Annotated in this window: 97 protein-coding genes and 3 tRNA genes (1 of these 100 cut by a window edge); 51 read left to right on the forward strand and 49 right to left on the reverse strand. The window is 70.7% G+C overall.

Annotated elements, in window-relative coordinates; genetic code table 11:
• The coding region (locus ACIBK4_RS39220; RefSeq protein ID WP_399002960.1) for an amino acid adenylation domain-containing protein at nt 1-3,744 on the forward strand (3,744 nt) is incomplete at its 5' end.
• A gap of 98 nt (nt 3,745-3,842) precedes the next feature.
• Nucleotides 3,843-4,325, forward strand: a complete 483-nt coding sequence (locus ACIBK4_RS39225) for a flavin reductase family protein (RefSeq protein WP_399002962.1) — start codon at nt 3,843-3,845, stop codon at nt 4,323-4,325.
• 247 nt (nt 4,326-4,572) lie between these two features.
• On the opposite strand, the gene ACIBK4_RS39230 is transcribed toward ACIBK4_RS39225, so the two are convergent.
• Both ACIBK4_RS39230 and ACIBK4_RS39235 read right to left on the reverse strand, forming a co-directional pair.
• Nucleotides 4,573-5,706: a ParB N-terminal domain-containing protein gene (locus ACIBK4_RS39230; protein ID WP_399002964.1), complete on the reverse strand. Its 1,134-nt coding sequence runs from the start codon at nt 5,704-5,706 to the stop codon at nt 4,573-4,575.
• A gap of 173 nt (nt 5,707-5,879) precedes the next feature.
• Nucleotides 5,880-6,899 carry a ParB N-terminal domain-containing protein gene (locus tag ACIBK4_RS39235; protein ID WP_399002966.1) on the reverse strand — a complete coding sequence of 340 codons (1,020 nt, stop codon included), beginning with the start codon at nt 6,897-6,899 and terminating at the stop codon, nt 5,880-5,882.
• A gap of 1,084 nt (nt 6,900-7,983) precedes the next feature.
• Between ACIBK4_RS39235 and ACIBK4_RS39240 the strand changes: the two genes are divergently transcribed.
• The 8 genes from ACIBK4_RS39240 (at nt 7,984) to dpgC (ending at nt 17,837) form a co-directional block, all read left to right on the forward strand.
• Nucleotides 7,984-9,066, forward strand: coding sequence for a prephenate dehydrogenase (locus ACIBK4_RS39240; protein WP_399002968.1), 1,083 nt, complete (start codon nt 7,984-7,986; stop codon nt 9,064-9,066).
• 136 nt (nt 9,067-9,202) lie between these two features.
• A complete protein-coding gene (locus ACIBK4_RS39245) occupies nt 9,203-9,673 on the forward strand; it encodes a cold-shock protein (protein ID WP_399002970.1) in 471 nt (156 codons plus the stop codon).
• A gap of 312 nt (nt 9,674-9,985) precedes the next feature.
• Nucleotides 9,986-11,158: an MBL fold metallo-hydrolase gene (locus ACIBK4_RS39250; RefSeq protein WP_399002972.1), complete on the forward strand. Its 1,173-nt coding sequence runs from the start codon at nt 9,986-9,988 to the stop codon at nt 11,156-11,158.
• A 40-nt stretch (nt 11,159-11,198) separates the two neighbouring features.
• Nucleotides 11,199-12,224 (forward strand): 4-hydroxyphenylpyruvate dioxygenase, encoded by a 1,026-nt coding sequence (hppD, locus tag ACIBK4_RS39255; protein ID WP_399002974.1) that lies wholly within the window; start codon nt 11,199-11,201, stop codon nt 12,222-12,224.
• Nucleotides 12,221-14,647 carry an aminotransferase class I/II-fold pyridoxal phosphate-dependent enzyme gene (locus ACIBK4_RS39260; protein ID WP_399002976.1) on the forward strand — a complete coding sequence of 809 codons (2,427 nt, stop codon included), beginning with the start codon at nt 12,221-12,223 and terminating at the stop codon, nt 14,645-14,647. The genes hppD and ACIBK4_RS39260 overlap by 4 nt, the downstream gene beginning before the upstream one ends.
• Before the next feature lie 72 nt (nt 14,648-14,719).
• Entirely contained in the window at nt 14,720-15,889 is a 1,170-nt protein-coding gene (dpgA, locus tag ACIBK4_RS39265) for a 3,5-dihydroxyphenylacetyl-CoA synthase DpgA (RefSeq protein ID WP_399002978.1), read from the forward strand.
• A complete protein-coding gene (dpgB, locus tag ACIBK4_RS39270; protein ID WP_399002980.1) occupies nt 15,883-16,551 on the forward strand; it encodes an enoyl-CoA-hydratase DpgB in 669 nt (222 codons plus the stop codon). Before dpgA ends, dpgB begins: the two co-directional genes overlap by 7 nt.
• A 44-nt stretch (nt 16,552-16,595) precedes the next feature.
• Nucleotides 16,596-17,837: a (3,5-dihydroxyphenyl)acetyl-CoA 1,2-dioxygenase DpgC gene (gene dpgC, locus ACIBK4_RS39275; RefSeq protein WP_399003399.1), complete on the forward strand. Its 1,242-nt coding sequence runs from the start codon at nt 16,596-16,598 to the stop codon at nt 17,835-17,837.
• 177 nt (nt 17,838-18,014) lie between these two features.
• Here the strand turns inward: dpgC and ACIBK4_RS39280 are convergent, their stop codons facing one another.
• From ACIBK4_RS39280 to ACIBK4_RS39290, 3 genes are all read right to left on the reverse strand, one after another.
• The gene (locus ACIBK4_RS39280; protein ID WP_399002982.1) at nt 18,015-18,800 is read right to left on the reverse strand and encodes an MIP/aquaporin family protein; all 786 of its coding nucleotides are present in this window, start codon (nt 18,798-18,800) and stop codon (nt 18,015-18,017) included.
• Entirely contained in the window at nt 18,797-19,534 is a 738-nt protein-coding gene (locus ACIBK4_RS39285; protein ID WP_399002984.1) for a YoaK family protein, read from the reverse strand. Before ACIBK4_RS39285 ends, ACIBK4_RS39280 begins: the two co-directional genes overlap by 4 nt.
• A 131-nt stretch (nt 19,535-19,665) precedes the next feature.
• Nucleotides 19,666-20,628, reverse strand: a complete 963-nt coding sequence (locus ACIBK4_RS39290) for a LysR family transcriptional regulator (protein WP_399002986.1) — start codon at nt 20,626-20,628, stop codon at nt 19,666-19,668.
• A gap of 173 nt (nt 20,629-20,801) precedes the next feature.
• Here ACIBK4_RS39290 and ACIBK4_RS39295 point away from each other — a divergent pair, with 173 nt between their 5' ends.
• From ACIBK4_RS39295 to ACIBK4_RS39315, 5 genes are all read left to right on the forward strand, one after another.
• Nucleotides 20,802-22,721, forward strand: coding sequence for an amidohydrolase (locus tag ACIBK4_RS39295; RefSeq protein WP_399002988.1), 1,920 nt, complete (start codon nt 20,802-20,804; stop codon nt 22,719-22,721).
• Between the two features lie 116 nt (nt 22,722-22,837).
• Nucleotides 22,838-24,463: an MFS transporter gene (locus ACIBK4_RS39300; RefSeq protein WP_399002990.1), complete on the forward strand. Its 1,626-nt coding sequence runs from the start codon at nt 22,838-22,840 to the stop codon at nt 24,461-24,463.
• A 69-nt stretch (nt 24,464-24,532) separates the two neighbouring features.
• Nucleotides 24,533-24,802, forward strand: a complete 270-nt coding sequence (locus tag ACIBK4_RS39305; RefSeq protein WP_399002992.1) for an Atu4866 domain-containing protein — start codon at nt 24,533-24,535, stop codon at nt 24,800-24,802.
• 5 nt (nt 24,803-24,807) lie between these two features.
• Nucleotides 24,808-26,355, forward strand: a complete 1,548-nt coding sequence (locus tag ACIBK4_RS39310; protein ID WP_399002994.1) for a Na+/H+ antiporter — start codon at nt 24,808-24,810, stop codon at nt 26,353-26,355.
• Between the two features lie 86 nt (nt 26,356-26,441).
• The gene (locus ACIBK4_RS39315; protein WP_399002996.1) at nt 26,442-27,833 is read left to right on the forward strand and encodes an amidohydrolase family protein; all 1,392 of its coding nucleotides are present in this window, start codon (nt 26,442-26,444) and stop codon (nt 27,831-27,833) included.
• Between the two features lie 74 nt (nt 27,834-27,907).
• Here the strand turns inward: ACIBK4_RS39315 and ACIBK4_RS39320 are convergent, their stop codons facing one another.
• Together ACIBK4_RS39320 and ACIBK4_RS39325 are read right to left on the reverse strand one after the other, a co-directional pair.
• Nucleotides 27,908-29,002, reverse strand: coding sequence for a glycosyl hydrolase family 18 protein (locus tag ACIBK4_RS39320; RefSeq protein WP_399002998.1), 1,095 nt, complete (start codon nt 29,000-29,002; stop codon nt 27,908-27,910).
• 107 nt (nt 29,003-29,109) lie between these two features.
• Nucleotides 29,110-29,940 (reverse strand): GntR family transcriptional regulator, encoded by an 831-nt coding sequence (locus ACIBK4_RS39325; protein WP_399003000.1) that lies wholly within the window; start codon nt 29,938-29,940, stop codon nt 29,110-29,112.
• A 168-nt stretch (nt 29,941-30,108) separates the two neighbouring features.
• On the opposite strand from ACIBK4_RS39325, the gene ACIBK4_RS39330 reads away from it, so the two are divergent.
• The 5 genes from ACIBK4_RS39330 to ACIBK4_RS39350 all read left to right on the forward strand — a co-directional run bounded on the left by ACIBK4_RS39330 (nt 30,109) and on the right by ACIBK4_RS39350 (nt 35,638).
• On the forward strand, nt 30,109-31,455 hold the full coding sequence (locus ACIBK4_RS39330) for an ABC transporter substrate-binding protein (RefSeq protein ID WP_399003002.1): 1,347 nt from the start codon (nt 30,109-30,111) through the stop codon (nt 31,453-31,455).
• Nucleotides 31,456-31,460: 5 nt separating this feature from the next.
• Complete coding sequence (locus ACIBK4_RS39335; protein WP_399003004.1) at nt 31,461-32,429, forward strand: carbohydrate ABC transporter permease; 969 nt, start codon at nt 31,461-31,463, stop codon at nt 32,427-32,429.
• A gap of 67 nt (nt 32,430-32,496) precedes the next feature.
• A complete protein-coding gene (locus tag ACIBK4_RS39340; protein WP_318020049.1) occupies nt 32,497-33,399 on the forward strand; it encodes a carbohydrate ABC transporter permease in 903 nt (300 codons plus the stop codon).
• On the forward strand, nt 33,396-34,643 hold the full coding sequence (locus ACIBK4_RS39345; RefSeq protein WP_399003006.1) for a 6-phospho-beta-glucosidase: 1,248 nt from the start codon (nt 33,396-33,398) through the stop codon (nt 34,641-34,643). The genes ACIBK4_RS39340 and ACIBK4_RS39345 overlap by 4 nt, the downstream gene beginning before the upstream one ends.
• A complete protein-coding gene (locus ACIBK4_RS39350; protein WP_399003008.1) occupies nt 34,643-35,638 on the forward strand; it encodes an N-acetylglucosamine kinase in 996 nt (331 codons plus the stop codon). Before ACIBK4_RS39345 ends, ACIBK4_RS39350 begins: the two co-directional genes overlap by 1 nt.
• A gap of 34 nt (nt 35,639-35,672) precedes the next feature.
• On the opposite strand, the gene ACIBK4_RS39355 is transcribed toward ACIBK4_RS39350, so the two are convergent.
• Both ACIBK4_RS39355 and ACIBK4_RS39360 read right to left on the reverse strand, forming a co-directional pair.
• Complete coding sequence (locus tag ACIBK4_RS39355; RefSeq protein WP_399003401.1) at nt 35,673-36,305, reverse strand: response regulator; 633 nt, start codon at nt 36,303-36,305, stop codon at nt 35,673-35,675.
• Nucleotides 36,305-37,576 (reverse strand): sensor histidine kinase, encoded by a 1,272-nt coding sequence (locus ACIBK4_RS39360; RefSeq protein WP_399003403.1) that lies wholly within the window; start codon nt 37,574-37,576, stop codon nt 36,305-36,307. The genes ACIBK4_RS39355 and ACIBK4_RS39360 overlap by 1 nt, the downstream gene beginning before the upstream one ends.
• Before the next feature lie 198 nt (nt 37,577-37,774).
• On the opposite strand from ACIBK4_RS39360, the gene ACIBK4_RS39365 reads away from it, so the two are divergent.
• Nucleotides 37,775-38,512, forward strand: a complete 738-nt coding sequence (locus ACIBK4_RS39365; protein WP_399003010.1) for an ABC transporter ATP-binding protein — start codon at nt 37,775-37,777, stop codon at nt 38,510-38,512.
• Nucleotides 38,506-40,962, forward strand: a complete 2,457-nt coding sequence (locus ACIBK4_RS39370) for an ABC transporter permease (RefSeq protein ID WP_399003012.1) — start codon at nt 38,506-38,508, stop codon at nt 40,960-40,962. Before ACIBK4_RS39365 ends, ACIBK4_RS39370 begins: the two co-directional genes overlap by 7 nt.
• 16 nt (nt 40,963-40,978) lie before the next feature.
• On the opposite strand, the gene ACIBK4_RS39375 is transcribed toward ACIBK4_RS39370, so the two are convergent.
• Together ACIBK4_RS39375 and ACIBK4_RS39380 are read right to left on the reverse strand one after the other, a co-directional pair.
• Nucleotides 40,979-41,755 (reverse strand): Atu4866 domain-containing protein, encoded by a 777-nt coding sequence (locus ACIBK4_RS39375; protein WP_399003014.1) that lies wholly within the window; start codon nt 41,753-41,755, stop codon nt 40,979-40,981.
• 110 nt (nt 41,756-41,865) lie between these two features.
• The gene (locus tag ACIBK4_RS39380) at nt 41,866-43,731 is read right to left on the reverse strand and encodes a glycoside hydrolase family 76 protein (protein WP_399003016.1); all 1,866 of its coding nucleotides are present in this window, start codon (nt 43,729-43,731) and stop codon (nt 41,866-41,868) included.
• 398 nt (nt 43,732-44,129) lie between these two features.
• On the opposite strand from ACIBK4_RS39380, the gene ACIBK4_RS39385 reads away from it, so the two are divergent.
• A complete protein-coding gene (locus ACIBK4_RS39385) occupies nt 44,130-46,949 on the forward strand; it encodes an MGH1-like glycoside hydrolase domain-containing protein (protein ID WP_399003018.1) in 2,820 nt (939 codons plus the stop codon).
• Nucleotides 46,950-47,003: 54 nt separating this feature from the next.
• Here the strand turns inward: ACIBK4_RS39385 and ACIBK4_RS39390 are convergent, their stop codons facing one another.
• The 6 genes from ACIBK4_RS39390 to ACIBK4_RS39415 all read right to left on the reverse strand — a co-directional run bounded on the left by ACIBK4_RS39390 (nt 47,004) and on the right by ACIBK4_RS39415 (nt 54,424).
• Entirely contained in the window at nt 47,004-47,339 is a 336-nt protein-coding gene (locus ACIBK4_RS39390) for a hypothetical protein (RefSeq protein ID WP_399003020.1), read from the reverse strand.
• Nucleotides 47,340-47,403: 64 nt separating this feature from the next.
• Complete coding sequence (locus ACIBK4_RS39395; protein WP_399003022.1) at nt 47,404-49,332, reverse strand: glycoside hydrolase family 9 protein; 1,929 nt, start codon at nt 49,330-49,332, stop codon at nt 47,404-47,406.
• Nucleotides 49,329-50,615: a sensor histidine kinase gene (locus ACIBK4_RS39400; protein WP_399003024.1), complete on the reverse strand. Its 1,287-nt coding sequence runs from the start codon at nt 50,613-50,615 to the stop codon at nt 49,329-49,331. Before ACIBK4_RS39400 ends, ACIBK4_RS39395 begins: the two co-directional genes overlap by 4 nt.
• Nucleotides 50,612-51,277 carry a winged helix-turn-helix domain-containing protein gene (locus ACIBK4_RS39405; protein ID WP_399003026.1) on the reverse strand — a complete coding sequence of 222 codons (666 nt, stop codon included), beginning with the start codon at nt 51,275-51,277 and terminating at the stop codon, nt 50,612-50,614. Before ACIBK4_RS39405 ends, ACIBK4_RS39400 begins: the two co-directional genes overlap by 4 nt.
• Nucleotides 51,278-51,353: 76 nt before the next feature.
• Nucleotides 51,354-52,793: a cellulose binding domain-containing protein gene (locus tag ACIBK4_RS39410; protein ID WP_399003028.1), complete on the reverse strand. Its 1,440-nt coding sequence runs from the start codon at nt 52,791-52,793 to the stop codon at nt 51,354-51,356.
• Nucleotides 52,794-52,882: 89 nt separating this feature from the next.
• Nucleotides 52,883-54,424: a beta-N-acetylhexosaminidase gene (locus ACIBK4_RS39415; RefSeq protein WP_399003030.1), complete on the reverse strand. Its 1,542-nt coding sequence runs from the start codon at nt 54,422-54,424 to the stop codon at nt 52,883-52,885.
• A gap of 307 nt (nt 54,425-54,731) precedes the next feature.
• Here ACIBK4_RS39415 and ACIBK4_RS39420 point away from each other — a divergent pair, with 307 nt between their 5' ends.
• Nucleotides 54,732-55,562, forward strand: coding sequence for a GntR family transcriptional regulator (locus tag ACIBK4_RS39420; RefSeq protein WP_399003032.1), 831 nt, complete (start codon nt 54,732-54,734; stop codon nt 55,560-55,562).
• Between the two features lie 70 nt (nt 55,563-55,632).
• Here the strand turns inward: ACIBK4_RS39420 and ACIBK4_RS39425 are convergent, their stop codons facing one another.
• The 6 genes from ACIBK4_RS39425 to ACIBK4_RS39450 form a co-directional block, all read right to left on the reverse strand.
• Nucleotides 55,633-56,196 carry a DinB family protein gene (locus ACIBK4_RS39425; RefSeq protein WP_399003034.1) on the reverse strand — a complete coding sequence of 188 codons (564 nt, stop codon included), beginning with the start codon at nt 56,194-56,196 and terminating at the stop codon, nt 55,633-55,635.
• 49 nt (nt 56,197-56,245) lie between these two features.
• Complete coding sequence (locus ACIBK4_RS39430) at nt 56,246-57,109, reverse strand: hypothetical protein (RefSeq protein WP_399003036.1); 864 nt, start codon at nt 57,107-57,109, stop codon at nt 56,246-56,248.
• On the reverse strand, nt 57,106-57,879 hold the full coding sequence (locus tag ACIBK4_RS39435; protein ID WP_399003038.1) for a MerR family transcriptional regulator: 774 nt from the start codon (nt 57,877-57,879) through the stop codon (nt 57,106-57,108). Before ACIBK4_RS39435 ends, ACIBK4_RS39430 begins: the two co-directional genes overlap by 4 nt.
• A 149-nt stretch (nt 57,880-58,028) precedes the next feature.
• The gene (locus ACIBK4_RS39440) at nt 58,029-58,580 is read right to left on the reverse strand and encodes a dinucleotide-binding protein (protein ID WP_399003040.1); all 552 of its coding nucleotides are present in this window, start codon (nt 58,578-58,580) and stop codon (nt 58,029-58,031) included.
• A 167-nt stretch (nt 58,581-58,747) separates the two neighbouring features.
• Entirely contained in the window at nt 58,748-59,530 is a 783-nt protein-coding gene (locus ACIBK4_RS39445) for an SDR family oxidoreductase (RefSeq protein ID WP_399003042.1), read from the reverse strand.
• Nucleotides 59,531-59,658: 128 nt separating this feature from the next.
• Entirely contained in the window at nt 59,659-60,495 is an 837-nt protein-coding gene (locus ACIBK4_RS39450) for an SDR family NAD(P)-dependent oxidoreductase (protein WP_399003044.1), read from the reverse strand.
• A 174-nt stretch (nt 60,496-60,669) separates the two neighbouring features.
• On the opposite strand from ACIBK4_RS39450, the gene ACIBK4_RS39455 reads away from it, so the two are divergent.
• Nucleotides 60,670-61,134 (forward strand): MarR family winged helix-turn-helix transcriptional regulator, encoded by a 465-nt coding sequence (locus ACIBK4_RS39455; protein WP_399003046.1) that lies wholly within the window; start codon nt 60,670-60,672, stop codon nt 61,132-61,134.
• A gap of 14 nt (nt 61,135-61,148) precedes the next feature.
• Here the strand turns inward: ACIBK4_RS39455 and ACIBK4_RS39460 are convergent, their stop codons facing one another.
• A complete protein-coding gene (locus tag ACIBK4_RS39460) occupies nt 61,149-62,027 on the reverse strand; it encodes a helix-turn-helix transcriptional regulator (RefSeq protein ID WP_399003048.1) in 879 nt (292 codons plus the stop codon).
• Nucleotides 62,028-62,234: 207 nt separating this feature from the next.
• Between ACIBK4_RS39460 and ACIBK4_RS39465 the strand changes: the two genes are divergently transcribed.
• The 4 genes from ACIBK4_RS39465 to ACIBK4_RS39480 all read left to right on the forward strand — a co-directional run bounded on the left by ACIBK4_RS39465 (nt 62,235) and on the right by ACIBK4_RS39480 (nt 65,860).
• The gene (locus tag ACIBK4_RS39465) at nt 62,235-63,083 is read left to right on the forward strand and encodes a helix-turn-helix transcriptional regulator (RefSeq protein ID WP_399003050.1); all 849 of its coding nucleotides are present in this window, start codon (nt 62,235-62,237) and stop codon (nt 63,081-63,083) included.
• Nucleotides 63,084-63,204: 121 nt separating this feature from the next.
• The gene (locus tag ACIBK4_RS39470) at nt 63,205-63,771 is read left to right on the forward strand and encodes a flavin reductase family protein (protein ID WP_399003052.1); all 567 of its coding nucleotides are present in this window, start codon (nt 63,205-63,207) and stop codon (nt 63,769-63,771) included.
• 34 nt (nt 63,772-63,805) lie between these two features.
• Nucleotides 63,806-64,771: an NADP-dependent oxidoreductase gene (locus ACIBK4_RS39475; RefSeq protein WP_399003054.1), complete on the forward strand. Its 966-nt coding sequence runs from the start codon at nt 63,806-63,808 to the stop codon at nt 64,769-64,771.
• 30 nt (nt 64,772-64,801) lie between these two features.
• Nucleotides 64,802-65,860: an NAD(+)/NADH kinase gene (locus ACIBK4_RS39480; protein WP_399003056.1), complete on the forward strand. Its 1,059-nt coding sequence runs from the start codon at nt 64,802-64,804 to the stop codon at nt 65,858-65,860.
• Between the two features lies 1 nt (nt 65,861).
• Here ACIBK4_RS39480 and ACIBK4_RS39485 read toward each other — a convergent pair whose 3' ends face one another.
• Both ACIBK4_RS39485 and ACIBK4_RS39490 read right to left on the reverse strand, forming a co-directional pair.
• Nucleotides 65,862-67,556: a sensor histidine kinase gene (locus ACIBK4_RS39485; RefSeq protein ID WP_399003405.1), complete on the reverse strand. Its 1,695-nt coding sequence runs from the start codon at nt 67,554-67,556 to the stop codon at nt 65,862-65,864.
• 139 nt (nt 67,557-67,695) lie between these two features.
• Nucleotides 67,696-68,400 carry a response regulator transcription factor gene (locus ACIBK4_RS39490; RefSeq protein ID WP_399003058.1) on the reverse strand — a complete coding sequence of 235 codons (705 nt, stop codon included), beginning with the start codon at nt 68,398-68,400 and terminating at the stop codon, nt 67,696-67,698.
• A 91-nt stretch (nt 68,401-68,491) separates the two neighbouring features.
• On the opposite strand from ACIBK4_RS39490, the gene ACIBK4_RS39495 reads away from it, so the two are divergent.
• From ACIBK4_RS39495 to ACIBK4_RS39505, 3 genes are all read left to right on the forward strand, one after another.
• Nucleotides 68,492-69,085, forward strand: coding sequence for a hypothetical protein (locus ACIBK4_RS39495; protein WP_399003060.1), 594 nt, complete (start codon nt 68,492-68,494; stop codon nt 69,083-69,085).
• 198 nt (nt 69,086-69,283) lie between these two features.
• Nucleotides 69,284-71,338, forward strand: coding sequence for a phosphocholine-specific phospholipase C (locus tag ACIBK4_RS39500; RefSeq protein WP_399003062.1), 2,055 nt, complete (start codon nt 69,284-69,286; stop codon nt 71,336-71,338).
• A gap of 52 nt (nt 71,339-71,390) precedes the next feature.
• Nucleotides 71,391-72,236, forward strand: coding sequence for a phospholipid scramblase-related protein (locus tag ACIBK4_RS39505; RefSeq protein WP_399003064.1), 846 nt, complete (start codon nt 71,391-71,393; stop codon nt 72,234-72,236).
• 6 nt (nt 72,237-72,242) lie between these two features.
• Here the strand turns inward: ACIBK4_RS39505 and ACIBK4_RS39510 are convergent, their stop codons facing one another.
• Both ACIBK4_RS39510 and ACIBK4_RS39515 read right to left on the reverse strand, forming a co-directional pair.
• The gene (locus ACIBK4_RS39510; RefSeq protein WP_399003066.1) at nt 72,243-73,208 is read right to left on the reverse strand and encodes a hypothetical protein; all 966 of its coding nucleotides are present in this window, start codon (nt 73,206-73,208) and stop codon (nt 72,243-72,245) included.
• Entirely contained in the window at nt 73,205-73,999 is a 795-nt protein-coding gene (locus tag ACIBK4_RS39515; RefSeq protein ID WP_399003068.1) for a phosphatase PAP2 family protein, read from the reverse strand. The genes ACIBK4_RS39510 and ACIBK4_RS39515 overlap by 4 nt, the downstream gene beginning before the upstream one ends.
• A gap of 224 nt (nt 74,000-74,223) precedes the next feature.
• On the opposite strand from ACIBK4_RS39515, the gene ACIBK4_RS39520 reads away from it, so the two are divergent.
• Nucleotides 74,224-74,838: a TetR/AcrR family transcriptional regulator C-terminal ligand-binding domain-containing protein gene (locus ACIBK4_RS39520; RefSeq protein WP_399003070.1), complete on the forward strand. Its 615-nt coding sequence runs from the start codon at nt 74,224-74,226 to the stop codon at nt 74,836-74,838.
• 166 nt (nt 74,839-75,004) lie between these two features.
• On the opposite strand, the gene ACIBK4_RS39525 is transcribed toward ACIBK4_RS39520, so the two are convergent.
• Nucleotides 75,005-76,045 (reverse strand): DUF2510 domain-containing protein, encoded by a 1,041-nt coding sequence (locus ACIBK4_RS39525; RefSeq protein ID WP_399003072.1) that lies wholly within the window; start codon nt 76,043-76,045, stop codon nt 75,005-75,007.
• A 352-nt stretch (nt 76,046-76,397) separates the two neighbouring features.
• On the opposite strand from ACIBK4_RS39525, the gene ACIBK4_RS39530 reads away from it, so the two are divergent.
• Entirely contained in the window at nt 76,398-79,082 is a 2,685-nt protein-coding gene (locus ACIBK4_RS39530) for an ATP-binding protein (RefSeq protein ID WP_399003074.1), read from the forward strand.
• A gap of 309 nt (nt 79,083-79,391) precedes the next feature.
• On the opposite strand, the gene pcaD is transcribed toward ACIBK4_RS39530, so the two are convergent.
• Genes pcaD through ACIBK4_RS39565 form a run of 7 tightly spaced genes read right to left on the reverse strand, consistent with a single transcriptional unit; the run spans nt 79,392 to nt 85,866 of the window.
• Complete coding sequence (gene pcaD / locus ACIBK4_RS39535) at nt 79,392-80,510, reverse strand: 3-oxoadipate enol-lactonase (RefSeq protein WP_399003076.1); 1,119 nt, start codon at nt 80,508-80,510, stop codon at nt 79,392-79,394.
• Complete coding sequence (gene pcaB / locus ACIBK4_RS39540) at nt 80,507-81,841, reverse strand: 3-carboxy-cis,cis-muconate cycloisomerase (protein ID WP_399003078.1); 1,335 nt, start codon at nt 81,839-81,841, stop codon at nt 80,507-80,509. Before pcaB ends, pcaD begins: the two co-directional genes overlap by 4 nt.
• On the reverse strand, nt 81,838-82,443 hold the full coding sequence (pcaG, locus tag ACIBK4_RS39545) for a protocatechuate 3,4-dioxygenase subunit alpha (RefSeq protein WP_399003080.1): 606 nt from the start codon (nt 82,441-82,443) through the stop codon (nt 81,838-81,840). Before pcaG ends, pcaB begins: the two co-directional genes overlap by 4 nt.
• A gap of 6 nt (nt 82,444-82,449) precedes the next feature.
• Nucleotides 82,450-83,223 carry a protocatechuate 3,4-dioxygenase subunit beta gene (gene pcaH, locus ACIBK4_RS39550; protein ID WP_399003082.1) on the reverse strand — a complete coding sequence of 258 codons (774 nt, stop codon included), beginning with the start codon at nt 83,221-83,223 and terminating at the stop codon, nt 82,450-82,452.
• Between the two features lie 38 nt (nt 83,224-83,261).
• Complete coding sequence (locus ACIBK4_RS39555; RefSeq protein WP_399003084.1) at nt 83,262-84,464, reverse strand: thiolase family protein; 1,203 nt, start codon at nt 84,462-84,464, stop codon at nt 83,262-83,264.
• A complete protein-coding gene (locus ACIBK4_RS39560; RefSeq protein ID WP_399003086.1) occupies nt 84,461-85,105 on the reverse strand; it encodes a CoA transferase subunit B in 645 nt (214 codons plus the stop codon). The genes ACIBK4_RS39555 and ACIBK4_RS39560 overlap by 4 nt, the downstream gene beginning before the upstream one ends.
• Nucleotides 85,105-85,866 (reverse strand): CoA transferase subunit A, encoded by a 762-nt coding sequence (locus ACIBK4_RS39565; protein WP_399003088.1) that lies wholly within the window; start codon nt 85,864-85,866, stop codon nt 85,105-85,107. The genes ACIBK4_RS39560 and ACIBK4_RS39565 overlap by 1 nt, the downstream gene beginning before the upstream one ends.
• 210 nt (nt 85,867-86,076) lie before the next feature.
• Between ACIBK4_RS39565 and ACIBK4_RS39570 the strand changes: the two genes are divergently transcribed.
• On the forward strand, nt 86,077-86,541 hold the full coding sequence (locus ACIBK4_RS39570) for a MarR family winged helix-turn-helix transcriptional regulator (protein WP_399003090.1): 465 nt from the start codon (nt 86,077-86,079) through the stop codon (nt 86,539-86,541).
• Between the two features lie 115 nt (nt 86,542-86,656).
• Here the strand turns inward: ACIBK4_RS39570 and ACIBK4_RS39575 are convergent, their stop codons facing one another.
• Nucleotides 86,657-87,655 (reverse strand): DUF3048 domain-containing protein, encoded by a 999-nt coding sequence (locus tag ACIBK4_RS39575; RefSeq protein ID WP_399003092.1) that lies wholly within the window; start codon nt 87,653-87,655, stop codon nt 86,657-86,659.
• 127 nt (nt 87,656-87,782) lie between these two features.
• Nucleotides 87,783-88,862, reverse strand: a complete 1,080-nt coding sequence (locus tag ACIBK4_RS39580; RefSeq protein WP_399003094.1) for an ATP-dependent DNA ligase — start codon at nt 88,860-88,862, stop codon at nt 87,783-87,785.
• A 75-nt stretch (nt 88,863-88,937) separates the two neighbouring features.
• Here ACIBK4_RS39580 and ligD point away from each other — a divergent pair, with 75 nt between their 5' ends.
• Together ligD and ACIBK4_RS39590 are read left to right on the forward strand one after the other, a co-directional pair.
• On the forward strand, nt 88,938-90,017 hold the full coding sequence (ligD, locus tag ACIBK4_RS39585; protein WP_399003096.1) for a non-homologous end-joining DNA ligase: 1,080 nt from the start codon (nt 88,938-88,940) through the stop codon (nt 90,015-90,017).
• Nucleotides 90,018-90,021: 4 nt separating this feature from the next.
• Nucleotides 90,022-90,951, forward strand: coding sequence for an ornithine cyclodeaminase family protein (locus ACIBK4_RS39590; protein ID WP_399003098.1), 930 nt, complete (start codon nt 90,022-90,024; stop codon nt 90,949-90,951).
• Between the two features lie 9 nt (nt 90,952-90,960).
• On the opposite strand, the gene ACIBK4_RS39595 is transcribed toward ACIBK4_RS39590, so the two are convergent.
• Nucleotides 90,961-91,827, reverse strand: coding sequence for a hypothetical protein (locus ACIBK4_RS39595; protein WP_399003100.1), 867 nt, complete (start codon nt 91,825-91,827; stop codon nt 90,961-90,963).
• A gap of 151 nt (nt 91,828-91,978) precedes the next feature.
• Between ACIBK4_RS39595 and ACIBK4_RS39600 the strand changes: the two genes are divergently transcribed.
• Nucleotides 91,979-93,025 (forward strand): LacI family DNA-binding transcriptional regulator, encoded by a 1,047-nt coding sequence (locus ACIBK4_RS39600; protein WP_399003102.1) that lies wholly within the window; start codon nt 91,979-91,981, stop codon nt 93,023-93,025.
• Between the two features lie 63 nt (nt 93,026-93,088).
• Here the strand turns inward: ACIBK4_RS39600 and ACIBK4_RS39605 are convergent, their stop codons facing one another.
• Nucleotides 93,089-93,880 carry a VOC family protein gene (locus ACIBK4_RS39605; RefSeq protein WP_399003407.1) on the reverse strand — a complete coding sequence of 264 codons (792 nt, stop codon included), beginning with the start codon at nt 93,878-93,880 and terminating at the stop codon, nt 93,089-93,091.
• 287 nt (nt 93,881-94,167) lie between these two features.
• Between ACIBK4_RS39605 and ACIBK4_RS39610 the strand changes: the two genes are divergently transcribed.
• From ACIBK4_RS39610 to ACIBK4_RS39630, 5 genes are all read left to right on the forward strand, one after another.
• Nucleotides 94,168-94,413: a WhiB family transcriptional regulator gene (locus ACIBK4_RS39610; RefSeq protein WP_199810972.1), complete on the forward strand. Its 246-nt coding sequence runs from the start codon at nt 94,168-94,170 to the stop codon at nt 94,411-94,413.
• A gap of 60 nt (nt 94,414-94,473) precedes the next feature.
• Nucleotides 94,474-94,545: transfer RNA gene (locus ACIBK4_RS39615), tRNA-Ala, on the forward strand.
• 10 nt (nt 94,546-94,555) lie between these two features.
• A tRNA-Glu gene (locus ACIBK4_RS39620) sits at nt 94,556-94,627 on the forward strand.
• 29 nt (nt 94,628-94,656) lie between these two features.
• Nucleotides 94,657-96,015, forward strand: coding sequence for an SDR family NAD(P)-dependent oxidoreductase (locus ACIBK4_RS39625; protein WP_399003104.1), 1,359 nt, complete (start codon nt 94,657-94,659; stop codon nt 96,013-96,015).
• A 140-nt stretch (nt 96,016-96,155) separates the two neighbouring features.
• Nucleotides 96,156-97,442 (forward strand): ribonuclease inhibitor, encoded by a 1,287-nt coding sequence (locus ACIBK4_RS39630; protein ID WP_399003106.1) that lies wholly within the window; start codon nt 96,156-96,158, stop codon nt 97,440-97,442.
• Here ACIBK4_RS39630 and ACIBK4_RS39635 read toward each other — a convergent pair.
• Nucleotides 97,420-99,246, reverse strand: a complete 1,827-nt coding sequence (locus ACIBK4_RS39635) for an AAA family ATPase (RefSeq protein ID WP_399003108.1) — start codon at nt 99,244-99,246, stop codon at nt 97,420-97,422. The genes ACIBK4_RS39630 and ACIBK4_RS39635 overlap by 23 nt on opposite strands.
• On the reverse strand, nt 99,247-100,650 hold the full coding sequence (locus ACIBK4_RS39640; protein ID WP_399003110.1) for a hypothetical protein: 1,404 nt from the start codon (nt 100,648-100,650) through the stop codon (nt 99,247-99,249). It abuts the gene before it with no gap.
• A 93-nt stretch (nt 100,651-100,743) separates the two neighbouring features.
• Between ACIBK4_RS39640 and ACIBK4_RS39645 the strand changes: the two genes are divergently transcribed.
• A tRNA-Trp gene (locus ACIBK4_RS39645) sits at nt 100,744-100,817 on the forward strand.
• Between the two features lie 25 nt (nt 100,818-100,842).
• Here the strand turns inward: ACIBK4_RS39645 and ACIBK4_RS39650 are convergent.
• The 4 genes from ACIBK4_RS39650 to ACIBK4_RS39665 form a co-directional block, all read right to left on the reverse strand.
• A complete protein-coding gene (locus ACIBK4_RS39650) occupies nt 100,843-101,691 on the reverse strand; it encodes a hypothetical protein (RefSeq protein WP_399003112.1) in 849 nt (282 codons plus the stop codon).
• Between the two features lie 73 nt (nt 101,692-101,764).
• Nucleotides 101,765-102,739: an acyl-ACP desaturase gene (locus tag ACIBK4_RS39655; RefSeq protein WP_384867498.1), complete on the reverse strand. Its 975-nt coding sequence runs from the start codon at nt 102,737-102,739 to the stop codon at nt 101,765-101,767.
• A gap of 215 nt (nt 102,740-102,954) precedes the next feature.
• Nucleotides 102,955-103,731, reverse strand: a complete 777-nt coding sequence (ddaH, locus tag ACIBK4_RS39660) for a dimethylargininase (protein WP_399003114.1) — start codon at nt 103,729-103,731, stop codon at nt 102,955-102,957.
• Nucleotides 103,732-103,888: 157 nt separating this feature from the next.
• Entirely contained in the window at nt 103,889-105,508 is a 1,620-nt protein-coding gene (locus ACIBK4_RS39665; protein WP_399003116.1) for an ABC-F family ATP-binding cassette domain-containing protein, read from the reverse strand.
• A 337-nt stretch (nt 105,509-105,845) separates the two neighbouring features.
• Here ACIBK4_RS39665 and ACIBK4_RS39670 point away from each other — a divergent pair, with 337 nt between their 5' ends.
• Complete coding sequence (locus ACIBK4_RS39670) at nt 105,846-106,679, forward strand: isocitrate lyase/phosphoenolpyruvate mutase family protein (protein ID WP_399003118.1); 834 nt, start codon at nt 105,846-105,848, stop codon at nt 106,677-106,679.
• A 1-nt stretch (nt 106,680) separates the two neighbouring features.
• Here the strand turns inward: ACIBK4_RS39670 and ACIBK4_RS39675 are convergent, their stop codons facing one another.
• Nucleotides 106,681-107,097 carry an SsgA family sporulation/cell division regulator gene (locus tag ACIBK4_RS39675; RefSeq protein WP_399003120.1) on the reverse strand — a complete coding sequence of 139 codons (417 nt, stop codon included), beginning with the start codon at nt 107,095-107,097 and terminating at the stop codon, nt 106,681-106,683.
• Nucleotides 107,098-107,337: 240 nt separating this feature from the next.
• Between ACIBK4_RS39675 and ACIBK4_RS39680 the strand changes: the two genes are divergently transcribed.
• The 3 genes from ACIBK4_RS39680 (at nt 107,338) to mmpA (ending at nt 109,420) form a co-directional block, all read left to right on the forward strand.
• Nucleotides 107,338-108,432: a WD40/YVTN/BNR-like repeat-containing protein gene (locus tag ACIBK4_RS39680; protein ID WP_399003122.1), complete on the forward strand. Its 1,095-nt coding sequence runs from the start codon at nt 107,338-107,340 to the stop codon at nt 108,430-108,432.
• Nucleotides 108,433-108,506: 74 nt separating this feature from the next.
• The gene (locus ACIBK4_RS39685) at nt 108,507-109,196 is read left to right on the forward strand and encodes an endonuclease V (RefSeq protein ID WP_399003124.1); all 690 of its coding nucleotides are present in this window, start codon (nt 108,507-108,509) and stop codon (nt 109,194-109,196) included.
• Nucleotides 109,197-109,282: 86 nt separating this feature from the next.
• Nucleotides 109,283-109,420 carry a morphogenic membrane protein MmpA gene (gene mmpA, locus ACIBK4_RS39690; protein WP_199810979.1) on the forward strand — a complete coding sequence of 46 codons (138 nt, stop codon included), beginning with the start codon at nt 109,283-109,285 and terminating at the stop codon, nt 109,418-109,420.
• Nucleotides 109,421-109,623: 203 nt separating this feature from the next.
• On the opposite strand, the gene ACIBK4_RS39695 is transcribed toward mmpA, so the two are convergent.
• Together ACIBK4_RS39695 and ACIBK4_RS39700 are read right to left on the reverse strand one after the other, a co-directional pair.
• Complete coding sequence (locus ACIBK4_RS39695; RefSeq protein ID WP_399003127.1) at nt 109,624-109,857, reverse strand: hypothetical protein; 234 nt, start codon at nt 109,855-109,857, stop codon at nt 109,624-109,626.
• A gap of 146 nt (nt 109,858-110,003) precedes the next feature.
• On the reverse strand, nt 110,004-111,182 hold the full coding sequence (locus ACIBK4_RS39700; RefSeq protein ID WP_399003129.1) for a saccharopine dehydrogenase family protein: 1,179 nt from the start codon (nt 111,180-111,182) through the stop codon (nt 110,004-110,006).
• Between the two features lie 92 nt (nt 111,183-111,274).
• Between ACIBK4_RS39700 and ACIBK4_RS39705 the strand changes: the two genes are divergently transcribed.
• The 3 genes from ACIBK4_RS39705 to ACIBK4_RS39715 form a co-directional block, all read left to right on the forward strand.
• A complete protein-coding gene (locus tag ACIBK4_RS39705; protein WP_399003131.1) occupies nt 111,275-111,670 on the forward strand; it encodes an MmcQ/YjbR family DNA-binding protein in 396 nt (131 codons plus the stop codon).
• A 110-nt stretch (nt 111,671-111,780) separates the two neighbouring features.
• Nucleotides 111,781-112,947 carry a CaiB/BaiF CoA transferase family protein gene (locus ACIBK4_RS39710; RefSeq protein ID WP_399003133.1) on the forward strand — a complete coding sequence of 389 codons (1,167 nt, stop codon included), beginning with the start codon at nt 111,781-111,783 and terminating at the stop codon, nt 112,945-112,947.
• An 11-nt stretch (nt 112,948-112,958) separates the two neighbouring features.
• Nucleotides 112,959-113,773, forward strand: partial view of an acetyl-CoA C-acetyltransferase gene (locus ACIBK4_RS39715; RefSeq protein WP_399003135.1) — the 5' portion only. 400 nt of this gene lie beyond the right edge of the window; 815 of the gene's 1,215 nt are visible here — the first part of the coding sequence; its start codon is at nt 112,959-112,961; its stop codon lies off the right edge, out of view.

Consider the following 113,773-nt stretch of genomic DNA (forward strand, 5'->3'; position numbering starts at 1 on the left):
CCGGAGTACATGGTGCCGTCGGTTGTGGTGGTGTTGGACGAGTTGCCGCTTGCGGTGAGCGGCAAGCTGGACCGGCGGGCGCTGCCGGCACCGGAGTACACGGCCGGTACCGATGACGGTCGGGGTCCGGTCACGGTGCAGGAAGAGATCCTGTGCGGAGCATTCGCGCAGGTTCTCGGTGTGGACTCGGTCGGAGTGGACGACGACTTCTTCCGGCTGGGTGGGCATTCGGTGCTGGCGGTACGGCTGGTCTCGCGGCTGCGGGCCCTGTTGGGTGTGGAGTTGCCACTGCCGGTGTTGTTCACAGAGCCGACGCCGGCGGGTCTGGCCGGTTGGCTGACCGGGGCGAGCGTGGGTCGCACGCGGTTGGCGCTGCGGGCGGGCGTCCGTCCGCAGCGAGTGGGGTTGTCGTTCGCGCAGCGGCGGATGTGGTTTCTGGGTCAGCTGGAGGGACCGAACCCGACGTACAACGTTCCGATGGTGCTACGGCTGACCGGCGAGCTGGATGTGGCGGCGCTGGACGCGGCGTGGCGCGACGTGATCGGGCGGCACGAGTCGCTGCGCACGGTGTTCCCGGCCGTCGGCGGCGAGCCCTACCAGCAGATCCTCGATCCGGACGAGCTGACCTGGACGATGACGGTGGTCCCGAACAGCCGCTCGCACGATTCCGAGCTGCCCTTCCCGGACACCGTCGAGATGCAGCAGCTACCGCCGACAGCCATGACCGTCGTGGAGCCGCTGACCGACCTTTCGATCGAGGTGCTCGCCTCGGCAGACCTGGCCAGTGCCGTGGTCGGAGTGACGCGGTACGCGTTCGACGTGTCCGCCGAGATACCGATCCGGGCCTGGCTGTTCGAGGTCTCTCCCGCCGAGCGGGTGCTCGTGCTGGTGCTGCATCACATCGCTGACGACGGGCTGTCGATGGGTCCGCTGGCGCGGGACCTGTCGGCGGCGTACGCGGCGCGGCTGCGAGGTGAGGCGCCGGGCTGGGCTCGGTTGCCGGTGCAGTACGCCGACTACGCGTTGTGGCAGCGGGAGCTGCTCGGGGACGAGGAGGATCCGGACAGCCTGTTGTCGGCCCAGGTCGGCTACTGGCGCCAGGCGTTGGCCGGGATGCCGGAGGAGCTGGCGTTGCCGACGGACCGGCCGCGTCCGGCGGTGTCCAGCCATCTCGGGCACAGCGTGCCGGTACGGGTGCCGGCCGAGGTGCACCAGCGGCTGGTGGAGCTCGCCCGCGCCGAGGGCGTGACCGCGTACATGGTCCTGCAGGCGGCGTTGGCCGTGTTGTTCTCCCGGCTCGGCGCGGGCACCGACATCCCGATCGGGTCGGCGGTCGAGGGGCGTACCGACGAGGCCTTGGACGACCTGGTCGGCTGTTTCGTCAACTCGCTGGTGATCCGCACCGATCTGTCGGGCGATCCCGAGTTCCGGCAGGTGCTCGGCCGCGTACGGGAAACCATGCTGGGTGCCCTGGCGCACCAGGATGTGCCGTTCGAACGGCTGGTCGAGGAGATGGCGCCGTCGCGCTCGCTGGCCCGCCATCCCCTGTTCCAGGTGATCCTCACCATGGTGAATCCCGTGCGTCCGGGGCAGGTGCACGACGACGCGCCGGAGCTGACCGGCGTCGAGTCGTCCGCACTGTTCGCCGGAAAACAGGCGGCCAAGTTCGACCTGGACGTTCTGATGGGGGAGATGTTCGACGCCGACGGCCGCCCGGCCGGGCTGCGTGGCGCGGTGACCGCTTCGGCGGACCTGTTCGACACGGAGACCGTCGAGCGCGTGGTCCGCCGGTTCGTGCACGTCCTGCACGTGGTGACCGAGGCGCCGGGGATACGGCTGCACGCGGTGGAGGTGCTGGAACCGTCCGAGCGGGGCATGCTGCTGCACGACTGGAACGACACCGCCGGGCCGGTGCCCGCATCGACCGTCGCGGAGATGTTCCGGGAGCGGGTGACGACGGCGCCGGATGCGGTCGCGGTGGTGGCTGACGGCGAGACCCTTACGTACGGGCAACTGGACGCACGGGCGAACCAGTTGGCGCAGTACCTGCGGCAGCAGGGGGTGAGCGCGGAATCCGTGGTCGGCCTGTGCCTGCCGCGCGGCGTCGAGATGATCGTCGGGATTCTCGGGGTCTGGAAGGCGGCGGCGGCCTACCTGCCGGTTGATCCGGGGCTGCCGGTGGAGCGGATCGCGTTCATGCTGGCCGACAGCCGGGCGACGCTGTTGGTGAGTGTCGAGGACATGATCGACGACCTGCCGGTCGGGCGGGTGCCGGCGGTGGCACTCGACGACCCGGCGGTGGCCGCGGTGTTGGCCGGGTGCCGGGACACGCCGCCCGAAGTGGCCGTGAACGGGCAGGAGTTGGCCTATGTGATGTATACGTCCGGGTCGACGGGCGTGCCGAAGGGCGTGGCGGTGACCCATGGCTCGTTGGCGAACTACGTGGACAGTGTTTCGGCCCGGTTGAGCTGGTCCGGTACGGGTCTGCGGTATGGGCTGCTGCAGCCTCAGGTGACGGATCTGGGGAACACGGTGGTGTTCGCGAGCCTCGTCACCGGCGGGCAGCTGCATGTGCTGGGCGAGACCGCGGTGGTCGATCCGGCCGCGGTGGCCGACTATCTGATCCAACACGGGATCGACCACGTGAAGGCGGTGCCGTCGCATCTGATGGCGCTGTCGGCCGGAGCGGGGATCGATCGGTTGCTGCCGGCGCGGTCGCTGGTGCTCGGTGGGGAAGCCGCGCCGTCGGGATGGCTCGGCGAGCTGCTGGACGCGGCGGAAACCGGCGGGCGCAAGGTGTTCAACCACTATGGGCCGACCGAGACGACGATCGGCGTGGCCACCACGGAACTGACCCGCGACTCAGTGGCCCGCGGGGTGGTGCCGGTCGGCACGCCCATCGCGAATACACGACTCTTCGTCCTGGACGGCGGGTTGAACCCGGTGCCGGTCGGTGTGGTCGGCGAACTGTATGTGGCCGGTGCCGGGCTGGCCCGGGGGTACGTGAGCCGATCCGGGGCGACGGGGGAGCGGTTCGTGGCGTGTCCGTTCGGCGTCGGTGAGCGGATGTACCGGACCGGGGACCTGGTGAAGTGGAACCCCGACGGGCGGATCGCGTTCGTGGGCCGAGCCGACGATCAGGTCAAGGTGCGCGGGTTCCGGATAGAGCCGGGCGAGGTGGAGAGCGCGTTGCGCAGCCACCCCGGCGTGGCCCAGGCGGCGGTGATCGCCCGCGAGGACATCCCCGGCGACCGGCGGCTGGTCGCCTACATCGTGCCCACCGACGGTGGTGCCGAGGACGTCGACGGCGAACTGGCGGGATCCGTGCGGAAGTTCGTCGCGCAGCGCCTCCCCGACTACCTGGTTCCCACCACGGTGGTCACGGTCGCGGAGATGTCCTTGACCGCCGGCGGCAAGCTCGACCGCAACGCGCTGCCCGCCCCTGCCGGGGCCGCCACGGACGCCCGGCGCGCACCCACGACGCCGGTCGAGGAGACGCTCTGCGAGGCGTTCGCCCAAGTCCTGGGCGTCGACTCGGTCGGACTGGACGACAGCTTCTTCGACCTGGGCGGGCACTCCCTGCTCGCGGTGCGTCTCATCTCCCGGATCAGACTCGCCGTCGGCGTGGAGGTGGATATCCAGGTGCTGTTCGAGGCGCCGACCGTAGCGATGCTGGCCGGCCGACTCGGCACGAAGAAGTCGGACCGGCCGGCCTTGCGGCCGATGCGGCGTGAGCCGACCTGACACGGATGTGCGCGCGGTCGTACGTCTCGACGATTTCTCGGTGCTCATGGCACCGAAACCGTTGAACGGGACTGGGAAGCGGGTGAAGGACGGAGCCGATGAAAGCCGACTTCCGCGAAATGATGGCGTCGTTCCCGACGGGTGTGTCGGTGGTCACGGCGCGGAACGGCCATGCCACGCCGTGGGGTATGACATGTTCCGCGCTGTGCAGCCTCAGCGTCGACCCGTCGACCTTGCTTGTCTGCCTGCGCGCGGAGAGTCCGACGCTGCGTGCCGTCCTCGCCAGTGGGGCGTTCGCGGTCAACCTGCTGCACGGGGAGGCGGAAGGGGTCGCCGCGTTGTTCGCGTCGGGTGCGCCGGACCGGTTCGATCGGGTGCTGTGGCGGCCGACCACGCACACGCACAGCCCGGCGCTGGTGGAGGCGGCGCACGCCGTCGGCGACTGCACCGTCGACCGCACCTATGCCGCCGGCGATCATGTGATCGTCGTCGGCGTTGTGCGCGCGATCGAACGGTTCCGCACCGAAAGCGCTCTGCTCTACGGGTTCCGGCAGTACAGCCAATGGTCGCGACAGGAGTGACGTGCCACCCTGCCCGGCCTGCGCACACCGCGGTCGGCCGATGGCTGTGCACAGGGCGGCGGCGCCCACGTGCTCGACGCAGCCGTTGACGCCCTCGCGCCCGGGGACGTGGCGGTGTCCCCGGGCGCCAGGGCGGCATACGCTGCCTGCCGCGCCGCTCGCCGCACCCGGGCGAGACAGCCGTGAAACCAGCCGGCGTGGGTCTTCCTGGACAGACCACCGAGGGGCCGGGAGCGGCCTTTCGGGCTCAATCGGTGGCGCGTACCTTCTCCTCGAACTTCTCCCAGCTCTCGGCGTACTGCCGTGCCAGGTCAGCCGTCGTCCTTGTGCAGTGTTGCGGCACCGCGGCCATGAGCTTCCGCCACTCCTTCACGACAATCGCGTTGTGGTGAAGGAGCCGCAGCAGCTCGCGGCCGAGCTGCTTCTGGCGCAGCGAGGGATCGCGCAGCAGCTTCTCCAAGGCGTGGCCGGGGTCGAGCTGGGCCGGGACCGCACGGCGCTGGCTCCGAGGCTGCGCGGTCTCGTCCGGGGCCGGTCGGACGTGGCTGTCGGTCTCGGGCGCACTCCGTTGCCGCGTGCCCTCTTCCCGGACGGGCCGGGCGTCGGTGTTCGCCTCCGGTGCGGGGGGCAGCGCCCCCGCAGGTGGATTGCCGACCGCCAGCCGTCTCTTGACGTCACTCACTGTCGTGGGTGACACCCCTGCGAGCCTCGCCACCTCGCGCAGCGACGCGTGCGGCCGCTCCGCCAGCACCTGGGCGGCCCGCAGCCGTCCTGCGGCGCTGTTCAACGGGCGGGCCTTGCCGTCGATGCCGACGCGGGTCTGGACCTGCGGTGCGGACAGGGCCAGGCGACGCCGTAGGGCGGCGACCGTCTTGGCTCCGAGACCGGCGGCACGGGCAATGGCGCGATCGGATATGAGCGAGTGCGAGAGGATGATCCGCTCGGCCGCGGCGCGGCGGTCCGCGAGTGACAGCGGAAGGCCGTGGGCGATATTGGCCTGGACGGCGCACAGGAAGGCGTCCTCCGCGCTGCCGTCGAAGAAGACCGCTCGGATCCTGTCCTCGCCGCGCAAGATGGTGGCGAAGACGCGATGCACACCGTCCACCACCTGCATGGTGCGTCTATTGACGATGATCGGTGGAAGCGGGCCTTCCATTTCGGCTAAGCGAATGATATGTTCCTGATCCTGGCCCTTGGTGCGCGGAGATTCTCCCATCTGTAATGCCGATATCGCGACGGTGACTACCTCTTGATCGGGTCGGAAATGGTCCGTGTGTGTCCATTCCGTCAAGCCGGATTGCGACTGTATCGGTGCAGGAGTAGCGGGCGTGGTGGTGTCGAGCTGCTTCAAAGAGATCACCTCGCGTGGGGCGGTGGCCATTTCGCGGAGTGGGCGGCCCCAATGTCACACGCTGGTTAAATGCTGTCCAGTGCTTATGTTTCTTGACAGCGATGCTTGGAGCGGCGTGGTAACAGCGGGTCCGTGAGTGCAGGAGCATTCCCCGACGGGAGGTCCTGCGCGGGTGTCGGGCCGGGCGATGTGCGGACACCGGTTCAGCTTGCCGGGGCCGCCCGGCTTTCCTGGTCTCCGGCGAGATGCGGGGACGGAAGCATCTGCTTGTCCAGCGCCTGTGCGATCTCCAGCCAGGTGTCCGCGTTCTGCCGCGCCAGAGCGATGACCAGGGCGTCGCAGTGCGGCGGCACGGCATCGGCCAGCTCGAACCACTTGTGCACCCCGATGACGTTCAACTGCAGCAGCCGCAGCAGTCGCCGTCCCTGTTCCTCGCTGCGGATGGAGGGGTCGTGCAGCAGTGGTTCCAGCAGGGAAGCCGACTTGTCCCGAGGGTTCCTGGGCCAGTCCTGCCGGGGCTCGGCCGACGGCCCCGGAGCCGTGGCGGCCGACTGTGCCGACTCGGAGACGACGCTTTCACCTGCGAGGAGCCGCTTTCGGACATCGCTCACCGTAGCCGGTGAGATCCCGGCCAGCCGGGCCACTTCCCGCAGGGAGGCCGCCGGATTCCGGGCGATCAGCTCCGCCGCCCGCTGCCGGCCTGTCGCCCGGTCCACCGGCCGGACCCTTCCGTCCTTGCCGACACGGGCGTTCAACTGCGTCTCGGAGGCAGTTGAACGCCGGATGGCCGCCACGCTCTTCGCCCCGAGGCCGGACACCTGGGCGATGCTCCGATCCGACATGTGGGGATGCGAGGCGATGAGGCGCGTCGCCGCCGCTCGCCGATCCGCCTGTGACAGCGGCAGGCCATGCTGCGTATTGGATTCGACGGCGAGCAGGAAGGCGTCATTCTGTGAAACATCCACGAGAATTGATTCGATCGTCTCCCGCCCTCTGAGAATGGCGGCCAGGACGCGATGCACGCCATCGACGACCTGCATGCTCCGCCGGTTCACCAGAATCGGCGGGAGCGGCGTCTCGCTCTCTGCCAGTTGTTCCGTGTATTTCTTGTCCTGCCCCGACAGGCGGGGCGAGTCGCCGAATTGAAGCAGAGATATCGGCAGCTCCACCAAATTTCCGTGCGGGTTTGCCGTCCCGCTTCCGGTGTTGGCTGATCTGTTCATCAAGTCAACGTGTGCTCTATCCGATTCGGAACCTAACTTCTCCACACCATCCCCCTTGTTGGTGTAGTGGGTGCAGGAGTGCGGCGCTTGCGAATCAGCACAAAAAATCACCCATCGGCCACAGTGGCTTATGGGCGGCTGAATGAGCATCGGATAAGGTATTGGGCAGGCTGTGTGAAAACAAAAATACTGCGCGTGACCGTGGATGTGAATCGACCAGCTAAATGGAATTGATCAATCACGGCCCTTTGAGTGCACAAGACCCCCGTACCCCCGTAGCTGCCTTACGCCACCCGCTTCATTGCCTAGATGCTAGTCGGGGGTGTTGCGATGTCAAGCGGTCGGGAAGGCGGTGGTGCGAAGGGCTAGGCGTGATCATTTCGCCTTTCCGTCGGACAGGCGCCCGAACGATCAAGGCTTAGCCCCGGTTATTCTGCGAAATTGGACAAGCTGACGCACAGGCAATGGACAGGTATCGCTGACCTGCGAGGACGCGAGTGTCCAGGGCATATGCGCGGCGGGAGCGAGGGTGCCCTCCTGGTCGGCGAACCGGGTCCGCGAACACCGGCGAGAGCCTCGCGACGGAACTGCGGTCGGGCGACACGGAGGCGGCACGACACGAGATCGCACACGCTGCGTGGTCGCACGGATCGGAGGCTCGGCCGACGTCGAAGGTGTGTGCACCGGGCGAGTGCCCGACGGTGATGCCTCGGCAGGTTGGGGGCGGCCGGGGTCGGCCGGCCCGTCGGTGCCGGTTCGGTCCGTGATCACCTCGTCCCGCCCGCGGCCGAGGGCCTGTTCGTCCGCGGCGGGCGACGCGCTCCGCGGTGTCGCGCATCGCCCCGCTCCCTCGGCGGCAGAAGACCTGGCGGGCGAACAGCCGTACCGATCGGCGACCGAAAATCGTCGACGAAACGAAATTGAGGTTTCCGTTCCGGATCCACCGGGATGGCGCGATGCGGAAAATGTTCGCCATGTGTGCACGGTTTTTGTGTCACGACGGCAGTCATTGGAATATTGAGTATTTCCCGGGTCGTCCGTAGCATCCATCTTCATTGTCGGCGACGGAATGGATGCGGTCACCGTGGAGGACGCCCTAGTGGTCGGCGCCGGATTAATAGGGACCTCGGTTGCGCTCGCACTGAAAGCCCGCGGCGTGAGCGTGCACCTGCGGGACGTGGACTCCGTCACGGCCAGGATCGCGGCTTCCCTCGGCGCCGGCACGCTGGAGGTTCCGCGGGGGACCGTGGACCTGGCGATCGTGGCCGTACCGCCGCGGCTCGTGCCCGACGTCCTCGCCGGTCTGCAGGCCGAGGGCGTGGCGCGGCACTACACCGACGTCGCCAGCGTGAAGGCCGGACCGCAGCAGGACATCATCGCTCTCGCCTGTGACACCGCGTGCTACGTCGGCGGCCACCCGATGGCCGGCGGTGAACGGAGCGGGCCGCTCGCCGCCCGGCCGGACCTGTTCGCGGGGTGCAACTGGGTGCTCACTCCGATGCCCGACACGGAAACCGAGACACTGAACAGCACTCTCGAACTCGTCGCGATGTGCGGGGCCGTACCCGTGGTGATGGAGGCGGCCGCCCACGATCGCGCGGTCGGCCTCGTCTCGCACGCTCCCCACGTCGTGGCGAGCCTGGTGGCCACCCTCCTGGAACAGGCCGAGGAACGTGCGGTGAGCCTGGCGGGCCCGGGGCTGCGCGACCTCACCCGGATCGCGGCCTCGGACCCGACCTTGTGGGTGGACATCCTCAGCGCCAACGCGCTGGTGGTGGCCGACCTCCTCGAAGAGCTCTCGACGGGCCTGGGCGACGCCGTCGCGGGGCTGCGGGCCATGGCGGCCACGGACGAGGACAAGCGCAGCGGCGGCGCGCGGACCGTCGAGAACCTGCTGTGCCGCGGGCGGTCCGGGCGGGCCCGGATCTCCGGCAAGCGCGGTACGCAGCCCGAGCAGTACGAGACGGTGACGGTCGTGATCGGAGATCAACCGGGCGAGTTGGCCCGGCTCTTCACCGATGCCTCCCGTGCCGGTGTCAATGTGGAGGACGTCCACCTGGAACACTCCGCCGGCCAGCTGACCGGGCAGGTCCATCTCAGCGTGACCCGGGACCTGGCCGAGGTGCTCAGGGCGGCCCTCCGGAACCACGGGTGGCGGCACCACTAGGCAGGGCCGACACCTGGGTGCGGCTGCCGGATCTCCCCCCGGACTTCGCTGCCGTAGTGACGTGGCGTTATTCTTTCCGAGCGGCCGGACGACTTGAGTGGCCGTACAAGGGGACCTGGGTGTGTTGGGGGTGTGTATGGCTGCGGGACGCGTGGTGCGGTTCGACAGTATGCGGGGTTATGGGTTCATCGCTCCGGACGGCGGTGGAGAGGACATCTTCCTGCATGTGAACGATCTGCTGATTCCCGAGGAGTATCTCCGTTCGGGACTGGCCGTCGAATTCGAGGTCGAGGACGGTGGCCGCGGGCTCAAGGCGTCGAAGATCAAGCTCGCTCCGGGCACCGAGGTGCCGGTTGTGCCGGCCAGGGATGCCCAGGCCGCCCCGGCGGCACCGGGTCTCTCGTCCCCCAAGGGGAAGGGAACCGAGGCGGCCAGGACGGTCGACGGCGAGTATCCGATGTGTGACGTGCTCACCGGCGAGGAGTACAGCCGGGACATCACCGAGCTCCTGCTGAAGGCGGGACCGTCTCTGACGGCGGACCAGATTCTGCAGCTCCGCCATGAGCTGACGAAGTTCGGCGAGCGGCACGGCTGGATCGAGGACTGAGCGGAGCGGGTGAGCCCGCGGAGAAACAGCGAACCGGACGCCGATACGGCGTCCGGTTCGCTGTTTCTCCGGGGTCCGACCGTGCTTCCGCCGCTGGAAATTCGCCTCGTAAAGGGCTGTGCAAAGCCATATCGGCAAGCGTTCAAGTGCGTGCTGCGGCAGTTGAACACGCCTGTGCGAGCTTGTTCTCCTGAACCGTCGCGCGCCATAGTGCGGAGGGCGAGCGGCGCGAATCCTCGGCGGCCCGTGCTTGGCGCAGGAGTGCCCTGAATCGTCGGGTGCCGGCTCTTTTCTGGGAGGTTGAGGGCGCGCATGGCGGATGAGTCGATGTTTCTCCGGCCGAAGGCGCCAGTCGATCCGTCCTGTGCGGTGGCACCGGCCCTGAACACGTTGAATCTGTTATTCCTGAAATTCCCCATGCTCGCGTCGTATGTGCAATCCCAGGAAGCGCAGGTCGGGACAAGGCGGAATTCGGAACTTCACGACGGGTTCTTCGACGATGTCGGCGAGCAGTCCGTGATCCACGCGCCGACGGCGCCCGGCGGCCTGCGCGACGCGTTCGGGCTGGACGGCGCCCAGGCGGAGCAGCTGGCGCTGCTGCTCCGTGAGACCACGGGTCCGTCGCCGTACCGGCACATCGAGCGCGGCGGGCGCATCCGCTACTTCGGGTCGGCCTGCCTGGTGCTGCAGACCCCTCAAGGCGCAGTGGTCACCGATCCGTTCATCGGCGCGGACAGCGGCGGCAGGGACCGTTACACGCTGGACGACCTGCCGGACTTCATCGATCTGGTGCTCGTCACCCGCGGGCATCAGGACCCCATCGTGCTGGAGACGCTCCTACAGCTGCGTGGCCGGATCGGGACGATCGTCGCGCCCCGCTCCTCCCGGGGCAGCCCGGAAGACCCCTCCACCGGGCTGTATCTCAGCCGCCTCGGCTTCCCCGTGGTCGAGGCCGACGACTACGACGACTTCGCGTTCCCCGGCGGCAGGGTGGTGGCCACACCGTTCCTGGACGAACACGGTGATCCCGACACGCGCGGAGAGTCGACGTACTGGGTGGAGCTGGCCGGCCGGTCCGCGTTCATCGGCACGGATTCGTCGGGTATCGATCCCGTGCACTACCGCTGCATCCGTCAGCAGCTGGGCACGGCCGACTACGCCTTCCTCGGATTGGAACGCGACAGGGCCCAACTGGCCTGGCTCTATCCGGCCCTGCTGTCCCAGCTGAGCTTCGGGAGGACGGGCAACTCGCGGAAAGCGCAAGGCTTGAGCGCCGAGCGGGCAGCCGCGATCACGACGGAACTCGGAGTCGGCGAGGCGTATGTCTACGCCATGGGCGTAGAGCCTTGGCCGGAGCACGTCATGGCCACGACCGGCAACGGGGTCACGCATCAGTTCAAGCAGATCGACGAGTTCCTCACGTGGTGCGCGGATCGCGGAATCAAGGCCGGACACCTGCTCGGTCGGCAGGAATGGCGCTGGTAGCGCACCACCACCCGGAACACGTCCGCCCAGGAGGCAACGCATGGCTGTGCACGACGTCGCGTACATCGAGCTGTATACGAGCAACAAGAAGTCCGTCGTCGACTACTTCGTCTCCGCGATGGGGTTCACGCACGAGGCGGAGGCGGTGGGCGTCGACCGGAGCTCCGCGCTGCTCCGACAAGGCACCGTCCAACTCGTCGTCACCACGGGCCCGGTCACGTGGAAGTTCCTCGGTTCGCACGGGGACGGCATCGCCGACATCGCCCTGACCTGTGACGACGTCGACCAGAGCACACGGTCGGCAGCGGCTGCGGGCGCCACGGTGACCGGCTCCGCGCAGGGCGCACCGGCCGTCTCCGGATTCGGCGGTGTCAAGCACACCTTGCTCCCCCGCCCCGACGGCCCGGCGGCCGGCCCGCCGCCCGGACACACCTGGGCCGCCGTGCCGGACGCATCGAACGGCTCGCGCACCGACCGGATCGTGCTGCTCGACCACATCGCGATCTGCCTTGAGGGCGCCACGCTCGACGAGTACGCCGACTTCTACCGCGAAGCCTTCGGGCTGTACCGCTACTCCTCGGAGTACGTGGACGTCGGCGAGCACGCGATGGACTCCGTCGTGATGCGCAGTACCTCGGACCGAGTCACCTTCACCCTGGTCGCACCCGACCCGCACAAGGGACGGGGCCAGCTCGACTCCTTCCTCGAACGGAACGGAGGCCCGGGCGTGCAGCACCTGGCGTTCCTCATCGAGAACGTCGTCCCGGTGGTCCACGAGTTCCGGGACCGGGGGGTGGAGTTCCTGACCGTTCCGGACGCCTACTACGACAGCCTGGACGAACGACTCCCCGGCATGCGGTCGGAGATCGACACGCTGCGCTCGGCCCAGGTGCTGGCGGACCGCGACGAGTGGGGCCATCTCCTGCAGCTGTTCACCCGCTCACCGTACGAGCGCAACACCCTGTTCTACGAGCTGATTCAGCGTCGCGGCTCCCGCGGCTTCGGCAGCGCGAACATCCGCGCCCTGTACGAAGCGGTGGAGCGCGACCGACTGGCCGCCGAATGAACCACCGAGGTGGCGCGGCCGGCGGCCCGCTGACCCTGGCCGACTACGCCGAGCTGGCGCACCGGCGCCTGGAGCCAGGGGTCTGGGACTTCGTCACCGGCGGGGCGGGGGACGAGCGGACGCTCGCCGCCAACTCGGCGGCCTTCGACCGCGTCCGGCTCCGCCCGCGGGTACTCTCCGGCGTGGCGCAACCGGCGCTCGGCACCCGGATATTGGACCGCACCTGGGCCGCGCCGCTGGCCGTGGCACCCATGGCCTACCACACGCTGGTCCACTCCGACGGAGAGGTGGCCACGGCTGCGGCCGCCGGGGCAGCCGGTGTGCCGTTCGTCGTCAGCACCTTCGCCGGACGGACCTTCGAGGACATCGCCGCTGCCTCCACGGCCCCCTTGTGGCTGCAGCTCTACTGCTTCCGCGACCGAGGCCTGACCCGCGGTCTCGTCGAGCGCGCGGCGCGGGCCGGCTTCGAGGCGCTGGTCCTCACCGCCGACGCCCCGCGCCTCGGCCGCCGACTGCGGGACATACGCAACGGCTTCCGGCTGCCGACCGGGATCGAGCCCGCCAACCTTTCCGGCTCCGGTTTCGCCTCACCCGGCGACCATGCCCGCGAGGCGTTCGACCCGGCCCTCGACTGGGCCGTGGTCGAGTGGCTGCGCTCCGTCAGTCCACTGCCGGTCCTGATCAAGGGCATCCTCACCGCCTCCGACGCCCGCCGGGCGAGCGAGGCGGGCGCGCACGGAGTCGTCGTGTCCAACCATGGCGGTCGGCAGCTGGACGGAGCCCCGGCGACGCTCGACGTGCTGCCCGAGATCGCGGCCGAGCTCTCCGGCCGCCGCACCGTCCTGCTGGACGGCGGGATCCGGCGCGGCGCCGACGTCCTGGCCGCTCTGGCCCTCGGGGCGGATGCCGTGCTGGTGGGCCGACCCGTGCTCCACGGCCTGGCGGCAGCGGGACAGGACGGTGTCGCGGACGTGCTCGGCATGGTCACCGAGGAACTGGCGGACGCGATGGTGCTGGCAGGCTGCCCCTCGGTCGCCGGCGCCGGACCCGCGCTGGTCTCGGCGAGCGCCCTGCCCGTCCAGGGTGGTGACGAACGCCCTGCCGCGGCGGACCGTCCGCGTGGGGCGGGCTCCGGACTGGTGAAGGAGGAGCTGCACACCAGCGTCTCCGACCCGGTACTGGACACGATGAACTTCCTGAACGAGATCACGCACCGCTACCCCGACGCGATCTCCTTCGCCCCCGGGCGTCCCTACGACGGCTTCTTCGACCCCGAACAGATCTTCGCGCACATCCGCCGCTACATGGACCACTTGGCCGCGTCCGGCAAATCGCCTGCCCAGGTCCGCGACGCCCTGTTCCAGTACGGGCCGACCAGTGGGCAGATCCGCGAGCTCGTCGCCGAGTCGCTGCGCCTGGACGAGGACATCGACGTACCGGCCGAGTCCATCGTCGTCACGGTGGGCTGTCAGGAGGCGATGCTCCTCGCCCTGCGCGCCCTCATCGCGGGCCCCGACGACGCCCTGCTCGTCTCCAGCCCGTGCTACGTGGGCATCACCGGTGCCGCGCGCCTGCTCGACATCGAGCCCACCGCGGTCGAGGAAGGGGCCGACGGCTTCCGCTGCGCCGCCCTCGAAGCGGCGATCCGGGCCGAGCGCGGCCGCGGCCGCCGACCCCGCGCCTTCTATGTCATCCCCGACCACTCCAACCCGTCGGGCGCCACGATGGCGATGGACGAGCGGCAGGAGCTGCTGAAGCTCGCCGCCCGGGAGGACTTCCTCATCCTTGAGGACAGCCCTTACCGGCTGGTGAGCCCGGGGCGGCAACTGCCGGCCCTCAAATCGCTCGACCGCGAGCGGCGCGTAGTCCAGCTGGGTTCCTTCGCGAAGTCGCTCTTCCCCGGCGCCCGGGTGGGCTACGCGGTCGCCGACCAGCTCGTCACGGACCGCTCGGGCAACACCGGCCTGCTCGCCGACGAACTCACCCGGATCAAGAGCATGGTGACGGTCAACACCTCGGCGCTCAGCCAGGCCGTCGTCGGCGGCATGCTGCTCGCGGGCAAGGGCGGTGCCGCGGAGCACAACACCGACACCGCGCACTACTACGGAGAAGCCATGAGGGCCACCCTCCGGCAGCTCGACATCTCGCTCCCCGAGGCCGAACGGGCGGAGCTGGGTGTCCGCTGGAACCGGCCCGGCGGCGGCTTCTTCCTCACCGTCAAGGTCCCGTTCCTGGCCGACAACGCCGCGCTGGCCCGCTCGGCCGAAGAGTTCGGCGTCATCTGGACGCCCATGTCCTACTTCTATCCGCAGGGCGGCGGGGAGCGCACGCTCCGGCTGTCCGTGAGCTACCTGACCCATGCCGACATCGACGAGGGAACAGCCCGACTCGCGCAGTTCATCAAGGTGGCGGCCCGGCACTGAAAGGACGACAGAAATGTTCACCGTCGTACGACGTCCGCGCAGCAAGCCCCGTATGTGGGGGTGGACCTACCGATGACCGCCACCATCCTGCGTCCGGGCGGCAGCACCGCGCCCGCACTTCTGGAGCCCGAGCCGAAGCATCACGCGAGCCCGAGCCGCATCATCGGTGTCGGCACCGCCGTGACCGATGCCTCCTATTCGCAGCGCACGCTGCTCGACCTGTTCCGGATCACCGACCCCAGGGTCCGTTCCATCTTCCTCAACAGCGCCATCGAACGGCGCCACCTCACCCTCCCGCCCCGCGACAGCGAGGGTGTCTTCCGCCACGAGTCCCAGAAAGAGCTGCTCGCCAAGCACAAGCGCCTGGCCCTCGACATGGGCGCGCGCGCCGTGCGCACGTGCTTGGCGGGCGCGGGCATCGAGCCGGCGGACATCGACTACCTGTGCTGCGTGACCACCACCGGCTTTCTCACCCCGGGGCTCAGCGCGCTGCTCATCCGGGACATGGGCATCGGGCCCGGATGCAGCCGCGTGGATGTGGTCGGCATGGGCTGCAACGCCGGCCTGAACGCGCTGAACGGGACGGCGGCCTGGTCCATGGCCCACCCCGGACAGGTTGCCGTGCTGCTCTGCGCCGAGGCGTGCTCCGCCGCCTATGTCATGGACGCGACCATGCGAACGGCGGTGGTCAACAGCCTCTTCGGCGACGGAGCCGCCGCCATCGCCCTGCTCGCCGACCCACCCGACACCGCCGGGCCCGCACCCGGGGAACTGCCGGGCGACTCCCCGGGCTCCTCCGCCGGCCCGCGCCTGCTGGGCTTCGCCAGCCACCTCATCTCCGACGCGATCGGTGCCATGCGCTACGACTGGGACGACGATCAGCACAAGTTCAGCTTCTACCTGGACCCGGACATCCCGTACGTGGTCGGGGCCCATGCGGAGCGGGTCGTGGACCGGCTGCTGGACGGCGCGGGGCTGCGCCGCAGCGACGTCGCCCACTGGCTCGTGCACTCCGGCGGCAAGAAGGTCATCGACGCGGTCCGGGTGAACCTCGGCCTCACCCGCCACGACCTGCGCCACACCACCGGGGTATTGCGCGACTACGGCAACCTGTCGAGCGGATCGTTCCTGTTCTCCTACGAGCGGCTGCTCCAGGAGGGCCGCATCAGAGCGGGCGACATCGGCGTGCTCATGACCATGGGGCCGGGCTCGACGATCGAGACGGCGCTGGTCCAATGGTGAGGGGGGAGACGCGGCTGCGGATCGACGGTGGGCGGCCGCCGTCGCCGGAGGTCATCGCGGCGATCGGCGCGGTGTGCGACGGCGTCGAGGATGCCGGCGGGCACGCCCCGGTGATCGTCGAGCTGTCCGGGGCCCCGGCCGGCAGGTGGACCGGTGAGCTGACAGTGGGGCTGGTCAGCAAGTGGGAGCGCGTGCTGCGGCGGCTGGAGCGGCTGCCCACGGCCACCGTCGCGGTGGCCGACGGCGACTGCGGCGGCCCTGCCCTGGACGCTCTGCTGGTCACCGACATCCGCATCGCCACCCCCTCGCTGCGGCTGGTGGTACCCGTGGCCGACGCGGCCACCTGGCCCGGCATGGCACTGCACAGGCTCGCCCAGCAGGCGGTCGGCACGGCGGCGATCCGCCGCGCGGCGCTGTTCGGCACCCCGCTCGACGCCGCGCAGGCGCTGGCGCTGCACCTCGTCGACGAGGTGACGGACGACGCGGCGGGCTCGGCAACGGCGGCGGTCGAGCTCACCGCGCCGTTCGCCGGATCCGAGCTGGCCATCAGGAGGCAACTGCTGCTCGATGCCCGTACCGTCCCGTTCGAGGAGGCGCTCGGGGCCCATCTGGCGGCCTGCGACCGTACGTTGCGGCGGGCGTCGGCCGAGGAGGCGAAGTGACGGGCGGCGCACCGGCCTCCGTACAGCCGGCGGACCAGCGGGAGATGCGGGCGGGCTTGTCCCGTGCGCGAGGGGCGCTCGCGCGGGCGGCGCAGGAGCATGCGGCGTCGCCTCCCGGTCGGCTGAGGGCGCTGCGCAGCGCCTTCCTGGACGCGCACACCGACGCGGTCTACGCCGAGCTCACCGCAGGCCGCACCCGCGGTCTGCGGTTGCCGGAACTGGCTGCCGCGGCCGAGGGCGCGTTCCCCGGCCTCGTCCCCACCGCGGCCGAGCTGGCCGCGGACCGAGCGCTGGAACAGGCGCGGAAGGCCGGACACGAGATCGACCTGGGCATCTTCTTCCGCCACGTCCTGCGCTCGCCGCTCTCCGGCGGTCACCTGATCGACACCCTGTTGCGCCCCACCGAGCGAGCCCTGGACCTGCTGCCCGGGTTCGCCGCCGTGGGGCGGGCCGACCTCGGTTCGGTACGGCTGGAGCGCCGCGACGGAGTCGCCCGGCTCACGTTGTGCCGGGACGACTGTCTCAACGCCGAGGACGAACGACAGGTCGACGACATGGAGACCGCGGTCGACCTCGCCCTGCTCGATCCCGCGGTCGAACTCTGTCTGCTGCGCGGGGGCGAGATGACCCATCCGCGCTATGCGGGGAAGCGGGTGTTCAGCGCCGGGATCAACCTCAAGAGTCTGCATGCCGGGGACATCTCGCTCGTCGGCTTCCTGCTGCGCCGCGAGCTCGGCTACCTGCACAAGATCTGGCGCGGTGTCCGGGTCGACGACGGAGCGTCCTGGTACTCGCCGACCCGGGCCAAGCCGTGGGTCGCCGCCGTCGACACCTTCGCCATCGGCGGCGGGATGCAGCTGCTGCTGGTCGTCGACCATGTGCTCGCCGCCTCGGACGCGTACCTCAGCCTGCCCGCGGCCCAGGAAGGCATCATCCCGGGAGTCGCCAACTTCCGGCTGCCCCGGTACACGGGGCCGCGCCTGGCGCGCCGGATCATCCTGGAGGGCCACCGGATCCGGGCCACGGACCCGGAGGCCCGACTCGTCGTCGACGAGGTGCACAGTCCGGGCGAGCTGGACCTCGCCGTCGAACGCAGCCTCGACCGGTTGCGGGGACCGGCCGTCGCCGCCAACCGGAAGATGCTCAACGCCGCCGAGGAGGACGTCGACGCGTTCCGGCGCTATATGGCGGAGTTCGCGCTGGAACAGGCGGTCAGGCTGTACAGCGTTGACGTGATCGGAAAAGTCGGTCGCTTCTCCACCCGCGCCACACCGTCTCCGGACTGACCCGGCTCGGTGATCGGCTCCGGAACGCTTCGCCGCGTCCCGCGATGCCCGCGTCACCGAGCTCGCCCCGCAAGTGGTGGCCACATCCAGGCCCGGAACGCAACGCGAGGTCGGACAGCGAGGCGAACGAGGCCTGGCAATCACGCTACGAAGAACGTTGCCGGAAGTCCGGGAGCCTCAAGATCGGGGCTGTACAGAAGGCAGTGCAATGGCACAGCCCGGCGTCCGTGCGGTGGTACGGCGGTGAGCGGCGATCCCGTTGATCACGACCGTTGCCGCGAGCGCGCCGAGCGGTGGGGCGAGCAGATAGACCGGCAGGAGTGACGGTGACCCGGAGAGCAGTGCCGGGCCGAACTCCCGCGCAGGGTTGGCGATTCCGCCGGACAGGGTGCCGAAGGCGATGATCTGGGCGGCGATCATCGTGCCGACCGCCCAGGGGGTGAAGGGGCCGAGTCGGCGGCTGGAGACGCCGATCCCGGCGACGGCGACGATGACGAACATCGTGGCGGTCTCGATCAGGGCGACGGAGGTCCAACTCCAGCCGGGAGCAGGCCTGATGACCGCGTAGTCCACGGCCGGCGAGGCGAACACCGGCCCCCAGACCAGCCGTCCGGCCGCGATGCCGAGCAGCGATCCGACCAGTTGACCGGCGATGAACGGCACGACATCGCGGCCCGGCGTACGGCCGTAGCGCCACATCGCGAGGGTGATCGCCGGGTTGATGTGGCCGCCGGTCACCCGGCCCCAGGGGGAGAGCATGACGGCGGTGACCGTGTAGCCGGAGAGCGGGGCGAGCGCGAGGAGTCTGCCCTTCGGGGTGTTCCACCAGCCGCCGGACGTCGGGTCGAGGGTGCCCATCAGCCAGCGGACGGTGGTCGCCACGACGAACAACATCAGTGCGGTCAGGGCGAGTTCGAGGAGGGCGGAGCGGAGCGTGCGCCGCCAGGTGGGGTTCCCGGTCACAGCGGCTTCGTCCAGGACGCGTCGGAGCGGGTGAGGGCGAACGCCGTGACGGAGGCCGCCACCAGCAGCACCGCGGCGAACAGCAACGGCATTGCCCGGCCGCCGTGTTCGACCGCGACGGCACCGGCGAGACCGCCGGCGAACATCGCTCCGGCCGAGAGCACGCGACGGCCGACCTTGCTGCCCTTGCCGCCCGCGAGCCGGCTGTCCGCGGCGACTCCGGTGATGGTGAGCGTCAGGACGGTCGTGGTCAGGTCGGGTACGGCCAGGGCGCGGGCGGTGGCGTTCTGCACGCCCATCGCGAGACCGAGGAGGGCGATCAAGGAGTACTGCACGGCCGTGGTCACGTGCGAGGTGTCCGTGACCTGCGCGATGACGTACGCCGCCAGGACCAGGGCCGTCTCCAGCAGCAGCGCCAGGTGCAGGACCCGCCCCCGGTGCGCGCCGGCCCCGTGCGCCAGCCGTCCTCCGATCAGGGCACCGACGGCGAACGCGGCCAGCGCCGCGAGCGAGGCGGCCAGCGAGAAGCCCGCCGCGCCGGCGATCGCGAAGCCGGAGAAGACGACGTTGCCGGTCATGTTGGCGACGAAGACATGACCCAGGACGAGATAGCTGAAGGCGTCCACGAGCCCGGTCACCACGGTCAGCGCGAGCATCAGCGGAGGGAGCGGTCCGTGCCGGTCCTCCATGTCGGGCACGACCGTGGTCCACGCGTCCCGCAGTACGGCAGACATGGCATTGCTCCCCTTCGCTGGAGGTTTTCCGGTCTCCCGGCTTCCGGTGTCCGGCTTCCGGCTTTCTCCTCCGAGCGTCGCGCCACGGGAGCGTTACGTCCAACATATGGATGCGGGCGCAGCGATCGGTATCAGCGATCGATCGCCGGGCCTCCTTCGTCCTCCCGGTTCCTGACCGCGTGCCGCTCCACCACTTCGAGGAACGCGGCCGCGGCCGGCGCCAGCCGCTTGCTGTCGTGGACCACGCAGATGGTGTGCGCCGCCGCCTCGTCCGCGATACGGAGCGCGCGGGCGCCGTAGGGGAGTCCGATCCGGGGGTCCGCGCCGGGCGGCCCGTCAGCGCCGAGGGCCGACGACCGCGGTACGACCGTCACGCCGATCCCCCGTGCCGCCAGCCGGACCATGTCCTGGATCTGGCCGACCTGGAAGTGCTGACCCGGTTCCACTCCCGCGCGGGCGAACGCGGCCTCCACCTGGCGGCGCAGTCCGCTGCCCCGGGTGAACTGGATGAGCTGGTGGCTCTCCGGCAGATCGGCCAGGTCGACGACCTCGCGGTCGGCCAGCGCGTGGTCGGCGGGCACGACGAGGACGAGCGGGTCGCTGTCCAGGACGAAGTGGTCGAGCCCGTCCGGGACTTGGCGCGGTCCCAGGCCCACCACGGCGATGTCGAGGTCCCCGGCCAGCACTGCCGCGGCCATCTCCGCGCTGGGCGCGTTGGTCACATGGAAGTCGATGCCGGGGTAGCGGGCGTGGTAGTCGGCCATCACCTCGACCAGGTCGACCGAGGACGCCCGCGTCTGGACGAGGCCGAGGCGCAGCCGCCCGCGCCGCAGCCCGGACAGGGCGTCGAGCGCGGCCTGCGCGGTGTCGACGTCGGCGAGGATGCGGCGGGCCAGCGGTTCGAGGAGCTCCCCGGCGGCCGTCAGCCGTACGGAACGGCTGGTGCGGCTGAAGAGCCGGGCGCCCACGTCCTTCTCCAGGCGTGCGATCTGCTGGCTCAGCGCGGACTGCGCGACATAGCAACTGGCCGCCGCCTGCGTGAAGTTGCGGGTCTCGGCGACCGCGAGGAAGTACTTCAGGTGCCGCAGGTCCATCCCGCGCCCGTCCTTTTATCCAGCTGCTTCGGCGATCGATACAAGCAGAACCATGTGTTGGACCGATTCATTGTCGCAGACCTAGCGTCGGGGATGTCGCCGGACGGCCGACCCCCCTCGCCGGACGATCGCCCCCCCACCACACCCCGCCTCTCCTGCTCCAAGGAGCCTCCATGTCCAGCAGCACCATGCCTGTGGGCACCATGCCCGTGGCTGGCATACGCCCCTACGACGGCGTCCAGCACCCCGCGCAGCTCGTCGTCCGCAACGCCCGCATCCACACCGGCGACCCCGCCCGCCCCGCCGCGTCTGCCGTGGCCATCACCGACGGTGTCTTCACCGCCGTGGGAGACGACGCGACCGTCGCCCCGCACATCGGCCCGGCCACCCGTGTCGTCGACGCGCTCGGCCGACGGGGGATCCCCGGGCTCAACGACTCCCATCTGCACGTCATCCGGGGCGGGTTGAACTATCTGCTCGAACTGCGCTGGGACGGCGTACGGTCCCTGCGCACCGCGCTGCGGATGCTGCGGGAGCAGGCCGAGCGGACGCCAACAGGGCAGTGGGTGCGGGTGGTTGGCGGCTGGACCGGGGAGCAGTTCGCGGAGAAGCGGCTGCCGACCGTGTCCGAGTTGAACGCCGCCGCCCCCGACACCCCTGTGTTCGTCCTGCACTTGTACCAGTCGGCGATCCTCAACCGGGCCGCGCTGGAGGCCGTCGGCTTCACGCGGGACTCGCCGAATCCGCCCGGCGGGGAGATCGTCCGGGACTTCGCGGGCAACCCAACTGGCGTTCTGCTTGCGGAGCCTGCCGCCGGGCTGCTCTACTCCACCCTCGCCAAGGGCCCGATCCTCGCCCCCGAGGACCAACTCGGCTCCACCCGGCACTACTTGCGCGAGCTGAACCGCTTCGGCATCACCAGCGCCATCGACGCGGCGGGGGGTTTCCAGAACTTCCCCGACAACTACGCGGCCGTCACCGAGCTTGCGGAGCGCGGGGAGTTGACGGTCCGGATCGCCTACCACCTCTTCCCGCAGACCGCAGGGCAGGAACTCGATGACCTGCGCCGCTGGATCGGCATGGTCGGTCCCGGCGACGGTGACGCATGGCTGCGCTGCAACGGCGCCGGCGAGAACCTCGCCTGGTCCCCGGCCGACTTCGAGAACTTCGCCGAGCCCCGCCCCCAACTCACCTCCCGCGCAAGCCAGGACCTCGAAGCGGCGGCCCGGCTGCTCCTCGACAACGGCTGGGGTTTCCGCCTCCACGCCACCTACGACGAGACGATCCGCCAGGACCTCGACGTCTTCGAGAAGATCGCCGCGGACGGCGGATTCCCGGACGGGACACGGTGGTTGTTCGATCACGCCGAGACCGTCAGCCAGAGCAGTCTGGACCGGATCAAGGCCCTCGGCGGCGCCGTCTCCGTCCAGAACCGCATGATGTTCCAGGGCAAGGCCTTCATCGACCGCTACGGCGCCGAGCGCGCCGCGACCGCGCCCCCGATCCGCGCCATGCGCGACACCGGTCTGCTGGTCGCCGCCGGCACCGACGCCACCCGCGTCTCCAGCTACAACCCGTGGTTGTCCCTGTCCTGGCTGGTCACCGGCCGTACGGTCGGCGACCTCCTCCTCTACCCGGCCGAGAATCGGGTGGACCGCGCCACCGCCCTGGAGATGTACACCACCGCGGGCGCCCATCTCACCGGCGAGGCCGACGTCAAGGGCACCATCACCGAGGGCAAGTACGGCGACCTGGCCGTGCTGTCGGCCGACTACTTCTCCGTCGCCGACGAGGACATAGACCGTATCGAGGCCGTCCTCACCGTGGCCGGCGGCAAGGTCGTGCACGCGGTCGGGGACTACGAGAACATCGCCGCCCCGCTCCCGGAGATCAGCCCCGCGTGGAGCCCGGTCGCCCGTTTCGGCGGATTCCAGGCGGCGCCGGACGTACCCGGTGCACGGCAGGCCCGCGCCTTCACCGAGGCCGCCACCGACTCCGAGGAGCAGCGCGCCTGGCGTGAGCGGCGCGGCGATCTCGACCGCGTCCCGCACCAGGTCGGCGCCGCGCTCGCCCCGCTCGACGGCTGCGTCTGAGCGGCCGCCGGACCGGTCCCACGGCGGGCCCGGCTTTACGGCGGCTTGGTGGCCCGCCCCTCACCGAGCTGCCGTACCTTCTTCTCGACCGCCCACTTCGCCCCGGGAGCCGCAGCATGAGCGCGAGTACGACGACGGGGAAGAGCGCGGGGTCCGGCTCGGCCTGGGCGCCGTTGGGGCGGCCGGTGTTCCGGGCGCTGTGGATCGCCCAGTTCGTGTCGAACATCGGCACGTGGATGCAGACGGTCGGCGCTCAGTGGCTCTTGCTCGGGCACGGGGCGACCATGGTGACGCTGGTCCAGACGGCGTCGAGTCTGCCGATCGTGCTGCTGGCACTGCCCTCGGGTGTGCTCGCGGACCGGTTCGACCGACGCGGGCTGCTGCTCGTCGCGCAGGTCGCGATGTTCGCCGTGTCGGCGGCACTGACCGTGCTGGCCTTCGCGGACGCGCTGTCCGCCGTACCCCTGCTGGTGCTCACCTTTCTCCTCGGCTGCGGGACCGCGCTGATGGGGCCGTCGTGGCAGGCCATCCAGCCGGAGCTGGTGGAGCGGGAGCAGCTGGGGCAGGCGTCCGCGCTGGGCGCGGTGAACATGAACCTCGCGCGGGCGGTCGGCCCGGCGCTCGGCGGTGTCGTGGTCGCGGCGGCCGGTGCGGGGTGGGTGTTCGGCTTCAACGCGGTGTCATTTCTCGGGATCGCCGCCGTACTGGTGCTGTGGCACCGCCCGAAGATCACCGTCCCGGCCGCGCAGCAGGAACGGCTTCTGACCGCGCTGTACGCGGGTCGGCGCTACGTCTGGAACGCTCCGGGCGTCCGCCGCGTCCTGCTGCGCACCGCCCTGTTCATCCCCGGCGCGGCGGCGCTCTGGTCCCTGCTCCCGCTGATCGCCGCCGACTCCCTCGGGATGGGCTCGGGCGGTTACGGCCTGCTGCTCGGCGCGGTCGGTGTCGGCGCGGTGGCGGGCGCGTTCGCGCTGCCGTGGCTGCGCCAACACCTGGGTATCAACGGCATCTTGGCGGCCGGCGCCCTCATGTTCGCCCTCGTCCTGCTGCTCCTCGCGACCGTGCACATCACCTGGGTCGCGATCCTCGTGCTGCTGCCCGCCGGCGTGGCCTGGATCGGCGTCCTGTCCACCCTCAACGCGGCGATCCAGACCCGCCTCCCCGGCTGGGTCCGCGCCCGCGGCCTCGCCGTCTACCTCCTCGTCTTCCAGGGCGGCCAGGCCGTAGCGGCCCCCGTCTGGGGCGCCCTGGTGCAAGGTCTGGGCCTCACCACGGCCCTCCTCATCGGCGCAGCCGCCATGGTGCTCAGCGCACTCAGCCTCTACCGATGGAAGCTCTACGGCATGGAGGGCATCGACCCCACCCTCTCCGACCACTGGCCGACCCCGCCGCTCGTCTTCGTACCCGGCCCCGCCGACGGACCGGTGCTGGTGTCCGTCGTCTACCGCGTCGCACCGGACGACAGCGCGGCGTTCATCGACGCCATGGACCGGGTCGCCCACTCCCGCCGCCGCACCGGCGCCATCACCTGGGGCCTCTTCCAGGACGGCAACGAACCCGGCCGGTTCATCGAGAACTACCTCGTCGGCACCTGGTCCGAACACCTCGCCCAGCACCACGACCGCCTCACCACGACCGACCGGGGCTTCGAGGACCGCGCCCGCGCGTTGCTCCTGCCCGGCACCGAGCCCGAGGTCACCCACGCCTTCGACGCCTCCGTCGCAGGGCCGCCGGTCTCCTGAAGGTGGGTGCGGGACACCCAGGAGAGGTGTGGCCTGGTTACCCGTGCGCGGTGACGCGAGCGTGGAGCCATGAACACGAACCCGGCACCGCACCCCTTCGTCGGGATGTGGGTGACCGCCGACGGACACATCCGGCAGGAACTCCTCCCCAACGGCCGCTACGACGAGGCCCGGGGCAACCGGCGGAGCGCCTACACCGGCAGCTACACCGTCACCGGCGACCACATCGACTACGTCGACGACACCGGCTTCACCGCCACGGGTGACGTCCGCGACGGCGTGCTCTTCCACGAGCATCTCGTCCTGTACCGGGAGGGCACCGGCCCCCGGCCGAGGTGACCGACGTGGACAGCCTGGAACTGATCGTCGTCGTCGCGGCCGCCGTCCTGCTCATGGGCTGGCTGTCGCGGCGCACGGGCCTGAGCGAACCCCTGCTGCTGCTCGCCGTGGGCACGCTCGTGGGGCTGACGCCGTCCTTCTCGTCGTTCGCGCTCTCCCCGGACGTCGTCCTGTTCCTCTTCCTGCCCGCGCTGCTGTACTGGGAGGCGCTGACCTCCTCGGTCCGGGAGATCCGCAACAACTTCCGCAGCATCGCGCTCCAGTCCACCGGGCTGGTCCTCGCCACCGCCGTCGCGGTCGCCGTCGTGGCCCACGCGCTGGGCTACGGCTGGCCCATCGCGTTCGTCCTCGGCGCCGTCCTCGCCCCGACGGACGCGGCGGCCGTCGCCGCGGTCGCCAAGGCCATGCCGCGCCGCATCCTGACCGTGCTGCGCACCGAGAGCCTCCTCAACGACGGAACCGCGCTGGTCCTGTTGGCCGTGACCATCGACGTCGTCACCGACGAGCACCCCTTCTCCTGGTCCGGCACGGCGCTCGCCTTCGTCGCGTCCTACGCCGGAGGCATCCTGATCGGCGCGGCGGTCGCGCTGCTCATCATCCCGGTCAGGCGTCGGCTGCCCGAGCCGCTGCTGCACAGCGTGCTGAGCGTCGCGACACCGTTCCTCGCGTATCTGCCGGCCGAACTCCTGCATGTGTCCGGTGTGTTGGCGGTCGTCGTCTGCGGGCTGGTGTCGGCCTGGTTCGGGCCGCGGGTCATCGGGTCGGAGGCCCGTATCCAGGCCATCGCCTTCTGGGAGGTGGCGAGTTATCTGCTGAACGGCGCCCTGTTCGTGCTGGTCGGCATCCAACTGCCCGCCGCTGTAAGGGCGTTGACGTCTGTGTCCCTCCAGCAAGCGACGATCGCCGCCCTCGCCGTGAGCGTCGCGGTGCTCGGGACGCGGCTGCTCTGGTTCTACTCGGTGCCCTATCTGGTACGGCTGCTGGACCGGCGGCCGCAGCAGCGGGACCGCCGGATCACCGCCCCGCAGCGGCTCCCGCTGGCCTGGGCGGGGATGCGCGGCGCGATCTCGCTGGCCGCCGCGCTGACCGTGCCGGCGACGACCGCCGAGGGGCGCATCGTCGGGCAGCGGGACGCCGTCGTGTTCATCACCGCGGTCGTCATCGTCGTCACCCTCACGTTCCTCGGGCCCACCCTGCCGGCCACGGTCCGCCGGGCCCGCTTCCCGGCCGACGAGGACAAGAGCGCCGAACTCACCCTCGCCCGCTGCCGGTTGAGCAGCGCGGCGCTGGACGCCCTGCCGGAACTGGCCGAGCGGTACGGGGTGGCCGAGGAGGACACCCTGCGCATGGTCCAGGACATCGAGGACCGCACGGCCCCGGAACCCGGCTCCGCGCACCGCCGCGAGAGCGTACGCAACCTCCAACTCGCCCTGCTCCAGGTCAAACGCGACACCCTCACCGACCTGCGCGACAGCGGCCGTATCGACGACATCGTCCTGCGGTCCGTGCAGGAGGTCCTCGACGTGGAGGAGATCCGGCTCGGGCGGCCGTAGGCGCCAACGGACCACACATCACCTGACATCACCCGATGTCACTGACACCCACCCGACGTCACCGACGTCATCCGAAAGGGGCTCTCATGAACGCCAACGACACCACCAGCGCCGGCCTTCTCGACCGGCTGCGCCGCCAGTCCGCCGACCCGAACCGGCGCATCCTGTTCACCGGCGCGACCATCGTCACCATGGACCCCGAACGGGGGATCTTCCAGGGCGACTTGCTCGTCGAGGGCGACACCATCGCCGCGATCGGGCCGGACCTCACGGCGGACGGCGCGGTGGTCGTCGACGCCTCCGGAACCATCCTCGCGCCCGGCCTCGTCGACACCCACCGGCACGCCTGGGAAGCCCAGTTGCGCCGGATCATGCCCGACGTCGACGACCTCGGCGGCTATGTGACGGCCACGCTCGCCGGGTACGCCACCGTCTACCGGCCCGAGGACATGTACACCGGCACCAGACTCGCGGCGCTCACCGCGCTCGACAGCGGCATCACCACGATGCTCGACTTCTCGCACAACTCCCGTACCCGCGAACACTCCGACGCGGCGATCGAAGCACTCCGCGACACCGGCATCCGCGGCGTCCACGCCTCCATGGGCCCGCACTTCGGCGACTGGGACCGCCAGTGGCCGGCCGACCTGAACCGCCTCAAGGACCAGTACTTCAGCAGCGACGACCAGCTCCTCACCCTGCGCCTGGCGACCCTGGCCACCGACGAGATCGCCGGACCCGCCCTCGCCTACGGCCCCGAACTCGCCCGTACGGCAGCAGACTTGGGCATCGGTGTCAGCGTCGACGCGGTCTTCGGCGCCTCCGGTTCGGAAGCCGTGCTGTCCTGGGCGAAGCACGGCATCCTCGGCCCCGACGTCACCCTGATCCACTCCACCGGGCTGACCGTCGAGGCGTGGAAGGCGATGGGGGAGTCCGGAACGACGGTGGCCCTCGCGCCCACCTCCGACGCGCAGATCGGCCTGGAGACCGCGATCCCGGCAGTGGACGAGGCGCTGGCCGTCGGCATCCGCCCCGGACTGAGCATCGACGTCGAAGTCGCCCTCGCCAGCGACCTGTTCACCCAGATGCGGGCCCTGCTCGCGATCCAGCGGATGCGCGCCGTCAACGCCGCCTACGGCACCGGCGGCGAGCTGTCGCGCATCACCACGCACGACGTCCTCGACTTCGCCACCCTCCAGGGCGCCCGGACCAACGGACTCGGCGATGTCACCGGCTCCCTCACCGTCGGCAAGAAGGCGGACCTGTTGGTCGTACAGGCCGAGGACCTCAACAACATGCCGCTCAACGACCCCATCGGGACACTGGTGTTGGGCTCCGACGCGCGCAACATCACCGCTGTGTTCGTCGACGGGCAGCCGCGCAAGTGGGACGGTCGGGTGCTCGACGTGAATCTTCCCGAGCTGCGTGCCGAGGTCAGCGCCTCACGTGATCACGTGCTCAACACGCCTGCGAAGTAAAGGGAGTTGATGCGGCGGGCACCCCGGGATCCTGGGGCGCCCGCCGCATCAGTGCAACTGGCGGATCAGGTCGGTCAGTTGGAGAACCAGGGGTTCCCGCCACCCAGCGACCACACCGACACCTTGGTGACGCCGAGGCCCTTGAGGACCGCGAGCTTGCGGTCCATGGCGACGCTGTCGACGTAGTCGTAGAGGACGCCGCCGGAGACCCAGCGGATTTCGCCGGAGGAGGCATCCCGGCGGCTCTCTGTGGTCGCCGGGTCGGAGGAGAAGCCGGGGCTCTTCTTCATGTCGCTGAACTGGATGTTGCCCGTCACGGAGTTGAGGTCGCACGGGTCGGGTGCGCTGTAGCCGTAGGAGGGCACGCCGATGATCAGGCGGCTCGGGTCGGGGATCTTGCTCTGCGCGTACTGGGTGACCTTCTTCAGCCAGTCGTAGGGGCTGATGGGCAGGCAACGGGCACCGGACGCGGTGTCGAACTCCTCGTCGTACGCCATGATCACGACGTCGTCGGCGCCGGTGGCGGCCACGGCCGCGTAGTCGTAGAACGAGGCGTCCTCGGTCATCGCCGGTGCGTCGACCTGGAGGCGCTTGCCCTTGGCGTGCAGGGCGGTGGCCAACTGCTTCAGGAACGTCTTGTAGTTGGTGAAGTCGGCGGTGCTCCAGGACCAGTAGTCCTCCAGGTCGACGTCGACGCCGCTGAGCCCGGCGTCGCTGACGAGGGAGGTGACCTTGGTGACGGCGGCCGTACGGGTGCTGCTGGTGCTGACCAGGGCGTGGACGTCGGCGGTGGTCATGCCGGAGAGCGTCGGGTACTGGTACGTCGAATGCGCCTTGAGGTCGGCGACGTTGGCCGTGCTGTAGGTGTTGCAGCTGCCGTCGGCGGTGGTCTCCAGTTTCACCGAGCCGTTGCTCTGGACCGACCAGTACTCGGGGTTGAGGGCGCCGCTCTTGACCCTGTTGTCGGCGTACTCGCTCTTGGCGGTGCAGGTGGAGTCGCCGGTCGACCCGGGGTAGAGCCAGGTCTGGAGCTGGACGCCCGAGGTGGCGGAGGCGGCGGTGGTGGAGCGGTGGGCGGTGCTGTCGGCCGGGACCGAGGCCGTACAGGCGAGCAGCGTGGTGACCGTGGAGGCCACGACTCCGGTCACGGTGAGTGCGTGACGGAACATGAGCGGTCCTTTCTGGTGGGGAGTGGCGGGTCTTTCGGGTGCGGAGGGCGTGCGGGACCGCCGCGTCGGCCGGTGGGCCGGCGCGGTGAACTGGTGGGCGAGGGTGGCTAGTTGGACCAGTAGGGGTCGAAGACCAGGGTGTCGGCGCCGGGGACGGTGGTGGCCGCCGACCAGGAGCCGTCGACGACGCGTCCGCCGTCGGGCCGGGCGGCGAGCGACAGCCTGGTGAAGATGCGGTAGCGGTCGCCCCGGTAGACGGAGCGGGTGAACTCGACGACCCGGCCGGCCGCGTCCCGTGCCGCTCGTTCGAAGAGCAGGGCGGGGGTGTGCACGGAGACGCCGAGGACCTCGGCCTCCCACTCGTCGACCACGGTCGGCTCGATGCTCTGCGCGGCGTCGGTCAGCAGGATCTCGTACCGCTGCCCGAGCATGCGGTAGAAGGAGTCGGTCTCCAGGTCGCGGGCGGTCAGTCCGGGGACCAGCGCGTGCGGGACGTGCAGGGTCTCCACACACATCGGGTCCCCGTCGACCGTACGCAGCCGGGTGATCCGCAGGATCTGCTCGCTGGGCGCGATGCCCAGCCGGCGGCCGATCCGGGGTCCCGCGGCGACGGTCTTGAAGTCCAGGGTGCGGCTCGCCCACGTGCCGTCCACACCGCCGACGCCCAGGCCCGGTGCCTGCCCGGGGGCAGCACCGCTGAGGTGCTGGGCCACCTTGGCGCGGGCGACGAAGACACCGCGCCCGTGCTCCCGCACCAGCAGACCGTCACGGACGAAGTCGTCGACGACCGCACGCAGGGTGGGGCGGGACACCCCGAGCTCCTCGCACAGTTGCCGCTCGCCCGGGAGAGGACGTCCGGGGCCGGTCTCCTCGACCAGGTCGAGGAGGTGGGTGCGGATGCGTTCCCGCTTCTCCCAACGGCTCTCACCGCTGACCATGCCTACCAACTTTCTTTACCAGTGGTTCAACTTGAGCTGGTGCAATGTAACGTTTTGACGGCTTATCTCCAGCGGTTTCTTGCCACGGACTCGCTTGACACTGACCAAATGGTGCCCCAGCATGTGCCCACTGGTCAATAAGTGGTAAGCAAAGTTGCCGGAGGTTCCATGTCCGAGTCCCGTACCGCCCGCCGTACCGTTGCCGCGTCGCTGGTCGCGGTAACGGCGCTGCTGGCCGCAGCATGCACCACCGGCGGCACCACGTCGAAGGCGGACACCGGCGCCGACGACACCACCCCGGTCACCATCACCTTCTGGCACGGCCTCAGCTCCCCGCGCGAGATCGCCTCGGTCGACGCGGTGCTGGCCAAGTTCCGCAAGAAGTACCCGTACATCACCGTCAAGGCCGTCGGCGCGCAGACCGACGACAAGGTCAACCAGGCCATCCGCGGCGGCACCGCGCCCGACGTGGCGTCCTCGTTCAACGCCGCGAACGTCGGCGGCTGGTGTTCCAGCGGGGCCTTCCAGGACCTCACCCCGGACATCAAGGCCGACCACGTCGACATGAGCCAGATCCCGAAGGCCGTCCAGTCGTACACCGCCTTCGATGGCAAGCGCTGCACGATGCCGTGGCTCGCCGACACCTTCGGCCTGTACTACAACAAGAAGCTCTTCGCGAAGGCCGGGATAACGTCCCCGCCCAAGACCATGTCCGAACTGGCGGCGGACGCGAAGAAGTTGACCACCTTCAACGCAGACGGTTCGATCAAGACCGCCGGGTTCATGCCCTACCTCGGCGCCTACGAGATGCTCACCGAGCACCTCGTCCCCAGCTGGGGCGGCAAGTGGCTCACCGCCGACGGCCAGTCGAATGTCGGTGCCGACCCGGCCTTCGCGCAGGCACTGACCTGGCAGAAGAGCCTCGTCGACTGGTTCGGCGCGAAGAAGCTGGTCACCTTCAAGGCGGGCATGGGCGACGAGTTCTCCGCCCAGAACGCCTTCGAGACCGGCAAGCTGGCCATGATGATCGACGGCGAGTGGCGCAACGCCTTCATCAAGAACGACAAGGCGAACATCGAGTACGGCACCGCCGCGGTCCCCGCCGCCGACGGCAAGTCCGAGCTGTACGGCGCCGGTTACGTCGGCGGCAACGTGATCGGCATGCCGCGCGGTGCCAAACACCCGGGCGCCGCCTGGAAGTTGATCAAGTTCCTCACCACCGACACCGACGCGCTGACCTCGCTCGCCGACGCGATCGGCAACGTCCCCACCACCACGGCCGCGCTCGACTCGCCCTCGCTCGGCCTCTCCAAGGACCCCAACTTCGCCCCCTTCCTCGAGGTCTACAAGAACCCGCTCACCACCACGACTCCGGCCAGCGGCGACGGCGGCGCCTACCTCACCAACTTCGGTCACTTCGTGGAGAAGTGGCAGAGCGGCGGCGTACCCGACCTGAAGGCAGGCCTGACCGCCGTCGACAAGCAGAACAACGCCGCGCTCAAGCTGGGGCAGTGACCGTCATGGCCACCACCAGCCCCCAGATCGCTCAACTCCCGCTCGTCGCAGCTCCGTTGAAAGCACGGATGCGCCGCAACCGGCTGCGCGTGCTGCTCTTCCTGGCCCCCGGCCTGGTCGGCTTCACCGTCTTCCTCGTCTACCCGCTGGTGATGACGGTCTGGCTGTCCTTCACCAACTCGAACATGATCTCCCAGGCCCAGTTCGTGGGGCTGCGCAACTACCGCTACCTCCTGGACGGCGACCCGCTGATCTGGCACGCGGTCCGCAACACCGCGTGGCTGGTGGTGATCATGGTCCCGGCGCAGGTGCTCTTCGCCCTCGGCGTGGCCATGGTCACCGCCCGGCTCAAGGCGGGGGCGAGCCTGTTCCGCACCCTGTTCTATCTCCCGGCGCTGGCTCCGCCGGTCGCCGCGACCGTCGCCTTCGTCTGCATGTTCAACCCCAACTCCGGCCCGGTGAACCGGATTCTGGGCCTGCTCGGCATCCACGGCCCGCTCTGGTTCAACTCGCCGGACTGGTCCAAACCGGCCCTGACCCTGCTCGCCCTGTGGGGCAGCGGCACGATGATGGTCATCTTCTTGGCGGCCCTGCTGGAGGTACCCGCCGAGCTCTACGAGGCCGCCGAACTGGACGGCGCCGGCCCCTGGCACCGCTTCCGCTACGTCACGCTGCCGACGATCTCCCCGGTCGTGCTGTTCGCCACCGTCACCGGGGTCATCGCCGGACTCCAGTACTTCACCCAGGCGATGGTCGCCTCCCAGGTCGCCAACGGCAACATCCAGGCCGCGCCCGGCTATCCGGACGGTTCCACCCTCACCTTCCCCCAACAGCTCTACATCGCCGGCTTCAACCAGTTCCACGCGGGCTACGCCTGCGCCCTCGCCGTGGTGCTCTTCGTGGTGGCGATGGCCTTCACCGTCGTCCTGCTCCGCCGCGCCTCCGGCTTCGACATCGAGGAGGCACCGCGATGACGTACCGCTTCGCCGATCGGCAAGTCGCCACGGCCGCACGGGACTTGGCCACCGAGGAGCCGCCGCGATGACGACGACCTACGCCCCGGCCCCCGCCCGGCAGACCCGCGCCGCCTCGCCCCACCGTGCCGCGCGCGGCCGGGCCGGGCGCCGCAGGACCCTGATCTGGATCGCCGAACACGCCATCGCCGTCGGCCTGGCCTGCGCCTTCATCGGCCCGATCGTGTTCATCTTCCTGACCTCGCTGATGACCGACGGCCAGTCCCTCACCACCAGCCTGTGGCCCCACCACTGGCAGTGGTCCAACTACCGCACGGTCTTCAGCACCGCCCCGATCGGCACCTGGCTCACCAACACGGTGATCTACGCCGTCGCCGCGACCGCCACCACCCTGCTGTCCAGCGTCCCCATCGCGTACGCGCTGGCCCGGTTCCGCTTCAAGGGCCGCAACACGGCGTTCCTCTGCGTCATCACCATGATGATGCTGCCGCCCCAAGTCCTCGTCATCCCCATGTACTTGATGTGGGCCAGGCTCCATCTCACCGGCACCATCTGGCCGTTGGTGCTCCCGTCCCTCTTCGGCGACGCCTTCTCGGTGTTCCTGCTGCGCCAGTTCCTGCTCACCGTCCCCGAGGACTACCTCAACGCGGCCCGCATCGACGGCTGCGGCGAACTCCGGGTCCTCACGCGGGTGGTGCTGCCGATGATGCGCCCCGCGCTCGTCGCCGTCGGCCTCTTCGCCTTCTTCAACGCCTGGAACGACTACTACGGCCCGCTCATCTACACCGGCGAGACGCCCGCCCACTGGACCCTGGCCCTGGGCCTGGCGACCTTCAAGACCTCCCACGCGGTGCAGTGGAACCTCACCATGGCGGCCACCCTCATCGCGATGGCGCCGGTGATCATCGTCTTCTTCTTCGCGCAAAAGGCCTTCATCGAGGGCGTCACACTGACAGGAGTCAAAGGTTGAAGATCACCGTTGTCGGTGGCGGATCCACGTACACCCCCGAACTCATCGACGGATTCGCCCGGTTGGGCCTGCCCGTCACCGAAATCGCCCTGGTCGACCCCGACCCGGACCGGCTCGACGTCATCGCCCCGTTCGCGCGCCGCATCCTGGCCCGCCAGGGCAGTTCCGCGAAGATCACCACCACCGCCGACCCGGACGCCGGCATCGACGGCACCGACGCCGTGCTCTTCCAGCTCCGCATCGGCGGCCAGGCCGCCCGGCACGTCGACGAGACCTTCCCGCACGAGTGCGGCTGCATCGGCCAGGAGACCACCGGCGCCGGGGGGTTGGCCAAGGCGCTGCGCACCGTCCCGGTCGTCCTCGACCTCGCCGAACGGGTCGCCAAACGTGCCCCGAACGCCTGGATCGTCGACTTCACCAACCCGGTCGGCATCGTCACCCGGGCCCTACTGGACGCCGGTCACAAGGCAGTTGGCCTGTGCAATGTCGCCATCGGTTTCCAGCGCACCTTCGCCGACTGGCTCGGCGTCGACCACGAGCGCGTCGCCCTGGACCACGTCGGCCTCAACCACCTCACCTGGGAACGGGCGGTGCGGCTCGACGGCGTCGACGTCCTGCCGCGCATCTTCGACGAACACGGCCAGGCCCTCGCCGACCGGCTGCGCATGCCGCTGGACGTGGTCCGCAGGCTGGGGGTGGTGCCGTCGTACTACCTGCGATACTACTACGCCCACGACGAGGTCCTGCGCGAGCAACTGAGCGAACCCTCCCGCGCCCAGCAAGTCGCGGAGATGGAGGGCGTCTTGCTCAAGATGTACGCCGACCCGGCCCTGACGGAGAAGCCCGCCCTCCTCGACAAGCGCGGCGGCGCCTACTACTCCGAGGCGGCCGTCCAGCTGGTGCACGCCCTCACCGCCGACACCGGTGACATCCGAGTGGCCAACGTCCGCAACAACGGCACCCTGCCCTTCCTCCCCGACGACGCCGTCATCGAGGTCCCGTCGCGCATCGACGCGCAGGGGGCAACTCCCTTGCCCGTGGCGGCCGTAGAGCCGTTGTTCGCCGGGCTGATCGCGCATGTGACGGCGTACGAGGAACTCGCCCTGGAAGCGGCCCTGCACGGCGGGGTCGACCGGGTCTCGACGGCGCTGCTGGCGCATCCGCTCGTCGGACAGGTCAAGGTGGCCGAGGAGTTGGCGGCGAAGCTCGTCGCCGCCAACCGCGAACACCTGTGGTGGGCCTGATGAGGACGGGCCTGCTGCTTGCCGTCGACGGCGGCAACTCCAAAACGGACGTTGCCGTGCTGAGGACGGACGGCACGATCCTGGGTCGCGCGCGGGGCGGCGGATTCCGCCCGCAGGCGGTGGGTGTGGACGCGGCGATGGACGTCCTCGCGGCCCTGCGTGCCGAGGCGATGGCGTCGGCGGGCGTGGCGGCCGACGTCGAGGTGGACGGCATCACGGCCTTCCTCGCCGGGGCCGATCTGCCGTACGAGATCAAGGCGTTGCGCGAGGCCGTCGGCGCCCGTCGGTGGGCGGTGACCCAGCGCGTCGACAACGACTCCTACGCCGTCCTGCGCGCCGGCGCGAGCCGTCCCTGGGGCGTCGGGGTGGTCTGCGGCACCGGCATCAACTGCGTCGGTGTGGCCCCCGACGGCCGTACCACCGGCTTCGCCGCGCTGGGGAGGATCTCGGGGGACTGGGGCGGCGGCATCGACGTAGGCACGTCGGCGCTGTGGCACGCGGCGCGGGCGGAGGACGGACGCGGCCCGCGAACAGCCCTGCGCACAGCGGTGATTGACCACTTCGGTCTCGCGACGGTCGCCGATGTCACCGCCGCCCTCCACAACGGCGACCTCCCCTCCCTCCGCCTCAGCGAACTCTGCCCGGCGGTGTTCGCGGCGCGCGACGAGGGCGACGAGATCGCGACCGAACTGGTGGAACGCCTGGGCGCGGAGATCGCGAGGATGGCCCTGACCGTCCTGTGCCGACTCCAGCTCGCCACCGCGCCGGACCCCGAAGTCGTCCTGGGCGGAAGCGTGTTGGCCGCCGGGCACCAGGCGCTGCTCGACGACGTCGAACGCCGCCTCAGGGAACAGATCCCGGCCGTCCGCCCGGTGGTGTGCACGGAACCGCCCTTGCTGGGCGCGGCGTTGGCGGCTCTGGACCTGCATCCGGGACCGGCGCCCGGGGCCGAGGCGCGGTTGCGTGCGGGGTTTCGGGGGAGTGGCGGCTCGTGAGACGCCACGGCAGCCACGCCTTTGTGCTCGGCGGTCAGGCCCGCAGGTAGGTGAGGACGGCCAGGACCCTGCGGTGGGTCCTGGCCGTCGGTGGCAGGTCCAGCTTGGTGAGGATGTTGCCGATGTGCTTGCCGATCGCGGCCTCGGAGACCACCAGTTCGGCGGCGATCGCTCCGTTCGACCTGCCCTCGGCGATCAGCGCCAGCACCTCGCGCTCGCGCGGGGTGAGCTGTTCCAGCGGATCGCGGCGGCGGCGCAACAACTGGCGTACCACCTCGGGGTCGACCACCGTGCCGCCGTCCGCCACCTGGTGCAGCGCCTCGATGAACTCCTCGACCTGGCCGACCCGGTCCTTGAGCAGATAGCCGACGCCCGATCCGTCGCCGGAGTCCAACAGGTCGGCGGCGTACGTCCGTTGCACGTACTGACTGAGGACCAGAACCGGGAGGGCGGGGTGCTTCTCCCGCAGCCGGACCGCCGCGTGCAGGCCCTCGTCCTGGAAACCGGGCGGCATGCGGACGTCCGTCACCACGATGTTGGGGGTGTGCTCCTCGACCGCGGCGATCAGCGCCCGAGCGTCCCCGACGGCCGACACCACCTCGTGGCCGTAACGGCCGAGCAGACCGATGAGTCCTTCCCGCAGCAGCACGCTGTCCTCGGCCAGCACTACGCGGAGCGGTCGGCCGTCTCGGTCAACTCGCAAGGAAACTCCACGTGCAACAGAGTCGGTCCACCCGGCGGACTGGTCAGGGCAAGTCTGCCATCCAGGACCGACACCCGGTCCGCGAGACCGGTGAGGCCGCTGCCCTTCGCCGCGTCCGCGCCGCCGCGGCCGTCGTCGCGCACGTCGAGGAACAGCCGTCCGTCGCGATGACCGCCGCTCACCCGCGCACGGCCGGCCCCGCTGTGCCTGGCGACGTTGGCCAGCGCCTCGCAGACGACGAAGTACGCGGCGGACTCGACGGCCCGGGGCGGCCGGCCCGGCAGTTCGAGGTCGACGTCGACGGGGACCGCGCACCGGTCGGCGGCGTCGCCGACCGCGGCGTGAAGGCCGTAGTCCGTGAGGATCCCGGGGTGGATGCCGTGGATCAGCTCGCGCAGTTCCGCGAGCGCCTTGCCCGCCTCCTCGTGGGCCGTGGTGAGCCGGTCGGCGAGCGGGCCGGGCGGGGCGTCGAGGCGCGCCAGCCCGAGGCTCATCGTCAGGGCGACCAGGCGCTGTTGGGCGCCGTCGTGCAGATCGCGTTCGATACGGCGCCGCTCGGCCTCGAAGGCGTCGACCAACCGGACGCGGGAGCGGGCCAGTTCGACCACCCTGGCGCCCAACTCGCCCTCGGGGGAGGCGATCAGGAGCCGGGTGAGCGCGGCGCGGGCGCCCGCCGTGACGCCGAGCACGTAGGCGCACAGGCACAACAGGAGCAGGCCCATTACGGCGACGCCGAAGGCGGTCGGCCAGGTGGTGACCGTCGACAGCTTGAGCACCTTCACCTCGTGGCCGTCGCCGACCGTGGCCAGCAGCAGCGGGGTGGCGACCATGGACAGCGGGACGAGCAGGCCGACCGTGATCGCCAGCGCGTCGACCGGCCACAGCAGCCCGGCGAACAGCAGCGCGTACCCGAGCTCCCGCCAGGTGGCCTGTTCGCGCAGCCGGGTGGACAGCCACGCCCACAGCCCCGGCGCAGTCGGCACCCGGTGTCGCCCGGACACCGGGGCGCGGTCGATCAGGCGCAGCCTGGACCGTTCCACCACGGCCACCGGGATCCCGCCGAGGGCGACCAGCACGAGCAGGGGCAGCCCCACCAGGACGACGGCCAGCGCACCGCACACCGCCGCGCCCGTCACGATCCCGACCAGGGCGGCGGCGCCGGTCACCGCGCCGGTGAGCAGATACGCGGCGGAGCGCCAGGGCCAGGCCGACAGCAGGAAACCCGGCCGGGACATGGCCTGCCACACATTCCGAGGGTGCATGGGCATGACCGTAGGCGGTCCCGGCGGTCGGGTGCGATCGGTCCAGGGACCGTATCGGGGTAGGCCTGGCCCTACCCCAAGTCTCGTCCGGGCCGTAGTGCGTCGCGAGGGGGTTGCGCGGTTTCGTTGCGGCACCGACGAGGCGAGGAGCAGATACCGGTGGGGGAACACATGAGCACGGGAGCGGTCCAACTGCGCGCGGTGACACGGCAGTTCAGCTTGGGGGCCACGTCCGTCACCGCCCTGGACCGGGTGTCGCTCACCTTTCCGCAGGCGACGTTCACCGCCGTGATGGGGCCGTCCGGCTCCGGCAAGTCGACCCTGCTGCAGTGCGCCGCGGGGCTGGACCGGTCCACGTCGGGCTCGGTCACCATCGGCGGGACCGAGCTGACCGGGCTGAGCGAGACCGGGTTGACCCTGCTGCGCCGCGAACGGATCGGCTTCGTGTTCCAGGCGTTCAACCTGCTGCCCTCGCTCACCGCCGAACAGAACGTGGCCCTGCCGCTGCGACTGGCCGGCCGCCGCCCTCCGAAGGCCCGGGTCCGCGAGGCGCTGGAACAGGTCGGACTCGGCGACCGGGCGCGCCACCGGCCGACGGAGCTGTCCGGCGGCCAGCAGCAACGCGTCGCCCTGGCCCGCGCCCTGATCACCCGACCCGAGGTCCTCTTCGGCGACGAACCGACCGGTGCGCTGGACTCGCGGACGAGTCGTGAAGTGCTCGCCCTGCTGCGGGACATGGTGGACCGCGAGGGCCGGACGGTCGTCATGGTCACGCACGACCCGGTCGCCGCCTCCTGCGCCGACCGCGTCGTCTTCCTCGTCGACGGCCGTGTCCACGGGGAGTCGACCGGTGCCGGCGCCGAGGACATCGCCGCGCGCATGACCAAGCTGGAGGCCGCGCCGTGCTGATCACCGCCCTCCGCACCCTGAGCACCCGCTGGGCCACCTACGTCGGCAGCTTCGTCGCCCTCTCCCTGGGCGTGGCACTGATCGCCGTCATGGGGCTGGCCCTGGCGTCCTCGCTGCACGCACCCGACCGCAAACCCGAGCGGTTCGCCGCGGCACCGGTCGTCGTCCAGGGCACGGACACCCTGCGGGTGCGCACCCCGGTCGGCATCCGCACCCGGAAACTCGCGCGGCCGCTCGCCGTGCCCGCCGATGTCATTGCGCAGCTGAAGCACCTCGGGACCGTCGTCCTGGACCGGTCCTTCGCCGTACGGGCCCGGGGCGGCGCCGACGATCTCGTGGGCCACCCCTGGTCCACGGCCGCCTTCGCGCCCTACCGCCTGGACGCGGGACGCCCGCCGAAGGCCGCCGACGAGGTGGTCGTCACCGGTGACCGGTTCCGTCCGGGCACCCGGCTGCGGACCGACGGGGGCACTGTGCGGGTCGTCGGCACGGTGGCCGGGCGCGGCTTCGAGAACGCCGTCTTCTACACCGACGCACGCGCCGCGCAGTTGGCACCGCGCAGCGTCCAACTCGTGGTCGACGCGGAAGCGTTGGCCGTACGCGCGGCGGTGCGCGGCAGCGACGGCGTCCAGGTCCTGACCGGTGACGCGCGCCGGTACGCCGACGCCGATCCCGACCGGGACGGCGAGGAACTCACCGCGATGAACGCCCTGTTCGGCACGGCCGGCGGTGTCACGGGGTTCGTGTCGGTGTTCGTGGTGGCGTCGACCTTCGCGTTCACGGTGGCTCAACGGCGCCGCGAATTCGGGTTGTTGCGCACGGCCGGGGCGACGCCGGGGCAGATCCGGCGCCTGGTCGTCTCCGAGGCACTCCTGATCGGCGTGCTCGCCTCGGCGACCGGCTGCGTGCTCGGCTCCTACGGCGCGCCGAAGCTCGCCGCGTGGACGGTCGACGAGGGCCTGGCACCCCGCTGGTTCACCATCGGCGACTCCACCTGGCCGTACCAACTGGCCTTCTGGACCGGCCTGTTCGTCGCACTGGCCGGAGTGCTGGCCGCGTCCTGGCGGGCGGGGTCCACCGGGCCCACCGAGGCGCTGCGCGAGGCGTCCGTGGACACCCGGACGATGACGTGGGGCCGTCGGCTGGCCGGCTCGGCCCTGCTGCTGGCCGCCGCGGTGACGCTGGTCCTGGCCCTGGTGAACGATCCGAGCGGCCTGCTGCACCGCAAGACCTATGTGAGCCGCCCGATGCTGTTGATCACCGCGATGGCCCTGCTCGCGCCGGTGTCGGTTCCCCCGCTGATCCGGCTGATCGCCTGGCTACCGGCCCAACTCCCCGGCGCCACCGGGATGTTGGTGCGGGAGAACGCCACCGCCGGCATCCGGCGCACGGCTGCCGTCGCGGCGCCCGTCCTGGTCACGGTCGCGCTGGCGGGATCGCTGCTGGGCGCCACCGCCACCCTCGCCGAGGCGAAGGCCACCGAGGTCCGCACGCGGACCGCCGCCGATTTCGTGATCACCGCCAAGGGCGACGCGGGCTTCGACGACGCGACGCTGCGGAAGCTGCGCACCGTGCCCGACGCCGAGGTCTCCGCAAGCTCGGAGAGTGCCGTGTACGTCCTGGAGGACGGCGCGGCGCTCATCCGCTCCGAGGCCAGCGCTGCCGACCCCCGCCGCCTCGCCGACACCACCGAACTGCCGCTCGCAGCCGGAAAGTTGAGCGACCTGGACGACGACTCGATCATCGTCAACGAGGAGTGGGAGAAGCACACCGTGGGCGAGCGGGTGGACGTGTGGCTCGGCGACGGCAGGAAGAAGTCCCTGCGGATCGCCGCCGTCATGACGATCGGCACCGGCGACAACGGCGTCTACGTCACCCCGCGCAACGCCCCTGACGCACCCGTCGACCGGGTCGACGTCCGCCTCGCGCACGGCGCCGACGCGACCGCCACAGCCGCCGAACTGCGCGATGCGGTACGGGAGTCGGGCGCGACGGTCCTCACCACCGGGCAGTGGGTGCGGTCGACGTACCCCGAGACCGACCGGACGACCCGGGCGGGCTTCCTGCTGGTCCTGGGCATCGCCCTGCTGTACACCGGCATCTCGCTGGCCAACACCATGGTCATGGCGACCTCCGACCGGGTACGCGACCTGGCCGTGCTGCGTCTGGCCGGGGCCACCAGGTGGCAAGTGCTGCGGCTGGTGGCCGCCGAGGCGCTGACGGTCGTCGTGGCCGGCGGGGTGCTCGGGGCGCTGGTCGCCGGGCTCAACCTGCTGGGAATGTGGGGCGCGTTGGGCCTGCTCTCGGTGTGGGCGCCGATCGAGATCCCCTGGGCGACACTCGGTTGGACGGTGACCGCCTGCGCGGTGATCGCCGTGATCTCGGCGGTCGTCCCGGCCGCCCTCGCCCTGCGCCGAGGGGCGGTGGAACTGGCGGGCACTCCGGAGTGACCGTCCCGAGCCGTCGCTACGCCCGCGCCCCGAGCCGCATCGCATACCCCGCGTGATGCAACTCCCCGCCCCGGAACTCACCGAACGCCCAGAACCCGAGGTCGTCCAGGTAGTCGATGCGGTCGCCGTCGATCCAGTACCGGCCCTCGTAGGCGTGCGGGCGGCCGCCCCGGGTCTCGTCGTAGCGGCCGTCGGGGGTCAACTCCTGGTGCAGGAAGTCGTTTTCGTCGATCCAGACGCCGACGCGCGGGCTGCCGGTCAGGTCCTGGGCGGCCAGGATGCCCGCCTCCGGCGCGGTCGCGCGGCCGGGAGCGTCCGTGCCCGACCAGAGCACCGGCTTGCCTGCCGCCACCAGGGCGCGGACCTCCTCCGGGCGGGTGAGCAACGTGGCCACCGCACCCTGCACATCCGGGGCGGACTCGTCCGGCACGACCAGCAGGTCCCCGGTGTTCCCCGGCGTCAACGTCCTTGCGTACTCCGCGCGTTGGCCCCGTCCGCCGACGAGCGCGACCGTGTCCACGACCGCCGGGACCACCGTCATGCCCGTGCAGTCGACGACGATGGCGTTGTCGTCGCCCGCCGCCGTGATGATGCCCGGGCCGACGCCCACCAGGAGGGAGCCGACGAGCAGGACGTCGGCGCCGCGCAGGGTGCCGATCAGCGGGTCCATCGTCAGGACGCGCGCGTTGGTGATCAGGACGGGGCGGCCCGCGTCGTTCGCGGTGATCTCGTCGAGGGCCTTGCTGTTCCAGGTCACGGTGTCCGTGCCGGGTTCCGTGTGGGTGACGCTCATCGTCCGCTCCTCGGGTGGGTCTCCGGGTGGTGCTGCACGGCCAGCCTGGTCGCGTCCGAGGAACGCAACCAGGCTGCCCTTCACCCAGGTGCCGGACACCCACCCTGCGCTCAGCTCCCCGCGGCCGCCGTGAGCGCCCCGAGCGCGCCGGCCTGCGTACGCCAGTCGGTCTGGTTCGGGCTGGTGCCCGCCCAGCGTTCACCGAGGGCGTTGAGCGTGGACCGGTCCTGCGCCCACAAGGTGTCGGCCTGTTTCTGGATGTAGGCCCGGTAGGTCGTGGAACCGGTCGCCTTCGCGAGGTCGGCGAAGTTCCGCATGAAGATGCCCTTGAACTGCTTCTGGTTGTCGTCGCAGGACGCCGAACCGACATCGCAGGACTCCGTCAGCACTCCGCCCACCGTCAGCTGCGCGTTGCTGATCGCCGCGTCCGCCAGCGTCCGTGCCGTGGTCAGCATCGAACTGTCGCCGGTCGTCTTCCACAGTTCCGTGAAGGCGCCGATGGCCAGGCCCTGGTTGTAACTCCACACGGTGGAACCGTTGTTGGCGCAGGACGAGGAGAGCCCGTCGTTCACCAGCCCCGAGGAGTTGATCATCCCGCTGGCCTTGTACCAGGCCGCCGACGTCTTCGCCCGCTGGAGCCAGACCGTGTCACCGGCGAGGCGCTGATGCAGCGCGGTGGTCAGCCACAGGTACTGCCCGTTCGTCACCGCGTTCTTGTAGGTCCGCTCCCGGTCCCACCACACACCGCCGCCGCAGGTACTGGTGTCCCAGTACTGCTGGATGTAATTGGCAATGGTGACCGCCTCGTTGAGGTACCGCGCGTCGTGCGTGTAGTCGTACGCGTCGATCCACGCGATCGCCCACCAGCCCGAGTCGTCGATGGCCCGGCTGATGAAGTCGCCCTCGATCGCGTCCGAACTCCGCGTCCCTGCCGGGAAGACGCCCTTGTTCTGGTCGAAGGTGCGGGCGATGACCCAGTCGTAGTCGTGCGTGCCGGTCGTCTTCGCGAAGTCGATGACGGAGGTGAGGGTGGCCGCCGAGTTCCACCAACTGCTGGGCCACCAGCCGTTGTATGGGTCGTACGACGTCATCAGCGCCTCCGCCGCCGCGCGCGCCTTCGTCGGCACGGGTCGGTACCACGCCGTGCAGCTGCCCTCGTTGTGGCTCGCCTCCCGGCCGCACGCGCGGACCGCGCCGCCGTAGAGGAGACCGCGCGGATCGCGGGCGGCGTACATCGCGGTGCGGGTCGTGGTCGCTCCGGACGGGGTGCTCGTCCGGCCGAGGGAGGAGCCGTCCGGCCAGGTCGAGCCGTCGTCCCAGGAGCGGTCCAGCCAGATCTCGTCACCGGCGCCACCGGTGTCGATGCTGCCCCAGGCCATGGAGTTCTTCTGGTCCACGTGCAGGCGAATGGTGCGGCCGTACAGGGTGGTCGAGGGGATCGGCTGGTCGTCGCCCGCCGCCTGGGTCGCGCTCGTGCCGTCGCAGACGGTGTCGCAGACCGTGGGGTGGACCCAGTTCGTGCAGCCGACGCCGGCCGCGTCGCCGCAGGCCCGGACCAGGCCGCGCTTGTGGTTGCGCGGGTCGGTGATGTTGTACATCAGCGTCCTTGTACCGGTCCACGTGCTCGGGATGCTCGCCTTGCCGAGCAGGCCGTCCCAGGTGGCGCCGCCGTCCCAGGACCGGTCCAGCCACACCGCGTCGCCGGACGTGCCGTTGTCGATGCTGGCCCACGCCATGTCGTCGGCGTCGGACACATGGAGCCGGACGACCCGTCCGTTGAGGGCCTTGTCCGGCACTGGAAACGTTTCCTGTTTCGCCTGCGACGGGTCGAGCGTGTCGCAGGCCAGGACGCAGACCTGGGTGGCGGCGGACGCCGGCGACGCGATCGGGACCAGCGCCACGAACGCGAGGGCGGCCGTCAGGAGAAAGCTGAGGAACCGTGGTCTGACAACGATGTCGAAGTCATGGAGGGACACCGGAACTCGCCTCGATTTCGCGATGGGGGACGCCGGTCGTGAATGGATTCAGTACTGGATCAATGGTCCATACCTGTATCCGTCTTCGAGGCAGTGAACCGGCTCGGCGTGGCCCTGTCAATGCTGTAAGGGGTGGTTGTTTCACGGGAGTTGAAGGCTGTCGCGATGGCTTGACACTCGCTTTTCCGGCGCCCATCATCGGTCCGAACTTCGGCGAGTCATCTCGCACACCTGCTGCCGCTCTGCTTCCAGGCCCCCACGGTCGATCGTTTTGAATCGATTCAAGCACCTGGTCAACGAGTTGAGCAGCTGGTTCCCCACCGATTCGGGAGGTACGCATGCGCCGCCGGCCACCGCTGAACAGAAGGCCCGGTCCAGGGCGCCTGGTTGGGCTCACCATGGTGGTGGCCGCCGCGCTGGCCGTGGCTCCCGCGCTGTCGGCGGGGGCCGCGGAGGTGACCCCGACGGCCGCGCCCAAGGCGGCACTCGACGCCGTGAACTACTCGCCGACCTCGCGCACGCTCAAGCCGACCGCCGTCTACCGCACCTCCGGCAGCGTCGCGAACCCGACGAACGTCCTCAACGGGCAGGCGACCCGGATCTCCGGCGCGCAGTCGGCCGTCACGCTCGACTTCGGGAAGGAAGTCGGCGGCTTGGTAACGTTGTCATTCGGCAGCACCAGTTCCAGCGGTCAACGCGTCGGCCTGGCCTTCAGCGAGTCGTCCCTGTACGTGGGCAACAACAGCGACCGCAGCAGCGGCCGCGACGGCGAGGACGGCGCCCTCTACGCGACGCCCTCCGCCAACGGCACCTACACCGTGCCCACCGCTCAACTCCGGGGCGGATTCCGCTACTTGACCGTCTTCCTCGACAGCTCGGGCTGGGTGGACCTCAAGGGCGTCAGCCTCAACTTCACCGCGGCACCGGGGAAGGCGAACCCGGCGGACTACGCCAACTACTTCACCTCCAGCGACGACCTGCTCAACCGCATCTGGTACGCCGGGGCGTACACCGTGCAGTTGAACACCATCGCCTCCAACCAGGGCCGTGCGTGGCCCCCGCCCTCCTCGGCCTGGGACAACAGCGCCACCGTCGGCGTCGGCGACTCCGTGCTGGTCGACGGAGCGAAGCGGGACCGTACGGTGTGGCCCGGCGACATGGGCATCGCCGTCCCCACGCAGTACGCGTACGCGAACGACCTGACCTCGACCCGCAACGCGCTCACCACGATGTACAACGCGCAGTCCTCGGCGGGTGAAATCCCTTGGTCCGGGCCGCCGTTCAACCTCACCGGGTCGGACACCTACCACACGTGGACCCTGCTGGGGACGTCCACGTACTACACGTACACCGGCGACCGGTCGTGGCTGGACTCCGAATGGTCCAACTACAAGCGCGGGATGACCTTCATCACGAACAAGATCGACGGCAACAACCTCCTCAACGTGACCCGCACCCAGGACTGGGCTCGGGTCGGCCAGGGCGGTGAGAACATCTCCGCCAACGCGTTGCTGTACGGCGCCCTCAAGGGCGGTGCCACGCTCGCGACGGTCGAGGGCGACAGCGCGCTCGCCGCGAGCTGGAACAGCAAGGCCGCCGCGATCAAGACCGCCGCCAACTCCCTTCTCTGGGACGCCTCCAAGGGCATGTACAAGGACAACCCGAGCAGCGGCCTGTATCCGCAGGACGGCAACTCCCTCGCCGTCTGGTACGGGTTGAGCGACTCCACTGCCAAGTCGAAGAGCATCATCACCGGGCTCGGCAAGAACTGGGGCATCTACGGCCCGACCACGCCCGAATGGGGCGGCAACGTCTCGCCGTTCGCCGGCGGCATGGAGCTGAACGCCCGCTTCACCGCCAACGACGACTTCACCGCGCTCGACCAGATCCGCCGCACCTGGGGTCACATGCTCGACAGCGACATCGGCACCAAGAGCACGTTCTGGGAGGGCATCCAGTCCGACGGCGGTCTGGCGTACGGGGGTTCGTTCATGAGCCTCGCGCACGGCTGGTCCACCGCGCCCACCTCCACGCTCACCTTCGACGTGCTCGGCACCGCGCCCGAGTCGGCGACCGGCGCCTACCGCTTCGTCCCGCACCCCGGCGACCTGACCAGCGCCCAGGGCCGCATCACCATGCCCCAGGGCGCCATCAACGCGTCCTGGTCCCGCGACCCGTCGGCCGGCACCTACTCGGCCACCCTCTCCAGCCCGTCCGGCAGCAACGGCCGTATCGGCGTACCGAAGTTGGGCGGCGACATCACGGTGACCGTGAACGGCGCGACCGTCTGGAGCAACGGGGCCTTCACGCCCACCTCCGGCATCACCGGCGGCAGCCAGGACGACACCTACGTCTACCTCACCGGCGTCGCCCCCGGCAGCTACACCGTCTCCGCCACCGGCCTCGGCAACCCGTCGGAGCCCACCCAGCCCGGCACCGGCGCCCTGCGCGCCGGGTACACCCGGTGCGCAGGCGAGGGCGGCACCTGCTCCTTCAGCGGCACGCGCTCGGTGGCCTACGGCGCCGGGACGTACACCTACAAGACCGTGACCAGCAGCACCGCCTGCTCGAACGACTCCTTCGGCGGCGACCCGGCGGCCAACCTCGTCAAGTCCTGCTACGTCGCCGACGTGGGCGGCCCGCCCGGATACACCGCCTGCGCGGCCGAGAACGGCACCTGCGCCGTGCCCGGTTACAACCGTGACGTGGCCTACGGCGCCAACGGCAACTTCGTCCACCAGGTCACCAACGGCTCCGTCGCCTGCTCCAACGCCCACTTCGGCGATCCCATCGACGGCGTGGCCAAGTCCTGTTTCCTGCCGCCCGCAGGAGCGCCGGCCGGCGGCTGGACCAAGTGCGCGGACCAGAACGGCACTTGTGCGGCCGTGGCGGGTCAGCCGGTGATGTACGGCGCCTACGGAGCGTTCACCACGGCCACCGCCACCGGTGACACCGCGTGCACCGACGCCACGTTCGGCGACCCCATCTCCGGTGAGTCCAAGGCCTGTTACACCGCGACCGGCGGCCCGGTCGGCTATGCCACCAACTGCGCGGCGGAAGGCGGCACTTGTTCTTTCAGCGGACAGCAGACCGTCGCCTACGGCGCCCGGGGCCGCTTCCTCTACAAGACGTTCACCGGCTCCGCCCCCTGCACGACGGGCGCCTTCGGCACCGACCCGCTGCCCAACGTGAGCAAGTCCTGCTACCTCACGTCCTGAGCGGCCCCACGCATCCGGCAGCCTCCAACTCCCCGCGTGCCGGGGGCTGCCGGATCACTCCGGATGGGCCGCTGCCTCCTTCTGCAGGTGCACCGCGGCCAACAAGCTCAGCCTCGGCTCCGCCTGGCGCAGCGCCCGCACCGCCGTGACCGAGGCGATGTCCCCGGTGAAGCCGACGGCGGCCAGCCGGGACCTGACCCAACGGGCGTGCAACAGGCTCTCGTTGGCGGCCGCGGTGGACTCGACGAGAGCGACGGCGCGTTCCAGGCCGGGGCGCTCCTCGGGAGACGCCCCGGCCAAGGCCTCGCGCAGGGCCGCCGTGACCAGGTCCGAGTCCCGGACGGTCAACACGAAGGTGTTCTTCTTGCTCAGTCCCGTGATTCGCGTCATGGGGCTCAGCCTGACCGCCATCTCCCGTGCGCGCCAAGCGACTTGAGGAGGCTCAGAGCCTCGGCTACGCGCCCTCGTCCTGCGCGGTCAGCGCGAAGGCCAGCAACGCCGTCGTCGTGAAGTCCAGCGAGGGCTCCACCGTCTGCCAGGCGCCCACGTCGTCCACGTACCGCGAGCCCTTGCCGTCGAAGTCGGTCCAGGCTCCCGACGGCGGGGCGGCGGCGCACTTCTTCATGGTGGGGAAGCCGTTCAACTCGGCCAGTTTGTCAGCCGCGTTGGGGCCGTTGACCACCGCGCCCCGCAGGATCGCGCCCTTGCCGTCGAGGCTGCCCCGGAGATTGGCCAACTGGTGCTCCGGGCAGTGCGGGTAGACCTCACCCGCACCGATCATGAAGCTCGTGCCCCACGGATTGGCGCCGAGCGCCCAGCCCCGCTGCCGTCCGGCGAACGCGTCGTAGCGCGTGTCCCCGGTGGCCTTGGCGTAGAGGCGCGCGGTGGCCACCAGCCCGAACGTGTGCGGTACGGCGTCGAAGTCGTCGTAGACCGCACCGGCCCCGAACGGATCGTGCTCGGCGTGATCCACCCCGTCCTCCAACTGGCGGCGCAGATCCTTGTTCAGGTCCTCGGCACCGACTCCGTTGCTGCGGGCGCCGTCCAGAGCGGTGGCCAGGTCCACATGGGCCAGGGCGCTGACGTCGGCGACATTGAGGGTGCCCTTCACGTCCGAGTCCAGATAGGCCCGAGCCCAATGCGCCGCCTCGCCGGTCCAGTCGGCCTCCCGGTCGTCACCCAAGTCCTTTGCGGCCAGGGCGAGTTCGGCGCCCGCGAACTCCATGTCGTCCTGCCAGGAGTCCTCCGGGTAGAAGCCGCTCGGGAAAGCGGTGACGAGCGGCTTGTCGGGGTCGTGGTCGGTGTCGGCCAGGTCGTAGACGGCGGCGGCCTTGTCCAGCCACTCCCGCGCCTGGTCCGGGTCGGAGTCGGCCGTGCGCTGCGCGGCGAGGGCGAACACCGCGGCCACCCGTCCCGCCAGACTCGGAGTGATCGGCTCTCCCGGCTTGTTGGCGCGGAACACCGGCCGGTGCTTGATCGTGTAGTCCGGGTCACCGGGCGACACGTCGAGCCGGTCGTCGGCCTCCGGCAGCCGCCACACGTCGTGATCCGTCCGTACGGCGTCGTTGCCCGCGCCGATGCCGACCTGGGCGTAGAGCGTCTCGCTGTCCCCGTCCCACATCTTGTCCACCCACTCCAGCCCGTGCTCGGCCTCGGCGGACAGCGACTCCATGTCCGGCAAGTCCCGTTCGGCGAGCAGGAGTTCGGCGGTGGAGTACGAGGTGGTGCCGGTGAACTTGAGGAAGTCGCCCGCGTCGAACCAGCCGCCCGAGACGTCGGTCTTGATGCCGGTCGGGGTCAGGCTCTCGTCGAGGAGCTCCTCGCCCGCCTCGTCGTAGTGCGGGTCGGCGTAGACGGTCGCGTCCTCGTCGGCGAGATGGGACGGGCCGTGGGTCAGACCGCCGCCGGACACCACGTCCGCCCCGTCGCGCTGGGCTTGCAGGAAGCGGACGTTGTCCCGGACGAGCGGGGTCATCAGCTCGCTCGCGTCGGCGATCCGGAAGGCGGGGGAGCGGCCGGCCGCGGTGCCGGAGAGGACGATGCGGTAGGTGCCGGGCTTGTCCAGCGCGGAGAGATCGACGGTCCGCACGGACGGAAACCTGGCGTTCCAGTGACCGGTGACGGCACCGAGCCTGCCTGCCGTGACCACCTTGTCCTTCGCGTCCACGACCTTGAAGCGCGCCCCCGCGAGCGCCTTCGTGGGCCCCATCACGTACGCCTGCTTCGTCTCGCCGCTCACATAGCCGACCTGGTCGACGCGGACGGCCACGTCGGTGGCGGACGGGGTGGCGGCCTCGCCGTAGACATTGAGGCCGACGAGTACGGCGCCGATGGTCACGGCGGTGGTGGTGACCAGCAGGGCTGGGCTGCGCAATGCGTTCATGCGCCCACGGTGCCGGGACCTTCATGAGATGAAGATGAGGACGCCGGGGGTGCGTCCGTGGGGAGCCGGAGTTCGGCGAGCAGGCCGCCGCCGGGGGCGTCCGTGAGGCGGGCGGTGCCGTGGTGCAGACCGGCGACCCAGCGGACGATGGCGAGGCCCGCACCCGTGCCCGGACCGGTCCCGGTGACCCCGCGTGCGAAGACGCGCTCCCGGTCCGCGAGCGGTACGCCGTCCCCGTGGTCGCGGACCGTGACCAGCCCCGGCGTGACACCGACCTCCACCGGCGAACCGGCCGGGCCCCCGTGCCGCTGCGCGTTCTCCACCAGGTTCCGCACCGCCTGCGCCAACAGATCCGGATCGCCGAGCACCACTACGGGCTCGGCCGTCACCGTCACGCCGGCGTGGTCCGGCAACTCCTCGACCGTCGTCTCCACCAACTGGTCGAGCCGCAGCCGCACCAGCTCGACCCGCTGCGCCCCCGACTCCAGCCGCGCCCTGGCGAGCAGCCCGGTGACCAGCCGACTGAGCCGGTCCACGAGCCGTAGCGCCTCGTCGGACGACCCGTTCCGCTCCACCACGAGCCGCAGCGTCGCGAGCGGTGTCCGCAGCTCGTGAGCCGCCTCGGCCAGGAACTGTTCCTGCTGCCCCAGCCCCCGCAGCGCGGGCCGCATGGCCCGCCCGGACAGCAGATGTCCTACGGCCGCCGCGCAGCACACCAGCGCCGTGCAGCCGAGGGCGAGCCAGCGCACCAGGAGGTCGTGGTCGTGTTCGCTGCGCGCCAGCTCGGTGCCGACGAGGACGGCCGCCCCGATCCGGTCGTCGTCCCAGACCGGCGCCGCCGCCCACCGCAGCCGCCCGCCCTTGGTGGCGGAGACGCTGGCGAGGACCGTTTCCTGCTCGTCCAGGACGGACCGCCAGACCTCGTCCAACCGGTCCTGGTCGGGCAGCGACGACCGTCCGGGTACGACGTTCCGTACCGTCGGCGTCTTCCCGGGCGCCGCCTGCAACACCGCCAACACCTGGGCGCCCTGGGCGAGTTCGTCCTCGCGCAGCGGCTCCAGGTGCAGGACGCCCGCGTCGAACCAGACCGCGCGTGACAGTCCCGCCGCGCGGCTGCCGACCTCGTGGTCGAGGCCGGAGCGGCGGGACTCCGAGTCGATACGGATCGCGACCACGGCGAGGACGACGAGGCAGGCCGCTGTCGTCGAGGCGAAGAGGAGGGTCATCAGGCGGCGGGTGCGCCGGAGTCGGGCCACGGCGGGTGAGGTGTCGCGGCGGTTCATGCCTCGCCGCCCAGGCGGTAGCCGACTCCGCGCACGGTCTCGATCGGGTCGGGCGGGCCGAGGCGTCTGCGCAGCTGTCCGATGAGCACGTCCACCACGTTCGACATCGGCTCGCTGGCCTCGTCCCAGCAGCTCTCGATCAGTTCGCTGCGGGTCACGACCTCGCCCGCGCGCAGCATCAGCAGTTCGAGGACCGCGAACTCCTTCGCGGAGAGGCTGAGCAGGACGCCGTCCCGGGTGACCCGGCGGCGCGGCAGGTCGAGTTCCAGGTCGCCCGTGCGCAGGACGGACGGGCGCGCTGGCTGCTCCCTGCGGCACAACGCCCTTACCCGTACGACCAGTTCGGCGAAGGCGAACGGCTTCACCAGGTAGTCGTCCGCGCCGTGCTCGAAGCCGGCCACCCGGTCGCTCACCGCGTCGAGTGCCGTCAGCAGAAGGAAGGGCAGCACCGATCCCGCGCGCCGGTGTTCGGCGAGCAGCGTGAGGGAGTCGCCGTCCGGGACCGAGCGGTCGGCCACGACACAGTCGTAGCGGTTGACGGAGAGCTTGATATCCGCCTCGGCCAGCGTGCGCGCGAGGTCCACCGCGAACCCCGCGTCACGTAGTTGAGCAGCGACGACGGGCCCCAGTTCGGGGTCGTCCTCCAAGACCATTACGCGCATGGGCCGGAGCTTAGGCGACGGCGGGCCGCGCGCTCGGATGCCGTACGCCGAGTGCGCGGACCGCCGCCCTGAGTGATCAACTGCTGGGCACGGTGTCCTCGAACGTGGTGCCCGCACCCCGGTACGCGGTCACCTTCGCGGCGACCTGCGCCGGCGTGAGGACCTGGTCCTTGACGTGCAGGACGTAGTCGACCTGTTCGTCGTAGGACCGCGGGGTGGAGCTGGTCAGGCCGCCGAAGTCGATCAGCCACTGGTTGAAGTTGATCGACATCGGCCGCTCCGGGAGGTACGCGGCGTCATGGGTGCCGAAGAGCTGGCCGTCGATGTAGTACTTGATGTTGTTGTTGTCGATGGTCAGCACCAGGTCGTGCCAGCCGTTGTAGCTCTGCCGGCCCTCGGTGTGCTGGTTGACGGCCACCCACGGGTCGGCCTGGTAGGTCTCCCAGGACGTCGTGTAGAGGATGTTGGAGGTCTCGCCCCAGCCGCCGTTGGGGAGGTACTCGAAGTCGTACTCGGAGTAGTCGTCCGCCATCGGGGCCGTGAGGTCGTTGATGGTGAAGAACGTCTGGACGAGGTGGTCGCCGTCCGGCCCCGACCTGGGCGCGTCGTTGAACTTGACCCGGGCCGCGTAGGTGCCGTTCTTGAACTTCCTTGTGTTGGTGACGACTTCGGTCTGCTTGGTGCTCTCGCCGGTGCCCGACGTCGACGTCTCCAGGTTCATCACGGAGTTGCCGCTCGTGCCGGCGAAGGTGACGTTCTCCGGCGCCCAGGTGGCACCGGAGACACCCGGACCGCCGGAACTGGAACGCACGCTCCAGCCGTGCGCCGAGATCTTCGGGTCGTTGTAGGAGCTGTAGTTGAAGTCGTCGAACAGGGTCGCGCCGGTGGCCGGGGGGTCGGTCGGCGGATCGGTGGGCGGGTTCGTCGGGTCGTTGCCCGCGGGGGCCGTGCCCCAGAGCGTGGTGCCCGCCAACTGCGCTGTGACCTTTGACCAGTCGGCGTACGACGTCTGCGCGGCGCCGAAGGAGTAGTCGTCGCTCTGGGTCAGCGTCTGCCACGTCGACTGGTAGAAGCGCAGCTGCATGTCACCGGTGTCGGCGCCGGGTGCGAGGGTGCCCGCGCCGGAGGTGAAGCCGATCTCCAGGTAACGGTCCGCCGTGGCCGTCGGGTTGGCGAGCGTGCCGAAGGTGCCCGTGACGTTGGCGCAGCCCTTCACCGCCCAGGAACACGCGAAGCGGTAACTCGCGCTCGCCGAGTCCGCCTTGAAGTAGTAGCGGAGCTTGACGTTCGCCAACTGCACTGTGCTGGAGCCGGTGTTCTTCACCTTGAACCAGGGCTCGGACTGGTCGGCGGTGGCTCCCGTGGCGCTCGTGCGGTACTGCACGCTCAGTCCGTCGCCCGCCGCGCTCGCGGTGGACGGCATGGCGGTGAGTGCGGCGGCGCCCATGGCCACCGCGACGGCGGCGGACGCGGCGGCGCGGAGTCTGTTCTTCGCGAACCTCGTGTCGAGTCTCATGTCGGGCCTCTCCAGAAAGGTGGGGTGATTCCGGAACGGACAGGTGAGGGGCGGTACTTGAGAGGGGGCGGTACGGGGAGGGGGACGGCTCAGCGGTGGTACGGCACGCCCAGCGCGTCGAGCCTGGCCGTGTGGTCGTCGAGCCGGGAGCTGAAGTCCGCCCAGTCGGTCGCGCCGCTCCAGGCGCGGTCGGCCAGCGCGCACAGGCGGGGGTAGGTGAGGTACTCGATGCGCTCGGGCGTCGTGACGAACTCCGTCCACAACTGCGCCTGGGTGCCCAACACTCGCTCGGCCGCGCCCCGTTCGGCGTCTTCGGGCACCGGATCGTGAGCGTGCACGGTTCGCAGATCGACGACGTCACCGGGCTGGGCCGGCGGTTCGCCCGGGTCCTCGGACTGGGCGTAGTCGAGATAGGTCGCCCGGTGGTAGGCGCTCACGACGGGGTGGCCGCGCCGGGCCGCCGCCAGCGTGTGCTTGGCGTCCCGCCAGGTCATCACCGTGAAATCCAGGGGGAGTTCGGCCCCCGTCTCGGCCCAGCCGACCGGTCGCCGCCCGTGCCGCACGAGGAAGTCGCCGATCTGCCCGAGGAACCAGCCGTGCAGCGCCGCCGGGCTCGACAGACCCTGCGCCAGGGCCCGTTCGCGTGCGGCGGCACTGCGCGTCCACTCGGCGGTGGGGCACTCCTCGCCGCCGACATGGATGTACGGCGAGGGGAAGACGTCCATGACCTCGTCGAGGACCGTACGGCAGAAGTCGAGGACCTCGTCATGGACCCCGAGGACGGTGTCGCACACGCCCCAGCGGGTCCAGACGTCGAGGGTGCGCCCCGGGTTGTTGCCCAGTTCGGGATAGGCGGCGAGGGCGGCCCGTACATGTCCGGGCATCTCCGTCTCGGGCATGACGGTGACACCGCGAGCTGCCGCGTAGCTCACCAGGTCGGTGAGTTCGGCCCGGGTGTACGAGCCGCCGTGCGGGACGCCGTCGTACAAGTCGCTTCCGGCGGGGCCCACTTGGGACTCGGCGCGATGGCCGCCGATCTCGGTGAGCTTCGGGTAGGCGGACACCGGCATGCGCCAGCCCTGGTCGTCCGTGAGGTGGAGATGGAACACGCCGATCTTGTGCAGCGCCAACAGGTCGACGTACCGCCGCAGATAGGAGACGGGCTGGAAGTGCCGGGCCACGTCCAGCATGGCGCCGCGCCAGGGGTGACGGGGGAGGTCGGTGATCTCGACGCACGGCAGCACCCATCGGATGCCGGGCTGCGGAGTCTCCGACAGGGCCTGCGGGGGCAGGAGTTGACGGATCGTCTGGATGCCGCGCAGCAGTCCGGTGAGGTGTGCTGCGCGCAGGATTACGGCGTGCGGGGCGACGGTGAGGCCGTAGCCCTCCTCGCCGAGACCGGCCAGTCCGGCGAGACCGGGGTCGAGGGTGAGGGTCAACCGGCCCTCGGGGGAGGGCGGCAGAGGCAGTCCGGTGGCCGGGGCGAGCAGGGTGCGCAGCAGGTCGGCGGCCGGTTCGGCGCCCGCGCCGATGTGCAGCGCGGTGTCGGCGTCGAGGGTGAACTGCCCTGGCCCGACCGCCGACTTGGTGGGGCGGGGGACGAGGGAGAGCACGGGGCGCGGTGCGGGCATGGATCGTCTCCGGGGCGGGGGCGTGTGGGGGAGGTTCACCTCTGGAGGGCATGAACGGGCAGCTGACCACCTGACCAGTGAAGCCCACTGGACATCTCACCTCTCGATGTGGGGACGAAGGTGGCATAGACCAATGCGGGCGTCAACCCCCTCTGCCGCAAGGTGACTTGGCGTGCGGGTCGATCCGGATGGGAAGGATCACTGCCAGGTGGTGGTTACACTGCCCGGGTCAACAGGGCGATTGCGGGCGACCTTTGGTCAACTGGTCAAGTGGTCAACCCGGGAATCCGCGCAGGGGGAGTACGACATGAAGGCCGACGCACCAGGAGCGGTACTCAAAAGGGAGCGGGTCCGCGACTTCATCCTCGACCTCGTCGAGTCGCACCACCCGGGGGACGCGATCCCCTCCGAGCGCGCCCTCTGTGCCCAACTCGGCGTGTCCCGGCCGACCTTGAGGGCTGCTGTGGACGAACTCGTCGCCGCGGGGCTGCTGGTGCGGGAGCACGGGCGCGGCATGTTCGTGGCGCCCGAGAAGATCACCCAGGAACTCGTCTCCGGCGAACAGACCATGACGGCCCCTCAGGCCTCCGGAGCCTGGTCGAGCCGCCTGCTGGAGTTCACCACCATCCCGGCCGGCGCCCGCGTGGGCCGCCGCCTGCGGCTCTCGCCCGCCGCCGAGATCGTGTACGTGGCCCGGCTGCGCCTGGTCGACGGCGCCCCGATGGCCATCGAGCACCTGCACATCAGGGCGGACCTCGTACCCACCCTGTCCGCACGGGAGTTGGAGGCCGGAGACCTGTACGAACACCTCCGGGAACAGCACGGCGTGCACGTCCAGGAGGCCGTCCAGGCGATCGAGCCGACCGTCGTCACCCGCGCCGAGGCCGAACTCCTCGACGTCCCCGAACTCTCCCCGGCCCTCCTCTTCGAGCGCCTCACCTCGGACACGACGGGCCGGCCCGTCGAATACGTCCACTCGATCTACCGGGGCGACCGCTACCGCATCGTCTCCCGCCTCACCCTCGGCCCCTCCGTCACGGCCCCGTCGACCCCGCTCGGCCACCACCCCGGCATCCCCCCGGGCGACTTCGCCCACCGGGACACGATCGCGGCGTCCACACGGGGGGACATTCAGTGAAGCCGTGCGGCCACGGAACACCACGGGGCCCGCGCAGGCATCCGTAGCTCGGTCGCCGGTTGCCGGAAAGTCAGATGCGGCGCGGTGCGGCTCCGTCCTGCCACCGGTAGAGGTCGCGCAGCAGGGAGATCTCTGCGCCGTGATGGATCAACTCCCTGTTGACGTGCAGGATCCTGTTCTCCATGGGATACGGCTCGGGACCCACCGCGGGCGGACTGTCCAGGTCGGCGTCCGAGAGCTCGCGGACCCCCGTGTTCCATCTCCCGTACATCTCGTCGAGCTGTTTCAGCGCCTCGTTGGCGGTCCCCGCGTAGGCGAACGTCTCGGAGTCGAAGCCCTGGCCGCCGAAGTACCAACCGACCCGATGACCAAGGCAGTCGACGATGATGTGCGCCAGCCGCCAGGCAATCGTGGTCACCGGTGCCGGCTCCGGGCCGGGGGACGCGAAGTCCGGCGTCCATTCCCCCGAGCCCTCCGGCATCGGTGCGGCCGACGTGCCACGCGGACGGATGCTCCAGCAGTCGCGCACCGGCTCCCAGAAGTACTCCTCGTCGGTCAGACCGTCCAGCCGGGGCCGCAGGTTCTTGTGCCAGTACCAGTCCAGCTGGTCCGCGATGCGCTCGCTTCTCGTCATTTCCGCACACTACAAACAACGGAGACCCGGCCGCGACGATGGCGAGGACTCAGTCGGCGTCATGGGCCGAGGGCGCGGTGCGTGCCCAAGTGACCGCGTCGTAGAGGGACTTGGGGTCGTCGGCGTGCAGCCTGATCACCCGGACGAGGCGAGGGACGCCGAGGAGCTTGGGGGCGTTGACCGGTTCGGTCAGTTCGAGGGTGAGGGAGGTCTGGGAGCCGACGGGCAGGTTCAGCTCGCCGTCCTTCTTCTCGTGGGTGAACCGCGTCTCGCGCCGGAAGGAGGCGATCTGCGCGAGGGGGATGCGGAGGTCGACGTTGGCCGCCTGCCGGACGCGCAGGACACCCCCGGCGAGGACGTGCGGCCGGGTGACCGCGGCCGCGTGCATGCCGAGGACGAACAGGACGGTGTAGACGTCGACGACCAGAAGGACGGCGTGGACCACGGGCCACCTGGCGAGCAGGAACGACAGGGCGACCGTCTCGGCCACGCACACGAACGTGAGGCCGTACATCATCGCGGCCTGGTCGCGGGCGTGCGGGAAGACCGCGTCGGCCGCGCCGACACCGTGCGGACGGCGTACGACCCACCGGACCAGGCTCGTCAGGATCCGCGCCTCGTGCGCCACGTACCGCGCCACACGCTCGGGCACGAGCCGCGCGAACGCCTGACGCCGGGAAAGCCCGAGCCGCCGTAGCCGAAGCCACACGTAGGCCTCGGCGGCGAGCAGTACCAGCAGGAGTGCTTTGCCGCCGAGCACGACGGCCTCGGGCACCGGAGCGCCGGTGAACAGGCAGACGGCCAGGGCGAGTTGGGCGGGCACCGCGACGGTGCGCAGCGTCCGCAGGACCGGTCCGCGCGCGGGGGCTTCGGGCTGGGGGAGGGGCGTCTGGATCTCCGGCGTCGTCGTCATGACGGGGGTTCCTGTCGGTTCTTCCGCGGGTGCTGCTGTCGGTGCCTCGCGAGGTCGATCGCACGGCGTACCGCCGCCGACTGGGCCGGTGCCAGGTCCGCGAAGAGGGCGTCGGTCAGACCGCCGTCGGGCCGGTCGGAGAACCGCGCGGCCAGGTCGTCGGGCAGCAGAGCCGCGAGCGCGGCGGCGGCGCGGGTCACCCCGGGGTCGTCCGGTTCCTTGTCGGCGAGGGCGTCCAGCAAGGCGTACATCTCGCCCGCGTGCTCCGCCATTCCCCGCAGCGTCTCCATCAGCCGGACCCGGTCCGCCTCGGGGGCCACGGTGTCGAGGAGGGCCAGGATCTCGCGGTCCTTCACGGCCATGGGGGAGTCCGGCAGCTCGCCGAGGCCCGCCAGCAGGGCGGTGAGCTGTGGTGACAGGGGTGCTTCGGCGGTGAGCCGACCGTCCCGCGCCTCGGTCAGCAGCCCGGCGAGCCGCTCGCGTCGCTCCCGGATGACCGCTTCCTGCCGGCCGAGGTCCTCGTCCAACTCCTTGAGAACGTCGACGAGTTCACGGCCCTCGTCGTCCGCGAGGACGTCACGCACCTCGTCGAGACCGAGGCCCAGCTCGGTCAGGCGCCGGATCCGGGCGAGCAGGACGGCGTCCCGGATGTCGTACGCGCGATAGCCGTTGCTCCGCCGTACGGGTTCGGGCAGCAGCCCGAGATGGTGGTAGTGCCGCACGGCTCGCGGGGTGACCCCGATGAGGGCGGCGATCTCGCCGATTCGCATGGCCTCAGTAGAAACCCTGACGTTGCGACAAGGTCAAGGAGGCTTGATCGCGACGTCAGGGTTTCCGGCGACGGGCGGTGCGCGCCGCGAACCGTGCCGGAAGCGCTCCGGCTCTTCTACGGCCCCGGCCTGGTCGACCGCCCCCGTGCTCACAGCTCCCCGGGCCGCCCGTACCGGTAGAAGAACGGGCCGCCGAGCTGCCCGGCCAGCGCGCGGGTCAGGCCCGAGCTGTCCTCCAGCAGACGTGCGCCCGGGTCGAGGTCGCCGACGTAGAGCGGGTCGAAACCGGCGTCCGTGATGAGTCGCGCTGTGATGTCCTTCGCGCCCGGCTCGGCGGCGTAGAAGCTGCTCGGGGTCACCCGCTGGGTGCCGATCTGGTCGTACGCCGAGGCGAAGACCGTGTTGAAGGACTTCGCGGTCGGGCCGCCGACGATCGACTTCACCTGGTGCGCGAGGGAGGGGAAGGCGGTGTCGCGCTCCGAGTAGAGGTTGGTCGCGTCGATGGTGACCTGGCCGTTGAGGCCGGTCACGCCCCGCAGCGCCTCGGCGATCTGGTTGCCGGGGACGGCCACGACCACCACATCGGCGTCCGAGGCGTCACCGCCGTCGCGGCCCAGCGTCCTGACCTCGTGCCCGGCCTTCTCCCACAGGCGGGCCAGGCCGCCGCCGACGTGTCCTCGTCCGATCACCGTGATGTTCATGCCGGCCTCCGGTCTGCCTGGGGTTGCGTTGCGGGAGGATGTGTCCTAGTTGACGTGTCAACAAAACACCACTGATGTTGTCGTGTCAACCAATGCCGTCGGGGCGGGGGAGGAGCAGCGCCCGGCTGTTCCTCCCCCGCCCTGAAGGGATGGGGGACGGACGGATCTCAGACGGTCTGCGCGGTCGGCAGGATGGTGATCTCGGTGAGGTTGACGTGGCGCGGTACGGCGGCCATGAAGGCGACGGTCTCGGCGACGTCGGCGCTCTGGAGGACGTCGATGTCGTGGATGAGGTCAGCCATCAGCTTGGACGCGTCGGGGTCGGTGACGTGGTCGGGCAGCTCGGTGTCGACCATGCCGGGCTCGATGGTGGCCACGCGGACCATCTTCGGGCCGAGCTCCACCCGGAGCAGCCGGGTGAGGTGGCTGATGTACGCCTTGGTGCCGGAGTAGATCGAGAACTTCGTCAGGATGCGGGTCGCCGCGATCGACGAGGTGTTGATCAGGTCGGCCGGCCTGCCCGCGGCGGCGGACTCCGTCAGATGGGGGAGGAACGCGGCGATCACGTTCATCAGCCCGCTGATGTTGAGGTCGATCTGGCGCTGCCAGTCGTCCACCTTCAACTCCTCGATACCGGAGATGAGTTGGACACCGGCGTTGTTGAACACCAGGTCGGCCTTGCCGAAGTGCTCGGCGACCCGGTCGGCGGCGGTCTGGACGGCGGCGCGGTCCGTGACGTCGACGGCCAGGGCGAGCGCGGTGCCGCCGGCGGCCTCGATGTTCTTGACCACGCCTTCCAGCCGCTCCTTGCGGCGGGCCAGCACGACCACGGTGGCGCCGAGTTCGGCGAGCCGTTCGGCGGTGACGGCACCCATGCCGCTGGAGGCGCCGGAGACGACGGCGACACGGCCGGCGAGGGGGGTACCGGTGAGCAGGGCGGAAGTAGACATCACAGAACCTCAATCACTCTGATGGGGAAGGTGTTTGACGGTGTGTCAGGCGTGGGGGAACGTCAGGTGTGCCGGACGGTGGCCGGCACGGGCGCCCGAACTCGCCGGGCCCGGGCGCCCGTTGTGCGTCAGGCGGCGTCGTGCCCGGTGGCCGCGGACTTCTCGCGCCACGGGGCCAGGTCGTCCTGCACCTGCTGGTACTTGACCTCCAGCCGCTCCAGGGTGTCGCGGCCGAGGTAGAGATGCGTGGGCAGCTTCTCGGTGCCGGTGACCTCGACGATGAGCGCAGCGCCCAGGACGGGGTCGCCGAGCTGCGCGTGGTTGGCGCGGTCGATCCAGTCGAGCGTCACATGCGCCGGGGTGTCGTCGTAGTCGGCGATGCGGTTCGCGGCCACCGAGAGGGAGCTGGAGTCGAGGAAGTCGGTGCGGAAGACGCCCGGTTCGACCACCATCGACTGGATGCCGAACGGCGCCATCTCGGCGGAGAGCGCCTCGCTGATGCCGGCGACCGCGAACTTCGACGCGGAGTACAGGCTGACGCCGGGCTCGCCCTCGAAGCCCGAGCGGGAACCGATGTGCACCAGCTTGCCCGAGCCCTGCTTGCGCATCACGGGCAGCACCGCGCGGGTGACGTTGATCAGGCCGAAGACATTGAGGTCGAACAGCGACCGCGCCTCCGCGTCGGTGATCTCCTCCAGGGCGCCGAGCAGACCGCGGCCGGCGTTGTTCACCAGGACGTCGATACCGCCGAAGCGCTCCACCGCGGCCTCGACCGCCCGCGGGATGCTGTCGTCGTCCGTGACGTCCAGGGCGACCGCGAACACGTTGTCGGACTTCTTCAGGTCGTCGGGCACCCGCTCCGGATTCCGTACGGCGACCACGACATTGTTACCGCCTGCCAGCGCGGCCCGGGCGATTTCCGCGCCGATTCCGCGGGAGGCGCCGGTGACAAACCACGTAGCCATGGGGAAAACCTCTTTCGTCGCTTCCCCTTGTGGGGGATTTCTTGTTGACGAGTACGAGTCTGTCCCTGCACGACGGGGCTATGAAGGCAGCGGTTTTCCTGGGAGTCCCACACCCAGGAACGGGCGGTGACCGGCAAAGTCGGTGACATGTCAACAACCTGGTACGGTGGCGTCATGTCCGAACCCCGATGGCTCACCCCCGACCAGGCCGACGTCTGGGCGAAGTACCGGAGACTGCGCCGCGAGCTGCAACGGGCCCAGGACCAGCAACTTCAGCGGGATTCGGGCCTCTCGGCGGCGGACTACGCCCTCCTCGCGCCCCTGTCCGAGTCCGCCGACGGTGTGTTGCGTGCGCGGGAGCTCGGTGCCGAGGTCGACTGGGAGCGCAGCCGGCTGTCGCATCAGATCAGCCGCATGGAGAAGCGCGGGCTCGTCACGCGCGAGGCCTGCGCGGACGACGCCCGCGGCTCGATGGTACGGCTCACGGAAAAGGGCCGGGAAGCGATCGAGGCCGCCGCACCCACGCATGTGGAAAATGTTCGGCGGCTGTTCTTCGACCCGCTGAATTCGGACGAGGTACGTCTTTTCGGCGATTTCCTCGACCGCATACTGGGAGCGGTCGAGAGGAATTCCCAGTAACCCGATTCGGGCTTTTACTGGGCGCCCCGCGCCGGATTCTCCTGGTGCGGCACCTCGGGCGCGCTGAGCGAGCCCAGCAGGGCCAGACCGTCCGCCGAGGGCGAGTCCGGCTCCGCCTGCAGAATGATCAGCTGCTGCCCGGGCGCGCTGCGGATGTTGAGTGCCTCGTGCCGCAACTCCAGCTCCCCGACCACGGAATGGCGCATCCGCTTGACCTCGTAGGGCGGGACCCGGGTGTACTCGCGGGCCCACAGCGAGCGGAACTCCGGGCTGCGCACGGACAGTTCGCCGACGAGTTCCAGGATGCGGGGATCCTCGGGCGTGCTCGCGGCGGACTGCTGGAGATCGGCGACGGCGCGGTTCTTCGCCCGCTCCGGGCTCCGGTAGAACGTCTTCGCCGCGGGGTCCAGGAACAGCATCCGCAGCACGTTGTCGCGCTCGGCGAAGTCGCGGTAGAGGGCGTCGGCCAGGGCGTTGGCCGCCAGCAGATCCTGGGCGTGGCCGATGATGAAGGCCGGGGTCCTGGTCCAGCTCTCGATCAGCTGCCGCAGATGCGGGCGCACCCGCTCGACACGGGACGGCGACTTCGTACGACGGCCCGTGGGCCGGGCCAGCCGGAACAGCTCCAGCCGGTCCTCCTCCGCCAGCCGCAGCACGCGTGCCATGGCCTCCAACACCCGTACCGACGGGCTGAGTTCACGGCCCTGTTCGAGTCTGCTGTAGTAGCTCGGGCTGACCCCGGCGAGCGTGGCGACCTCGTCGCGGCGCAGTCCGGGCACCCGTCGCCGGCCGGAGCCGGACAGCCCCACGTCGGCGGGGCTGACGCGCTCCCGGCGGGAGCGGAGGAACTGACCCAGCCCTTCAACCGGGTCGGGGCGCGTGTCGTTGTACATACCGTCGAGGCTAGGCGGAAAACGCCCGGAGAAGTTCTGCCGACGGTGGGTGCGTTGCACCCAGGATCATGGCTCCCCGGGTGGCGTGGAGGAGCTACGGGGCAGGTCGTCCGGGTGGTGAATCACGCTGTGTGAAGAGTGTGGAACCTGGTGCGTTCGTGCACGAGCGGCTCTTCTCAACGATCGAAAAGCATCTAGTCTTGCCGCATGAGCAATGGGACCCCTTTGGGTGATTTCCTCCGGGCCCGCCGCGAGGCCCTCAAGCCCCAGGACGTCGGTCTGCCCGAGTACGGGCGACGCCGGGTGCCGGGACTGCGCAGGGAGGAAGTCGCGATGCTCGCCGGAGTCAGCTCCGACTACTACATCCGGCTGGAGCAGGGCCGCGAGAACAGTCCCTCGCCGCAGGTCCTGGAAGCCGTATCGCAGGCGTTGAAGCTGGACGCGGAGTCCGCCGACCATCTCAACCGCCTTTGTCTGACGCCCTCGCAGCGGCCGCACGACTGGGGTGAGGCCGATGTCAGCCCGCAGTTGCTGCAGTTGATGGACGGCTGGGAGCACACCCCGGCGTTCGTCCTCGGCCCGGCGCTCGACATCCTCGCGGGCAACTCCCTTGCCACGGCGCTGCACAGCGGGTTCGACGCGTTCGACAACCTCGCCCGCAATGTGTTCGTCGATCCGGCGGGGCGCGAGTTCTACCAGGAGTGGGAGCGGGCCGCGCACTCCTGTGTCGCCGAACTCCGGGCCGCCTACGGACACGATCCCGAATCAGCCCGTATCGCCGAGGTGGTCGACGAACTCTCCGCGGAGAGCGAGGAGTTCGCGGGTCTCTGGCGGCTGCACGACGTCAAGAGCAAGTCCCAGGAAGGCAAGCACCTCAAGCACCCGGACGTCGGCGACCTGCACATCGCGTTCGCCGCGTTCACGGTCAACGGCGCCCCGCATCAGCAACTCGTCGTCTACCAAGCCGAACCGGCCGGCCCGACAGCGCAGGCCTTCGAGACGCTGAGGTCGTTGGCCACCGAGCCGAAGAAGGCCGGCGCGAACGCGAACACGTAGACCCCGGCCCGTACTCCCAGCCTGGTCCTCCCGCACCCAGGAAAACCACGGCCTTCATACCGGCGCGCCGGCTGTCGAGACTCGAAGCGGCAGAGAGACGGACAGCGCACCGGGAGCGGACATGATCACCGTGAAGGACCTTCGGCCCCACCCCCTGGACCAGGTGCACCACCTGATCGAACCCGGCCCCGTCATCCTGGTCACCACCCGGCACCGGGGCGTCCCGAACGTGATGACCAACGGGTTCAACATGATGGTCCGCCACGCCCCGCCGCTCATCGCGTGCACCATCGGCCCCTGGGACCACAGTTACGAAGCGCTCGTCGAGACCGGCGAGTGCGTCGTCTCCGTCCCGACGGCGGAGATGGCGGCCACGGTCGTCGACATCGGCAACTGTTCGGGCGCGGACGTCGACAAGTTCGAGGAGTTCGACCTGACCGCCGTGGACGGCGAGAAGGTCCGGGCACCGCTCGTCGCCGAGTGCTTCGCGAACATCGAGTGCAGGGTCGCCGACACCACCCTCGTCGCCCCCTACAGCCTGTTCCTCCTGGAACCGGTCCGGGCCTGGACCGATCCGTCGCAGACGGCCCCGCGCCTGTTCCACCACCGGGGCGACGGCACCTTCACCCTTGACGGCCCGACCGTCGATCTCAAGGACCGGATGACCAAGTGGCAGTACCTTCTGTAAGCCCGCCGATCCTCTGGACACTGGAGACTCGACCATGCCCCGAGCAGTGAAGTTCTCGCGCTACGGCGGCCCGGAGGTGCTGGAGGTCGTCGAGGTGCCGAGACCGAAGCCGGGCCCCGGGGAAGTCCTCGTCCGGGTCGTCGTCGCCGGGGTCAACCCCGGCGAGGCCGGCATCCGGCAGGGCGTCTTCGCTGACATGTGGCCGGCCGTGTTCCCCGAAGGACAGGGCAACGACTTCGCGGGCTGGGTCGCCGAACTCGGCGACGGCGTAAGCGAGTTCGCGGTCGGCGACGAGGTCATCGGCTATCTGCCCCGAAGGGCGCAGGCCGACTACGTCGTCTCGCCCGCCGACGTCCTCGCCCCCAAGCCCGCCGACATCAGCTGGGAAGCCGCCGCGCCCCTGTCCGCAGTGGGAGTGACGGCGTGGGCCGCCGTCGACGCCGTAGAACCAGAAGCCGGGGACACGGTTGTGGTGTCCGGCGCGGCCGGCGGGGTCGGCTCGCTCGCCGTGCAGCTCGCGCGGCTGCGCGGCGCGACAGTCATCGGCACCGCCGGACCGCACAACGCCGACTTCCTGCGCTCGCTCGGTGTCGTCCCCGTCGAACACGGCCCCGGCCTCGCCGACCGGCTGAAGGCCGCCGCGCCCGACGGGATCGACGCGTTCGTCGACACCTTCGGCCAGGGCAACGTCGACATCGCCGTCGAACTGGGCGTGCCCCCGCACCGGATCAACACCCTCGCCGACGGCCGGGCGGTCGCCCGCCACGGCGTCCGCAGCAGGGCCCAGGAGGACGTCTTCACCCCTCAACTGGTCGTCGAACTGGCCGAACTGGTCGCCAAGGGCCGCCTCACCGTCCCCATCAGCACGGTGTATCCGCTGGAACAGGTCCAGGAGGCCTACCGGCAGGTGCAGCGGCGGCACACGCGGGGAAAGATCGTGCTCAGCCTGGTCCCGCCCGCCGAACGCCCCGCCCTGGCCACCGAACTCCGCACCGCCTGACGCCCCGACCGCCACTCCACGGAGGACCCCATGCCCGTACGTCGTATCGGCCTCGTCGTCCACCTGGGACGCGAGACCGCCCGGGACGCGGCGGCCGCCGTGCACGCCTGGAGCGAGGCGCACGACGTCCGCTGCACGGAGATCGACGTGTGGGCCAAGGACCACCACCGCCGTACCGGACGCGAGGAGGCCGAGGCCGCGGGCAACCCCGACCTCGTCGTCACCCTCGGCGGCGACGGCACCTTCCTGCGCGGCGCGCGCATCGCCGTCAAGAGCGACGCCGACGTCCTCGGCGTCGACCTCGGCAAGGTCGGCTTCCTCACCGAGGTCCCCGCCTGCGACATCGGCGAGGCCCTCGACGCCGTCCACGAAGGGCGGGCGATCGTGGAGGAGCGCATGACGCTGACCATGCGGGCCTCCCGCCCGCTGGACATCCCCGAGGAGATGGAGGCCCTGCTGCGCTACGGCCGGGGTCCCGCCCTGCCGCCGCCGCAGGTCCGGCCGGAGACCACGGAAGGCGGCGGCTGGGGCTGCGCGTTGGACGTCACCGCGCTCAACGACGTCGTCCTGGAGAAGCTCGCCCGCGACCGGCAGGTCGGCGTCGGCGTCTACCTCGCCGGACGACTGCTCGCGACCTACTCCGCCGACGCGCTCGCCGTCGCCACCCCGACCGGCTCCACGGCCTACAGCTTCGCCGCCGGCGGACCGGTCCTCTCGCCGCACATGGACGCCCTCGTCTTCACGCCGATCGCCCCGCACATGACGTTCAACCGCAGCGTGATCGCCGCCCCCGACGAACCGATCGGCCTGCGCGTCCTGCCCCACTCCGGCCAGGCGATCGTCACCGTCGACGGCCAACTCCGCGGCGTCCTGGACCCCGGCGACTGGATCGGCGTCTTCCGCGCCCCCCAACGCGTCCGCCTCGTCCGCCTCCGCCCGACGGATTTCTACGGCCGACTGCGCGACCGGTTCCGGCTCACGGACGCCCCCGCCAATGCCCAGGACGGACCCTCGGAACCCTTCTTCCGCCCGGACACCCCGGTCCCGGCCGACCTCGTGGGGATGCGCCTGCCGCCGGCTCCCGAGTAGCTCACACGGGGAGGCGGACCGTGAAGACCGTGCCGGCGCCGACCGCGCTGGTCACGGTCACCGTCCCGCCGTGTGCCTCGGTCAGCCGGCGCACGATGGCGAGGCCCAGACCGCTGCCGCCGGTGCGGCGGTTGCGGGATTTCTCGGCCCGCCAGAAACGGTCGAAGACGCGGGGGAGATCTTCGGCGGGGATGCCGGTACCGGTGTCGGCGACCTCGACCGTCACGTGGTCCCCGGTCCGGCGCGCCCGCAGGGTGACAGTGCCGCCGGGCGGGGTGTGCCGTAGCGCGTTGGAGACCAGGTTGCCGATGACCTGCCGCAGCCGGACGGGATCGCCGGAGAGTTCGGGGTCGCCGTCGGTGTGGGTGGTGAGGGTGACGCCCGCGGTCTCGGCGCGGCCGAGGTGGGCGGTGGCGACGTGGTCGAGAAGGTCGCGTACGCGGAGGGGTTCGGGGTGGATGCGCAGCTGGCCCGCGTCGGCTTCGGCGAGGTCCTGGAGGTCGTCGACGATGTGCTGGAGGAGCAGTGCCTCTTCGAGGAGAGAGTCGACGAGCGCTTGGTCGGATGTGGCGATGCCGTCCTGTACGGCTTCGAGCCAGCTTCGGATGGTGCTGAGCGGGGTGCGCAGTTCGTGGGCGACATCGCTGACCATCGCCTTGCGCTGGCCCTCCATGCGTTCGCGGCGTTGGGTGAGGTCGTTGAAGGCGGCGGCGAGGTAGCCGATCTCGTCGTTGGTGGTGACCGGTACGCGCTGGTGTTCTTCCACGGGGCGACGGGCCGCGTCGGCCAGGGCGCGCAGCGGGCGGACCAGGCGGGTGCCGACGACGACGGTGACGGCCACGGTGACCAGCAGCACCAGCCCGGCCACGCCGGCGATACGGGCGGTGTTGGCGGAGGTGAAGTGGAAGGCGGGGGCGGTGGTCGAGCCGGTCGGGGTGGTGACGAAGAGGAGGGCGGCCGGGGCGACGTAGGGGGTGAGCTGCTCGCGGCGGGCGGTGTCCAGGCAGGTCTGGGCGGCCGGGCCGCCGTAGCCGAGGACGAAGTCGATGCCGACCTTCACGGGTTCCTGGTGCTCGCGCCGCAGGCAGTCGTTGACCATGGTGTTGAGTCGGCTCAGCGGCTCGCGCTCGGTCGGCTGGGGCGCGGCGAGCGTGCCCACGCCGCATCCCGCGCCCTTGACGTTGCCGTCCAGGGCGCTGTCGACGAGCTTGAGGGAGGTGCGGCCGCTCGGCGCCTCGGAGAGCTTGGCGATGCCGTTCGCGCCGCCCAGGCAGTAGAGGATCTTGTCGGCTCTGCCGCGCAGTTCCTTCCGCTCGGCGGCGGTCAGTCTGTACGGGCCGACCGCGCGGGGGTCGATGCGGCCGGCGTCACCGCCGGGCAGCAGCGCCGGGTCGGTGTGCAGCGGGTCGACGACCGCGGATGCCCGGGTGGGGAGCGTGGTGGCGGTGGCCGACGAGGCGGCGACGACGCGGCGGCTCTGAGTGGTCAGGGTGATACGGCGGCCGGTCCGCTCGGCGAGACGGTGGAGGGTGGGGGTGACGCCGGTCCAGTCGGGGTGGGTGGCGGCGTAGCCGACGAGGGTGTCGTAGATGTCGGTGTCGGAGGACAGGAGTTGGCCCTGTTCCTGCTGGATGGCGCTGCTGGTGGTACGGGCGGCGAGCCAGGCGGTGGCGGCGACCGAGCAGACCGCGATCATCACGGACGTGGCCAGCAACCGCACCAACAGGCTTCTGTGCAGCGGCACTTTGGCCCGGACCCTGATCCTGGACCTCGTCCGGCCGCCCGCCGGGAACCCGGTCCCCGCACCGGCTTCCGCTTCCGTCCCCGCTTCCGTGTCAGCGCGCACGGCTGCCGTCGATGAGCTTGTAGCCGACGCCGTACACCGTCTGCAGATAGGCCGGTCGGCGGGGGACCGCCTCTATCTTCTTGCGCAGGTTGAGGACGTGGACGTCGATCGTGCGCTCGGTGATGTAACGGTCGAACCCCCGTGTCAGGGCGAGGAGTTGGCGGCGGGTGAAGACCCGTTCCGGCTCGGCGGCCATCGCCGCGAGGATCTCGAACTCCCCAGGTGTGCACACCACTTGGCGTCCGTCGAGGGCGACGGTGCGGCGGACGGGGTCGATGGCGAGCGCGCCGATCCGCAGCACGGGGTCGTCCGGCGCCGCCGCCGTCGCGGCCCGCGTCCGCCGGAGCAGGGTGCGGATGCGGGCCATCAGCTCGCGGGGGCTGTACGGCTTGGTCATGTAGTCGTCGGCGCCCAGGTCGAGGCCGAGCAGGAGGTCCTCCTCCGTGCTGCGCGCGGTCAGCATCAGCACCGGCACATCGCACTCCCGGCGCAGCACGCGGCACACGTCCAGTCCGTCGACCAGGGGCATCATGACGTCGAGGACGAGCAGATCCGGCTGCCGGCGCCGTACCTCGTCGATGGCCGCACGCCCGTCGTGGACGACCAGGGAGGAGTGGCCCTCGCGCTCCAGATAGCGGCGGATCACCTCGGCCTGTTTGACGTCGTCCTCGGCCACCAGGACATATGCGTTCACGCCGCTCACCCTAAGGTCGACGCCCTGACACCAGACAGAAGTCTGACGGCGGCCTGACAGGATCTTCATATCCTCGGGTGACCGTTCGGCCATGGCGATCCCCACTCACCGAACCCGGTCCGCCGGCCTCGCCGGTCTCGGCGCGACGGCGGCGCTCTCCCTCCTGGTCGCCTGCGGCGGCGGCTCGGGCGGCGGCCAGGACACCGCGGGCAAGGACAAGGACAACGGCGTCGCCTCGATCAACAGCCCGAGCGCGAGAGCCGGAGCGGCGTCGGTGAGCGCGACCGGGGAGTCGGGCCGGCCCCAACTGCGGCTGGACACCTCCAAGAAGGAGGCGGCGCGGCTGACGCAGATCTTCTTCGACTGCCTCCACGAGCACGGTGTCCCCGGCGAGCGCAAGCCCGGCTCGACCAAGCTCTCGGTCAGCGCCGACATCAGGAAATACCCGGCCGCCTACAAGGCGTGCACCTCGAAGTGGCCGCTTCAGCCTCCGGAGGAGGACCCGGCGAAGAACCCGCACTACCTGGACGACTTCCAGACGTACATCAAGTGCCTGAACCACGGCGGCCTGAAGGTCAAGGGCCTGTCCGACGGTTCCGGCTGGACCTACGAGAGCACCCCGACGCAGACCGGGTCCCAGATCGACACACTGGACCGTGCCTGCACGCTGAAGGCGTACAGCTGACGCGTCCGGTGCGGAGCCGCACGTCGGAGGCGACGGCATGCGGCGCCGCGCTGCGGGCCCGCCCCCGCACGTACGGACGACTTTCACATGGGCGCCACCAGACCCTTCCCTGACGTTTGTTGCTCTTGGAACACTCGCACCGCGCGCATTTCGCCATGTTCCGGCCGGCCGCGCGTCAGGATGAGAGGTGCCTCACCCATGTCCGAAGTCAATCGGCGTCGCTTTCTCCAACTCGCGGGTGCCACCACGGCGTTCACGGCGCTGTCGAACAGCATCGAGCGGGCCGCCGCGCTCCCGGCGAACCACCGCTCGGGGAGCATCGAGGACGTCGAGCACATCGTCGTCCTGATGCAGGAGAACCGATCCTTCGACCACTACTTCGGCTCGCTCAGAGGCGTCCGGGGCTTCGGCGACCCGCGTCCGGTCGTGACCCGGCAGGACGGAAAACCGGTCTGGTACCAGTCGGACGGCACGAAGGACATCCTCCCGTTCCGCCCCGAGGCCGACGACCTGGGCCTGCAGTTCATCCAGGACCTCCCGCACGGCTGGAACGACGGGCACGCCGCGTTCGACGGCGGCAAGTACGACAAGTGGGTGCCGTCCAAGGGCTCCACGACGATGGCGTACCTGACCCGCGAGGACATCCCGTTCCACTACGCGCTCGCCGACTCCTTCACCATCTGCGACGCGTACCACTGCTCGTTCATCGGCTCCACCGACCCGAACCGCTACTACATGTGGACGGGTTACACCGGCAACGACGGCGTCGGCGGCGGCCCGGTCCTCGGCAACGACGAGGCCGGCTACAGCTGGACGACGTACCCCGAGCGGCTGGAGAAGGCGGGCGTCTCCTGGAAGATCTACCAGGACGTCGGCGACGGCCTCGACGCGGCCGGCGGCTGGGGCTGGATCCAGGACGCCTACCGCGGCAACTACGGCGACAACTCGCTGCTGTACTTCAAGCAGTTCCAGAACGCCCAGCCCGGCGACCCGCTCTACGACAAGGCCCGCACCGGCACCGACGCCACCAAGGGCGAGGGCTTCTTCGACCAGCTGAAGGCCGACGTCAAGGGCGGCAAGCTGCCGAAGATCTCCTGGATCGTCGCCCCCGAAGCCTTCACCGAGCACCCCAACTGGCCCGCGAACTACGGCGCTTGGTACGTCGCCCAGGTCCTGGACGCGCTGACCTCCGACCCCGAGGTCTGGGCGAAGACGGCCCTGTTCATCACCTACGACGAGAACGACGGCTTCTTCGACCACCTGCTCCCGCCGTTCGCGCCGGGCTCGGCCGCGCAGGGCAAGTCGACCGTCGACGTCGGCCCCGACCTCTTCAAGGGCGACGCCAGCCACCCCGCCGGCCCCTACGGCCTCGGCCAGCGCGTGCCGATGATCGTCGTCTCGCCCTGGAGCAAGGGCGGTTACGTCTGCTCGGAGACCTTCGACCACACCTCGGTCATCCGGTTCATGGAGACCCGCTTCGGTGTCCACGAGCCCAACATCTCGCCGTGGCGGCGCGCGATCTGCGGTGACCTGACCGGTGCCTTCGACTTCTCCCACAAGGACGTCAAGAAGGTCCCGCTCCCGGACACAGACGGCTACCAGCCGCCGGACAAGAACCGCCACCCCGACTATGTGCCGACCCCGCCCGCCAACCCGGTGCTGCCCAAGCAGGAACGCGGACTGCGCCCGTCCCGACCCCTCAAGTACGCGGCCACGGTGGACGGTTCGGCCGACACGCAGGCGGGGAAGTTCACGCTCACCTTCGCCTCCGGCGCGAAGGCCGGGGCCAACTTCCTGGTCACCTCCGCCAACCGCACGGACGGGCCCTGGAGTTACACCACCGAGGCCGGCAAGTCCGTCTCGGACGCCTGGAACTCGGCGTACTCGAACGGCTCGTACGACCTGACCGTGCACGGCCCGAACGGCTTCCTGCGCGTCTTCAAGGGCCCCGGCAAGACCGCCGGACCCGAGGTCACCGCCCGCACCTGCGGCGACGACATCGAGCTGACCTTCACCAACAAGGGCTCCGGGACAGTGCAGTTGAAGGTCGTGAGCGGCTACGGCGGGCGTTCCCAGACCTTCAAGGTGCGGGCGGGCGCCACCCTACGGCACACCTTCGACCTCGGCGCGAGCAAGCGGTGGTACGACCTGACGGTCACCTCCGACGGCGACGCGACGTTCCAGCGGCGATTCGCCGGACATGTCGAGAACGGCCGTCCGGGGGTCAGCGACCCGGCGATCGCGACCGCTTGAGGGGCTTTGTGAAGCCGGTTGTTTTCCGGGGCACTCGCGGTAGTGTGCCCCGGTGACCACGCATTCGAACACACCTGCAGGCTGGTACCCGGATCCGCACGGAGCGCCCCAGACCCTCCGGTACTGGGACGGCGCGAAGTGGACCGAGCACACCAACGCGGACCAGCAGGGCCAGGCCGCCCAGCAGCAGCCGCAGGCCGTGCCGCAGCAGCAGGCGGGGCCGGATCCGCGGGCTCAGCGCCAGGTCAAGCAGCAGGTGCAGCAGCAGGCCGGGGTCGCCGGGGGCGGCCCCGGCGGCGGCAGCCTGTTCAGCGAGCCGGTGCTCGTGGTGAACCAGAAGGCCAAGCTGATCGAGCTGACCAACGAGTACAAGGTCATGGATCAGAACGGCAATCTGATCGGCTCGGTCACCGAGATAGGCCAGAGCACGCTGAAGAAGGCGCTGCGTTTCGTCTCCAGCCTCGACCAGTACATGACCCACAAGCTGGAGATCCGGGACGCCTACGGGCAGCCGCAGTTGGTGCTGACCCGGCCGGCGAAGATCATGAAGTCCCGGGTGATCGTGACCCGTCCGGACGGCTCGCCCGTGGGTGAGATCGTCCAGCAGAACATGATCGGGAAGATCAACTTCGCGCTGAACGCGAACGGTCAGCAGATCGGCGCGATCAAGGCGGAGAACTGGCGGGCCTGGAACTTCGCGATCGTCGACCACGCGGACAACGAGGTCGCCCGGATCACCAAGACCTGGGAAGGCCTCGCGAAGACGATGTTCACGACGGCGGACAACTACGTCCTGCAGATCCACTACCAGCTGCCCGAGCCCCTGTTGAGCCTGGTGGTGGCGACGGCCCTGACCGTCGACACCGCGCTCAAGCAGGACTCGCGCGGCCTCGGCTGACCCTGATCAGAGCGCGGTGAGATGCCCCGGCGCGGACTTCCGGTCCGGCTGACGGGGCAGCAACGCCGGTTCGGCGGAGGCCGATCGGGGCTCCAGCGCCAGGACGGCGGCCACAGGGTGATCGTGGTCGCCGTACTCGTGCGGCAGCGGTACGGCGGGTGTCACCCGGGTCAGCAACACCACACCCCAGGACGCGATTCCGGCTCCCGCCAGGGCGAGGAGGATGCCGGCCGCGCCGCCCTGGAGGCGTTCGCCCAGCAGCGCGAGGCCGATCGCGGCGGCGGCCACCGGGTTCGACAGGGTCACCACCGCGAGCGGGGCGCCGAGACCGCCCCGGTAGGCGGTCTGCGAGAGCAGCAGCCCGCCCGCCGCGAACACCGCGACCAGCAGGGCGACTCCGACCACCTGCATGCTCAGCAGCGGACCCGAACGGTCCGTCGCCGCGACCGTCACGGTCTGCGTGAGCGCGGAGGCCACCCCCGAGGCGACACCGGACGCCGAGGCATGCCGTAGACCGGGCTTCGCGCCGCGGCGGGCCAGCAGGCCGATCAGGGCGGAGGTCGCGCCCGCGACCGCCAACGCCTGGGGAACGGTGAGGACTTGGTCGGGCTGCGGGCCCGACGCCGTGACCAGCAGGGCCGACAGGCCGAGCAACGTGAGGGCGGTGCCCCGCCATTCGGCCAGGGTGACCCGACGGCCGGCCACGCGTGCGCCCATGGGCACGGCGGCGACGAGCGTGAGAGCTCCCAGCGGTTGTACGACGGTCAGCGGGCCGTACTTGAGCGCCACGACGTGGAGCAGTGCGGCCGACGCGTTCAGGACGACCGTCCACCACCAGGAACCGGTGGCGAGCAGGCGGAGCATGCCCGCGTCGGAGTTGCGGGAGGCCAGCCGCTCCTGGGCCACGGCCGCCGCCGCGTAGGCGACCGCCGAGAACAGGGACAGGACGACGGCGACGAGCGTGGCGTTCATCGGCCCGCTCCGACCAGGACCGGCTCTTCCACGGCGAGTCGGGGCTGTCCGCGTCCGGCGGTCGTCGCCGTGCGGTGCGGGGGATGGATCAGCGCGAGGGTGATGCCGAGCATGGCGGCGGCCACGATCGCGTCGAGCCAGTAGTGGTTCGCGGTGCCGACGATGACCACCAGCGTGACCAGCGGGTGCAGCAGCCACAGCCACCGCCAGCGCGAGCGGGTCGCGACGATCAGGCCGATCGCCACCATCAGGGCCCAGCCGAAGTGCAGCGAGGGCATCGCCGCGAACTGGTTCGAGAGGTGGTCGCTGGTCGGCGGGCCGTAGACCGAGGGGCCGTAGACCTTGGCGGTGTCGACCAGGCCCGTCGCGGCCAGCATGCGCGGGGGCGCGAGCGGGAACACGAAGGGCAGGACGAGGGCGGCCGAGGTGACCGTCGCCAGGACCCGGCGGGCCCAGACGTAGTGCGCGGGGCGCCGCAGGTACAGCCAGACCAGGAAGGCCACGGTGGCCGGGAAGTGGACGGTCGCGTAGAAGGTGTTCGCGATGTGCACGAGGGTGTCGCTGTGCAGCAGCACCGACTGCACCGAGCCCTCGTTCGGGAGACGCAGGGTCCGTTCCAGGTCCCACACGTGGCGGGCGTTGTGCAGGGCCTCACCGGTGTGGCCCGTCGCCAGCTGGCGGCCGAACTTGTAGACGAGGAAGAGTCCTGCGACGAGCAGGAGCTCACGGACGAGCGGGGGCCGCGCTATCGCGCTGGTCCCCTTCTCTGCAGGCTCGGTGCGGGCATTCATCCCCCGGCCCCTTCGCTGACGGTGGTGCGTGTGGTGGTGCTGGCCGGGTTTGTGACCCGGTCGGCGGCCCGAACTCATCGGTACGAGTTCGTTCCGATACGCCAGTGTACCGATACGGGCGGGTACCGATACGGCGGAGTACCGGTACACTGGCGTATCGATAGCGAAACGAGACACACTGGAGAGCGGACCCCGGGTCCGTGGACCGAGCGAGGAGACGAGCCATGACGTCGCAGGCTGAGGACGCACCGGACACGGTCGCCGCCTCGCGCCGCTCCAAGATCACGCCGGAGCGTGAGCGGGAGTTCTTCGACGCCGTGCTCGAACAGATCCGGGAATGCGGGTACGACTCCGTCAGCATGGAGGGCGTCGCCAGCAGCACCCGGTGCAGCAAGTCCACGCTCTACCGGCAGTGGGGGACCAAGCCCCAGTTCGTCGCGGCCGCGCTGCGCGCCAACCGCCGGGTGCACTTCACCGGCATCGACACGGGCTCGCTCGCGGAGGACCTGAGGCAGGCCGCGCGGGCGGCGGGCGCCTGGTCGGCGAAGGACACGAAACTCGTCTCGGCGCTCGGTCACGCCGTCATCCAGGACAGCGAACTCGCCCAGGCGGTACGGGAGGCGCTCGTCCATCCCGAGATCGCCGCGCTGGAGGACATCCTGCGCCGCGGGGTGGAGCGCGGCGAGATCGCGGCGGACCATCCGGCCCTGCCGTACGTCCCCGCCCAGATCTTCGGCGTCCTGCGGGCCCGCCCGGTTCTGGAGGGCTGTTACGCCGACCCCGACTATCTCGTCAGATTCGTGGAGGCCGCGGTGCTACCGGCACTCGGGCTCACCTGAGAACCAGGCCGCCGTCCATGGGATGACTGGACGGTGACCTGCTCGCGCCGCACCGTGGGGACGGGGGCGGCGCGCACCCCCCGGCCGGGTGGGGTTCCTCTTGAGCGGAGAGGCGCCCCACCCGGCCGACTGGTGTACGGGTAACCGGCTTGGTTACGACGGGAGTTCAGATCTTCTGTCCGTCGCCGCCGCTGCCCGAGGCCACCTTGATGTTCGAGGTGATCTCGTCGATGACGGACTGCTTCTGGCCCACGTCGACACCGAAGCGGACCACGACGATCTGACCGGTGCTCGCGGGCGAGGGGAACGCGAGCGACTCGACATAGCCGTCGGAGCCCTTGCTCGTGACCGCCTTCCAGCGGACCAGATAGCCCTTCTGCCCGGCCACGGTCACGGCCTTGGAGGCGAGGACCTCGTGGGAGGTGATGCTGCCGTAGCTCGTGCCGCCGTAGGACTCCTTGGCGTTGGCGGCGATGTCCGCCTTCGCGACCGCTTCGGCCGTGCTGCCCGTCGTGCCCAGCAGTACCGCGGGGGCCGAGTACGCCCCGCCGTTGGTGCAGGTCTGGGAGGTGTTGCCGGGGCACTTGTAGGACGTGTTCGACGTGACCGACGCGCCGCCCTCGATGACCTGGCCGTACCAGTCGGACGGCACGGTGAAGCTGATGCCGTCGAGCGAGTCGGTCACGGTACCGCCGGCCTTGACCTTCGGTTCCGCGGACTGGCTGGGCGCGGGCGTCGCACCGCCCGTACCGCCGGAACCACCCGTCCCGCCGGAGCCGCCGAAGGGATCGCTCTGGCCGCCGGTCCCACCGGAACCGCCCGTGCCGCCCTGCCCCTCGGGGCCGCCCTGGCCGCCGAAGCCGCCCTGTCCGTTCGGCGCCTGCTGCGGGTTGGCCTGGGTGCCGTTCCCGCTGCCGTTGCCGGACAGCGCGTACGCGCCGACACCGATGGCCGTCAGGACCGCGACGGCCACCGCCACGGCTATGCCGGTACGCACATTGCGGCGCGGCGCGGCCGGGGGCACGGCGGGATACGCCGGGTACGCCCCGCCGTACGGCGGCTCCGTCGGGGGACCCCATTCGGCACCCGACCCGGCGGGGCGGGTGCGGTCCGTCCATGCCTTGCCGTCCCACCAGCGCTCGGCGGCGGGACCGTCATTCGTCTGCCCGGGATCGGGGTACCACCCGGGGGGAGTCACCTGCGTCATGCCCCTACCGTATGAGGCGTCGGTGAAAGCGGGATGAGAGGATCCGGCCACCCCGCCTCGCACGATGGGCGGGACGCCTTCCTCACCACGGCAGTACGTCTCCTTCACCGCGGCGGCGAGGCCGGTCCCGGGGCCGCTGCCGGTGCCGCCCGTGCCGTTCGCGATGATCCTCCGGTGTTACGGGATTGATCGGAAGTGGCTTTGTTTCGGCACCTTCTGACTGTTCGTCACGCCTATGTGCCCACCTGCCCCTCGATGCGGCAACAGCTCCACGGACCCGCCTCCGCTTCCGCGGCCGGACGGCTACGCTCAAGGTCTGTACGTCGTTCGGGCTACTGGGGAGGTAATCGGGATGACGGAGGAACGGCCTCCGGAGGTCACCTCGGCCTCCCTCTGGGAGCGCGACAAGGAAGTCGCCGGGGTGGCGGAGGCGATCGACCGGCTGCGCGCCGATCAGTCGTCCTCGGGCAGCCTGCTGATGGTCCGGGGCGAGGCCGGGTTCGGCAAGACCGCGCTCCTGGCCGAGACCCGCCGGATCGCCGAGGCACGCGGCTGCGCGGTCTGGCACGCGCGCGGCGGCGAGACCCTCAGGTCCGTCCCCTTCAATGTCGTACGACAGTTGCTGCAGCCCGCCCTGCTCACGCTGATGCCCGAGGAGATCCGCGAATACCTCGGCGACTGGTACGACATCGCCGGCCCCGCCCTCGGCATCACCGAACCCGGCGAACGGCAGCCCGACCCGCAGGGCGTGTGCGACGGACTGGTCGCCGCGGTGCGCCGGCTCGCCAAACGCGCCTGGCCGCTGGTCCTGATCGTCGACGACGCCCACTGGGCCGACCAGGAGACCCTGCACTGGCTCGCCGCGTTCGCCGAACGCCTCGACGACCTGTGCGTCCTGCTCGTGGTCGCCCGCAGGCCCGGCGAGGTCAGCGGCGAGAGCGCCCGGCACCTGGACGCGATCGCCAAGGCCGCCGGCCCGCCGGCCACCGTCCTGAACTCCCTCACCCCGCCCGCGACCGCCGGCCTCACCCGCGCCACCCTCGGCCCGCACGCCGACGGCGCGTTCTGCCGCGAGGTGTGGGCGGTCACCGACGGCAACCCGTACGAGACCGTCGAACTCCTCGCCAAGGTGAAGGACAGCGGCCTCGCCCCCGTCGAGGACTCCGCCGCCGAACTGCGCGAGCTCAACCGCTCCGCGCGCGGCGGCGGACTGCTCGCCCGCCTGGACGACCTGGGCTTCGAGGCCACCCGGTTCGCCTGGGCCGCCGCCATCCTCGGCACCGGCATCTCCGTGGACCTGGTCGCCAAGCTCGCCACCATGAGCCGCGACGAGGCGGGCCGCTGCGCCGAGTTACTGCGCACCGACCGCATCCTCACCGCACCCGACCCCGCAGCGTCCCAAGCCGGCGCGGGCGAGCTGGAGTTCGTCCACCCGCTGATCGCGAGCGACGTCTACGACTCCATCCCGGGCGGCGTGCGGACGGCCATGCACGGCATCGCCGCGCAGGTCGTCACCGACTCCGGGCTCGGCGCGGCCGCCGCCTCACGGCACCTCCTCAAGGTCCACCCGGACGACGACCAGGAACTCGTCGAGCAGCTGCGCGAGGCGGCCCGCGAACACCTCTCCATCGGCGCCCCCGACGCCGCCCGCCGCTGTCTGGAGCGCGCCCTCCTGGAGCCGCCGCTCGCCGAGACGCACGCGCACGTGCTCTTCGAACTCGGCTGCGCCACCCTGCTCACCGCGCCCGCCACCACCATCGGCCACCTCCAGACCGCCCTAGGGATGCCCGGCCTCGACGGGCACGCACGCGTGGACGCCGTTTTCCGCCTCTCCCAGGCCCTCCTCCACAACAACCAACTGGAGGAGGCCGTCCGCACCGTCGAGGCGGAGGCCTCCCGGTACGAACCCGGTGCCGCCCGGATGCGGCTCCAGGCCGTGCAGTTCATGTGGGAGGGCATCCACGCGGGCGAAGGCATCTCCCCGGGACGCTCCGAGCGGCTCGCCGCACTCGCCGGCACCTGCACCGGCCGCGACAACTCCGAGCGCGCCCTGCTGATCCTGCGCGGCTTCGACGCCATGACCCACGGGGAGAACGCCGAGGAGGTCGTCGAGGTCTGCGACCGCGCCCTCGTCAACGGACGGCTCGCCCCCGGACTCGGCTGGACCGACACCGAGTGGGGCATCGAGATCCTCATGATGCTGGCCAGCTCGTACGCCTACACGGACCGACTGGACCGCGCGGAGAGCCTGTACAACGAAGCGTTGCGCGCCTACGTCTCCGCCGGCTGGAGCGGCGGCCACCTCTCCTTGGCGCACGCCTACATCGGCCTCGGCCACCGCAGGCGCGGCCGCCTCCGCGACGCCGAGACCTCGCTGCGCGAATCCCTGCGGCTCGCCGAGCGCGTCGGTCGCGGACTGCCCCTGTACTGGTCGGCGACCTGCAACCTGGTCGACACGCTGCTCGCCCGCGGCCATGTCGACGAGGCCTGGGCGGTCGCCGAACAGTACGGTTTCGCACCGCCGTATCCGACCACGATCGTGCTGCCCGACCCGCGCTGCGTCCGTGGCCGACTCCTGCTCGCGGTCGGCCGCACGGAGGAAGGCATCAACGAACTGGAACAGGCCGTGAAGGCGGCGACCGCCCGCGGTCACCACAACCCGGTCCTGGTCCCCTGGGCCGTCGACCTCGCCCGCGCGCTCGCCGTCCAGGACCCGGCCCGCGCGGCCCAACTCGCCTCCGACGCGCGCCGCCAGGCCGAACGCTTCGGCACGGACACGGCGATCGGGGAGGCCCTCCGCTGTGCCGCTTCGCTGGAAACGGGGCAGCGGGCGGTGCGTCTCGCGGCGCAGGCCGTTGCTTACCTGGAGTCCTCGCCGTGCCAGTACGAGCATGCGGCGGCGCGGGTGGAGTACGGGATCGCTGCGCGGTCTGTCGCTGAGATCAACAGGGGTCTGACGCTGGCGCGTTCGTGCGGGGCGGACGGCTTGGTGACTCAGGCGCGGGAGGTGTTGGAGACGGGGAGGGGGTTGCGGTGAGTTGTTCTTTGGCTGCGGCCCGGTGGGGGCTGGTCGCGCAGTTCCCCGCGCCCCTTAAAGGCGTCGGCTGGCCCATGTTTTTAAGGCGCGGGGAGTTGCGCGCCGCTTGAGACACAGGCCAGCCCAATGTCTTTAGGGCGCGGGGAGTTGCGCGCCGCTTGAGACACAGGCCAGCCCAATGTCTTTGGGGCGCGGGGAGTTGCGCGTCCCTTAAAAACACAGGCCGGCCCATGCTTTTAGGGGCGCGAGGAACTGCGCGACCAGCCACGACGCAGTCGCAGACGACGCACAACAGGCAGCCCCACCCCCTTAGTCGCCCTCCTCGTCCAACACCCGCTGCGCCACAGCAAACGCCGAGTTCGCCGCAGGCACCCCGCAATACACCGCACTCTGCAACAGCACGGCCCCGATCTCCTCCGGCGTGAGCCCGTTACGCCGGGCAGCCCGCACATGCATCGCCAACTCGTCGTAATGCCCGTGTGCAATCAACGCCGTGAGTGTGACCATGCTCCGCTCGCGCCGCGTCAACGTTGGATCGGTCCAGATCTCACCCCACGCGTACCGGGAGATGAAGTCCTGAAAGCGTGCGGTGAACGGGGTCTGGCGAGCCTGGGACCGGTCCACGTGGGTGTCGCCGAGGACCTCACGCCGGACCTCCATACCGCGCCGCGCACCCCCGCCGAGGTGCGCGCGCAGCGCCGTCAGGACTGCCTCCGGGCACTGCGCCGGCGCCAGATGCGCGGCACCCGGGATCTCCACCAGGGCCGAGCCCGCCACCGCGTCCGCGATCTCCCGCAGATGCGCCGGCGGGGTCGCCGGGTCGTCCCGGCCGGCGATCACCAGTGTCCGCGCGCTGATCTCGGGTAGCCGCTCGCGCAGGTCGTACACGGCGAGCGCGTCACAGCACGCGGCATACGCGGCCGGGTCGGCATCACGCTGGTCGGCGACCAGCTCCGGGACGGTGAACCCGGCTGTGAACCAACGGGAGTCGGCGTTCTCCACCAGCCAGCCGAGCCCCTCGCTCCGTACCCGCGCGGCCCGTTCCTCCCACGGCTTCGCCCCGTTGAAATGCGCCGAGGAACAGATCACGGCGAGCGACGCGACCCGCTCGGGGTGATGTACGGCCAGATGCAGACCGACCGCACCGCCCAACGACACACCCGCGTACGCGAATTGCTCGATCCCGAGGGAGTCGGCCAGCGCCAGCACCAGGTCCGCGAGGTCTCCTACGGTCGCCCCGGGTCCGATCAACCCCGGCGCCGAACCGCCGTGCCCCGGCAGGTCCCAGCGGATCACCCGGTGGGTGATGGACAGTTCGGGCGCGACCTTGTCCCACAGGGCGTACGACGTACCCAGCGAGGGCCCCAGCAGCAGCGGGGGAGCTGAATCGGAGCCCTCGGCACGGAAGTTGAGGAGTTTCTCGGTCAAGGTCGCTCCAACGCACGGTCGGTGAGGGCTCCTGCGGAACCCGTGTAACGGGCGGGATCGGTGAGTGCGGAGAGGTCGAGATCCTTCAACTCGGACTCATCGGCGAGCAGTTCGGCCAGTGGACGGCCCTCCGCGTACGTCCGCCGGGCTACCTCCGTCAGCAGCTCCTTCGCCCGGGCCCGGCCCAGCAGCGGCGCCAGCTCGGCGGACAGTCGCTCGGAGACGATCAACCCATGCGTGAGATCCAGGTGTTGACGCATCACGTCCGGATGCACCCGCAGCCCCTCGGCCAGTTCGGCGGCATCGCGCGCCGCACCGCCGACCAGCCGCAGCAGCTCCCTGAGCGGCTCCCACTCGGCGTGCCAGGCCCCGGCCGGCCGTTCGTCCTCGGCGACCAACGAGCCGTAGAGGACGGCCGCGAGCTGCGGCGCCCGTCGCGCGGCGGCGGCGATCAGCGTGGACCGTACGGGATTCGCCTTGTGCGGCATGGCCGACGAACCCCCGCCGCTGCCCTCGGAGACCTCGGCGATCTCCGTACGGCCGAGGATGAGTACGTCGGCGGCGACCTTGCCCAGTGCTCCCGCCGCGAAGGCCAGGCACCCGGCGAGATCGGCGATCGGCGTCCGGAGCGTGTGCCAGGGCAACAGTGGTGCCGTCAGGCCGAGTTCACGGGCGTACGCGTCCGGCAGTGCGAGCGCGTCCTCGGCGCCGTACGCCGTGCAGGCGGCCAACGTGCCTGCCGCGCCACCGAGTTGGACGGGCAGCATGAACCTTACCGCTCGTACGCGATCCCTCGCGTCGAGCACCAGCGATCGCCATCCGGCCGCCTTCAGACCGAACGTCGTTGGTACGGCGTGCTGGGTGAGCGTCCGGCCCGGCATCGCGGTGTCGCGGTGGGCGGCGGCCAGTTGGGCCAGCGCGTGTTCCGTGCGCGCGAGGTCGGCCAGGAGCAGATCCACCGTGCGGGACGCGACCAGCATCGTCGCCGTGTCCATGATGTCCTGGCTCGTCGCACCCCGGTGGACGTACGGGCCGTACTCCTCGCCGACCGCCTTGGTCAGGTCCGCGACCAGCGGAATCACCGGGTTTCCGCCGGCCCTGGACCGGTCCGCGAGGGAGCGTAGGTCGAAGCGGTCGGCGTCGGCCGCGGTCGCCACCGCCGTCGCCGCCTCGGCGGGGGCGAGGCCCAGGGTGGCCTGGGCGCGGGTGAGGGCGGACTCCGCGTCGAGCAGGGCCCGTAGATACGCGGTGTCGCTCGTCGCGGACGCGGCGGGGGAACCGGTCCACCCGGGGGCGAGCAGGCCGGTGTTCGACGGGTCGTCAACTGTCACTGGAACTCCAGGAATACCGTCTCGCCTTCGCCCTGAAGGCGGATGTCGAAACGGTATGTGCCCCTGCCGTCGTCCTGCGCGATCAACGTGTCGCGCCGCGCCGGGTCCAGCCCGGACAGCAGCGGGTCCGCGGCGAGCGCGGCCTCGTCGCCCGGGAGGTAGATGCGGGTGAAGAGGTGCACCAGCAGTCCGCGCGCGAAGACGCACGCGGACAGGTACGGGGCGTTGCGGCCGCGTGCGCCCGGGCGCAGTGTGCGCGCGTACCAGTGGCCGTTCGCGTCCGTCTGGATACGGCCCCAGCCGGTGAACTCCACGCCGTTGCGGCCGAGATAGCCGCCGCTGGCCGGGTCGCGCCGGATCGAGCCGTCGGTGGTGGAGACGTTGCCCTCGGGGTCGGGGCCCCAGAGTTCCACGAAGGCGTCGGGCAGCGGGTTGCCCTCGCCGTCGTAGACGTAGCCCTGGACGGTGATCGTGTCCGGGTGCCCGACGGGCGCGATGTCGCCGCCGCCGGGGAACGGCAGCGCGTAGCCGTAGAAGGGGCCGACCGTGTGCGAAGGGGTCGGCAGCACGGACTCCGGGCGGCTCGTGTCGATCTTCGTCATGGCGGGTCAGCGTCCTTCTTCGATCCAGGTGGCGTGCGGGCCGTCGAGCACGATGTCCCAGTGGTAGCCCATCGAGAACTCGGGCACCGACAGGCTGTGGTCGTACGTCGCGACGAGCCGCTGGCGGGCCGCGTCGTCCGTCACCGACTGGATGATCGGGTCGTACGGGAACAGCGGGTCGCTCGGGAAGTACATCTGCGTCACGAGGCGTTGGGTGAACGCCGTGCCGAACATCGAGAAGTGGATGTGCGCCGGGCGCCAGGCGTTGATGTGGTTGCGCCAGGGGTAGGGGCCCGGCTGGACGGTGGTGAAGCGGTAGTTGCCCTCGTCGTCGGTCAACGTGCGCCCGAAACCGGTGAAGTTGGGGTCCAGCGGGGCGTCGTGCTGCTCGCGCTGGTGCGCGTAGCGGCCGGCCGAGTTGGCCTGCCAGATCTCGACCAGCTGGCCGCGGATCGGCCGCCCGTCGCGGTCCAACAGCCGTCCGGAGACGGTGATCCGTTCGCCGATCGGCTCGCCGTTGTGCTGCCGCGTCAGGTCGTTGTCGATCTCCGTGATGTCCCGCTCGCCGAACGCGGGCGAGGCCAGCTCCACCAGTTCCGGGTCCTTCGAGACGTCGATGGTGACGGGCGGCTGTTTCGGGTGGCGCAGCAGCGAGGAACGGTACGGGGCGTAGTCGCGGCGCGGGTGGTGCTCGACCGGCGCGCCGTCGGCGACCCGCTTCTCGTACGTCGCGTGTTCGGCCGCTATTTCGAGGTCGATGTCGTGCTGGGTGAGAGCCATGGGGGTTCCTGCCGTTCGAGTTCCTGCCGTTCGGGTGCCTAGCGTTCGAGGACCAGGGCCAGGCCCTGACCCACGCCGATGCAGAGGGTGGCGACGCCAACTCCCGAGCCCTTGCGGGCGAGTTGGTGGGCGACGGTGCCTGCGAGCCGGGCACCGGAGGCGCCGAGCGGATGGCCCAGGGCGATGGCACCCCCCTGCGGGTTGAGGATCGCCGGGTCGAACTCCGGCCACTCGGCGACACATCCGAGCACCTGCGCCGCGAACGCCTCGTTCAGTTCGAGGACTGACAGGTCGTCAAATCCCTTGCCCGCCTTGGTGAGTGCGCGGTTGACCGCCGCGACGGGAGCGAGTCCGAAGTACTGCGGGTCGATCGCCGAGACGCCGGTCGCGGAGACCCGGGCGAGGGGCTGGCGGCCGGTGGCCTTCAGCCCTTCCTCGTCCACCAACAACAGAGCCGCGGCACCGTCGTTGAGCGGCGACGCGTTGCCCGCGGTGACCGTCCCGTTCTCCGTGCGGAACGACGGCTTGAGCTTGGCCATCGCCGCGAGCGAGGCGTCCGCCCGTACGGATTCGTCGGCGCCGAAGACGACCGGGTCGCCCTTGCGCTGCGGGATGGCGACGGGCGCGATCTCGTCGTCGAAGAGGCCTGCCGCCTGGGCGTCCGCCGCCTTCCGGTGACTCGCGAGCGCGAACTCGTCCTGCTGCTCGCGGCCGATCTTGTGCTTGTCGGCGATCAACTCCGCGCTCTCACCGAGCGGGATGGTCCACTCCGGGTTCATGGCCGGGTTGACCATCCGCCAGCCGAGCGTGGTCGAGTACAGCTCGGTGTGCCCGGCGGGGAAGGGCCGGTCCGACTTGGGCAGCACGTACGGCGCCCGGGTCATCGACTCCACCCCACCCGCTACGGCGATGGAGGCGTCGCCGACCGCGATCGCGCGGGCCGCCTGGATGACCGCTTCGAGGCCGGAGGCGCAGAGCCGGTTGACCGTGACGCCCGGTACGGAGGTGGGCAGGCCCGCGAGGAGGCCGGCCATGCGGGCGACGTTGCGGTTCTCCTCGCCGGCGCCGTTGGCGTTGCCGAAGTACACGTCCTCGATGCGGGACGGGTCCAAGTCGGGCGTGCGGGCGAGGAGTTCGCGGAGGGCGTGGGCGGCGAGGTCGTCGGGGCGGACCGAGGCGAGGCCTCCGCTGTACCTGCCGATGGGGGTGCGGACGGCGTCGACGATGTAAACCGGGTTCACAGCAGGCCTTCCGTGATGGTGAGTTTCGCGTCGGTCTTGGCGACGATCTCCTCGACACTCACACCGGGCGCGGTCTCGATCAACACGAGACCTTCGGATGACACGTCGATCACGCCGAGATCGGTGATGACTCGGTTCACACACGCTTTGCCTGTGAGCGGCAGCGCGCACTCCGCGAGGATCTTCGGGGAGCCGTCCTTCGCCACATGCGTCATGACGACGATGACCGTGCGGGCGCCGTGCACGAGGTCCATCGCCCCGCCGATCCCGGTGATCATCTTGCCGGGGATCGCCCAGTTCGCCAGGTCACCCCCCGCCGACACCTGCATCGCGCCCAGCACGGCGACGTCGATGTGCCCGCCCCGGATCATCCCGAAGGAGAGCGCGGAGTCGAAGAAGGAGGCGCCCGGCAGGACCGTCACGGTCTCCTTGCCGGCGTTGATCAGATCCGGGTCGACCTGGTCCTCGGTCGGATAGGGGCCGGTGCCCAGGATGCCGTTCTCGGATTCGAGGATCACCTCGACGCCCGGCGGGAGGTAGTTGGGGATCAGGGTCGGCAGGCCGATGCCGAGATTGACGTACTGCCCGTCCTCGAGTTCGCGCGCCGCGCGGGCCGCCATCTCCTCGCGTGTCCAGGCCATCAGCCGCTCACCGTCACTGTCCGCTGCTCGATCCGCTTGTCGGCGGCCTGCTCGGGGGTGAGCGCCACCACCCGCTGCACGAAGATCCCGGGCAGATGCACCGCGTCCGGGTCGATCTCGCCGGGCTCGACCAGCTCCTCCACCTCGGCGATCGTCACCTTGCCCGCCATCGCCGCGAGGGGGTTGAAGTTCCGGGTGGACTTGTTGAAGACGAGGTTGCCGTGCCGGTCGCCCTTCGCGGCGCGGACCAGCGCGAAGTCGGTGCGGATCCCGCGCTCCAGGACGTACTCGGTGCCGTCGAACTCCCGCACCTCCTTCGCCGGCGAGGCGAGCGTGACGCCGCCCGAGCCGTCGTAGCGCCAGGGGAGTCCGCCCTCGGCGACCTGGGTGCCGACACCGGCGGGGGTGTAGAAGGCGGGGATGCCCGCACCGCCCGCGCGCAGTCGCTCCGCGAGGGTGCCCTGGGGGATCATCTCGACCTCCAGTTCCCCGGCGAGGTACTGGCGGGCGAACTCCTTGTTGGCGCCGATGTAGGAGCCGGTCACCCGCGCGATCCGTCCGGCGGAGAGGAGGACGGCGAGGCCGGACTCCATCGCCCCGCAGTTGTTGGAGACCACGCCCAGGCCGGTCGTACCGCGCTCGTACAGGGCCTGGATCAGTACGTTCGGCACACCGCTCAGCCCGAAGCCGCCGACCGCGAGCGTCGCTCCGTCCGGCACATCGGCCACGGCCTCGTCGGCCGTGGCGACCACCTTGTCCATCCGTGAAGCTCCGTCCCGTTCGAGCGCCCGGTCAGCAAGTAATCAGGGCACTGAGCATTTCGGTGAAGTTTCCTTCACGCTGCCACTGTGGGAGCCTGCCGTCAAGACCTGGGAGAAGTGCCGGGTCAGGACCGTGCGCGAGGCTGGACTCGCCCCCAGGGCCTCCAGGTATCGTTCAGTGCACGGATGAATATGACGTCGGGAGGGCACATGGCCGCGGTGGACCTCACCACTCACCCCGGGCACCTCGCCCGGCGACTTCAGCAGGCGCACTATCTGCTGTGGAACACCATGGTCTCCGAGGAGATCACCTCCCCGCAGTTCGCGGTGCTCAACGCGCTCGCGGACGAGCCGGGGCTTGATCAGCGGACGGTGGGGGAGCGGGTGGGCCTGGACCGGTCCACCATCGCGGAGGTGATCAGCCGGCTGATCAGGCGCGGGTTGCTCGACAAGGTGCGGGATCCGCAGGACGGGCGGCGGTTTCTGCTGCGGCTCACCGATGACGGCGTGCGGGTTCATCGCAAGCTGGTTGTGCGTACGGCTCGGATGAATCAGGTGTTTCTGGCGCCGCTCTCCGCCGATGAGCAGGGCGTCTTTTTTGACCTCATCCAACGTGTGTCGGATGCGGCTGAGGGGCTCCGGAATCCTGGGGAGCCCCTCGCTGCGCGGCTGTAGCGGGCTGGGCGGTTCGTTGTCTGCGGGCCGGTGGGGGCTGGTCGCGCCCACGCGGCGGAGCCGCATATTGATACCGCCCCGCGCCCCTGAAGGGGTGCGCCTCGGCCAGCCCTGTTCAGGACTTCGCGAACACCACCCAGACCTGGCCCTTCGCGAAGTTCATGGGCCGGCCGTCCGTGGTCGTGAACTGCGTTCCGTCCGTGGCCTTTTGGCGCTTCCAGTCGACGCTGAATGTACGGCCGTCGCGCAGGACGTCCGCCTTGCCCGTGCCGACGGTCTCCGTGTACGGCGTGTTGTTGCCGAGGACATCGTGGTACTTGGACTTGCGGATCTTGACGTACTGGATGACGACCGTCGCCGGGGCGACCCGCTTGCCGTTGGTCAGCACGGTGGGGGTGCCGTCCTCGGTGAGCAGCCAGCGGTGCTTGCTGCCGGACCAGGTGAAGGTGAAGCGGGCCGCCGGGTAGCGGACGCTGCGGGAGGCCGTGGGCTTGCCGCCCGTAGGGGCCGCGCCGTAGTGGAAGCCGGTCGTCAGGGCCGCCGCGCCCGGGGCGGAGGGGAGCAGCTTGTCCGGGTGCAGGTAGAGGTTGTGCGGGGCGGACTTGTCGACGCCCCGGTAGTAGGCGCTCGCCACCTCGTCGGGCGACGCGGACCGCAGCGGGGCCTTGTCGATCAGCGGCAGGAGCTTGTGCTGGGCGCCCGAGAACGCGAGCGTCGGGTCGTCGAACTGGCGCAGCAGCTCCAGGTCGGACACGCGGGCACTGCGCACCGGCCCGACGGACTTCGGGAACTTGGTGGCGAACACCGCCATCAGCCGGCTCAGCCCGCCCTCGACCTGCTCCGCGTACACGATGTCCGCCGAGTCCAGACCCGTCTGCGGGCGGGCCGCGGGCACGTTGTCGATCTTCACCGCGAGCAGCGGACCGGCGGCGGGGGCGACCGTGCCGCCGGCGCTCGGGCTCTGGGTCGGGGACTGGCTCGGTCCGTGCCCGCGACCGTCGTCCACGGACCCGCCGTGATGTGCCGTGCAGCCCACCGCCAGGGAGGCGGTCATCGTGGCGGCCAGCAGCGCCGCTCTCGTCGCGCCGCGCCGCCGGGGTGCTCTCTGTCCCATGCCCACCGTTGCCACCAAGTCTGTGTTTTCGATTGTGCGCTTATAAGTTCATTGGTGGCCATACCCGCTCGGTTGTGATTGTGCGCGTTGATTGCGCCGATCGGCCCACAGTGAGATGTGGAGGGGGTCAGTCCGGCGGATCCTGCGGGCCGAGGATCTCCGCGAGGTCGTAGCGGACCGGCTCCTCCAGTTGTGCGTACGTGCAGCTCTCGGGTGTGCGGTCGGGGCGCCAGCGGCGGAAACGCGCCGTGTGCCGGAAGCGCGCGCCGTTCTCCATGTGGTCGTACGCCACCTCGGCCACCCGCTCCGGTCTGAGCGGCACCCAGGAGAGGTCCTTCTTGCCGGACCAGCGGCTCGGCGCGCCCGGCAGCCGGGCCGACTCGTGCGCGGCCTCCTCCGCCCAGGCCGCCCACGGATGCCCGGTCGGATCGTTCATGCGCAGGGGCGCGAGCTCCTCGATCAGCTCGGCGCGCCGCTTCATGGTGAAGGCGGCGGACACTCCTACGTGTTGCAGGGCGCCCTGATCGTCGTAGAGGCCGAGAAGGAGCGAGCCCACGACGGGGCCGCTCTTGTGGAGGCGGTAACCGGCGACGACGGCGTCCGCGGTCCGCTCGTGCTTGATCTTGAACATCGCGCGCTCGTCCGGGCGGTAACGCAGGTCCAGCGGCTTGGCCACGACACCGTCGAGCCCGGCGCCCTCGTACTGCTCGAACCACCGCTGCGCCACGTCGATGTCGGTGGTCGCGGGGGCGAGATGGACGGGTGCGGTCGCGCCGGACAGCGCGCGTTCGAGGAGCGCCCGGCGGTCGCCGAGTGGCACGTCGAGCAGGGACTCGTCGGCCAGCGCCAGCAGGTCGAAGGCGACGAAGGAGGCCGGGGTCCGCTCGGCCAGCGTCCGTACCCGCGAGTCGGCCGGGTGGATGCGCTCGGTCAGCGCGTCGAAGTCGAGCCGCCCGTCCCGGGCGATGACGATCTCCCCGTCCAGCACGCACCGCTCAGGCACGCGCTCCTTCAGCGCCTCGACCAGCTCGGGAAAGTACCTGGTCAACGGCTTTCCGGTACGGCTGCCCAGCTCGACCTCTCCGCCGTCACGGAACACGATCGCCCGGAAGCCGTCCCACTTCGCCTCGTAGTGCATGCCCGGTGGAATCCTCGCCACCGACTTGGCGAGCATGGGCTTCACGGGCGGCATCACCGGCAGATCCATGGTTCCGATTCTGCGCTCGTACGTCGCTTGTCGCCCGGTATGCGATGTCCGAGCGTCGGGCCTACGGTGGCTCGCATGGGCGAAGCGGTGGAACTGGAGGCGGGCGGCCGGACCGTACGGCTGTCCAGCCCAGGCAAGATCTTCTTCCCGGAGCGCGGCTTCACCAAGCTGGACCTCGCCCGGTACTACATCGCGGTCGGCCCCGGAATCCTCCGTGCCCTGCGCGACCGCCCCACCACCCTGGAGCGCTACCCGGACGGGGTCGAGGGCGAGAACTTCTTCCAGAAGCGGGCGCCCAAGAACATGCCCGACTGGATCCCGACCGCCCACATCACCTTCCCCAGCGGACGCAGCGCCGACGAGATGTGCCCCACCGAAGAGGCCGCCGTGCTGTGGGCCGCGCAGTACGGCACGCTCACCTTCCACCCCTGGCCGGTCCGCCGCGCCGACGTCGACAGCCCCGACGAACTCCGCATCGACCTCGACCCGCAGCCCGGCACGGATTACGACGACGCGGTTCGCGCCGCCCACGAACTCCGCGCCGTACTCGACGAGTTCGGCGGTCTGCGGGGCTTCCCCAAGACCTCCGGCGGCCGCGGCCTGCATGTCTTCGTGCCGATCGAACCGCGCTGGACCTTCACCCAGGTCCGCCGCGCGGCCATCGCGGTCGGCCGCGAGTTGGAGCGCCGGATGCCCGATCAGGTGACGATCAAGTGGTGGAAGGAGGAGCGCGGCGAACGCATCTTCGTCGACTACAACCAGACCGCCCGCGACCGCACCATCGCCTCCGCCTATTCGGTACGACCCCGCCCGCACGCCCCCGTCTCGGCACCCCTCCGCTGGGACGAGGTCGGCACCGCGCACCCCCGCGACTTCGACCTCGCGACGATGCCGGCCCGCTTCGCCGAACTCGGCGACGTGCACGCGGACATGGACGACCACCGCTACTCCCTGGACGCCCTCCTCGAACTCGCCCGCCGCGACGAACACGACCACGGGCTCGGCGATCTGCCCTATCCGCCGGAGTACCCGAAGATGCCGGGAGAGCCGAAGCGGGTGCAACCGAGCAGGGCGAAGAAGGCCGCAACTGCCCCGGATCCAGGCTCAGATGCCGCTGCCGGCTCCGCCGCGGACTCCTCGCCTGACGGATCATGAACGCATGACGCGCCTGTTGACCCGGAGCGACCTCGGTGCCCTGTTGGAACCCTCGGCCTGCCTCGCCGCGCTGCGGGCCGGCTTCCTGGCCGTAGGGGCGCCGGTGGCGATCCCGGGCCAACGGGTGCGCACCGACCTGCCGTTCCCCGGTACGGCCACCGCCCTGCTGCCCGGACTGCTCCCCGGTATCGAGGCCTACACGGTGAAGGTCAACGCCAAGTTCCCTGACGCACGGCCCGCGTTGAGGGGCGTGCTCTGCCTGCACAGCGGCACGGACGGCGAGTTGCTCGCCCTGCTGGACTCGGCGACGGTCACCGCGTGGCGGACGGGGCTCGCGGCGGCCCTGGGCACGGATGCGCTCGCGGGGTCGGCGGAGGGTGCGGTGGTGGGGGTGATCGGGGCGGGGGCGCAGGCCGAGTTGATGGTGCGAGGACTGGGCGCGCTACGGCCGTACGGCGAACTCGTCGTCCACGACACGGACTTGGACCGCGCGGCCGAGCTCGCCGCACGCCACGGCGGCCGCGTATTGGGCTCGCCGAAGGAGATCGCCGCAGCCGCCGACATCGTCCTGCTGGCGACCTGGTCCCGAACCCCGCTGCTGTCCCTCGCGGACACGCGGGAGGGCCACCACCTCACCAGCCTGGGCGCCGACGAGCCGGGCAAACGGGAACTCGCCGCCGACCTGCTGGACGCGGCGCTGGTCGTCGTCGACGACCGTCAACTCGTCGAGTCCGTGGGCACGTTGACCCCGCCGGACATCGACACGACACTCGGCGACGTACTGCGCGGAGACCATCCGGGACGGATCGATGCCGGCGCGCGTTCCGTGTACGCGCCCGTCGGACTGCCGTGGCAGGACCTGGCGTTGGCGTGGCTGGCGTACGAGCGGGCGGAGCGGGACGGGGTGGGGCGGCGGGTGGATCTGTTGGGGTGAGGGGCGCGGTCAGTCGAGGGCGAACACCATCCACTCGGTGTACGGCTTCTCCTGGACATAGAGCCGAGAGCCGCGGGACACGACACGGCGGTCGTACCGGCTGCCGAGGGGGATGCCGTCCGGGCGGAGAAGACGGCTCTCCGCCACGGGGTCGACGCCGATCCCGGTGAGGGTGCCGAGGACGAGGCGGTCGTGCTGGTCGTCGTATCCGCCGAAGAACGCGACGCTGGTGCCGTGCACGACGACTCCGTGCGCGCCCCTGACCGGTGTGCCGCGCACGAACGCCGGTCTGCCGCTTCGTACTTCCACCAGGGGGAAGTCGGGGTAGGGGTACACCCAGGTCGCGCGCCGGTCCACGTTGAGGGCATAGCACTCCACGATCCGGTCGGTGCCGGACGGACGCCCGTACTCCCACAAGGGCGCCCCGGTGCTGCTCCAGCACCGCACACCCGGTTCGCTGAGCGGGTCGTCGAAGGTGCCTTCGTCGAAGTGGCCCACCCACAGGTCGCCGGACTCGTCGGTCAGCAGGTGCTCGACGGCGTCGCCCACGGTGAAGGTCCCCGAAGTGCGGCCCGACGTGTCGAAGACCTGCACCTGCTCCTCGCCGGGGCGCCTGCGGATGTCGGCGACGACGAAACCGCCGTCCGGCAGGGCGCCGAGGAGCGGAAAACGCGACCGTACGGAGTTGAGGTGCGTCTCGTGCGGGTGGCCGTCCTCGACGGTGACGACCAGGGCGTCGTACGGCTCCCGCGGCGGTGGCGAGTCGCGCACCAGCCAGTGGGCGCGGCCGAACGCATCGACCGTGCTGTGCAGAACGTCCCGGTTCCGGTATGCGTGGGGAAGCCGCGCGTACGGGAGGAGGCTGTCAGCCGTCATGGGCCTCTCCGGATGTCATGCCGTGATCCTCGGGGCGTGCGCATCCTCGGGCAAGGGGATTTCGTCGAATCGGGGTCGCTGCTGGGAGCGCTCTCACCATCGCGTTCGGCCGCGGCTATCCTGATCCGCATCATCGAGGAGGGGTCCAGACGTGACCGAGACAGCACCGCGTCCCACGCTGGAGGCCGTGGCCGCGCGGGCGGGGGTGTCGCGGGCCACCGTTTCCCGGGTGGTCAACGGCGGGGACGGGGTGCGGGAATCGCTCGTCGAGCGGGTCCGGCAGGCCGTGGACGAACTCGGGTACGTCCCCAACCAGGCCGCCCGGAGCCTGGTGACGAAGCGGCACGACGCCATCGCCGTGGTGATCGCCGAACCGGAGACCCGTGTCTTCGCCGACCCCTTCTTCGCCATGCAACTCCGGGGCATCAGCAAGGAGTTGACCGCCCACGACTCCCAACTCGTGCTGCTCCTCACGGAAGGCCGCGCCGACCACGCCCGCGTCGGCCGCTATCTCGCCGGCGGGCATGTGGACGGTGCGCTCGTGTTCTCCCTGCACCTCGACGACCCGCTGCCCGGACTGATCCAACGGGCCGGTGTCCCCACGGTGTTCGGCGGCCGGCCCGGCTGGAGCGAGGGGACACGCGCGTCGGGCCCCACGGTGTACGTCGACTGCGACAACCGGGGCGGCGCCCGGGAGGCCGTACGGCATCTCGTCGGGCTCGGCCGCACCCGGATCGCGCACATCACCGGCGCGCTCGACCAGACCTCCGCGGTGGACCGGCTCGACGGGTTCCGGGACGTCATGGTCGACGTCGACCCGCGGCTGATCGTGGAGAGCGACTTCACCCCGGGCGGCGGTGAGCGCGCGATGCGGGAACTCCTCGACCACTGCCCCGACGTGGACGCCGTGTTCGCCGCCAACGACCTCACCGCCTACGGCGCCATGAAGGTGCTGCGCGAGGAGGGGCTGCGGGTGCCCGAGGACGTGGCGGTGATCGGCTTCGACGACATGCTGCCGGTCGCCGAGCAGACCGAACCACCCCTCACGACGGTCCGCCAGGACATAGAGGAAATGGGCCGGTTGATGGCCCGCCTGCTGCTGCGCGGCCTCGACCGCCGAGGCGCCCGCGACGGCATCGGAGGCGCGCCGTCCAGTGTGATCCTCCCGACCACACTGATCCACCGCGCCTCCGCGTGAGGGGTGCCCGTACGTCGGCGTAGGACCGGCCGTTGGCCGTTTGGCCCGCCGACTCGGGTCCCGTCAGCCCTGTGCCGTCTCGCTCTTGATGATCGCGAAGCGGGCGCCGTGTGGGTCGGTGAGTTGGGCGATGCGGCCTACGCCCTCCATGCTGGTGGCCGGCATGACGACCTTGCCGCCTGTTTCCAGGGCCTTGGCCACGGTGGCGTCCACGTCGGTGACCTCGAAGTACGCCAGCCAGTACGCCCCGGAGGCCGCGCCGGTCGGGTCGAAGTCGAGCGGGACGACACCGCCGAACATCGCGTCCTCACCGGCACCGGACGGGTTGAGGCACGTGTAGTCACCGCCGGGCATGGGCGCGGCCGAGGTCTCCAGACCGAGCGAGGCGTTGTAGAACGCGGCCGCCGCGGCCACGTCCGGTGTGTACAGCTCGACCCAGGTCAGCGATCCGGGTTCGCCCGCGACGTCGACGCCCTTGGTCCGCCCCGGCTGCCAGATGCCGAACGCCGCGCCCGCCGGGTCCCTGAGGATCGCCATGTGCCCCTCGCCCATGACGTCCATCGGCTGGAACAGGACCGCGCCGTGCGCCTGCTCCACCGCCTTGGCCGTGGCTTCCGCGTCCTGGCTCTGGAAGTACACGGTCCAGGCGGACGCGTCGTGCTCCGGCGGCAGGGGCATGCCGCCGGTGACGGTCTTGCCGTCGAGTTGGAAGAAGCCGTAGCCGCCGGCCTCGGGTCCCGCCGACTGGAACTGCCAGCCGAAGAGACCGCCGTAGAAGGAGATGGCGCTGTCGATGTCGGGTGAGCCGACGTCCAGCCAGTTCGGAGCGCCGTTGACGAAACGGGTGGTGAGCATCATTGCCCTCCTCATTGAAGGGTCCCGTAGGAAGGGCCCGTTCTCTGCACTGCCGAGTCTTGCACCGCCCACTGACAATCGCTGCCGCAGCGCGAGAGCGGTTCGCGGATCCGGCATTGGTTACCCTCGGTGACCGCTGAAGTTCTCCGTGTTTTCATACCGGCTCCGCGCGCCGCCGTGCGCCGGTGCGGGCGCAGGGGCCATCATCGGGGCGGCCAGAGGCCTCGGAGCGCGGCGTTGATCCCACGTTGATCGAACGTTTTTCGCTGGACGGCACGATCCTGCCCATGCACATCGACACGATCACCTCGCCCGACCTGGACTGGCAGCAGGAGGCGTTGTGCGCGCAGACCGGGGCGGACTTCTTCTTCCCCGAACCCGGCAGCTCCGTCAGGGAGGCCAAGCGGATCTGCGGCATGTGCCCCATCCGCTCCGCGTGCCTGGAGTACGCCCTCGACAACGACGAACGCTTCGGGGTGTGGGGCGGGCTGTCGGAGAAGGAACGCCTGGAGATCCGACGTACCTCACGCTGAACGGGGTCGTTTATTCGGTGCGGTACGCGCGGAGGAGTGCGGTTAGGATCCGGGGGCGCACCCGGGCGTAGCGCAGAGGCAGGCGCTCGTCTTGGCAAGACGACCACATCGGTTCGAATCCGATCCCCGGGCTGCGTTCGGGGGCCCTGTGGAGCAGAGGCAGACTCGCCGCCTTCTCAGGGCGGTCACGCCGGTTCGAATCCGGCCGGGGCCCACTTCATGGCACGGCCGGGGCGGGAATCGATGACTGACGAGGGCGGGATCACCGAGGCGGAACTGGCCGCCTTCCACCGGACGGTGGGCAGGTTGCGCGACCTTCCCGTCGACGATCCGGTACGGCTGCGCGCGGAGCAGGTCGCCGCGTCCTTCACGCGCGACGGTCGGCTGCGGCGCCGCAAGGCCCGCGGCGCCGACGTGTCCGCGGCCGACGCGGCGACGATGGCGGCGACCGCGACGGGGGCGGCGGACCGACGCGAGGACGCTCCGCTGGGTCCCCCGGGTGAGGTGGCGGGGCGCGCGGACGCCGGTGGCGGTGCCTACCGCAAGCCGCGCGGTTGCTATGTCTGCAAGTCGCCCTATCGACAGGTGGATTCCTTCTACCACCGGCTGTGTCCCGAGTGCGCCGCCGACAACACGGCCCGCCGGGCGCTGAGTACGGATCTGAGCGGGCGCCGGGTGCTGCTCACCGGCGGGCGGGTGAAGATCGGTTTCCAGCTGGCGCTGATGATGCTGCGGGACGGCGCGGAGGTGCTGATCACGTCGCGCTTCCCGCACGATGCCGTACGCCGCTTCCGCGCCGAGCCGGGCAGCGAGAAGTGGCTGGACCGGCTCACGGTGCTCGCCGTCGACCTCCGCGACCCGCGTCAAGTACTGGGCCTGTGCGAGGAGTTGAGGCAGGCGGGCGAACCGTTGGACATCCTCGTCAACAACGCCGCGCAGACCGTACGACGCCCTCCGCAGTCGTACGCCCTACTGGCCGCCGGGGAGCGCGACGCGCTGCCGGAGGGGGCACGGCAGGCGCCCGGCTTCACCCCGATGCGGATGCTCGCGGGCGGGGCCGCGGCGCTGCCCGTCGTACTCCGCGAGGCCGACGAGGCCGGGCTCCTGCCCGATCCGTCCCCGGAGAACTCCTGGTCGGCCCGGCTCGGCACCCTCGACCCGGCCGAGGTCCTGGAGACCCAACTGGTCAACGCCCTGGCCCCGGCCCTCCTCTGCGACCGCCTGCTGCCCCTGCTGCTCGCCTCGCCGCGCCCCCGCCGGTACGTCGTCAACGTCACGGCGGTGGAGGGCCGGTTCGCCGTACGCAACAAGATGCCCGGCCACCCCCACACCAACATGGCCAAGGCCGCGCTCAACATGCTCACCCGCACCAGCGCCGCCGAACTCGCCGACCAGGGCGTCCACATGTGCGCCGTCGACACGGGCTGGATCACGGACGAGAACCCCGCCCCCAAGAAGGGCCGCATGGCCGAGGCCGGCTTCCGCACCCCGCTCGACACCGTCGACGGCGCGGCCCGCGTCTACGACCCGATCGTGCGCGGCGAGTCCGGGGACCCGGTGTCCGGGGTGTTCCTCAAGGACTATCAGGAGGCGGCGTGGTGAGCGGGGACGGGGAGGGCGTGGGGGACCTGGGAGGACCTGCGGTGGCGGGTTCGGGGCAGGGGGCGGGAGCCTCGGAATCTCCGGTGTCCGGCTCGGGCGAGGCGTGTTTGGCGGGTGCTCCGGCCGGCCCGGAGGCGGCGATGTCCTCGGCGTCCGCGCCCGTCGACTCGGGCGAGCCGGCCCCGGGCCCCGCACCGGCCGACCCTGACTCGCCGTCCCCGCGTCCCCCGGCGGTCGGCTTCGCCGGTGTGGTGTACGTCCCGCCGCGACCGGTCGCCGAACTCGCCCCGCTGCTCGACTGGTTGCGCGCGGGCCGCCCTGCCGGGGAGCGGCTGGACTTCGCCGTCGGCACGGCCTTGCCCGACGGACGGCTGGACCTGTGCAAGCAGGAGCTGGGGGCGGCGGGCGCCGCCCTGGTCGCCGAGGCATTGGCCCAAGGGCCGTCTCCCGTACGGCACTTGCTGCTCGGTACCGACGGGCTCGGGGACGAGGGCGCCGAGGCCGTGGCCGGGGGGAGCGGGGAGGTCGAGACGCTCTACCTCGGCTGCAACGGGATCACCGCCGGCGGTGCCTGTCGGATCGCCGACCGGTTGCGTGCCTCGCCGCAGGTCGTCACCGGGGTGTGGCTCAAGCGCAACCCGCTGGGCAGCGGTGGCGGCCGGGCGGCGGCCGAACTCATCGAGTCCGCGCGGGCGTTGCGCACGCTCGACCTCGTGCAGACCGGGCTCGATCCGGCGGGCGTCGTCGTCCTTGCCGATGCGCTGCTCGCCGCCGCCGGCAACGGGCGGCGCATCGAGCGCCTCTTCGTCGGCGGCAACCCGCTCGGCGCGGACGGCGCCGTACCCCTCGCCGCCGTCGTCGCGGCCGGCGCGATCGACGAACTCTACGTGTCCGCAGCGCAGTTGGGGGATGCCGGCGCCCTCGTCCTCGCCGACGCCCTGGAGCGTGCGCCGTACGGACGGCTCACCCGGCTGTCCGTCGCCAGCAACGGCATCGGCCCGCAGGCCGCGGCGCGCCTGGTGACCGCCGCCACCGCGGCCGGGGTCGGTCTGCTGGACCTCGGCCGGGTGAAGGCGGCGGCGGTGCTCGGTGCGGGCGACAACCACGTCGATCTGCGGGCGGCCGAGAGCATCGCCCAAACCCTTGTCGCCGCCGAACACCGCCTCACTCATCTCGTCCTGTCGCACACGGGGATGCGCAGCCGCGAGGCGCACCGCCTCCTCGACACGGCACCCCGCGCGATCACCCCCACCCGCTTCGTCCTCGGCCAAGGAATCGCCGCCAGCGTCAAACGCCGCCTGGAGGCACTCACCGCCCACATCCCCGCACCATCGCTCGCCCCCGACGTGGCCGCCGTACGCAGCGTGCACCGCACCGCGCGGCCGGGGGAGGCCGAGCACGGGGTCAGCGACGTGCCAAGCCCGTGAAGATGTCCGTCCAGAACCGCTGTTGCTGTACGGACGCCCCCACCAGATACGTCGCCCGGAGCTTCGCCGGCAGCAGCGCCACCATGCGGGCCACCACCGCGCGGTGCTTCTTCAGCTGGGACAACTCCGCGTTGGCGAGGATCTGGTGGACCACGTCGCTGTCGTCACCGCCCTCGTCGGTGTGCTCGGCGGCGCGACGCAGCCGGGCCTCCCAGAGGTCCGCGTCACGGGCCAACTCGCGCAGGCCGGTGACCGGGCGGCCCCTGAAGCGGTCGATCAGGGCGGTGAGCGGCACGGGCGCGTACTCGCCGTCGCCGAGATAGACCGTCGCCATCTCCAGCGGCAGCCCCTTGCGGTGCAGCTTGATGAGCCGCTCCAGGGTGCGCTTGGTGATCCAGGCGCGGCCGTCGTCGTCGATGTCGTGCTTCCACCACTCCAGCACCGTCTCCGCGTCCGCGCCGTACCGCGCGAGCAGCCACTCGTTGGCCGGGATGTCCTCCGGGGCGACCGTCAGCGAGGCCGTGAACCGCGTCGCCTGGGCGATGTTGTTCCGCGACACCAGCAGCTTGCGGCCCAAGTGGTACGGCGGGTTCTGGACGGCGATCTGCGCCCGCAGGTTCTCGATCCGCCGTCCGGCCAGGGACCACTCCTGGGTGATCTCCATCAGCTTGGCGAACGCGGCCTTGTCCTTGGGGCGGTTGTACTCGTCCCACACGATCGCCTTCGGCCCGGGGCCGGTGAAGTTCGCGGCCAGCAGGTTGTCCAGGGTGCCGTCCGCCGACGGGATCGGCGCGCACAGGTCCTCGACGTTCGTCACCGGCAGCGAGAAGTACAGCGGATCCCGGCCCAGGCCCGCGCGGACCGTCTCCCGGACCAGCTCCGTCTTGCCGCACCCCGGAGGCCCTTGGAGCAGCACCGTCCAGCGGTTGCGCAGCGCGGCCCGCACGACCTGCCGTACCGGGTCCGGGATCGTGGCCGGGTTGGGTACGCCCAGGGCTTCGGCGAGGCGGTCCAGGATCTCCGCCGTGCGGTTCTGCCCGGGTCTGCCGTCCGGGCCCGGCTCGGCCAGGCGCAGTCGCTCGCCGTCGACCAGGGGCAGGCCCCAGCGGAGCGGGAAGCCCTCCTTCGCGTTCGCCAGCACGTGGTCCAGCGTGCGCGGGGACAGCAGTTCGCGCAGCGCGGGCGAGAGCGATGCCCAGACGTTGAACACCGAACCGAGGTTCCAGGGGCGGTACTTGGCGGCCAGATGCCGACGCCAGGACGTGTCGTTCGCCGTGATCCGCATCGTGACCATACGGTCGAGCAGCGCGAGGTCGCCGCGTCGCGCCGAGGTCTCGGACAGCGACTCGTTGTCCGTCAGGAAGACACCCACGCAGCCGAGCGCCCGCAGATCGTGCTCGCCGAGCGTCCAGTTGCAGGCGATCTGCATCAGCTGCGACTGGATCGTGTCGCCCGCCTGCAGCGAGTCGTCGATGAGCAGCACGAACGGCGTGCCCGGCTTCAACTGGCTCATCACCAGCTGGCGCAGCACGAGTTCACCGGTGCCCGGGTCCCGCACCGGCGCGTTGACCAGCAGGTCGTCCGGCGTCAGATTCGCCGCCGGGACGTACACCAGCGTGGTGCCCGGGTGGGCGCGGCCGATGTGGGAGAAGAACGTCGCCGTCTTGCCGATGCCGTGCTCGCCGAAGATCTGCCCGGTCTGCCCGATGTCGATCATCGCGTCGATGAAGGACTCCAGACGCGACGGCTCACGCCGACCGCGCTCGGCCTCCGGGGTCGTCAAGTGCCCTGTCTCCGTGGTCATTTACGTCGATCCTGTCGTGACGCGATGGCAGTCCATCGCCGGGTTGTGCGTCTCGGGCCACTCGTCGCCGCCCTCGGTGATCAGCCAGATCCACTTGTCCGGCTCGGCGGGCGTGACCGGCGGCGCGTACCCGTCCGTGAGCACTACGACCGCGTCCGGGGTGACGTCGAACCGCCGGCCGTTCACCTCCGTACGCCCCTCCACGTAGTCCGCGACCACCTGGAAACTCGTGCCGCCACCGCCGTAGACCCGCTCACCGGGCTTGAACGGCATGACGACGGCGTCGAAGGACAGCCAGTGCGCCTCGACTCCGTCGATGCGGCCGACGAGTTCGGTGAGCCAGGTGACGACCTGGTGCGGCATCGAGCCCGAGGTGTCGTACGCGATGACCAGGACCTTGTCCCGGACCGGGCCGCGGCGCGCGAGCATCGGGTCCTGGCCGAGGGCCGCGAGCAGGGCGCCGCGCTTCTTCGGGTACACCAGCCGCTCGCCGTCGCGCAGTTTCGAGCCGAGGACGTCGACGAGCCAGCGCTGCCACCAGTGGACCGTACGCGTGCGTGCCGTCTCACCGCGCAGGACGCCCGCGCCGAGGTTCCCCCAGATCCGGCCGGCCCGCGCCGAGCCGTCCTCTGTACGGCCCATCAGGTCGAGCAACTCCCGCTCCGCGCCCGGGTGTCCGCGCCGGGCCGCCAGCAGGGAGTTCAACAGCGCCGACGACGCCACCGCGTCCACCGTCTCCTGGTCGGCCGGTACCCACCCGTCGACCAGGTGCACGCACAGGTGCCGCTCCGGGACCGGAGGGTGCCGCATGCGCTTCAGCTCGCCGAACACCTTCATGTCGGTCGCGATGAACTCCTCGTGCGGGACCGGCTCCAGGCCGTGCGCGGTGAGGTCGTCGCGGTACAGCCGGTGGATCGTGCGTGGGTCGATTCCTGTCGGGCGGCCGTCCAGCAGGGGCAGTTCGGTGCGGCCGAGGCGGACCAGGGCGACATGGTTGATGGAGACCTCGGCGGCCAGCTCGAAGACCGGGTCGTCGCGCAGTTCGAGGTCGGCGAACAGATGGCGTTGCACCAGGTGCCGTGCCTCGTGGAAGAGCACGAACTTCACGCCGTCCAGGCCGAGTCCGACGAAGAAGTCCGGGTTGAAGAGCAGCAGACACGAGCCGTCGCCGGAGGCGACCACGGCCGCCGTGTCCACCGCCGTCGTCGGGATCTGGTGATGGCACTTCGCGTACAGCCAGGACGCCACCGCCGACTCCGTCAGCCCGAAGTCCAGCAGCGCGGCCTCCTTCAGCCGCCGCGCCTCGGCGACCGTCGCCGGGTCCGCCGGGCGGTACCGCTCCAGCGCCCTGCGGTCGGCCAGATCGACCACAGGGGTACGCCGACCCCGCTCCCCGTACGCCATGTCACGCCCCCCGCGCCGCATTTCCCCCAGTGCCTCAATTGGTACCAGGCCGCACTGACATCGGGCCAAGGCATTACGCTCTGACCTCAAGGGCGGGGCCGTAGCGCAGAGGCAGGCGCTCTGGTCTCCAGAACCGGAACACGCTGGTTCGAATCCAGCCGCCCCGTCCCCCTCGGCACCTCAGGGCCCGGCTCAGGCGATCGCGCCCGCCGTCACCACCAGCTCCACCGCGTTCCCGTGGAACGTGTCGATCAGCTGCGCCAGCACCGACCAGGCGTCCTCGTGACCGGCCAAGTGCTCGCGCACGAGCGGGCGCAGGGCGTCCTCGGCCTCGGACACGCGCGCGGGGAACATCAAGTGGCCTGTGGACAGCACCTTCAGGACCTGCGATGCGGTACTCCACGTGGTCGCGTAGTCGGCGGGGGTGCCGAGCACGCCGGCTTTCTCGACGCGCTGGGTGAACTTGCGGTGTGTGCCGAACTGCGCGCGTAGCTCAGGCGGGCAGTCCGGGCGTACGGACAGCGCCCAGCGCGCGTAACCGGGCAGCGGACGGTCCCCGTCCGCCTCCATGACGGCCTGCCAGTCGGAGCGCCCAAGGACCATCGACGCGGCCGTCCGCGCGGACTGCATCGAGGTGCCCTCGCGCAGGGCGCCGAGCAGACCGAGGCGGGTGAAGTTCTCGGGGACGGGCGGCTCGTCGGCCCGTCGCACGCTGTCGGCGACGGTCAACGGCCCTTCGCGGTTGGGGCCGAACGGCACACCGCGTGCGATGGCGCGCCGCATCCCGTTGTCCGCGGAGATGTGCCGCCAGACCCACTGGTTCAGCTCCGGGTCGTCCTCCTGCAGCGACCACAGCAGGACGGAGGTCGGCACCGGCGTGCTCGTCCAGGACCAGGCCATGCTGCGGCGCCGGGCATCGAGGGACCCCTCGCTCTCGGGCTCGGGGAGTCCGATCCGCCGCCGTATCCGCGCGGAGTCCCCGCTGTCGATCAGGCCGAGCAGAAAGCCGACCGCCGCCCCCGACGTGCTGTTGTCATGCATGGCGGCATGATGCCGCAGGCCGGTCGTCGCCCGCACCGGTGATTCGATCGCCGGTGCGGGCGGCCGGGGTGGGTCAGGCGCTCGCGCGCGCCGCCATCCGGGCCTTGCGGGTCGCCAGCTTCTCGTCGAACTTGGAGGCCTCGGAGTCCAGGCCGCCCATGTAGAGGCCGATCTCCTCCTGGGCCTGCTGACCCTCGGGGCCGAGGCCGTCGATGTCCATGACCTTCAGGAAGCGCAGGACGGGCTGGATGACGTCGTCGTGGTGGATGCGCAGGTTGTAGACCTCGCCGATCGCCATCTGCGCGGCAAAGCGCTCGAAGCCGGGCATGCCGTGGCCGGGCATCCGGAAGTTGACGAGGACGTCGCGTACGGCCTGCATCGTGAGGTCGGGGGCGAGCTCGAACGCGGCCTTCAGGAGGTTGCGGTAGAAGACCATGTGCAGGTTCTCGTCGGTCGCGATGCGGGCCAGCATGCGGTCGCAGACCGGGTCGCCCGACTGGTGGCCGGTGTTGCGGTGCGACACGCGCGTGGCCAGCTCCTGGAAGGCGACGTACGCCACGGAGTGCAGCATCGAGTGCCGGTTGTCCGACTCGAAGCCCTCGCTCATGTGCTGCATGCGGAACGCTTCGAGCTTGTCCGGGTCGACCGCGCGGGAGGCGAGCAGGTAGTCCCGCATGACGATGCCGTGCCGGCCCTCCTCCGCCGTCCAGCGGTGCACCCAGGTGCCCCAGGCGCCGTCGCGGCCGAAGAGGGAGGCGATCTCGTGGTGGTAGCTGGGGAGGTTGTCCTCCGTAAGGAGGTTCACGACGAGGGCGATCCGGCCGATCTCGGTGACCTTGGACTGCTCCTTGCCCCAGGCCTCGCCGTCCTCGAAGAAGCCGGGGAAGTTCCGGGCGTCGCTCCAGGGCACGTACTCGTGCGGCATCCAGTCCTTGGTGACCTTGAGGTGCCGGTTGAGCTCCGTCTCGACGACTTCCTCCAACGCGTACAGCAGCTTGGCGTCGGTCCAGACTGCGGGGCTGCCGAGGTGCGGGGAAGTGATCGTCACGGGGACTCCAGGGGGACGTCGTACAAAACTGAACAAACCGGCGAGCGGTGCCGGGACCTGTGCAACTTACGGAATCGTAGGCTACGAAACCGTAGGTTACGAGACCGTAGGTTAAGGGTGCTGTAAAGATCGCTGTTCAGGCTGTATTGCCCGGGAATCCCGCCGAACCCCAGGACCGCAGGTCCCGGCGCCGAACGGGCGGTTGTGTCACCCGTTCAGGCGTACAGATCCCGGAGCCGGACCGAGAGGCACGTCACACATCCTTCGAGTTTCTCGAACTCGCTGATGTCCACCACGACCGGCTCGTGGCCGAGATCGCTGAGCAGGTCGGCCGTCTTGGGCGCGCTGGCCGCCATCAGCAGCTTGTCGCCGCCGAGCAGCACCACATGCGCGCCGGCCTCCTCGGGCACCGACAGGAAGCGCGGGAACAGCGAGGGCCGGTCCACCTTCGGGATGTGCCCGAGGACCGTCCCGTCGGGCAGCGCGGTGACCGCCGACTTCAGGTGCAGCACCTTGCTCACGGGCACGGCGACCACCCGCGCCCCGAGCGGCTCGAACACGGCCCGCAACTGCTGGATGCCGGCCGCGTTCGTCCGGCCGCCCCGGCCGACGTAGATCGTGTCGTCGACCTTGAGGACGTCACCGCCCTCCAGGGTGCCCGGCTCCCAGACCCAGTTCACCGAGCAGCCGAGCCGGGCCGCCGCCTCCTCGACCCCGCCGGTCTCCTCCCGCCGGGACTCGGCGCCGGGGCGGGTGATCAGTGCCACGTTCTTGTAGACCACCACCGCGTCCTCGACGAACACGGAGTCGGGGCAGTCGTCGGCCGGATCCACCTCGATCGTCTCCCAGCCGTGCACCCGCAGCGTCTGGACGTACGCCTCCCACTGCTCGACGGCCTGCTCGACATCGACCTTCTCCCGCTCGATGTGCGTGACCAGCCCTTCGGCCAGGCGCGGGCTGGGGCGGCGGACGAGGGCCTTCTTGCTGGGCACGAGCGGGACTCCGTATCGGCGGGATCGTTTCGGCGCTGGTGCCACGGCACCGGTTGGCCATCATGCGTCACCCGTCCGTGCCGACAAAACCCCTCACGTGAGGCTGTGGCCCTCCTGAGATGCGCGCCGAACACCTCAGGAGGGGTGACCGAAGACCTCAGGCCGGGTGTTCCACCTCCTCCGGCGTGATCGTCCGAAGCTCCCCGTCCAGCAGCAGCCAGCGGGTGATGCCGATCGATTCGAGGAACGGCAGATCGTGACTGGCCACGATCAACGCCCCTTCGTACGACTCCAGTGCCGAGGTCAGCTGCCGCACGCTCGCCATGTCGAGGTTGTTCGTCGGCTCGTCCAGCATCAGCAGCTGCGGGGCGGGCTCCGCGAGCATCAGCGCGGCCAGCGCGGCCCGGAAGCGCTCGCCGCCGGACAGGGTCGCCGCCTGCTGGTCTGCGCGCGCACCCCGGAACAGGAAGCGGGCCAGCCGCGCCCGCACCCGGTTGTTGGTGGCGCCCGGCGCGAACCGGGCCACGTTCTCCGCCACCGTCAGCCCACCGTCGAGCACATCGAGCCGCTGCGGCAGGAAACGCAGCGGGACGTGCACCGCCGCCTCGCCCGCCACCGGCTCCAGCTGCCCGGCGATCGTGCGCAGCAGCGTCGTCTTGCCCGCGCCGTTGCGCCCGATCAGCGCGATCCGCTCCGGCCCGCGCAGATCGAGCCCGCCCACCCGGGCGCTGTAGGCGAGTTCGAGGTCCATGAGGGTCAGGACCTGACGGCCCGGCGGTACGGCCGTGTACGGCAGGTCGACGCGGATCTCGTCGTCGTCCCGTACGGCCTCCACCGCCTCGTCGAGCCGTTCCTTCGCCTCGGCGAGCCGCTCCTCGTGCAGGATGCGGTGCTTGCCCGCGGACTCCTGCGCGGACCGCCTGCGCGCGCCCATGACGATCTTCGGCTCGCGCTTCTGCTCGAACATCTTCTGTCCGTACTTCTTGCGCCGGGCCAACTTGACCTGGGCGTCGGACAGTTCGCGCTTCTGTTTGCGGAAGTCCGCCTCGGCGACGCGCACCATCCGTGTCGCGGCGTCCTGTTCGGTGCTGAGGGCCTCCTCGTAGGCGGAGTAGTTGCCGCCGTACCAGGTGATCCCGCCGGAGCGCAGATCGGCGATCTGGTCGACGAGGTCGAGGAGTTCACGGTCGTGGCTGACCACGATCATCACTCCCGGCCAGGATGCGACGGCCGAGTACAGCCGCCTGCGTGCGTACAGGTCGAGGTTGTTCGTCGGTTCGTCGAGGAGCAGGACGTCGGGCCGGCCGAGCAACAGCGCGGCCAGCCGCAGGAGTACGGACTCGCCGCCCGAGACCTCGCCGATGGTGCGGTCCAAGTCGATGTGTCCCAGGCCGAGTTCGCCGAGCGTGGCGATGGCCCTTTCCTCTACGTCCCAGTCGTCGCCGAGTGTCTCGAAGTGCTCCTCGGACGCGTCACCGGCCTCGATGGCGTGCAGGGCGGCCCGTTGAGCGGCGATGCCGAGCGTCTCGTCGACGCGCAGGGCGGTGTCGAGCGTGACGTTCTGCGGGAGGTAGCCGACCTCGCCCGCGACCCGCACGGTGCCGTCGGCCGGGGCGAGTCGACCGGCGATCAGCTTCAACAGGGTTGATTTTCCTGAGCCGTTGACACCGACGAGCCCGGTCCTGCCGGGTCCGAAGGCGGCGTCCAGGTCCTCGAAGACGGAGGTCCCGTCGGGCCAGGCGAAGGAGAGGGACGTACAGGTGACAGAGGTATGCATGCGGGCCTCGTGGGTGCTTGACGCGGTCGGGGGCAGACGCGTATCGAGACACCGCGAGGCGGGAGACTGGTCCCGGGGCAGAGGGAAAGGCCCTGTTCCGGAGGACGGCTCGGACGCCGAGGTCGTACACGGCGGACACACCTCAGGGGTGTGTGACGCGGTGTCTCAGAACCTCAGACGAGCAACGTCCTACTCCGATCGACGGCAACAGAAGCAAGGGCAACGCTACGAACGGCCTCGGGGGGCTGTCAACGCATTAAAAGGGAGCCCGCGCCCCGCACATCCATGTCGGATTCCTGCCAGCCAGGGCGCGCCCGTGACTGCTTGAGTGGGTCGCATGACGAACCAGAACACCCTCCGTGACCGGGCTCTGGCCTTCCGCGCGCTGCATGTGCCGGGACGTCCGCTCGTCCTGCCGAACGCTTGGGACGCCGCGAGCGCCCGCATCGTCGAGGACGCGGGCGCGTCCGCCGTGGCGACCACCAGCGCGGGCCTCGCCTGGGCCCTCGGCGTGGCGGACGGCGACCGGCTGGACCGGGAGCGGGCCCTGGCGGCGGTCGCCCGCATCACCGCGAGCGTCACTGTGCCGGTGAGCGCCGACATCGAGAGCGGCTTCGCGAAGGACCCGGCAGGGGTCGCCGACACGGTCCGCGCGGTGCTCGCGGCGGGCGCGGTGGGGGTCAACATCGAGGACGCGCTCTACGGCGGTGAGGGCGTCCTGCGGCCGATCGCCGAGCAGGCCGAGCGCATCGCGGCCGCCCGTGCGGCCGCCGACGCCGAAGGGGTGCCGCTGTTCATCAACGCGCGCATCGACACGTATCTGCGGGGCGTCGGGGGAGTGGACGCGACCCTGGAGCGGGCCGCCGCGTTCCGGGCCGCAGGCGCCGACGGGATCTTCGTCCCCGGGGCCGTCGAACCGGGAACGGTCAAGGAACTCGCCGACAGGATCGACGCACCGCTCAATGTGCTGGTCGGCCCGGGAGCACCGCCGGTCGCCGAACTGGCCGCGCTGGGCGTCGCGCGCGTGAGCGCGGGCTCCAGCATCGCGGCGGCCGCGTACGCCGTGGTCCGCCGTGCCGCGCGGGAGCTGCTGGACACGGGAACCTACGACGCGCAGACGGGAGGGCTCGGCTACGGCGAGCTCAACTCCCTGCTGGCACGGGGGAATTAGCTCAGCAGGCGTCCCGCATCAGCTCGGCGAGGTCGTGGTCCAGGTCGAGCTGGAGGTGTTCGAGACCGGCGGGCACCAGCTCGCCGGCGGCCTGCAGGAAGCGGCGCACCTCGGACGAGTGGACGTGCACGACGGCGGTCCCCTCGGGGGCGTGGAACTCCAGCACGGTGCGGTCGAAGCCGTAGGGCCGCACCCGGACGTCGCCGTGGCCCTCGGCGCCGTGCAGACCGGCCGCGAGGAGGTCCCGGGCGAAGGTCCAGCAGACCTCGACGCCCTCCAGGGTGGCCGGCGCGGGGAAGGTCATCCGGACGGCGAACGGGTCCCGCCGGTCGTAGTGCAAGGTGGCGGGAATGCTCGGCATCCGCGGTGCGGCGGCGACGAGGCGGGCCTCTACGGGCTGCTCGATGACGATGGACAACGCCTTGCTCCCTTGTGTGACGGCGGTACTGCTGCGGTGAAGGCCGGACGGTCTCCTGAAAAGATTCCGGAGCGGACCCCCGAGTGGATGGGTCCGCACTGGAAGAGACGCCGGAACGGGCCGATCCGTGCACATGAATTTCGAGTGACCTCTGTCACCGCCGCCCATATGCGTCCAAGGCGGGCGCGGGCATCTGGACGGCCCCCGGGGAGTGGGCTAGCTTCGCCCGCCATGAGGCGCATGGGGAAGACGCGACGGGTGGGACGTACGTACCGGAACGTGGCCGTGGCCATGGCGTGCGGGGCGGCGCTGGCCGCGCTGACCGCCGTACCGGCACAGGCGCGGGACACGGCGCACCGGGCTCCGCACTGGGAGCTCAAGGACAGCGGGGCCGCCGATGTGCGGTTCCGGGGGCTGTCGGCGGTCAGCCGGAACACCGCGTGGGTGGCCGGGACGGCGGGCACGGTGCTGCGCACGACCGACGGCGGGGCGAGCTGGCGGAACGTCTCGCCGCCCGGCGCGGCCGATCTGCAGTTCCGGGACATCGAGGCGTTCGACGCGCGGCGCGCGGTGGTCCTGGCGATCGGCGAGGGCGAGGCGTCCCGCGTCTACCGCACCGACGACGCCGGAGCGACCTGGACGGAGTCCTTCCGCAACACCGACGCGAACGCCTTCTACGACTGCATGACCTTCTTCGACAGCCGCCACGGCCTCGCGATGAGCGACCCCGTGGACGGCAAGTTCCGCATCCTGTCGACCGGCGACGGCGGCCGCTCCTGGAAGGTGCTGTCCAACGCCGGGATGCCGGCCGCGCTCACCGGCGAGGCGGGCTTCGCGGCGAGCGGTCAGTGCCTGGTGAGTTCGGGGTCCCGTGATGTGTGGCTGGCCACCGGCGGGGGTGCACGCGCGCGTGTCCTGCACTCCGCGGACCGCGGCCTCACCTGGACGGCGACCGACACGCCGATCCCGGCCGGTGACCCCGCGGGCGGGGTGTTCGCCCTCGCCTTCCGCGACCGTACGCACGGCCTCGCGGTCGGCGGCGACTTCAACGCGGGCGCCCCGTCACCCCAGGCGGCGGCCGTCACCGGCGACGGAGGCCGCACCTGGCGTCCCGCCACGACCTCGCCGCCCGCCTACCGCTCCGGCGTCACCTGGCTGCCCCGCAGCCGCAGCACCGCGCTCGCGGTCGGCCCCACGGGCACCGACCTCACGACCGACGCCGGCCGCACCTGGAAGACGGTCGACACCGGCTCGTACGACACCGTGGACTGCGCGGCGGACCTGGGCTGCTGGGCGGCGGGGGAGAAGGGGCGCGTGGCGCGGCTGGAGGACTGAGGAACCGGGCGGGGGTCACCACGGCCCCCGCCGCTTCTTCGCGCCCGCAAGATCCCCGTACGCTCGGCACCACGATGACGACCGTAAGCATTCCCGCGGGCTGGCCCGCGACCGAGGAGCAAGCCCGCGCCGTCCAGGACGAGTTGCGGGAACGGGTGGTGACCGACGAACCGGGGCCGCCGCCAAGGACCGGGCACGTCACGGGAGTTGACGTCGCCTACGACGACGAGCGGGACGTGGTGGTGGCTGCGGCCGTCGTCCTGGACGCGGCGGACCTCACCGTCGTCGCCGAGGCGACAGCCGTCGGCCGGGTCTCCTTCCCGTACGTACCGGGCCTGTTGGCCTTCCGCGAGATCCCCACGGTGCTGGCCGCGTTGGAGGCCCTGCCGTGCCCGCCGGGCCTGGTGGTGTGCGACGGCTACGGCCTCGCCCACCCCCGCCGCTTCGGCCTCGCGAGCCACCTCGGCGTCCTCACCGACCTGCCGACCATCGGCGTCGCCAAGAACCCGTTCACCTTCACGTACGACGACCCGGGCACCCCGCGCGGCTCCTCGCCGCCCCTCCGCGCGGACGTCGACGAGGTGGGCCGCGCCCTGCGCACCCGGGACGCGGTGAAGCCGGTCTTCGTCTCCGTGGGCCACCGGGTGACCCTGGACAACGCCTGTGCCCACACGCTGGCGTTGACCCCGGAGTTCCGCCTCCCGGAGACGACGCGCAGGGCGGACGCGCTGTGCAGGCGGGCGCTGCGGGAGGCCACCGAGTGAGCGCCCGGGGCGAGTCGGGTTCTGAGTACCTGATCTGAGTATGTGTACGGATGTGGCAGCGCCCGCGTGATCGGCAGGCTGTCCGCATGACAACGCACCGTTCCCCGAAGCCCGTTGCCCACCCGAGCCAGCCCGTCGAGCGTGCCGTGATGGTCGCGCTCGTCCTGTCCGTGGCGGCGGGCCTCGCCTGGATCGGCGGCATGATCTACACGCTGTGGCCGTGATGACGGGGGACACTGGCGGGGGAAACACACGAGCCCCACACCGCAACTGGCGGTGTGGGGCTCGGACTTGAGCGCCGGGCAGGCCTTGCACCTACATCTCCCCGCAGGAAGCGGGGCGTCTTTCCTTGGACTACCGACGCGCGACCGGACTCCGGAGTGTTTCCGGCGACCGGCTCATGATCCATCCTAACCCATTCCGAGGGTCAGTTCGAACTCGCCGACGGGCGGGGCCAGTAGAGGGTCCGACGTTCCGCGGCGGCATGCCACCAGCCGGGCGGCGACGGCCCGATGACCTCGGCGGTGGGCTGGTCCGGATGCAGTCCGAGGCGTCGTAGCGCGTCGGCGTGGACCTGGACGTCGAACCAGCCGTGCCAGTGGCCGTCGGGCCCGATGCCGCAGGCCAGGCCCCAGCGCAACTCCCGCTGGGCGAACGGCATCCAGTCGATGCCGCGCTCCCGCAGTCAAGCGCGCGTCGCCGACTGCGGTGCGGGGCAGCCCGGCAGGTTCTCGTAGGCCGCGACGGTGATCCACGCGGTGTTCGGGGTCTCCATGCCGTCCATCGTGACACGGGGGTCCGACACGCTCAGCGGCTCGCGGCCACCCGGAAGGTGATGCCCGCGCTCCGCAGCCGCTCGATGAGGGCGTTGCCCATCGCCACCGCCGTCGTCACCTGGCCTGCTGTGGGCGGGAGTTCGTCCAGGGCGAGGGAGAGGGCCGACTCGGCGAACATCTTCGCCGTCTCGTCGTAGCCGGGGTCGCCGCCCGCGACCTCCGTGAAGACCCGGCGGCCGCCGCCCTCGCCCACGAACTTCACCGAGAACCAGCTCTTCGCGCGCTTCTCGGGGCTCGGTCCGTCGCCGGGCTTGAGCCGGTCGGACAACCAGCGGCGGGCGGGCGGGAGTTGGGCCGCCGCGAACAGGGCGCCGGCGGCGGTGACCCCGCCGAGCGCCACGGGGAGGTGCCGTGCGGCCGCGTAGTGGCGGTAGCGGAAGTCGGGGCCGTAGCGCTCCAGGGCCTTCGCTGAACGTTGAACGACCTGCGGGTCGATGGTCGGGAGCGGCACCGCCCAGGAGCCGATCTCCCCGGCGAACCGCGGTGCCCCCAGGGGCGCGCCGGCCCGGCGTCCGACTAGTCGCGGTTCATGGCGGCGCCGTTCTTGGGAGGCGGCCAACACCTTCCGTCCTCGCCCGAGTTGGGTCAGCGCGGTGGCGAAGGTGCCGCCGGAGAACATCGCGTCGGCGGTCACGAAACCGTCCACCGTCAGGGGCACCCCCTCCGGCAGTTGCTGGACGGTGAAGTACGCCCCCAGGTCGTGCGGGATCGAGTCGAAGCCGGCGGAGTGCACCAGCCGTGCGCCCGTCTCACGCGCGCGTGCGTCGTGACGGACGTACGTCAGGTCGACGAACTCCGGCTCCCCGCTGAGGTCGAGATAGTCCGTGCCGGCCTCCGCGCACGCGGCGACGAGGTCCTCGCCGTAGGTGACGTAGGGGCCGACCGTCGTGGCCACCACGCGCGCGTGCTCGGCGAGTTCGCGGAGCGAGGCCGGGTCGGAGACGTCGGCCCGCAGGACGCCCACCGATGTGCCACTGGGCAGTCGTTCGCGCAGTCGCTTCAGCTTCAGCTCGTCCCGGCCGGCGATCGCCCAGCGCAGGCCCTCGGGTGCGTGCGCGGCGAGATACTCCGCGGTGAGCACGCCGACGAAGCCCGTGGCTCCGAAGAGCACGATGTCGTAGGGACGGTCCGTCCTGTTCAGCCTGCTCATGACACTCCTGGGTCCCGCAGCCCGCGCCGCTGTCGGTGGCTGAGGCTAGCGTGAAGAGTGCGGTGCCCGACGACGAGCCCGGAGGTGTGCAGGTGGCCGTGGACAGGAACGCCCTGAAGAAGCGGGCGAAAGTACGCGAGTTCGCCCTCGGGCTGCCGGGTGTCGTCGAAGAGTTCCCTTGGGGTGAGACCGTCGCGAAGGTCAACAAGAAGGTGTTCGTCTTCCTCGGTGTCGACGACGGCAGCTATCCGCTCGCCATGACGGTCAAGCTCACGGACGACGCGGTCCACGCCCACGCGCTCACCTCGCCCGGCGCCGAGCCCGCCGGCTACGGCCTCGGCAAGGCGGGCTGGGTGCGCGTTCCCCTCGCCGAGCAGGGCGCCCCGGCCGCCGGGCTGCTGTGCGACTGGGTGGAGGAGAGCTACCGCGCGATCGCCCCGAAGCGCCTGATAGCCGAGCTGGACGCGGAAGGCCGCGGCCAGGCGTGACCGACGCCGGGTAACTTGGCTAAGCGCTTGCTCGCCCAGGCCTTGTGCTGAGTGGAACATGTTCTTACCATCGCTGGTGTTACATCAGTTGTGTCAAAGCTGGGGGCTGGATGACAGCGGCAACGACGCCCGGGCACGGCCCGCTCTCCGGCGTGCGCGTCGTCGAGCTGGCCGGGATCGGCCCCGGCCCCTTCGCGGCCATGCTCCTGGCCGACCTGGGCGCCGACGTCGTGCGTGTCGACCGGCCCGGCGGCCCCGTACTCGGCGTCGCCCCCGAGTACGACATCACCAACCGCAACAAGCGCTCGGTCCTCGTCGACCTGAAGGCGCCCGACGGCCCCGCGCGCGTGCTCGACCTGGTCGAACGCGCCGACATCCTCATCGAGGGCAACCGCCCGGGCGTCACCGAGCGCCTCGGCGTGGGCCCCGAGCCCTGCCACGCCCGCAACCCCCGGCTCGTCTACGGCCGGATGACCGGCTGGGGCCAGGACGGCCCCCTCGCCGAGCGCGCCGGGCACGACATCACGTACATCGCGCTCACCGGCACCCTCGGCATGATCGGCAGCCCGGAACAGCCCCCGCCCGCCCCCGCCAACCTCCTCGGCGACTACGCGGGCGGCGCGCTCTACCTCGTCGTCGGCGTCCTCGCGGCCCTGCACCACGCGCGCGTGACCGGCACCGGCCAGGTGGTCGACGCGGCCATCGTCGACGGCACCGCCCACCTCTCCGCGATGATCCACGGCATGCTCGCCGCCGGCGGCTGGCAGGACCGGCGCGCCGCCAACCTCCTCGACGGCGGCTGTCCGTACTACGGCACCTACGAGACCGCCGACGGCAAGCACATGGCGGTGGGCGCCTTGGAGCCGCAGTTCTACGACCAGTTCGTGGACCTGCTCGGCCTCGCGGACTTCGCCGACGCCCGCCGGGACTGGACGCGTTGGGGCGAACTGCGCGAGGCGGTCGCGGCCCGCTTCCGGAGCCGTACGAGGGACGCGTGGACGGACGTCTTCGCGGGCACGGACGCGTGCGTGGCGCCCGTGCTGTCGTTGCGCGAGGCCCCGCGCCATCCGCACCTCGCCGCGCGCGGCACGTTCACCGAGCACGGCGGGATCACCCAGCCCGCCCCCGCACCCCGGTTCTCCGCGACGCCCACCTCGGTGCGCGGCGGACCCGCCCTGCCCGGCGCGGACACCTCCGACGTGGCCCGCGACTGGGACGTCCCCGGACTCGTCGACGCCGTAGAAGATCTTCATCGAGCCGTCGAAAACCCTCAGTGAAAGGCTTGGCAGTGAGCACCGAAGCGTATGTCTACGACGCGATCCGCACCCCGCGCGGGCGCGGCAAGGCGAATGGATCCCTGCACGGCACGAAGCCCATCGACCTGATCGTCGGGCTCATCCACGAACTCCGTGACCGCTTCCCGGACCTGGACCCGGCCGCGATCGACGACATCGTGCTCGGGGTCGTCGGCCCGGTCGGCGACCAGGGTTCGGACATCGCCCGGATCGCCGCCGTCGCCGCCGGACTGCCGGACACGGTGGCCGGAGTGCAGGAGAACCGCTTCTGTGCCTCGGGCCTCGAAGCCGTCAACATGGCCGCCGCCAAGGTGCGTTCGGGCTGGGAGGACCTCGTCCTCGCCGGTGGTGTCGAGTCGATGTCCCGGGTGCCGATGGCCTCGGACGGGGGCGCCTGGTTCAACGACCCGATGACGAACCTCGCCGTCAACTTCGTACCGCAGGGCATCGGCGCCGACCTGATCGCCACGATCGAGGGATTCTCGCGGCGCGACGTGGACGAGTACGCGGCGCTCTCGCAGGAGCGGGCGGCCACCGCCTGGAAGGAGGGCCGCTTCGGGCGGTCCGTCGTCCCCGTGCGGGACCGCAGCGGCCTTGTCGTCCTCGACCAGGACGAGCACCTGCGCCCCGGCACCACCGCCGACTCGCTCGCCCGGCTGAAGCCGTCCTTCGCGGACATCGGCGAACTCGGCGGCTTCGACGCCGTGGCCCTGCAGAAGTACCACTGGGTCGAGAAGATCGACCACGTCCACCATGCGGGCAACTCCTCCGGCATCGTCGACGGTGCCTCCCTCGTCGCGATCGGCTC

It is taken from the genome of Streptomyces sp. NPDC050528, assembly GCF_044457795.1.
In the GTDB taxonomy this organism is placed as follows: Bacteria; Actinomycetota; Actinomycetes; order Streptomycetales; family Streptomycetaceae; genus Streptomyces.

Bases quoted from the DNA above. Each gene is read 5' to 3' on its own strand.
- ACIBK4_RS39390 (WP_399003020.1), bottom strand. From the start codon at position 47,339: ATGACGCGAATCACGGGACTGAGCAAGAAGAACACCTTCGTGTTGACC.
- ACIBK4_RS39325 (WP_399003000.1), bottom strand. From the start codon at position 29,940: ATGGTCAGCGGTGAGAGCCGTTGGGAGAAGCGGGAACGCATCCGCACC.
- ACIBK4_RS39460 (WP_399003048.1), bottom strand. From the start codon at position 62,027: ATGTACAACGACACGCGCCCCGACCCGGTTGAAGGGCTGGGTCAGTTC.
- ACIBK4_RS39305 (WP_399002992.1), top strand. From the start codon at position 24,533: ATGAACACGAACCCGGCACCGCACCCCTTCGTCGGGATGTGGGTGACC.
- ACIBK4_RS39420 (WP_399003032.1), top strand. From the start codon at position 54,732: ATGAAGGCCGACGCACCAGGAGCGGTACTCAAAAGGGAGCGGGTCCGC.
- ACIBK4_RS39435 (WP_399003038.1), bottom strand. From the start codon at position 57,879: ATGCGAATCGGCGAGATCGCCGCCCTCATCGGGGTCACCCCGCGAGCC.
- ACIBK4_RS39515 (WP_399003068.1), bottom strand. From the start codon at position 73,999: ATGAATGCCCGCACCGAGCCTGCAGAGAAGGGGACCAGCGCGATAGCG.
- ACIBK4_RS39700 (WP_399003129.1), bottom strand. From the start codon at position 111,182: ATGAGCAGGCTGAACAGGACGGACCGTCCCTACGACATCGTGCTCTTC.
- ACIBK4_RS39495 (WP_399003060.1), top strand. From the start codon at position 68,492: ATGGCGATCCCCACTCACCGAACCCGGTCCGCCGGCCTCGCCGGTCTC.
- ACIBK4_RS39250 (WP_399002972.1), top strand. From the start codon at position 9,986: ATGGCGGATGAGTCGATGTTTCTCCGGCCGAAGGCGCCAGTCGATCCG.
- ACIBK4_RS39410 (WP_399003028.1), bottom strand. From the start codon at position 52,793: ATGAGACTCGACACGAGGTTCGCGAAGAACAGACTCCGCGCCGCCGCG.
- ACIBK4_RS39340 (WP_318020049.1), top strand. From the start codon at position 32,497: ATGACGACGACCTACGCCCCGGCCCCCGCCCGGCAGACCCGCGCCGCC.
- ACIBK4_RS39300 (WP_399002990.1), top strand. From the start codon at position 22,838: ATGAGCGCGAGTACGACGACGGGGAAGAGCGCGGGGTCCGGCTCGGCC.
- ACIBK4_RS39320 (WP_399002998.1), bottom strand. From the start codon at position 29,002: ATGTTCCGTCACGCACTCACCGTGACCGGAGTCGTGGCCTCCACGGTC.
- ACIBK4_RS39650 (WP_399003112.1), bottom strand. From the start codon at position 101,691: ATGCATGACAACAGCACGTCGGGGGCGGCGGTCGGCTTTCTGCTCGGC.
- ACIBK4_RS39230 (WP_399002964.1), bottom strand. From the start codon at position 5,706: ATGGCCACCGCCCCACGCGAGGTGATCTCTTTGAAGCAGCTCGACACC.
- ACIBK4_RS39470 (WP_399003052.1), top strand. From the start codon at position 63,205: ATGATCACCGTGAAGGACCTTCGGCCCCACCCCCTGGACCAGGTGCAC.
- ACIBK4_RS39525 (WP_399003072.1), bottom strand. From the start codon at position 76,045: ATGACGCAGGTGACTCCCCCCGGGTGGTACCCCGATCCCGGGCAGACG.
- ACIBK4_RS39465 (WP_399003050.1), top strand. From the start codon at position 62,235: ATGAGCAATGGGACCCCTTTGGGTGATTTCCTCCGGGCCCGCCGCGAG.
- ACIBK4_RS39485 (WP_399003405.1), bottom strand. From the start codon at position 67,556: ATGATCGCGGTCTGCTCGGTCGCCGCCACCGCCTGGCTCGCCGCCCGT.
- ACIBK4_RS39560 (WP_399003086.1), bottom strand. From the start codon at position 85,105: ATGGCCTGGACACGCGAGGAGATGGCGGCCCGCGCGGCGCGCGAACTC.
- ACIBK4_RS39360 (WP_399003403.1), bottom strand. From the start codon at position 37,576: ATGTCCCGGCCGGGTTTCCTGCTGTCGGCCTGGCCCTGGCGCTCCGCC.
- ACIBK4_RS39640 (WP_399003110.1), bottom strand. From the start codon at position 100,650: ATGGCGTACGGGGAGCGGGGTCGGCGTACCCCTGTGGTCGATCTGGCC.
- dpgC (WP_399003399.1), top strand. From the start codon at position 16,596: ATGCGGGCGGGCTTGTCCCGTGCGCGAGGGGCGCTCGCGCGGGCGGCG.
- ACIBK4_RS39350 (WP_399003008.1), top strand. From the start codon at position 34,643: ATGAGGACGGGCCTGCTGCTTGCCGTCGACGGCGGCAACTCCAAAACG.
- ACIBK4_RS39710 (WP_399003133.1), top strand. From the start codon at position 111,781: ATGACAGCGGCAACGACGCCCGGGCACGGCCCGCTCTCCGGCGTGCGC.
- mmpA (WP_199810979.1), top strand. From the start codon at position 109,283: ATGACAACGCACCGTTCCCCGAAGCCCGTTGCCCACCCGAGCCAGCCC.
- ACIBK4_RS39625 (WP_399003104.1), top strand. From the start codon at position 94,657: ATGACTGACGAGGGCGGGATCACCGAGGCGGAACTGGCCGCCTTCCAC.
- ACIBK4_RS39580 (WP_399003094.1), bottom strand. From the start codon at position 88,862: ATGGATCTGCCGGTGATGCCGCCCGTGAAGCCCATGCTCGCCAAGTCG.
- ACIBK4_RS39480 (WP_399003056.1), top strand. From the start codon at position 64,802: ATGCCCGTACGTCGTATCGGCCTCGTCGTCCACCTGGGACGCGAGACC.
- ACIBK4_RS39685 (WP_399003124.1), top strand. From the start codon at position 108,507: ATGACGACCGTAAGCATTCCCGCGGGCTGGCCCGCGACCGAGGAGCAA.
- ACIBK4_RS39665 (WP_399003116.1), bottom strand. From the start codon at position 105,508: ATGCATACCTCTGTCACCTGTACGTCCCTCTCCTTCGCCTGGCCCGAC.
- ACIBK4_RS39605 (WP_399003407.1), bottom strand. From the start codon at position 93,880: ATGCTCACCACCCGTTTCGTCAACGGCGCTCCGAACTGGCTGGACGTC.
- ACIBK4_RS39670 (WP_399003118.1), top strand. From the start codon at position 105,846: ATGACGAACCAGAACACCCTCCGTGACCGGGCTCTGGCCTTCCGCGCG.
- ACIBK4_RS39680 (WP_399003122.1), top strand. From the start codon at position 107,338: ATGGGGAAGACGCGACGGGTGGGACGTACGTACCGGAACGTGGCCGTG.
- ligD (WP_399003096.1), top strand. From the start codon at position 88,938: ATGGGCGAAGCGGTGGAACTGGAGGCGGGCGGCCGGACCGTACGGCTG.
- pcaH (WP_399003082.1), bottom strand. From the start codon at position 83,223: ATGGCTCTCACCCAGCACGACATCGACCTCGAAATAGCGGCCGAACAC.
- ACIBK4_RS39570 (WP_399003090.1), top strand. From the start codon at position 86,077: ATGGCCGCGGTGGACCTCACCACTCACCCCGGGCACCTCGCCCGGCGA.
- ACIBK4_RS39610 (WP_199810972.1), top strand. From the start codon at position 94,168: ATGCACATCGACACGATCACCTCGCCCGACCTGGACTGGCAGCAGGAG.
- ACIBK4_RS39635 (WP_399003108.1), bottom strand. From the start codon at position 99,246: ATGACCACGGAGACAGGGCACTTGACGACCCCGGAGGCCGAGCGCGGT.
- ACIBK4_RS39285 (WP_399002984.1), bottom strand. From the start codon at position 19,534: ATGTCTGCCGTACTGCGGGACGCGTGGACCACGGTCGTGCCCGACATG.
- ACIBK4_RS39520 (WP_399003070.1), top strand. From the start codon at position 74,224: ATGACGTCGCAGGCTGAGGACGCACCGGACACGGTCGCCGCCTCGCGC.
- pcaG (WP_399003080.1), bottom strand. From the start codon at position 82,443: ATGACGAAGATCGACACGAGCCGCCCGGAGTCCGTGCTGCCGACCCCT.
- ACIBK4_RS39245 (WP_399002970.1), top strand. From the start codon at position 9,203: ATGGCTGCGGGACGCGTGGTGCGGTTCGACAGTATGCGGGGTTATGGG.
- ACIBK4_RS39565 (WP_399003088.1), bottom strand. From the start codon at position 85,866: ATGGACAAGGTGGTCGCCACGGCCGACGAGGCCGTGGCCGATGTGCCG.
- ACIBK4_RS39260 (WP_399002976.1), top strand. From the start codon at position 12,221: ATGAACCACCGAGGTGGCGCGGCCGGCGGCCCGCTGACCCTGGCCGAC.
- ACIBK4_RS39400 (WP_399003024.1), bottom strand. From the start codon at position 50,615: ATGAACCGCCGCGACACCTCACCCGCCGTGGCCCGACTCCGGCGCACC.
- ACIBK4_RS39455 (WP_399003046.1), top strand. From the start codon at position 60,670: ATGTCCGAACCCCGATGGCTCACCCCCGACCAGGCCGACGTCTGGGCG.
- ACIBK4_RS39445 (WP_399003042.1), bottom strand. From the start codon at position 59,530: ATGTCTACTTCCGCCCTGCTCACCGGTACCCCCCTCGCCGGCCGTGTC.
- dpgB (WP_399002980.1), top strand. From the start codon at position 15,883: ATGGTGAGGGGGGAGACGCGGCTGCGGATCGACGGTGGGCGGCCGCCG.
- dpgA (WP_399002978.1), top strand. From the start codon at position 14,720: ATGACCGCCACCATCCTGCGTCCGGGCGGCAGCACCGCGCCCGCACTT.
- ACIBK4_RS39365 (WP_399003010.1), top strand. From the start codon at position 37,775: ATGAGCACGGGAGCGGTCCAACTGCGCGCGGTGACACGGCAGTTCAGC.
- ACIBK4_RS39330 (WP_399003002.1), top strand. From the start codon at position 30,109: ATGTCCGAGTCCCGTACCGCCCGCCGTACCGTTGCCGCGTCGCTGGTC.
- ACIBK4_RS39575 (WP_399003092.1), bottom strand. From the start codon at position 87,655: ATGGGACAGAGAGCACCCCGGCGGCGCGGCGCGACGAGAGCGGCGCTG.
- hppD (WP_399002974.1), top strand. From the start codon at position 11,199: ATGGCTGTGCACGACGTCGCGTACATCGAGCTGTATACGAGCAACAAG.
- ACIBK4_RS39590 (WP_399003098.1), top strand. From the start codon at position 90,022: ATGACGCGCCTGTTGACCCGGAGCGACCTCGGTGCCCTGTTGGAACCC.
- ACIBK4_RS39595 (WP_399003100.1), bottom strand. From the start codon at position 91,827: ATGACGGCTGACAGCCTCCTCCCGTACGCGCGGCTTCCCCACGCATAC.
- ACIBK4_RS39630 (WP_399003106.1), top strand. From the start codon at position 96,156: ATGTCCTCGGCGTCCGCGCCCGTCGACTCGGGCGAGCCGGCCCCGGGC.
- ACIBK4_RS39425 (WP_399003034.1), bottom strand. From the start codon at position 56,196: ATGACGAGAAGCGAGCGCATCGCGGACCAGCTGGACTGGTACTGGCAC.
- ACIBK4_RS39415 (WP_399003030.1), bottom strand. From the start codon at position 54,424: ATGCCCGCACCGCGCCCCGTGCTCTCCCTCGTCCCCCGCCCCACCAAG.
- ACIBK4_RS39335 (WP_399003004.1), top strand. From the start codon at position 31,461: ATGGCCACCACCAGCCCCCAGATCGCTCAACTCCCGCTCGTCGCAGCT.
- ACIBK4_RS39295 (WP_399002988.1), top strand. From the start codon at position 20,802: ATGTCCAGCAGCACCATGCCTGTGGGCACCATGCCCGTGGCTGGCATA.
- ACIBK4_RS39225 (WP_399002962.1), top strand. From the start codon at position 3,843: ATGAAAGCCGACTTCCGCGAAATGATGGCGTCGTTCCCGACGGGTGTG.
- ACIBK4_RS39235 (WP_399002966.1), bottom strand. From the start codon at position 6,899: ATGAACAGATCAGCCAACACCGGAAGCGGGACGGCAAACCCGCACGGA.
- ACIBK4_RS39530 (WP_399003074.1), top strand. From the start codon at position 76,398: ATGACGGAGGAACGGCCTCCGGAGGTCACCTCGGCCTCCCTCTGGGAG.
- ACIBK4_RS39440 (WP_399003040.1), bottom strand. From the start codon at position 58,580: ATGAACATCACGGTGATCGGACGAGGACACGTCGGCGGCGGCCTGGCC.
- ACIBK4_RS39315 (WP_399002996.1), top strand. From the start codon at position 26,442: ATGAACGCCAACGACACCACCAGCGCCGGCCTTCTCGACCGGCTGCGC.
- ACIBK4_RS39290 (WP_399002986.1), bottom strand. From the start codon at position 20,628: ATGGACCTGCGGCACCTGAAGTACTTCCTCGCGGTCGCCGAGACCCGC.
- ACIBK4_RS39385 (WP_399003018.1), top strand. From the start codon at position 44,130: ATGGTGGTGGCCGCCGCGCTGGCCGTGGCTCCCGCGCTGTCGGCGGGG.
- ACIBK4_RS39405 (WP_399003026.1), bottom strand. From the start codon at position 51,277: ATGCGCGTAATGGTCTTGGAGGACGACCCCGAACTGGGGCCCGTCGTC.
- ACIBK4_RS39395 (WP_399003022.1), bottom strand. From the start codon at position 49,332: ATGAACGCATTGCGCAGCCCAGCCCTGCTGGTCACCACCACCGCCGTG.
- ACIBK4_RS39375 (WP_399003014.1), bottom strand. From the start codon at position 41,755: ATGAGCGTCACCCACACGGAACCCGGCACGGACACCGTGACCTGGAAC.
- ACIBK4_RS39430 (WP_399003036.1), bottom strand. From the start codon at position 57,109: ATGACGACGACGCCGGAGATCCAGACGCCCCTCCCCCAGCCCGAAGCC.
- ACIBK4_RS39510 (WP_399003066.1), bottom strand. From the start codon at position 73,208: ATGAACGCCACGCTCGTCGCCGTCGTCCTGTCCCTGTTCTCGGCGGTC.
- ACIBK4_RS39475 (WP_399003054.1), top strand. From the start codon at position 63,806: ATGCCCCGAGCAGTGAAGTTCTCGCGCTACGGCGGCCCGGAGGTGCTG.
- ACIBK4_RS39695 (WP_399003127.1), bottom strand. From the start codon at position 109,857: ATGCCGTTCGCCCAGCGGGAGTTGCGCTGGGGCCTGGCCTGCGGCATC.
- ACIBK4_RS39450 (WP_399003044.1), bottom strand. From the start codon at position 60,495: ATGGCTACGTGGTTTGTCACCGGCGCCTCCCGCGGAATCGGCGCGGAA.
- ACIBK4_RS39500 (WP_399003062.1), top strand. From the start codon at position 69,284: ATGTCCGAAGTCAATCGGCGTCGCTTTCTCCAACTCGCGGGTGCCACC.